The following is a 115,343-nucleotide window of genomic DNA, read 5'->3' as shown; positions in this document are numbered from 1 at the left end:
GGGTGGCGGCGCGTCGTCGATTTCGTCCACGCGCGCTCCCGGGCCAGGATCGGCGTCCAGCTGGCCCACGCCGGGCGAAAGGGCGCGACGAGGCTGCTCTGGGAGGGCATGGATGTGCCGCTCGAGCGCGGCGCCTGGCCGCTGCTCAGCGCCTCCGCCATCCCGTACCTCGCGGAGAGCCAGGTCCCGAAGGCGATGGATCGCGCGGACATGGACCAGGTGACCTCGGACTTCGTGCAGGCGGCGAGGCGGGCGGACGAGGCCGGGTTCGACCTGATCGAGCTGCACTGCGCGCACGGCTACCTGCTCGCGAGCTTCATCTCGCCGCTCACGAACAGGCGCGACGACGCGTACGGCGGTCCTATCGACAACCGGATGCGCTACCCGCTGGAGGTGCTCGACGCGGTGCGGGCCGCGTGGCCGGCGGAGAAGCCCATGAGCGTGCGCATCTCCGCCACCGACTGGGCGCCGGGCGGGCTCACGACCGACGATCTGATCGCGCTCTCGACGATGCTGCGGGAGCACGGCGCCGACATCATCCACGTCTCGGCGGGACAGACGGACCCGTCCAGCAAACCGGAGCACGGCCGGCTGTTCCAGACGCCGCTCTCAGAGCTCGTGCGGCTGGAAGCCAACGTGCCGACGATCGCGGTGGGCAACATCCAGAGCTACGCGGACGTGAACAGCATCATCGCGGCCGGGAGAGCCGACCTGTGCGCGCTCGCGCGGGCGCACCTCTACGACCCGTACTGGACCCGGCACGCCGCCGCGGAGCAGGGCTTCGACATCGACTGGCCACCTCAGTACAGGTCGGTCGAGAGATACACGCTCCGCATGCGGTGACCCTGCGCGGGGCGAGGGAGAGGTCCGTCCCGCCCGAGCCGCTCCGCGCAGCGCCCCGGTCGAGCGAAAAAAGTGAAGGCGGGCCCTTGATCCTCACGCTACGTGAGGACCTAGCCTCCGGGGCATGGACGTGCTCACCCGCCCTGGAAACAGGGGTAACGCCATGCGTTCAGCACCGTTGAAAGTCGGCGATCTCGCCCGGCAGACCGGCCTCTCCGTCCGCACGCTCCACTATTACGAGGAGATCGGCCTGCTCGCCCCGTCGCATCGCACCGCGTCGGGGCACCGGATGTACTCGGCGGGCGACGTCGCCCGGCTCCAGCAGATCAAGTCGTTGCGCGAGCTCGGCTTCAGCCTGGAGCAAATCGCCGCGTGCCTGGACCAGCCGGGGTTCTCTCCGCTCCAGACCGTCGAGCTCCACCTGTCGCGGCTGCGCGAGCAGATCGCCCTGGAGCAGCGGCTCTGCGCGCGGCTCGAGGGCCTGGCCCACGTCCTGCGGTCGGGAGAGGACGTCTCTGTGGAGCAGCTCCTTCAAACCATCGAGGTGATGACCATGATCGAGAAATACTACACCCCAGAGCAGCTCGAGGAGCTCAAGCAGCGCGCGGACGCGATGGGCCCCGAGAAGATGCGTGAGGCCGAGTCGGCGTGGAAGCAGATCTACGACGACATGCGGGCGGAGATGCAGAAGGGCTCCGACCCGAAGAGCGAGCCGGTGCAGCAGATCGTGAAGCGCATGCGGGAGCTCATCGACGCGTTCACGGGGAAGAACCCCGGGATCGAGCGATCGCTCAACACGATGTACCGGCAGGAGCCCTCGGTGAGGACCCAGCACGGGATGGATCCGGAGCTGCACGGGTTCATCGACAAGGCGATGAGCTAGCTGGCTCGCGGCGCAGGGAGGCCGCCGGCGCCGGAGGCCACGGCGCGAGCGCCCGGCCAGGTGGCCTCGGGCGCTCGCGCCGTGGCCGTTCTGCCAGGTGGGGCAATTCGCACCACGCGCGAGGATCGAGCCGCCTCTGCGCCCGGCCGGGGCCCCGCGCGGGAAAAATCGCCGACGTGTCCGGGGATCTGCAGCCGCAGGCCTGGCACCTGCGTTGCTTTTCATGACAGCGTAACGGCGCCTCCGGCGCGAGCCGCCCCAGGAAGACCCCCGCAGCGCTCCACACGCCCCCCTGAAGGTCCATCATGCACCTGCCCGGAAGAGAGATCCCCTGGAAGGATTTCCTGAACGACATCAAGCAGGAATGTATCAAGGACAAGATCGACACCGTCGCTGCTTCACTGGCGTTCTTCGGTGTCCTCGCGATCTTCCCGTTCCTGCTCTTCGCGGTCGCCCTCGCCGGCCTGGTCATCGATCCTGCCGAGTCCGCGCAGCTGATGGGCGAATTGTACCAGGTGGCCCCGCCCGCCGTGGCCAACATCCTGGGCGAGCGCCTTCAGGCGCTCACCGGGGGCCAGAGCCCGGCGCTCCTGACGGTCGGCGCCCTCGGCGCGATCTGGGCCGCCTCGGGCGGCGTCACCGCGCTGATGGACGCGCTCAACTCTGCCTATGGCGTCGAGGACAGGCGGTCGTACCTCAAGCGCCGCGGGATCGCCCTCCTGGTCACGCTCGGCGGCGCCGTCCTGCTGACGATCGCGTCGGCGATCGCGGTCGCCACGCCAGCGCTCGCCGCGCACCTCGGCCCCTTCGCGACGCTCGTCCTCTGGCTGCGCATGCCGGTGTCGGCGCTCATCGTGATGGTGGTCCTGGCGATCCTCTATTACTTGCTCCCCGACGTCGAGCAGCGGTTCAAGTTCATCACCCCGGGCTCGGTCGTGGCGGTCGTGATCTGGGTCCTCGCGTCCCTCGGCTTTTCCTTTTATGTCAGCCGGTTCGGCAGCTACGAGGTGAGCTACGGCGCGCTGGGCGGCGTCATCATCCTCCTCCTCTGGATGTGGATCTCCTCGCTGGCGGTGCTCCTCGGGGCCGAGATCAACGCCATCATCGAGCACCGCTCGCCCGAGGGGAAGCGCACGGGCGCCAAGGACGCCAGCGATACGGGGGCGGATCTGCCCAAGACCGAGAAGACCGAGAAGGAGGAGGCCCAGGGCGCCGCGCTCCCGGCCGGCGCCGCGCGCGCCCCGCGCAGCGAGGGCTCGGGCAGCGACGGGGCGCGCCCCAACCCCGCCGGCTCACGTCGCTCGGAGCTCCATCGAGGGAGGGCGTAGGCGACGCCGCGGGGCTCGCGACAAAAACACCTCGCCCTGGGCGCCCAGCGGCATCTAGCATCGGTCTCCGCATGCGCCCCCTCCTCATCGTGAACCCCCGGTCCAGCGGCGGAAAGACGGGCAGGCTCTTCGACGAGATGCTGACGCCCATCCGCCGCATCCTCGGCGACGTCGACATCGTGCGCACGGATCGCCCGCGCCACGCCGTCGATCTCGCGCGTGAAGCCGCGCTCGGCGGGCGCGAGACCGTCGTGGCGGTCGGCGGGGACGGCAGCATCAGCGAGGTGGTCAACGGCCTGATGCAGGCGAGGGACCGGGGCGCCACCGGCACGCGGCTCGGGATCATCGGCGCGGGCACCGGCAGCGATCTCTGCAAGACGCTGAAGCTCACCCGCCGGCTCGACAGCTTTTGCACGGCGATCGCGAGCGGCCACACGCGCCGGCTCGACGTGGGCCGCCTCTCGTACGAGACGCACGACGACCGGCGGGCCGATGCGTTCTTCGTCAACGTCCTCTCCACGGGGATGAGCGGCATCGTGGTCTCGCTCGTCAACCAGTCGTCGCGGGTGCTCGGCAACACGCTCGCCTACACGATGGCCTCGCTCCGGGGCCTCGTCCGCAGCCGCGTCGGCCGGGTGCGCTGCGTGACGACGCTGCGCGGGGAGCGGCGCGAAGAGGAGATCTCGACGCGCATGCTGGGCATCTGCAACGGCCGCTTCTTCGGCGCGGGCATGCAGCTCGCGCCGATGGCGAAGCCCGACGACGGCGTGTTCGACGTCATCGACCTGGGCAGCGCGCCCCACGTCCGCTTCGCGGCCGTGTCGACCGGCATGTACACGGGCTCGCACATCCGCCACCCGGACGTGCGCCACTTCCAGTGCGATCGCATCGAGCTCACGCTCCTGAACCGCGACGTGGAGCAGGCGTTCTCCCTCGACGTGGACGGCGAGCCGCTCGGGAAGCTGCCGATCACGGTCACGCTGGAGCCGAAGGCGATCGAGGTGCTGGCGCCGGGCGATTGAGGGGGTCGCAAGTTACGCGGATCGGGCGGGGCCGTAGGCTGCGGCAGCGGCGGTCGAGGGGCACGGGAGCCCGCGAGGTCCTCAGGTAAGGCCCGCCTTGTTCCGCAGCACCTGCCGGAGCTCGACGAACACAGACGGGATACTGCCAGCCTCCCGCATCTTGCGGGCGACCGCCTTGGCCAGGTTCAGGTCTCGGTCGGATGATTTCGGCTGCGGAGGTCGCGCCGGCGTGCGATCGAGACCGGAGACATTCGACCGGAGGAAGCGGAAGATCTCCTTGCCCGAGAACGAACGGATCCACTCGTCCCCATCGAGGTGCTTCTGGAACTCGTCACAAGCGGCATCAATCGACGAAGAGCGGGCGTTGCCCTGGCGCCAGCGCTGCCAGGCAACGCCGTGCTCGGGCCAGTAGGCGCTCTCGTCGAGGTGTCGCTTCACCTCATCGAGGCTCTGCAGCCCCGTGGGATTCGGCGGACGCTCGGGGAAGCCCTTGCCCAGATCTCGTTGCATGTCCCAGAGCACGCGACAGCAGATCATCCAGAACCGCATCTTCTGCGCGTGGTCGTGTGCGAGCTTCCGGATGCGGGCCGCCGGATCGCTGCCGGACAGCGATGCCAGGACATCGAAGTCGAGGAGCAGATTCTCGATCTCGTGGGCTGGCAGCCGGAGCACACGGCAGCCCGGCGATGTCCAATTGACCGCGTTGTCGTCGTCGAAGTCGCGATCCACCACGCCATAGACCGGCAGCCCGTGCGGACTCGCCTTGACCATGTGCGTCACGCCCGCCTTGCCATCGCCGACGAGCACGTTGATCTGCGGATCGCCCCACACATCGGTGAGCACCGCGTGGGTGACGCGATCCTCGACCCAGACCGTGAGCGGACCCCGGTACAGTTCGCGCAGCGTGGTCTTCATGAGGGCGGGGTCGCCGCGAGCAGCTCTTCTTCCCCGTCATCGTCCAGATGGGCCCGCGGATCCTCGTCCTCGACGAGGATGAAGCGCTCGTAGCTCAAGGCCGAGTCCAGAATGGACTCCGAGTGCGTCGCGACGAGGATCTGCGTCGTCGGGGAGAGCTCCCGCAAGGCGGGTATGAGCAGGCGCTGCCACTGGACGTGCAGGTGCTGCTCGGGCTCGTCGATCAGCAGAACGTCGGTCGGCACGTCCCGGAAGACAAGCGGACCAGCGAACGCGAGCAAGGATACCTGGCCGGAGCTCAGACGATCCAGCGGCACCATGCGCGGGATATCGGGGCGGGCCGGGGCGAGCCGGCGCGCCATCTCGAGGCTGGTCACGTCCTCGGGAACGGGGCGGTCGTCCCGGAGGACCACCTCGTCGCCGGAGCCGGGATCATTGCTCACCGGGATCACGTCGAGCGTCTGCCCGGCACCGTTGAAGCGCTCCCACAGGCGCTGCAGGCGGGCGAAGGGGCCGTCGTCCTGGGCGGCTCGCGCTCCCCCGTTGGCGGGCGCCTCCGTGACAGGCTTCGCGCGCCGCGCCTGGGCGCGAAGATCGCGATAGTAGGCGCTGATGAGGCGCCTCTTCAGCTCGCGCAGCCGGTGCGCCTCGACGTCGGAGCGCGCGCCGCCCGGATTGACCACTTCGCCGAGCGCCTCGGGCTCACGCCGGGCGGAGAAGTACTCCACATTCGCGTCGAACCGAGCATCCCTGCTCCAGCCGTAACCCGGGAGGGTCTCCTGAGGCTCGAGGCCGTGAGCTCTGAGGAAATTTCCCGATCGTGCAGGTGTATCGTGCGCAACGCGCAGCTCGGTATGGAAGTCCACGAGCTCGTCGCGCTCCTGGAAACGAAATTCCCCCCGGAGCTCCAGGGCCTCGGCTCCGAAGCGGATCTGCTCCCGGAGGGGCGCCGCATCGCGCGGCAGCTTCTCCGGCCTGTGCAGCAGCAGGAGGATCGCCTCCAGCAGCGCCGTCTTGCCAGAGCCGTTGGCCCCCGCGAGCACGACGAGATCGATCGCCGCCCCCTGTGCGTCGCGCAGATCGAGGCGGATCTCGTCGATGCCGCGGAAGTTGCGGACGTCCAGCCTCGTGAGCCGCAAGCCGGGCGCTGATCGCTCGGTCGACATGGCGTGTTTGTACGCCGCTCGGCGGGACATCACCAGCGCGAGCGCCGGCAGAGGCGGCACAATTCGACGCGTCCCGTCATCGCGCTCCTGCGGAGCCCCCCGACGGTCGCTCCCGCCGCTTCCGCGGCAGCGCGTCCGAGCAGCCTGTCCCCCCTGCGGCTCCCCCTCGAGCCCGTCGAGCCCGCGCCGCAGCGGTGGTAATGGATCTCTCATGAGCTTCATCGATTCACCTGCCGAGCTTGCCCCGAGCGCCTCCGTGGCCCCCGCTTCCTCCACCCCCCGGCTGCTCGTCGTCGGCTGCGGCGGGATCGGCGGCATCGTCGCCGCGTACCTGTTCGAGCAGGGCCACGACGTCACCGCCTTCACGACGAACCCGATCATCGCGGACGCCATCAACGCCGGCGGCTTCCGGGTGCGCGGCGAGGCGAGCCCTGGCACGGTCGGCGGCAGCGCGGTGCGGGAGCTCGGCCCGGGTACCCGACCCTTCGACTACATCCTCCTGGCGACCCAGCCGCCGCAGGTCGAGGAGGCCGCGCGGAACGCGGTCGCGCACCTCGCCCCGACGGGCGCGATGATCTGTCTCCAGAACGGCCTCTGCGAGGAGCGCATCGCGCGCATCGCCGGCCCGGAGCGCACCTTCGGGGGGATCGTCGCGTGGGGCGCCTCGATGGTGGAGCCCGGCGTCTACGACCGCACCTCGAGCGGCGGCTTCGTCCTCGGCCGGCTCGACGGGGCGAGCGACCCGCGCCTCGACGAGCTCGCGCGCATCCTCGAGGCGATCGGGCCGACGACCGTGACGGACAACCTCGCCGGCGCGCGCTGGTCGAAGCTCGCCATCAACTGCTCCATCTCGTCGCTCGGCACCGTCGGCGGCGATCGCCTCGGCGTGCTGCTCAGGCACCGCTTCGTCCGCCGCCTCGCGCTGGAGATCATGACCGAGACCGTGCAGGTCTCGCGCGCGCTCGGCGTGCGCCTCGAGAAGGTCGCGGGGACGCTCGACCTCGACTGGATCGCGCTCACGGACGCCGAGCGCTCCGCCGTGGGCTCGCCGGGGCTCTTCGCGAAGCACGCGCTGCTCCTCGCGGTGGGCGCGCGCTTCCGCCGCATGCGCTCCTCGATGCTCGCCGCCATCGAGCGAGGCCGCCCGCCGGCCGTCGACTTCCTGAACGGCGAGGTCGTCGAGCGCGGCGCGGCGCTCGGCATCGCGACGCCGATCAACGCCGCGATCCGCGAGGAGGTGCTCGCGATCGCGGCGGGCAAGCGCAAGCCGAGCCTCGCGCTGCTGCGCGCGTTCTTCGACCGGACGCGCGAGCTCGTGGGAGCGTCGTCGTCCATGCGGCCACCGCCGCCGGCGACGCCGGCCGAGCCGCCCGCGGCCCCGCCGTACGAGCCGCCCGCGGCTCCGCCGGCCGAGCCGCCCGCGACCGCGCCGCACGAGCCGCCCGCGACCGCAACGAGCGCCCAGACGGACGCGTCGGGCGAGCCGTCCATGCCAGCCGAGAACGTCCAGAGCGATCTCAGGGACGCGTAGACAAGCGCCGGGCAGCTCGGCGACAGAAGACCGACAAGCGGACAAGCAGCCGAAGGACACCGACACGTGTCCTGGCCTTCCTGGCGTCGTCGCGGATCGAGCTCGCCGCGCCGTCACGGCACGAACTCTTTGTCGCGCCGTGGCGTCGAAGTTCGGTAGCATCGGGCGTCTCTTCCTGCGGATCCCGAGAGATCCCTCGACGAGGAACCCTCGCATGACGCACTTCTCCCTCGCCCTCTCCTCCCGGCGCGGCGCCGCGCTCCGCGGCATCTCCCTCGTGCTGCTCGCCGCGCTGGCCGCGTGCGGCGACGACGGAGGCGGCGGCGGCAGCGGGGCCGCGGGCGGCGGGGGAAGCGGCGGCGAGGGCGGCGGGGGCGGCGGGGGCGGCGGCGTGCTCATCGAGGAGCCGAACCGGTTCCGCCTGCGCATCGACGACGCCGAGGTCCCCTCGGTCGTGCTGGAGCTCGACAAGCAGAAGGCGCTCCAGGTCTTCGGCGAGGACGGCGCCAAGCAGATCACGATCCTTGACGTGGACACGACCGGGCTGCTCCGGAACGCGCTCGAGCAGATCCAGAACGCGTGTGGGACCTCGTGGCAGAACGACAGCCCGGACCCGGGCCATGACTGCTCGCTCACCGAGCTCGGCCAGAGCTTCGGGATCGAGTGGCAGAACTCCCCGGAGTTCGCGCTCGTCCGGCTGCTCAGCATGACGCCCGCCAACGCCAATGTGAAGGGGACGTCGCTCGAGGGGCTGCAGGCGATCTTCGAAGAGAATCCGGGGACCTTCGCGTTCGACTTCGCCGACGTCCTCGCCGACAGCATCACCCTCGATCTTGGGGTCCAGCCGGATCCGACGGCCGTGCGCAGCAACCGGACGGCCCCCTTCGTGCCGATACCCAAGCTCATCCTCGCCCTCCAGCAGCAGCTGCTCGGCACGCACCCGGCCATCGCCAGTCCAGATGGCTTGAGGATGCCTGTCAGCCTCTACGAGGCCCTGGTCGATCTCCAGCCGCTGTCCGAGAAGCTCGGACCCAGCGGGGATCATCCAGGCGTGCTCGTGCGGGACGATGAGACGTTCACGACGAAGAGCGATGTCCTCTTGCCCGACTTCCAGATGCGCGTCGTCGCCGAGTCCGGCCTGCGCAGGGTCTCGGGGGTCGATCTCTCGCAGGGCGGCGGCGACATGTTCCTCCGGGACGGCGACGCGCCGCTCCGGTTCGACTTCACCGACCCGGAGAAGCTCCAGATCAGCGGCATCGCCCCGACACCGACGATCGATATGCGCATCTCGCTGCGCGAGCTGCCCGCCAAGGTGAAGGCGTGCATCGAGGCCGACGCGCCCGCGTGCAAGGAGAACCGTCCAGACATGCCGGTCGGCTCCAACACGGTATGGTCCACCCCTCCATTCATGATGGAGCACATCGTGGGCAAGGCGGCTTATCTCACGTATAGCGAGCGCGTGCCCTTCACAGGGTGCTACTTCCGCCTGAGCGGGACGTGCCGGGTGGGCGTGACCATCGGCCAGAACGGCGACCCGCGCGGCTGGACGGCCTTCACCGACCTGGTTTCCGACCAACCGCCCCCGATACCGCCGTCGCAGTTCTTCTGGGAGCTGCTCACCGAGGTCGGCCAGGTCGCCATCCACGACCCCACCGGCGACGGCAGCCCCGAGATCCCGGAAGGCGCCGCCCAGCCGGTCTTCGCGCTCCACAACGTCGGCATCGGCCTGACCGCCGACGAGATCGTGGCCGACCTCCGCCCGACCCTGCAGAGCCAAGCCAGCGAGATCGCCGAGATCATCCTGGGCCGTTACTGGGTCAACAACGACGCGCTCGACTTCTTCTACGGCCGCGGCGCGCCCGACGGCGCGCCCACCTTGTTCTTCGTCGCCGAGGACGACCTCCGGCCTTCGGATCAAAGCTCGGAGGCCCCTCGCGCCTACACCTACGAAAGTCCCGGCTTCTTCACGAGCCCGGATCTCAGCGAGGCGAGCAAGGTCTCGACGAAGGATCTCGACGGCGTCGACGACACGACGCACGAGAAATATCGGCTGCCGCCGGGCGAGACCACGCTGTACATGCAGGACGACGAGGGCGCCGTCTACGAGGTCCGCTTCTACGTGCCCGAGAGCGACGATCCGGTGGAGATCACCGCCGACGTGGAGAAGCTCTGATCATGGAAGCGCGAGACCGCACCCGCCCCGCCGCACCCGCCGCCCGCCGGCTCTCCCGGCTCGGCCCCCTGCTCGCCGCCGCGCTCTCCACTGCGCTGCCCGGCTGCGTCGAGGCCGTCACGGTGGAGCAGGCGCCGCCCCCGCCGGCGCTCGGCGTGCGCGAGAGCCGCACCGTCACGCTCGAGTTCCTGCGGTTCGACGCGAGGGGCTTCGCCAAGACGCTCACGCTCGACGAGCTCAAGGCCATCCCGCGGCCCACCCTCGAGGGGATATGGCTGCTCGATCTCGACATCTCGACGCTCATCGAGAACGCGCTGCTCAAGGTCATGTACATGCCCCCCGCGGAGATCGCGGCGCTCCCGCCCGCGTCACAGAACCTCGTCGGGCTCCTGAACATGACGCCGGAGAACGCCGACCTCCGCGGCACGAGCCTCGAGGGCCTGCTCGGGGTCGGCAACGCCGTGGGGCTCTCGACGTCGAAGATCCTCTCGGACCTCACGGGCGCGGCCGGCAACGAGCGGCTCATCCCCGTCCAGATCACCTCGCAGGCCGTCCTGGAGAACCTCGTCAGCACCCACCCGAACGCCCAGCACCGGAGAGGGCCGACGAACGACGAGCACCCGGACGGCGTCTACCCCGTCGCGCCGCACTCCATCCCCGTCACGCTGTACGACGTCGTCACCGATTTCGCCGGCCTCGCCGCACAGTTCGGCCCGACACCGCTCGATCCGGACGCCCCGGACGGCGCAAAGCACCCCGGCTTCATCAAGGCCGCGTCGGGGGTGAAGGCGGCCCTCGACGACTTCACGATGACGGTCCGCGTCGACGTCAACGCGCTGCCGTACAAGGGGGTCGACGCCACGATGGCCGATGTCGCGAGCGTCAACAGCACGCCCGGCCAGATAGACACCCTGTTCGATTTCAGCCAGGAGGACTGGCTCGTTCTGGACAACCTCGCCAGGAACCTGAGCATCGGCGAGCTGACCCTGGCCATCCCCGAGAACGCGATGCTCCTGCCGGGCGGCACGAGCCGGGAGCCCGCGCCGCGCGGCGACTCGCCCGTGTGGGAACAGCCGCTCTGGGAGTTCGAGCACATCCTCGCCCGCGCGGGTGAGCTCAGGGCAGCGCAGATCGAGGATCACTGCTCCAGCTACGCGCCTGCGGGCACCTCGACGAGCGACTTCGAGGCCGTGAAGGTCTGCATCGACGAGAGCGGATGGACCGAGATCAGCGTCGACGAGAGCGTCGTCCTGGAAGACCCGCCTCCGGCGCCGTCCTACTTCTGGGACATCCTCCTCGACGTGGCCCAGGCGCGGCTCCACGACGGCGGCCTCGCCGAGGGGGAGGCCGACCTCGAGGTGACGCTGCGCGACGTGCCGGTCGGCGTGAAGACCGAGGATCTCGTCGCGAGCATCAAGGAGAACCTCGCGAGCGATCCAGCGGTCCTCAAGGACATGGCGCTCGAGCTCAACAACAATGCTGCCGGCGACGCGGACTTCTACCTCTACCAGCCGAGCACCGAGAGCGGCGTCGCCGGCCGGCGGGATTACCTCTACTTCGTCGCGCCCGACGACATCCGCAAGGACGCCGACGGCGTGCGCGTGCGCGACTATGCGTACGAGAGCCCTGGCTTCTTCTCCGACCCCGCGCTCGAGAAGAAGGTGTCGACGACCGAGGAGATCGACGGCGACGCGCTCCACGAGAAGGTGGAGGTCAAGGCGGGAGATACGCTGTACTTCGCGGACGACGAGGGGCACCGCTACGAGATCAGGATCGGCGACAAGCCGAGCCCCCATCGCCTCTCGCTCACCCTCACCCGGATCCAGTGATCGGCCCCCCCACCGTGAGGACCCGTCTCATGCAAGGAGCTCTGCCGCCCCCGCGGCCCCGCGCCCGTGCGCGTCAACGAACACGACGTGAGCTCGCCGCGCTCTCGCTCGCGACAGGCCTCGTCTGCCTGACGGCGCAAGACGCGCGCGCCTCGGGCATCGACGCGCCCTGGGTGACGAGCGGCCTCTCGGGCCCCACGACCTCGGACGCCGCGGCCGTCTACTGGAACCCGGCCGAGCTCGCGGGGGTCCAGCGGCCGGAGCTCGTCCTGGGCGCGGGCCTCATCGTCGGCCACGCGACCTACCAGCGCGAGCGGCGCGGCACGTACCAGACGCCGGACACGCTCCAGTTCAAGCTCCCGCTCGATCCGGCGAACGTCGACGCCAGCAAGCGCGGCCGCGCCGAGGAGGTGTCGACGACGCCGATCGCGCCGACGGGCAACGCCTTCCTGGCGATCCCGGTCCTGCCGAACCGCCTGACCGTGGGCGTCGGCCTGTATGTGCCTTATGCCGCGGCGCTCAGCTTCCAGGACGGCGCGCAGCGCTGGCAGCTCCGGCAGGCGTTCATCGTCTCGACGTCGCTCACGGCGGCCGCCGGGCTCAAGCTGACCGACCAGGTCTCGCTCGGCGCCGGCGTGTCCTACGTCAGCGGCCTCGCGGAGCTCTCGAAGGTGCAGGACTTCGGGAGCCTCAAGGAGTTCCACGACGGCCTCGACTACCTCAAGCAGGACAACGACTTCGGCCCGAACACGCCGTCCGAGCTGCGCGAGCTCGACGTCCTTGCGCGCTCCATCTCGATCAAGGAGGCCCTGTCGCACGGCGCCTCCTTCCACCTCGGGCTCGCCTTCAATCCCAACAAGGACCTTCGCTTCGGCCTCACGTACCAGCACAGCGCCGCGATGCGGTACAAGGGCAAGTTCGCCATCGACATGGACCACCCGTTCTTCACGCAGGACCTCGCCGAGCAGGGCCTGCGTTACAAGCCGCTGGTCGAGGGCGACGTGGAGCTCTCGTTCACGCTCCCCAAGCGGCTCACCGCCGGCGTCGGCTACCGGGTGAACGACAAGCTCAGCGTCGATGGGCTCCTCTCGTACGTGCTCTATTCGGACATCGAGGCGTTCGTCGTCGAGGCCTCCTCTCCGGACCTCGCCCAGCCGAAGCTCGGGATCACCGATCGCGTCACCGTGACGCTGCCGCGCAGGTGGAACGACACGGTGTGGGCGGAGATCGGCGCCAAGTACAAGCTGAGCGAGGCGTTTCTCGCGACGGCGTCGGTCGGGTATCAGTCGGCGGCCTCGCCGGACAGCACGATCGACGTGGCCTCGCCCGACAACCACCGGCTGATCGGGGACGTCGGAGGCGTCTTGAAGCTCAGCGATCGCGTGTCGCTCTCGGGCGACGTCCGCGTGCAGGGCATCTTGCCGCGCACGGTGACCGGCTCGGATTACGACCTCGGCAACGGGAAGTACTCGCTGGTGCTCGCGACGGTGGGCGGGCACCTCAAGTTCGTGTTCTGACGGCGATTTGCGGGCCGCCGGCGGCACGACATCGTTGGGCAACGGCTCTGCGGCGCCGAACCGCCGTCGGGTGCCCGGCGCGAGTACATAGGAAGCGCCATGCACGTGCTGGACCTCGTCGAGGATCGGTTCGAAGTCGAGCGTCTGGCCGCCTCCGGCGGGATGGGGGACGTGTACCGCGCGCGCGATCGGCTCTCGGGAGAGGCGATCGCGTTCAAGGTCCTGCGGGGCGCGAGCGAGCGCGATCTGCGCCGGTTCGCGCGAGAGGCGGAGGCGCTCGTCACGCTGCGGTTGCCCGGCGTCGTGCAGTATGTCGCGCACGGCGTGACCGGCGCGGGGCAGCCGTACCTGGCCATGGAGTGGCTCGAAGGCGTCACCCTGGAGGAGCGGCTCGCCGAAGGACCGCTGACGTTCGACGAGAGCGTGACGCTGGCCGCGCGCGTGGCGGCGACGCTTGGCGCCGTCCATGGCCTCGGCATCGTTCACCGCGACCTCAAGCCGAGCAACCTGATGCTCGTCGATGGCGACGTCGAGCGAGTCACGTTGCTCGACTTCGGTATCGCGCGCAATCTCCGGCTCGAGCTGAGCCTCACGTCGCCCGGAGCGATCCTCGGAACGCCCGGGTACATCTCCCCCGAGCAGGCGCGCGGCGACCTGGCCGTCGACGCCCGCGCCGACGTGTTCGCGCTCGGATGCGTGCTGTTCCAGTGCCTCGCCGGGCGCCCGCCGTTCCTGGGCGGCAGCGTGCTCGCGCTGCTCGTGAAGGTCGTCCTGGAAGATCCACCGCGGCTCGGGGAGCTCCGCGGCGACATCCCCGAGCCGTTCGAGCGCCTGGTGACGCGGATGCTGTCGAAGGAGGCAGCGCAGCGGCCGCGCGACGGCGCCGCCGTCGCAGCGGAGCTCGCCGTGCTGGCCGACGGGCGCCACGGCGGAGCGGGCGCCGTCTCGGCGCCGTCCGCGTCGAGCGAGGCGATCACGACGGCCGAGCGCAGGGTCATGTGTGTCATCCTGACCGCCAACGGCACAGACGAGACAGACGCCACGCTCTCGGACGCCGAGGGCGCCGCGCGGACCCAGGCGCTGCGGGACATCGTGGCGCGCCACGGCGGGAGCCTCGATGTGCTCCAATCGCGCTGGCTGCTCGTCGCGCTGTCGGGCGCCGAGTCCCCGACCGACCTCGCGGTGCGAGCGGCCCACTGCGCGCTCGCGCTCCGGACGGAGCTTGGCCGCGCACCCATGGCCGTCGCCACGGGGCTGGCGGAGATCGAGGGGAGGTTGCCTGTCGGCGCGCTCGTCGATCGCGTGGCGCAGCTCATCGCCGGGCGTGACGGCCCGCTGCCCTCGGGCATCCGGCTCGACGAAGCGACGGCGAGCCTGCTCGCGAGCCGCTTCGATACGGCGCGCGAGCCCGGAGGATGCTGGCTTCGCGGCCCCAAGGCGGAGCCGGACACCGTCCCCAAGTTGCTCGGGAAGCCGACGCCCTGTGTGGGGCGCGAGCGCGAGCTCTCTCAGCTCGCGGCCGAGTGGCGCCACTGCGTGGACGAGGGCTCCGCGAGCGCCGTGGTCGTCGTGGGCGCCCCCGGTCTTGGCAAGTCGCGCCTCGCCTGGGAGTTCCTCCGCGCCCTCGAGGAGCGGCGCGAGGCCGCCGAGATCTGGATCGGCAGGGCCGATCCGATGGCGGCCGGCTCCGCGTTCGGCCTGCTGTCCCAGGCGCTCCGCCGCGCCATGCGCATCCTCGACGGCGAGCCGCTGGAGGTGCGGCGGAGCAAGGTGCGCGACCGGGTCGAGCAGCTCGAGGGGCTCGGGGCCAAGCGCCCGCACGTCGCGGCGTTCCTCGGCGAGCTCGTCGGGACGGCGTTCCCCGACGAAGGCGACGTGCAGCTCAGCGCGGCGCGGCAGAACCCGATGCTGATGGGCGATCGCCTCCGCGAGGCGTTCGTGGACTTCGTCAGGGCCGAGTGCCAGCGGCAGCCGGTGCTCGTGGTGCTGGAGGACCTCCACTGGGGCGATCTGCCCACGGTGACCTTGATCGACGCCGCGCTCCGGCACGCCAGGGACCTGCCCTTGTTCGTCCTGGCGCTCGCTCGTCCAGAGGTCGACGAGCTCTTCCCGGCGCTCTGGAGCGAGCGCCAGGGCCTCCGTCTCAGCCTCGCGCCGCTGCCCCGGCGCGCGGGTGAGCGGCTCGTGCGGGAGGTGCTCGGGGATGGCATCGGCGCCGAGCAGATCGAGAGGCTCCTCTCCTGCGCCGACGGCAACGCGTTCATGCTGGAGGAGCAGATCCGCGCGGTCGCCGAGGGCAGGAGCGCGGGCATGCCCGAGACGGCGCTCGCCATGGTGCAGGCGCGGCTCGAGGCGCTGGACGTCGAAGGGCGGCGCGTGCTGCGCGCGGCGAGCGTCTTCGGTGAGACGTTCTGGGAGGGTGGAATTGCCGCCCTCGTGGGCGGCGCGCCGGTGGCGCCGCGGCTGGGCGAGCTCGCGCGGCGGGAGCTCATCCTGCGGCGCCACGAGGCGCGTGTCGCAGGCGAGGTGGAGTACGGGTTCCACCATGCGCTGGTCCGGGAAGCCGCGTATGGCATGCTCACCGAGCGCGATCGCCGTGTCGGCCACGCGCTCGCGGGCGACTGGCTGGAACGGACCGGCGGCGCAGACGCGATGGCGCTCGCGGAGCACTTCGAGCTCGGCGGCGCGCCGGCGCGGGCGGCAGAGGCGTACCTGCGCGCCGCTGAAGAGGCGCTTCGCGGCAACGATCTGCGCACGGCGCTGGAGCGGGCCGATCGCGGCATCGGCTGCGGCGCCGCCGGAGAGACCGCGGGCAGGCTCCGCCGAGTTCAAGCCGAAGCGCATGTATGGAGCGGCGATTCCGCCCTCGCCGTGGAGCGAGGCCTGGAGGCGATCGAGCGGGTCGAGCGAGGCTCGACCACATGGTTCTCAGCCATCGAGCAGATGTGCCTGGCCTCGTCCAAGCAGGGATCGTTCGACGCGCTGGAGCGATGGCTGGCCATGGCGGCGGATACACAAGCCGCGGGCAACGCTCAGTGCGTCAAGCTCACCTGTCTCATCGCCGGTTCGATGGTGGTGACCATGTGGGGGCGTTATGCCGAAGGGGACGCTCTGATGGAGACCGTCGAGCGCGCTCTCGCAAAATCAGGGATACAAGACATAGGGGTGATTGGACGCCTCCACGACGCGCGCGCGTGCTACGCGATGTGCACTGGTGATCTCAGCGCCGCCGCGAACCGCCTGGAGACCGCGCTGTCCGCCTTTGACCAGGCTGGCGATCGTCGCAATACCTGCAGCGCCCGAGCAAATCTCGGATTTTTCTACGCGGAGCTCGGCGACTTCGAGAGGGCGGAGTCGTTGCTGCGCGCATCCAGGGACGAAACCGACCGGTTGCAGCTCTGGGATCTCAAGATCGTCGTGGAGTCGAACCTCGCGCAGATCCTCACGCATCGCGGGCAGCTGGCCGAGGCGCGGAGGCTCGCAGAAGCGAGCGTCACGCCGAGCCGGGAAGCGAGCGGCGCGCGTGTGGAGATGATGTCCCGCTGCTGCCTCGGGAGGATCGCCCTCGCCGCCGGCGATCTCGAGACCGCGGAGCGCGAAGCGCGCGCTGCCGTCTCGCTCGCTCCCAGCATACCGACGCTCGGCGTGCAGGCCTTTGCGGTCCTCGCGCGCGTGCTGCTCGGACTCGGCCGCATCGACGAGGCAGTCCGGACAGCAGCCGACGCCAACGCCACGCTGGAGTCGTTCGGAACCATCGAAGAGGGCGAGTCGTTCGTCCGCCTGACCTGCGCCGAGGTGCTCTCCGCGAGCGGTAGGCACGACGAGGCCGCCGCCGCGATCGGCGCGGCCAGGACGGCCCTGCTCGCGCGCGCCGAGAAGCTCTGCGACCCGGCCTGGCGCGAGCGCTTTCTCCAGCACGTCCCCGACAACGCCCGCACGCTCGAGCTCGCGCGGCGGTGGCTCGGCGGCTGATCCTCGCCGTACAAGGCGTTTCTCTCTTGGTGGAGGGAGTGGAGCTCAGGACGCTCTCATCGGATGATGAGCTCACGTCGTGGTTGTTCGCCGCGAGCCGGCGCGCTGTTCTCCGCGAGGAACAGGTGTCTCCTCCAGAGAGACAGGGGGCTCGGCAGCCTCGTGCTCAGCTCCGGAGATCCGGGGAGCGATAGGCCTCGTTTTCGGCGTAAACGCGGGAGCTCGCCGACGGACGCCCGGCCCGTTGGCCGTGGCATGGCACCTGCAAAACCGCAAAACCGTATCGCTGTTCCACCTGTCCGGTCACCATCGAGGAGAGTCGAATGTTCACTCGCGTCACCCAACGATCCATGATTGTCCTTCTCGCGTCGCTGCTGGCGAGCTTCACCCTGTTCGGCTGTCAGGTCGAGGTCGCCGAGGAGCCGTCCCCCGACGTCGAGGTGGGCGAGGCGAGCCAGGAGCTGATCAACTGCAAGGGCCGGTGCGTCAGGTTCTTCCTGGCCTGCATCCAGTCGAGCGAGGGCGAAGACCGCGAACTTTGCACCGCCGAGCGGGATGCCTGCCTGGCGGACTGCGACGAGCAGACCTGCGAGCCCGGGGAGCCCGGTTGCTGCCAGGGTCAGCCGACCTGCTGGTAGCCGCCTCTCCCCCGCCCTGCCGGGATGATGGAACCGCCAAGGCGCCATAAGACGCCAAGATAATTGAGATTTTCTTGGCGCCCTCGGCGCCTTGGCGGTTCAAAAGACCGCACCTTCAATCAAAGTACCCCCCCTGAAGAGGGCGACGCAGGAACCGCAGGCCGCGACGTGGCATGCTACACAGCGTCCTGTGAGCCTGGGCGAGAGCGTGATCATCTGCCCGGGGTGCAGCGCGGAGAACTCGCCGTTCAACCCGCGTTGCACCCGCTGCGAGGCGCTGCTCTCGGAGGAGCCGCAGCCGCGCTCCACGACCGCCGAGGAGCCCCCGTCGAGGCAGTCGACCTCCCGCGACGAGCACGCATCCTCGAGCGTCACGATCGATCCGCTCGCAAGCACCGTTGTCGCCCCGGACGGGGGAGCGTCCGAGCCTCCGGTGCCGCCCGGATCCGAGGCGCCGCTCGATCTGCGCCCGGGCACGAAGCTCGGCCGGTTCGAGGTGATCGATCGCCTCGGCGAGGGCGGCATGGGCGTGGTGGTGCGAGCGCGCGATCACGTGCTCGGCCGCGACGTGGCGATCAAGGTGCTGCGGCCCGAGGTGCTGGGGCGATCGGGCGCGGCGACGGCGCTCGCGCGGCTCGTCCGCGAGGCGCAGGCCATGGCGAGGATCAAGCACCCCAACGTCGTCACGGTGCACGAGGTCGACGCCTCGGCCGGGCAGGTGCGCGTCGTGATGGAGCACGTCGACGGCCGGACGCTGCGCGCGTTCTGCGCGGAGAAGCGGCGGCCCGCCTCGGAGGTCGTGGCGGCCTTCCTCCAGGCGGGAAAGGGGCTGTCGCAGGTGCACCACGCGGGCCTCGTGCACCGCGATTTCAAGCCCGACAACGTCCTTGTCGGCGCCGACGGCCGCGTGCGCGTCACCGATTTCGGGCTCGCGGGGCTCGCCGAAAGCGAGGCCGGCGGCGGCCCCGCGGAGGCGGGGATCGAGGCCGCGCTCACGCGTTCGGGCTCGTTCCTGGGGACGCCGGTCTACATGGCGCCCGAGCAGCACCGCCGAGAGGCCGCGGATGCGCGGGCCGATCAGTATGCGTTCTGCGTGTCGCTCTGGGAGGCGCTCGCGGGCGAGCGCCCGTTCGCCGGCAAGACCTACGACGAGCTGCGCGAGAACGTGGCGCTCGGGCGGGTACGAGAGCCGCCGCGAGGGGCCGAGATGCCGGCGCGGATCCGCCGCTGTCTCGAGCGCGGGCTCTCCGTCGACAGGGACGCGCGATACCCCGACATGGACGCGCTGCTCGCCGATCTCTCGAAGGATCCGGCGGCGGCGTGGAGGCGCGGGCTCGTCGCGGCGTCGGGGCTCGCGCTCGCGGGCCTCCTCGTGTTCGCGTTCGCGCGGCAGCCTGCGGACAGGCTCTGCAAGGGCGGCGAGGCGAGGCTCGCGGGCGTCTGGGACGAGGCGACGATGGCGAAGGTGCGGGCAGCGTTCGCCGGCACCGGGCGGCCGTACGCGGAGGACACGTACCGGCGCGTGGAGAAGGCGCTGGGCGATCGAGCGCGCGCGTGGGTCGCGATGTACGCCGACTCGTGCGAGGCCACGCATGTGCGGGGCGATCAGTCGGCCGGGCTGCTCGATCTCCGGACGCTGTGCCTGGAGCGCCGCCGCCAGGAGATGGGGGCGCTCACGGCGCTCTTCGCGCACGGGGCGGACGCCGAGGTGCTCGATCGATCGATCGAGGCGTCGCTCGCGCTCCCGGGCCTCGAGCGCTGCGCGGACGCGGGCGCGCTGACCGCGGCGGTCCCGCCGCCCGCGGACGCCGCGGCGCGGGCCCGCATCGACGCGCTGCGGGGTCGCCTGGCCGAGGTCAGGGCCCTCGACGAGGCCGGCAAGTTCCGCGAGGCGCTCGCGCTCGCGCGGCCGCTCGCCGACGAGGCCCGCGCGGCGGACCACGCCCCGATCGAGGCGGAGGCGCTGTTGATGCTCGGGCGCGCGGCGCGGGACGCGCACGACGCCCCGGCCGCGGAGGCGGCGCTCCGCGAGGCGCTGCGCGCGGCGGCGCGGGCCAGGGACGACGCCCTCGCGGCGGAGGCATGGCCGCAGCTCATCTACGTGGTCGGCTACCTGGGAGGCCGGCACGCCGACGCGCTCGCGCTGCAGCTGGCCGCCGAGGGCGCGGTCGAGCGGACCGGGGGCGACGCGCTGGCGAGCGCGCGGCTGCTCGGCACGCTGGGCAGCGTCCTCGACGAACAGGGGAAGTACGGCGAGGCAGCGCAGCACGTCGAGCGCGCCCTGGCCGGGCTCGAGAAGGCCCTCGGCCCGAGCCACCCCGAGGTCGGGGCGACGTGGAGCCGCCTGGGCACCGTCCTCCTCCACCTCGAGCGGTTCGACGACGCGGAGCGCGCAACCACGCGAGCGCTCGCGGTCCGGGAGGAGACGCTGGGCGCCTCTCATCCGAGCGTCGCGCTCACGCTCAACAGCCTGGGTCGCCTCTTCAACACCCAGGGCAAGTACCGAGATGCGTTGCCCCGGATCGAGCGCGCCATCGCCATCCAGGAGACGGCGCTCGGCCCCGATCACCCGTTCCTTGCGGCCTCGGTCAACAACCTCGGCAATGCGCTCGTCATGCTCGGCGAGACCGACGCGGCCAGGCGTGCTCACGAGCGGGTGCTCGCCATCCGGGAGAAGGCACTCGGCCCCGATCACCCCGACGTCGCGGGATCCCTCAACAACATCGGGGCCGTCCTGGAGATGCAGCAGAAGTTCGCCGAGGCGACGCCTTATTACGAGCGGTCGCTCGCGATCCGCGAGAAGGCGCTCGGCCCCGATCACGCGAGCGTGGCCTCTTCGCTCGCCAACCTGGGGAGCGCGCTCGTCGCGCAGAAGCGGTACGCCGAGGGCCTTGTGCGCCTCGAGCGCGCCGCGGCGATCCAGGAGAAGGCCGTGGGCCCGAGCTCGCATGCGGTCGCGTCGATGCTCACGGGGATCGCCAGCGCCTACAACGAGAAGGGCGAGCCGGGAAAGGCGCGCCCGTTCGCCGAGCGGGCGCTCGCCATCTATGCGGCGAAAAGCGAGGGTGTCTCTCCGATCGAGCTCGCGGACACGCGCTTCCACGCGGCCCGGGCGCTCTGGGGCTCGGCGCGGGACCGGGCGCGGGCGATGGAGCTCGCGACCCAGGCGCGCGACGCCTATGCGGCCGAAGAGGGGGAGTACGCGAAGCACGCGCTCACGGCGGCGAACGGGTGGCTCGCGGCGCACGGCGGCGCGCGGTGACGAGGGGGGCCGCGCTCGGGGAGGAGCTCCCGAGCGGGTGGCAGGGGAATTCCCCTGTCCTGCCGGAATGATGGAACCGCCAAGACGCCATAAGACGCCAAGGTACTTGAGATTCTCTTGGCGTCCCTGGCGTCCTTAATGGATGGGCTCCGCCACCGCTTCAGCGATAAAGGTGCTGAGTTAGACGGCCCAACCAGCGGACGCACCCGACGCTGCGTCCAGCCGCGTGGCGGGGCTGGACGGCTGGGCCCCCTCCGGCTGATTCGCACGTCGTTATGCCCTTGAGCGAACCATGCACTCACAGATTCCACGGAGGAGCCCATTTTTCTTGACAGCTAGAGCATCGAGATTGCTATCGTCGAGCATGCGTTCAGCCTCGTTCTTGCGCCGCTTCGCCCCCGTCCTCCTCGTCGCGCCGCTCGCTGCGGCGCTCGGCTGCGATGACGCCGATACCCCGCGAAGCCGCGTGAAGGAGCAAGGCATCGGGGCGGCTGTCGCCGCGCTCACGGCGCCACGCTGGGACATGGCGCCGCCGATGAACGTCGCCCGGAGCAGGCACACGGCGACACGTTTGCTCGACGGGAGGGTCCTCGTGGCCGGCGGAGCGAGCGAGACGGCCGAGGTGTACGACCCCGCGACGAATACATGGGTGCTCGTCGCGCCGATGAGCACGCGGCACACCGGCCACACCGCGACGCTCCTTCCGGACGGCAGGGTCGTCGTGGCCGGCGGCGTGACCGAGGTCGTGGAGATCTACGACCCCGCCAGGGATGCATGGACGCTCGCCGCGCCGCTCCTCACGCCGCGCGAACGCCACACCGCGACGCTCCTGCCCGACGGCCGGATCCTCGTGGCCGCCGGCGAGTTCGAAGAGTGGGTGATGGGCTCGAGCGAGATCTACGATCCCGTCACGAATACGTGGACCGCCGCGGGCCCGTTGGCGCACGTGCGCTCCTCCCACACGGCCACGCTCCTGCCGAACGGCAAGGTCCTCGTGGTGGCCGGGGTGGACGCATCCGGCGACCCCATCGGCAGCGCGGAGATCTACGATCCCGTCACGAATACGTGGACCGCCGCGGGCTCGATCCAGAATCGGGAAGGGCACACCGCGACGCTCCTCGCGAATGGCAAGGTGCTCGTCGCCGGCGGCTACACCGATTACGGTGGTGAGGGGTTCTCCTCCACGAACCGCAGCGCGGCGCTCTACGATCCGGCGAGCGGTACCTGGACGACCGCGACGCCGATGAACGTCCCCCACCACAACCACACGGCCACGCCGCTCGACGATGGCCGGGTGCTGGTCGCCGGCGGCGGCGCGCTCACGGAGGTCTACGATCCGGCGAGCGGGAGGTGGTCGCTCGGCAAGTACCTGAACATGGACCGGAGCCGCCACACCGCCACGGCGCTCGCAGGCGGGCGGGTGCTCGTGGCCGGCGGCGGGAGCGCGACCGTCGAGAGGCTCACCCTCGCGGCCCCGGGCGATTCCTGCCTCTTCGCGGGCGAATGCGCGAGCGGCTTCTGCGTCGACGGTGTCTGCTGCGATGCCGCGTGTGACGCGGGCGCGTGTGACGCGTGCGCGGTGAGCGCAGGCGCGTCGGCGAACGGCACCTGCACGCCGCTGAGCGGAGCCGTTTGCGGCAGCGCCGACGGCTGCACGGCGAACGGCGTCTGCCAGGCGGGCGCTTGCGTCGGGGCGTTGCCGGTCGGCTGTCAGTCCTCGTGGACGCCGGCCGGGAACATGCCCGTGCCGCGGCAAGACGGCACGTGGGCCGAGCTCGCCGATGGCCGCGTGCTCGTGGCCGGCGGGTACGACAACGACTGGAACGATACCCTGTCCGCGGACCTCTACGATCCGGCGACGAACGCCTGGAGCGGCGTCGCGTCGCTCTCGCAGGCGCGCCGCAAGCCCGCGTCGATCCGGGTCTCGACCGGCGAGATCCTCGTCGTGGGCGGTGATTCTCCGTCGACGGCCGAGGCATACGATCCGGCGAGCGATACGTGGACGCTCACCGGCGCCATGGTCGCGCACCACGATCCGAGCGTCGCTGTCTTGCGGCTCCCCGACGATCGTATCCTCGTCGTGGGCGGCGGGACGGCGGTCGCCGAGCTCTACGATCCGACGACGAGGTCCTGGGACGCGACGGGCTCGCTCGGCGTCTCGCGCTCGGGGCACTCGGCGGTCCTCTTGCAAAACGGGAAGGTGCTGGTGAGCGGCGGCGCTGGCAATCCGGCGACGGCGGAGCTCTACGACCCGGCCACGGAGACGTTCTCCCCGGCGGGGACGCTGACCTTCGCGCATTCCGGGCACCGGGCGACGAGGCTGCTCGACGGCGGCGTGCTCGTGGTGAGCGGCAACGGCGCCGATCGGTATGACCCGGCCACGAACACCTGGACGCCGACGCAGGCGTTGCTCATGCCGCCCGCCGATTTCACGGCGACGCTGCTCGGTGATGGTCGGGTGCTGGTCATGGGCGCGCCGCACGTCCCGCACGCGCAGGTCTACGAGCCGGCGACGAATGACTGGACGCTGACCGGGCCCCTGGACGTCGCGCGCCGACGTCATACGGCCACGCTGCTCGGAAACGGAATGGTGCTCATCGCGGGCGGCACGGAATGGACGGGCGGCAGCCAGTGCGACCTCCGGAGCGCCGCGGTGTACGACCCCGTGACGAATGGCTGGTCGATGGTGCCGAACCTGAGCAGGCTACGCAGCTCTCCGTCGTCCGTGCTGCTCGATGGCAATCGCGTCCTGGTCTTCGGGGGGCTACTGGGAGGTTGCTCGTCCGGGGACGGCGACCCCGAGGCGCATGCAACCACGGAGGTTTACGAGGGCGGCGTCACCCCGGAGGGCAGCGGCGGAAGCGCAGGCGCGGGCGGGTCCGGCGGTATGGGCGGCTCCGGCGGCTCCGGCGGCTCCGGCGGAAGCGTAGGCGCAGGCGAGGGCGGGAGCGCAGGCGGCGCCGGCGGAAGCGCAGGCGAGGGCGGGAGCGCAGGCGGCGCCGGCGGAAGCGCAGGCGAGGGCGGGAGCGCAGGCGGCGCCGGCGGAAGCGCAGGCGAGGGCGGGAGCGCAGGCGGCGCCGGTGGAAGCGCAGGCGAGGGCGGAAGCGCAGGCGGCGCCGGCGGAAGCGCAGGCGAGGGCGGAAGCGCAGGCGGCGCCGGCGGAAGCGCAGGCGAGGGCGGAAGCGCAGGCGGCGCCGGTGGAATGGCCGGCACCGGCGGTCAGGGCGGTATGGGTGGCGTGAGCGGCACCGGCGGCTCCAGCGACGGCGAAGAGCCGGGCGACGGCTGCAGCGCCGCACGCGGATCCGCGAAGAATAGCGGGAGCGGCTTCGCGGCCCTCGTGGCCCTGGGCGCCCTCTTCACGCGCCGCCGCAGGCGCTGAAACGCGAGAAGGCTCTCGCAGGCTGTGATTTGCTGGTGCTGCTCCTCGTGGCTCACCTGCTCCCTCATGCCGGTCTTGACCGACGCATCCGGCTTGGCGGTTCAAAGGCCGGCGGCGTCCGTCACCCATCGAAGGCAGGGCGCCGGCCACCTGCGCCGGCCACCCGGTGCTTCGCCAGGAGCTTCTGCAGGTAGGTCCGGTTGAACCCGGATTCCCGCGCCGCCTGCGACACGTTCCCTCCGTGTCGATCCATCAGCGCCACGAGGAACGCACGCTCCAGCTCGGCGACGCCCGCCTCGCGCGCCGCATCGAGCTCGTCGGCGGAGAGCCGCGAGAAGCGCGGCGCCAGCGGCCCGGGTCCTGCTGGCTGAGCCACATCGGACGGGAGCAGATCCACGTCGAGCTCCGGCCCCGTCGCCAGGATGCACGCGCGCTCCACCACGTGGGCGAGCTCGCGCACGTTGCCCGGATAAGCATGCTCGCGGAGCGCGCGCGCGGCGCGCTCCGTGAAGCGGGGCCGCTCGCCGGGGCGCTTCCAGCAGGTGCGGAGGAAATGCTCGACGAGGAGCGGGACATCGCCCGCGCGCTCGCGCAGCGGCGGAATCTCGATCTCGATCACCTTGAGCCGGAAGTACAGATCGCGCCGGAACTTCCCTGCCTCGACGAGCGCCGGCAGATCCTGGTGGGTCGCCGCGATCACGCGGACATCGACCTTGTCGGTCCGGTCGGAGCCCACGCGCTGGATCTCTCCGAACTGCAGGAAGCGCAGGAGCTTCGCCTGCACCTCGGGCGCGATCTCCGCCACCTCGTCGAGGAAGAGCGTGCCTCCCTGCGCCGACGCGACCCGCCCGACGCGGTCCCGGTCGGCCCCGGTGAACGCGCCTTTGACGTGGCCGAAGAGCTCCGACTCGAGGATGGTGCCCGGCAGCGCCGAGGTGTGCAGCGTGACGCAGGCCTTGCTGCGCCGCGGGCTGTTCACGTGGAGCGCGCGGGCGATGAGCTCCTTGCCCGTGCCCGTCTCCCCGCGGACGAGCACGGTCGCGTCCGAGTCGGCCACCTGCGCGACCGTCTTGAGGAGCGCGAGCATCCTGGCGTCCTGCGTGACGATGCCCTCGAAGTCGTAGCGGGCGAAGAGATCGCGCTCGAGGCGCTGGCTCCGGCGTCGCAGCGCCTCGCGCTCGAGGGCCCGCTTGAGGAAGAGCCCAGCGAGCTCGGCGAACTCGGCGACGAAGCGGAGCGCCTCATCGCTGGCGGCCCGGGATTTGTACTCCACGTAGACCGCGCCATAGACGTCGGCGCCGTGGGCGAGGGGCGCCACGAGCGCGGCGGACGCGCCCGACTCCTCGAGGCTCTTGAGGAGCGAGGCGCGCGGCTCGTCGGCGTCCCTGGAGAGGTGAACGATCTGCCGCGTCTCGATGGCCTGCCGCACGAGGCCGCGGCTGAACTTGCGCTCCTTGTCGGAGATCTTCGCCTTGTCGAAGTGGACCGCGAACTTCTGCTCGTAGGAGCCGTCCTCACGGACGACGATGAAGCCGCGATCGGCGCCCGTCGCCTCGAGCACGCGGCGGAGCACGAGCTCGGGGGCCTTCGCGTCGTCGTCCTCGGAGAGGAGGATCCGTACGATCTGAAGGAGCGAGGGGTAGAGATCCATGGCCGCAGCGCTCAGGGTACGATGCGGGGGGAAGGGTGCACAGAGCGATTTCCCGTGGGGTCCGTGGGTCCGCCATGGCGTCGCCGGGCAGCGTCGCGGCGAACGATTGCTCGGGTCGCCCGCGCGCGCCCTGGCCCGACGCGGGTTACTCGCCACAGGTGCGCTCCGGACCGCATCGGGTCGAGGAGGCGGCGCCTGCACTGCCCAATGCGTGGGCGCCGAGGGCATCAGCGGAAGCGCCACGGCATCGTTCGGCTGAACAGAGATGGCGGGGTTAGCGCCCCCAATCGGCAGGCGGACGTCGGCCTCAACCCCTCAAAACCCACGCAAACCTGCCCGATCCTGTCCTCCGCTCTTTCTTGACACGGAACGGCATCTCGGATGGTCTCGAAAATTGGAGTCTGACGTGGGGGGATGCACGCGAAAGTTGACGACGCCCTTCGAATGCGATTCGGCGTGCCCGCCATCCCTTCACGAGAGCGCCCCCTTCTTCCCCAACGCGTTCGCGAATCACGCAGGAGCGCATTGAGCAGTCGAAACGACACGTGGTTTCGTTGAAATAAATGCAGCGCGATTCGGCTGAACACTCCCCTAAACGAAACAGGTCCATGCTGCCAAGCTGAGGCTGCGCACGACTGCGCCCGCCCCGTTCTGACGCCATGTAGCCGTCGCCATCGCCCCAATGAACATTTCTAACAATCCACAGGTCAATTCAATGTCCATCGACGAGCGAACATTTGACATGTCTGCGTCGCCACAGCGAGCACAAGGCATGTACCGTCCCCTCCGGTTTGCACCGGATCATCCCGACGAAGGCACCGTTCGACGCGTCGCTCACGCGCTACTGGATCACTTTGCGGGGCGACGCAGGTCACGCTCGCAGTGGCGGGCGACGAAGACCTTCCGATTCTCGTGGAAGCGCCCAGTTAAGCGGGGCGATCAAACGCTACACATTAACGAGTCATCAACAAACTTAAGATTTGATAGCTTTTGCGACCACCTACGCTCTGCTCGACGCCTAGACACCGACGGCCTCAAGTTGCCTTCGCTCAACAATAGCTGGATGGACTCCGGCGTCGTTGGCGCGCTCACGTTTCACGCCCCCCTGCAACCAGGACGACAGCCATCTAACGCTTGTCCACTCACCATCATTCGCGGCAAACGTTCCCATCGCCCCTGCGCTCGATCGAGAAGGGTTCGCCTTCTCCAATGTTACTCTGCACTTGCAGCAAGCCATTCTTGACACGCGACGAAGGCTCGTCGAGGACTCAGAACTGCTGTTCAACATTGGAACCGGAGTCTGGTTGCGCAATCTGATGGCGCACCTAAATGCTGCAGTGTCGCTTGTCGAGGTCACCCTGAACATGATCTATTACAAGGCCAAGTACGATGCGGCATCTCTGGGGTGGCGATTCGACGAGCAGAAGCTCGGACCGACGCATGGCCGACGCCTAATCGATAAACTGACCTGGATCGGCACCATCACGGGAAAGCCGCTCGACAACGCACAGGACGAAATTGAGTCATTTAAGAAACTAAAGGAAGTCAGAAACCATCTTCATCACTTTGATCCCCCCGTGTTTGCGTGCACCATTGAAGATGCCGCAACTTGGCTAAATCAAACTCAGCCACTCGCTGAGCTCATCTGGAAAATACGAGAGAGGCTTCCCGTGCCTCTTTCTGGACCCCTTGTTGAGATGCTGCTCTGTCCGCGCGTTCGCTTCGTGCCGAAAGATCCTGGCAAGCGACGCGCGCCCCAGACTTCAGCCGTAGGGTACGCAAGCTGCCGAGCGTCAGGCACCCCATATAAGAACGATGACTAGAGCATGGCTCATATTGAAATACCGAGGGAATCAGCCACGAGATAGAAAACCGCAAGGGGCGCTATTACCGCGCCTCTACTCCACGCAGCGTCACTCCCCTCCCCGCGCGGTTCACCCCCTGATGGTCGCGCCGTGGATATGCGCCGCAAAATCGGCATACTTCATCCGAAACCGCCCGCAGCCCTCCGGCAGCGGAGCCCGGGGCGGGACGCCCTGGCAACTATCCGACCCCGCCGGATTGCGCAGAATCACCGAAGCAGGCGTGCCGTCCGCCCCCCTCTCGATCTTCTCGCCCGCGACCCAGTGGTAGCCCCCCTCCCACTTCAGAAGAATCGGCACCTTCTCCCCGCGCCCCAAAGCCCCGGCGACATCGTCGGCCACGGACGTCCCGCTGCGCAGCAGCGCCGAGACGCTCGTGTAGCTGCCGCCCATGAGGTCCTGGAACAGGCTCGTGAAATTGCCGAGCGGGACGCGCGAGTCGCCCCCCAGAGCAGCCCAGAACGAGTCGTTGTCCTCGGGGTTGTCGTAATCGAAGATCCAGCTCATCAGGGTCGCGTGGTTCATGAGCGCGGACTGGAACAGCCGGTCGATGTCGATGCGGCCCGAGGCGTCGCGCTGGATCGCGTTGCGCGGCATCCTGAGCACGCGGCCCGAGCGGAGCGTCACCTCGCCCGCCTCCCGCGTGATCCCGTCGAGGATCCGCGTGAACTCGGCCGGATCGGCGCGCAGCAGCACGTACTCCATCGTCCCCGCGCCGCAGGTGCCGTGGCGCGCCCCCTGCTTGACGCGCAGCGGGTTGTCCACGTGCCGGATCGTCTGCGCGAGCACGAGGTGCGGATCGATGCCCCCCTCGAGCACGAGCCTGCCATCGCGCCGGACGCCCGCCATGGTCGCGAGGTTCGGCAGCAGCGCCCCCGCGTGCAGCCGGCCCGCGGCGAGCAGCCTGCCGAGCGCGGCCAGACCGCGCGCGTCGCCCCGGAGCGCGCGCCGGACCTCGTCGAGGCGCGCGCTCCGATCGGCGGCGAGCGCGCCGGCGGCAGCAGCCCCGGGCTCATCGCCGACGGAGTCCACGGCGGGCGGCGGCGAGTCCGGGTCCGGCTCGGCCCCGGGCACGACCCGCGGGAGCCTGCGCGCGTCCGTGAAATAGCCCTGATCGGTGCGCGAGGCCGGGGCGACCGCCTGGACCGCGGCTGACGTGCGCCCGAGCGCCGCCACCTCCTCCGGGCTGAGCCCCGCGGCCCTGGCCATGGCCTCGTCGAGCGCCACCGTACGCCGGGCCCCGAGGCGCCTGTCGAGGGCGGCGATCGTCGCGGCGTCCACGATGCCCGTCTGCGGCAGGCCCTCCGCGGCTTGCAGCGCGACGATGGCGGCGTGCGTCTTCGGCCCGAACGAGCCGTCGGCCTTCATCGCCTCGCCGATAGCGCCGAGCGCCTCTTGCAGGGCGCGCACGCCGTCGCCGTGCGCCCCCTGCGCGAGCGTCGCCGCGCCCGCCGCGACCGCGCTCAACACCTCGTTCGACGCGAGCTCGGGGGTGCCGAGCCCTGTGTTCCCGCTGTCCCCCATGGGTCCCCTCCTGCGATCACCAGGCGCGCTGGGTTCGTCCCAGGATACAGCAGCGCCTGACCATCCCGGCGCTCATGCCGGCGGCGCGCGCCAGCTCGACGGCGCTGTCGCCGCGCCGTGCGACGGGGACGTTGGCCCCAGGAATCGAGACATCCTGGCGAAAACGAGACAAAACACGACCAAATCAAGAAAAATAGATCAGGTTTCCAGGTAAATACGGGCCAACTCCAGAGAATCAACTCTCTCAACTGGACTATCGAGAGCCAACTCCAGAGAATCAACTCTCTCAACTGGACTATCGAGAGCCACATCCAGAGAATCAACTCAATAAACTAGATCAACGCACCCAGGATCCAGAAAAACATCTCATGAATCGAGCCAATCAAGCCGGCCCTCTCGTGCTCGCTTGGCGGAGACACGCCCCGGCTCCACCTCCGAGAGCCGGCGTAGCTGGTTGCCTGTTCAAGGCGGCCGATGGAGAGGCGTAGAACGCCTCACGTCCAGCCCTGGGCCGGCCGCGCGTCCGCTGGCAGCCGCATCGTGAACGTCGTGCCGCGGCCGGGAGCGCTGTCCACACGGACGCTCCCGCCGTGGGCTTCGGCGCAGGCGCGTACCAGCATCAGACCGAGGCCCCATCCGGGCGCGCGGTGCTCGCCGGCGGCGCGCATGAACGGATCGAACAGCGTCTCTTGCGCCTCCGGCGGGATCGGCGCGCCCTCGTTGTGCACGCTCATCTCGACGCCGTCCCGCAGCTTCGTGATGGCGACGGCGATCGGCGCGTCCTTCGCGCCGTACTTCAGCGCGTTCGAGATCAGGTTCCAGAGCGCGCGTCGCAGCTCCGAGGCACCCCAGATCCCTCGGACACCCTCGTCTGCATGCAGCACGATGCGGCCAGGGTGATCGGCAGCGAGATCGTTGATGAGCTCGCGGCCGATCTCGCTCAGGTTGCACTCCTCGAGCGTGACCGAGAGACGCCGGCCGGCGTGAATCCGATCGGCGTCGAGCAGATCGATCACCATGCGGTCCGCCCGATCCAGGTTGCGGACGACGACCTCGACCCGCTTCGCGACGACCGGCCCGCTCGCGTCCGGCTGCGCGGCGAGCATCGTCGCAGCCATCCTCGCTGCCGACAGCGGGCCGCGGAGATCGTGCGCCAGGACCGAGACGAACTGGTTTCGCTGCTCGCGCGCGACGCGCAGGGCACCGAGCTGCTCGAGCAGCTCCGTGTAGAGTCTGGCGTTGTCGAGGTGGAGCGCGAGCCGCTCGCCGACCGCCGCGATGCGCCGCGTCTCACGGGCGGTGAACGTCCGCTTTTCACGGAGGCCGATGTACAGGACACCCATGAGAGAACGCTGCGGCGGGAGACGGATGCCGAGCAGCGAGTGGATGCCGCTGTGCCGGAGCCTATCCGGCACGTCGAGCAACGTGGTCTCCACGTCGCGCATCGACATCGCATACTCCTGCAAGGCGACGGCGCCTGCGAAGGACGATGCGTCGACGGCTCGCACGTACTCGACGAACGGCTCATCGGCCAGGCCCACCGAGGCGACCATCTCCAGCTTCCCGGTCCTGACGTCGTGCAACAGCAGCGCAGCCGTATCGGCGTCCATCGACTCCATGACGACCTCGAGGACCTTCCTCAAACGCCCCGACGACAGGGGCGCCTCTCCGCCGAAAGGCTGCAAGAACGGGTCATGGAGCAGCCGCAGGTAGCGCTTCTCGGTTTGCTCGTCCTCCAGGAGGTGTTGCCGGAACGCGCGCGCTATGAACACGGAACGGGCGTGGATCTCGGCGAAGAGGCGCTCGATCTCCTCCAAGCTCGGCTGCTCTTCGGCGGCTGCGATGGCCCAGGTGCGCACGATCGCGCGCCCGAGGATGGCGAACTCTTCCAGCGCCTCCTCGAGGCTGAAGCCAGCGCGCAAGCGTGAGGACAGATGGCGCTCGATGAGCTCGTCTCGCTCGCGGCGCACCTCCTCCCCGTCCCATCCACGCGCGAGCGTCCGCACGTACTTGGGCATCATGTTCGTCAGCTCGGGGCTCGCCAGCCCCCGCGCCGCCGCTGCCCTGTTCGCTTCGCTGGCCCATGCTTCGACGATCTCTGACGCGCGCGTCGCGATGATGTGTTTGATCGTCCGCATCGACCCCCTCGCATCCTTGTCGAGATGATCCTTAAGAGGCTCGACGGCGCTCCTGCCAGTGCGCGTCACCGACGCTCCGGATCACGCCACCCGAGCGCTTGGACGCATTCCAGATCTCCCGGTAAGCGAACCCGTACGCACTCGGGCTCGCCCTGGTGATCGCGGTCGTAGCCCTGCCCCGGCCACCGCCCCGACCTGGCCCCGTTGCTCACCGCCTTGCCTCACCGCCCGCCCCCGGGCAGGCTTCGCCCATGGGCCAGCCCGCCGACAAGCAGCGCCGCGCCACGTACGCCGACCTCGGCGCCGTCCCGCCGACCAAGGTGGCGGAGCTCGTCCGCGGCACCCTGCACGTGTTCCCCCGACCGGCGCCTCGGCACGCGAGCGCCGAGAGCGCGCTGCAGGGGGAGCTCTTCGGTCCCTTCCAGCGGGGGCGGGGTGGCCCGGGTGGCTGGCGCAGCCTTGTCGAACCCGAGCTCCACTTCCCCGATCCGGACGCGCCGAGGGAGGCCGACGTGCTCGTGCCCGACCTCGCCGGCTGGCGGATCGAGCGCATGCCCGAGCTGCCCGAGACGGCCTATTTCGCGCTCGCTCCAGACTGGATCTGCGAGGTGCTGAGCGCCTCCACGGAGAGCGTCGACCGTGACGAGAAGATGCCTATCTACGCGCGCGAGGGCGTGCGGTATGCGTGGCTGGTCGACCCGATCGCGCGGACCGTCGAGGCCTACGTGCTCGACGCGGATCGCCGCTGGGGAGCCGCGCCCGTCTACCGCGACGCCGCGCGCGTTCGCGTCGTGCCGTTCGAGGCCATCGAGCTCGACCTGTCCGTGCTCTGGGCGGAGTAAGATGTTGACGGCGTCCTGACGAATCCCCTCATTTTGTTGGCATTTTTAGCAGAGAAGAGTCCTCCGGCCGCGCACGAGCGGCGCAGTCCGGGTGGCCTTGACGGCGCCTGCCTCGGTAGGTACGTTGTGATCACGTAGGCTGAACATGAAAACCCGCCTGGTCCGCATCGGCAACTCCAGGGGAGTCCGGCTCCCGAAGCCCCTCATCGAGCAAGCAGGCTTGACCGAGGAGGTCGAGCTCCATGTGCGTGGCAATACCATCATCATTGCCGCACGAAAGTCGCCTCGAAGCGGCTGGGCGGAAGCCGCACAGCGCTTGCACGCCGAGGACGGCGACCCGATGCTCGACGCTCCGACGCCGACACGCTTCGACGAGGCCGAATGGCAGTGGTAGGCGTGAAACCGGTCCGTCGCGGGGATGTCTTCCTCATCGATCTGGACCCGACCCGCGGAAGCGAGATCCAGAAGACGCGCCCCTGCGTCGTGGTCTCGCCGGACGAGCTCAACGCGCATCTGCGCACGGTCATCGTGGCGCCGCTCACGACGGGAGGGCAGCCTTACCCGTTCCGCGTCGCGTGCCGGTTCTCGAACAAGAGCGGGCACGTCGTCATCGATCAGCTCCGCACCGTCGACCGGGAGCGTCTCGTCCGCCATCTCGGTCGCATATCGCCGGCGACCCTGACGCGCGTCCTGGCCGTCCTTCAGGAAATGTTCTCTCCCTGAGCGGAGGAACGCGCGCCGCCGAACACCACAGAGATAGAATTGACGCTGACACTCGGTACGTGACGAGCCCGGCACCGCACGCCCATGAGCACCCCCTCGACCCCTGCCTCCGACGAGGCCGTCCTCCGCGTCCGCAACCTCCACAAGTCCCACGCGCTCGGCGCGACGCCCATCGAGGTGCTCCGCGGCGTCGACCTCGACATCCACGCCGGCGAGATGTGCGCGATCATGGGCCCCTCCGGCGTCGGCAAGAGCACGCTGCTCTCGTGCGTCGCGGGCCTCGAGTCGCCCGATCGCGGCGAGATCCGCGTGCTCGGCGAGGACATGGCCGCCCTCGACGAGCACGGGCGGACCCTCCTGCGCCGCCGCCGCGTCGGCATCGTCTACCAGTTCTTCAACCTCGTCCCGACCCTCACCGGCTACGAGAACATCGTCCTCCCCTACCTCATCGACGGCGCCGCCCCCGACCACGACGCCGCGTCGCGCATGCTCGATCGCGTCGGCATGCGCGCCCGCGCCGAGCACTTGCCGTCGCAGATGTCCGGCGGCGAGATGCAGCTCATCTCCATCGCCCGCGCCCTCGTCCGCCGCCCCGCGCTCGTGCTCGCCGACGAGCCGACCGGCAACGTCAACGTCGCGACCGGCCGCCGCATCATGGCGCTGCTCGCCGACGCCCTCCGCGACGCCGGCAGCGCCATGCTCCTCGTCACGCACAACGCCGAGGACGCCGCCCGCGCCCACCGCGTCGTCTTCATGCGCGACGGCCTGCTCCTGCACGACGCCGCCCTCGCGGGCCCCGCCGTCACCTCGGCCGCCGTCCACGATCGGCTGAAAGAGCTCGGCATCTGAATGCTCCTCCTCCTCCGCGCCCTCTTCCAGCCGCTCGTCCGCATCCTCGCCCTGCGCAACCTGCGCGCCGACCGCTTCGGCGCCATGGCCGCCGTGCTGGGCGTCGCCCTCGGCACGGCCACCGTCAACGTCGTCCTCATCCTCGACGTCGGGACGCGCGCCGTCGAGGCGAGGAGCGCCGTCACCAACCCCGACCTCCCCGTCTTCACCGATCAGACCATCACCCTGCGCGGCCTCCGCCCCGACGGGCAGCCCATCGACGCGGAGGACGCCCAGGAGGAGACCCACGAGGACTACGAGATCATGCGGTCCGCGATCCGCCTCGGCTCGCTCTCCGCGTTCCTCGTCGGCGCCCTCATCGTCTTCTTCACCTTCAACGTCGCCGTCGAGCGCCGCCGCCGCGAGATCGCCCTCTTGCGCAGCGCCGGCGCGCTGCCGCCGCAGGTCGCGGCGGTCTTCGTCCTCGAGGCCCTGCTGCTCGGCGTCGGCGGCGCCGCGCTCGGCCTGCTCGGGTCGATCCCGCTCGCGTACCTCGCCGCGAAGGCGGGCATCACGACGACGGGCCGCGCGCGCATCCCGCTGAACGCCATCGTCCTGCCCTGGAGCGCGATGCTGCTCGTCTCCGGCACCGGCGCCCTGACCGCGCTGCTCGGCGTGCTGCGCCCGGTGCGCGACGCGCTCCGCCTCGACATCGCGCGCGCCCTGCGCCCGCGCTTCGTCGAGGGCGGGGCCGAGCAGCGGCGGCGCATGCGCGGCGTCACGCTGCTCGCGCTGCCGTTCATGGTGCTCGTCTACGGCCTGCTGCGCCCGTTCTTCCAGGAGTCCGTCCCGCTGTTCGCCTTCTTCGTCCTCGAGGCGGGCCTCGCGTGCGCGGCGTTCCTCGCCGCCATCGTCTTCGTCCCGGACCTCGTCGCCCGCCTCGGCGCGCTCGCCGTCCGCCTCGCGCCGCGCCGCTGGGCCGCCGAGCGCCTGCTCTTGCAGCGCCGGGTCGAGCACAGCGGCCACGAGCTCGCCTGGAGCGTCGGCGGCGTGATGATGGTGTTCGCCCTCCTGCTCGCGCTGCACATCGCCACGTCGGCGCTCAAGCAGGAGGTCTCGGCCTGGGCCGGCCGCGCCCTCGCGCCCTACGCGTTCCTCTACCCGGACGAGCCGCTCGGCCACGCCGAGCGCTTGCTCCCACGCCTGCCAGAGCGCCTCGTCGCGGCGCGCTTCTCGAGCCGCACCCCGTGGCCCAACGTCGCCTACGCCGTCCCCGCCGACGAGCTCCTCGCGCTCGCCGAGGCCACGGGCCGCGCCGAGCCGATCGCGCTCGCCCGCCGCTTCGGCCCGGGCAAGGCGCTCGTCTCCACGATGATGGCCCGCCGCTTCGGCGTCGGCCCCGGCGACCTGCTCGAGGTGGGCGGCCGCGCCGGCACGCGCCGCCTCGAGGTCGTCGGCATCACCGACGAGCTCGGCTACGTCCACGCGGCCGGCGCGTACCGCAACCTCCGCACGTACGCGGTCATCGACGCGTCCGACTTCCCGGTCATCTCCCCGTACGCGACCGCGATCGGCCACACGCTCGCCCTCGCCGATCCGCGGACCGGCGCCGCGGCGGCGCGGGGCGGCTCGGCGACGCCGCCCTGGGCCGAGCTCCTCGCCGACGTGCCGCGCGCGCGCGACGTCCGGATGCAGACGGGGGTCGAGATCGAGGCCATCCGCCGGAAGGCGACGGGGCGCGACTTCGTGATCTTCGACATGATCCTCGGCTTCACGACCGTGCTCGCGGCGATCGGCGTCGCGAACCAGATGGTCCTGGCGCTGCACGCGCGGCGCCGGGAGCTCGCGCTGCACCGCGTGCTCGGCATGACGGCGGGGCAGGTCCGCCGGATGGTCCTGATGGAAGGCGCGCTGGTGGGCGCGCTGGGCGGCGCGCTGGCCGTGCTGCTCGGGATCCCGCTGGGCTCCGCGGCGCTCGGCGCGCTGCGCACGGTGTCGACCTTCGAGGTCGAGTTCCATATCCCGCCGGAGTACGGCCTGTTCACGGCGCTCGGCGCGACCGCGGTGGCGCTCCTCGCGTCGCTCTATCCCGCGCGGAGCGCGGGGCGGAGCAACGCGGCAGAGTCGGTCCACTACGAGTGACCACGAGCAGGAGCGCGCGCCCGTCCTTCACGAAACTCGCCCGGCCGTCGCGGGCTCTTCTCCCCCGATCGCCCTCGGCGTGCCGCCGCAAAGCGCTCGGACGCGGCGCTTGCGCAGAGGCGTTCAGCATGACAAGTCACGTGGCATATCGTGGGCGCGACAACATCCCCACGGGCACGCGCGGCGGTGCCTCCGGCGCGTTCAGCGCGACGGGCAACTCGCTCTCGAAAGTAACTGTCACGGACAGCCTCGCCTAGTTCCATCCACCAGGAGTCCGGCCAGGGATCCGGAGTTTGTCGCTCCAGGAGCTGACGGCGAGCCAGCGCGCCCCGGCGCCCAGCGTCCCTGGAGTTGACGTGCGCTCTCCGCGCCCGCCGGGGACGGCCGCCGCGCGCGGCGCGGCCGCTCATGAAGATCGCTCAGGCCGGACACGGAGAGCGGGGCATCGGTGTGCTCGCGTCGCGGCGACCGCGGAGGAGGTGAGTCTCTCCTTGGCACAGCGGCGCTCCGCTCGACTTCTGCGCTCGCTCCTTGCTCCTGGTGGTGACTGACAACGACGGATCGACCCTCGTCCGAGAGGAGGCATGTGTGTTATTGGACCAGCGGTTTGTGCAGATCTGGTTCGGAGCCCTGCTCGCGCTCGCCTCCGCTCCAGCCGGAGCGACGCTGCCCCCGGACAGCGCCGCCCGCTCCGAGGCGGGCTGGGGATATCACCCCCCTCCGGAGGAGCGCGCTGTGTCCTCCCAGGGTTTCTGCAGCCTCGATCTGCCCTACACCGAGCCGCCCTTCCTGACAGACCAGGCGACCGGCCTCGCCTGCCCCGATTACACCACGCAATCGCCGCTCTGCACGGGGCCTTTCTGCCCCGCCAGCCGCGTTTGCCCGGGGACGAGGACGCTGCACGAGGACCTGAATGCTTGCGAGGGGGCAGCCTGCTGCCTGCCAGGCTCCGTCGCCCCGGACGGCGTGGTCGACGTCCTGCCCTACCTGGCGAGGCCGGCGGAATGGCCCTTCTCCGCCGACGCATCCGTCGACCGCAGCACGAACGTCGACGACAGCCCGGGCATCGCGACGGCCATCGAGTGCGCGGCGTCGCTGAGCGCCAGCAGGCGCACCGTGGCTTTCCCTGCCGGGCGTTACGTGCTGCGCACCCCGCTGCGGCCCCACCATGACGCGCTCACCCTGGAGGGACCGGAGCTGTCTCCCGAGGCCCCCCCGGGCGACCCCCGGACCGCGACCCTCGTGGCGCTCCCCTGCAATCCGGAGCAGTACCCCGGGGCCATCCAGGTCACCAGGGTCGTCAAGCCGGACGGGACCCTCATCAGCGCGGTCCATGGGCTCTGGATCCGCAATCTGCAGATCGCGATCACGGATGGGCCACGCAGGACGGCGAACAGCGGCATCCAGCTGAACACCTGCTCGGACTGCAAGGTGGAGAACGTCATCATGCGCTACGCGCCCCTCGTTCCCCAGCTACCTTCCTGCAAGCCGAGCAACCTGGAGGGCATCAGCTTCACCTGGGGCTCCGGGGGCGTCATCCGGAACGTGCTCGTGGATGGCTTCTCGAAGAGCGGCATCTACCTGTCCTCCATCGCCGGGTACCACGACACGCCGCCCATCCTCGTGGAGAACTGCGAGCTCAGGAACATCGACGGCCCGATCAGCGCCAGCGGGATCAAGATCGTCACCGCCAACGTGACCGTGCGAAATTGCCATGTGCACCACAACATGATCCATCCCGGCGACGGCTCCACCACGGTCAGCGGCGGGCATGGCCTCTGGATCTCCACCCAGATCTCCCCTGGGCCCGGGATCCCGAGCCCGGTGCCGTACAACATCGTGGTCAAGGACAGCTACTTTCATCACAACGGCGGCGCCGGCGTCGTGCTCGCGAGCCCCATCGAGGACAAACGTCCGACGGGGATCCTGATCAAGAGGGTCAAGTTCGCTTACAACGGGAGCCATGGCGTCCACGTGCAGGCAGGCGCCGGCGTGACGCTCTGGGACGTCTGGTCGTGGGGAAACGCGCTCTACGGCGTGCTCCTGAGCTCGCGGACGACGCTGCCCGCGACCTCGGCCCGGGTGGAGGATGTGACCCTGGAGAACCTGCTCGTCTTCGACAACGCCCTGCGCTTCGCGTCGGGCTCCTTTCCCGGCATCAGGATAGAGGCCAGCGGCGTCACGATCCGCGGCGGCACGGTGGCTCGCTGCGAGCCCTGGCGCGGGATGCAGTCGCGATCCATCCAGCAGCAATGCTGGCTGTCGGGGCCGGCCGGCGCGCAGGTGCTCTTTCCTCCGGAAGAGAACGTCGTCTCGGACGTGAGCACCTACGGCACGAGCGCGCCGGAGGTGCTGGCGTGCCCTTATTGACGAGCGGCGGGGGCCCGCGCTGCGCCGGCTCACTTCCCCCGCTTGCGCCGCCGGGGGGCCGGCCGGCGCCGCGTCGTCGCCTCGGCGGCGAACGGCCTGTCGCCGAGGCGCAGCGCGCTCCGCTGCTCCGGGTCGAGCCGCTTCACCGCCGCCCGGAAGTCCTCCCGGGCCAGCCGTAGCCGGTTCTGCCCCGTGTTCTCGTTGATCTGGAGCTCCCGGGCGATGTCCACCACCGGGATGTCCAGCATGTCGTGCATCACCAGCATGACCCGCCGCTGCGGGTCGAGGCTGGCGAGCAGCGCGTCGATCACCTCGGCCCGCTCCATCGCCTCCAGCCGCTGCTCCAGGCGGGGCCGGCTGTCGGCGCCGGCGGAGCTCGCGATGAGCCGCAGGCCGTCCGGGATCTCGCGGCGCCGATAGGCCCGGTCGCGGTAGTGGCTGACCTGCCGCCACGCGATCCCGTAGAGCCACCGGTAGAGCGAGTCCCACACCCGCCGCGGCTGCCCCTCCCCGATCCACGGGAGCACCGCGCTGAGCGGCACCGGCTCGTGGTCCTCGTCCTCGAAGTCGTCCTCGAAGAAGTCGTCCTCGTCGCGCCGCCCCTGCAATGCGCGCAGCAGGCGGCTCGCGTCGAAGGTCTCCAGATTGCGGTAAGCGGCGAGGAGGACGTCGTGCAGCACGTCCTCGCGATCGTTCGCCCCCACGCCAACCCCCCGGAGCAGCCCGCGAAGGAAGGGAACGCCCACCTCGTGCACCACAGCGAAGCTGAGATGTTTGGCGCGGAGGTCATCCTCTGATCGTGATTCCACATATTATTTTTACTGACCCTCTTTCCGGGTCGTTTTGGAACCCTCCCCCGCGCGCCAAAACCTCTTATTTTGAAGCGTTTTTTGATGAGCTCACCAGCGGCTGACGCGGAGTGAAACGCCGCGGCCCGCCGCGGTGGTGGGTGGCGCGCGCCAGCCCTCATGTCGCGTCCGGAGATCCGATGCTCCGTGACCAGAAGCCGTGACCTGCTGGCCGGGTATCGAGCAAGTTGTGCGTTTTCCCCGGGAAAACGCGGGCTGCGCCCTCCCGCCGGCCCCCCGCGCGCCGGCCTCGGCCGCGGCCCCGCGGGGCTTCCCCGGCGCCGTCACGCCGTCGCGCCGTCACGCCGTCACGCCGTCACCCGTCCACCCCTCGCTTCCCCGCCGGGGCCGCCCCCTTGCCGCCCGCTCTCCCGGCCCGTAGGGTGACGGCGCCGTGCCCCTCACCCAGCTCCGCCGAAGCGCCGGCGCCGCCCCCCGCGACCTGACCGCCTTCCTGCCGACGACCCGGGAGGAGATGCGCGCGCGGGGCTGGGACGCGCTCGACATCCTGCTCGTCAACGGCGACGCCTACGTCGACCACCCCGCGTTCGGCGCCGCGATCATCGGCCGCTTCCTCGAGGGGCGCGGCTTCCGGGTCGGCGTCGTCTCCCAGCCCCGCTACCAGGACACGAGCGACCTCCTGCGGATGGGCGTACCCCGGCTCATGGTCGGGGTCACCGCCGGCAACCTGGACTCGATGCTGAACAAGCTCACCGCGCAGAAGAAGGTCCGCAGCGAGGACCAGTACTCGCCGGGCGGGCAGGTGGGCCTCCGCCCCAACCGGGCCTCGATCGTCTACGCGAACCTCTGCCGGCAGGCGTTCCCGGGCGTCCCCGTCGTCCTCGGCGGCATCGAGGCGTCGCTCCGGCGCATCGCGCACTACGACTACTGGTCCGATCAGGTCCGCCGCTCGGTCCTGCTCGACGCCAAGGCCGACATGCTCATCTTCGGCATGGGCGAGAAGGCCGTCTGGGAGGTCGCCGATCGCCTCCGGCGCGGCGAGCCCGTCCGGTCGATCCGCGACGTCAGGGGCACCGCCGTCCCCCTGCGCAAGGGCGAGTGGGAGCAGATCGAGGGCTCGCGCTACGTCGCCGACGGCAAGACGGTGATCCTCCCGAGCTACGAGGAGGTGGCCGCGGACAGGGGCGCCTTCGCGGAGATGTCGCGCGCGTTCCAGTTCGAGACGAACCCCGGCAACGCCCGCCCGCTGCTCCAGGCGCACGGCGCCGAGGCGGTGTACTTCAACCCGCCCGCGTTCCCGCTGGAGACGGGCCAGATGGACGCGCTCTACGACCTGCCGTTCACGCGGGTGCCGCACTGGTCGTACGACGCGCCGATCCCCGCGTACGAGACGGTGAAGCACTCGGTCGTCACGATGCGCGGCTGCTTCGGCGGCTGCACGTTCTGCTCGATCACCGAGCACGAGGGGCGGGTGATCCAGTCGCGCTCGGCGGACAGCATCCTGCGCGAGGTGCGGGCGCTGCGGCGCATGGACGGCTTCCGCGGCGTGCTCAGCGACCTCGGCGGGCCGACCGCGAACATGTACCAGATGCGGTGCAAGGACGAGGCGATCGAGAACGCCTGCCGGCGGCTCTCGTGCGTCTTCCCGGAGGTCTGCGAGAACCTGAACACCGACCACGGCCCGCTGCTCAAGCTGATGAAGGCGGTGCGCGAGGAGCAGGGGATCAAGAAGGTCTTCATCGCCTCCGGCGTGCGCTACGACCTCGCGGAGCGGTCGCCCGAGTTCATCGAGGAGCTGGCCGCGCACCACACGGGGGGCCAGCTCTCGGTCGCCCCGGAGCACAACAAGAAGGACGTGCTCGACAAGATGAAGAAGCCGGGCATCGAGAGCTACGAGCGCTTCGCCGAGCAGTTCCGCTGCGCGAGCGAGGAGGCCGGCAAGAACCAGTTCCTCGTGCCCTACTTCATCTCGGGGCACCCCGGCTCGACGCTGCGGGACATGGTAGACCTCGCGATCTACCTGAAGAAGAGCGGGATGAGGCCGCGCCAGGTGCAGGATTTCATCCCGACGCCGATGTCGATGGCGGCCTGCATGTACCACACGGGGATCGACCCGCTCACGCGGGAGCCGGTGTACACGGCCAAGGACCTGCGCGAGAAGAAGCTCCAGAAGGCGCTGCTCCTCTACTGGGACCCGGCGCACCACGACGAGGCGCGGGAGGCCTTGATCAAGGCGGGCCGCGGGGATCTCATCGGCACGAAGCCGCACTGCCTCGTGCCGCCGGCGGCCGGCAAGGGGGCGCCGCCGCGCTACCTCGCCAAGGTCCGCGGGGAGCGCCGGGGGAAGCCAGCCGATGCGACACACCGCCGAAATCGATAGGGATCGGGCGTTCACCGCGAAGCTCGGCGATCGCGGGCTGTTCCCGCACCTCGCGCCGCTCGTCTACGTGAACCACGCGGGGATCTCGCCGCCGTCGCGGCCGGTGCGCCTCGCGATGATGGCGTTGCTCGACGACTACGCCGCGCAGGGGGCGGCCGCGTTCCCGGCGTGGCACGCGCAGCGGCTCCGCCTGCGGGAGAAGCTCGGCCGGCTCATCGGCGCCGCGACGGCAGGTGACGACATCGCGCTGGTCCAGAGCACGACGAGCGGGCTCACGGACATCGCGCTGTGCTTCCCCTGGCGGCCGCGCGACCGGGTGATCCTCTTCGAGGGGGAGTTCCCGGCCAACGTGACCCCGTGGCAGCGCGCGGCCGCGCTCTTCGGCCTCGAGGTCGTCTTCCTGCCGCTCGGCGGCTTCGCGGACGGCAGCGGCTCGGGCCTCGCCCGGCTGGAGGGCGAGCTCGAGCGCGGGGCGCGGCTCGTCGCGGTGAGCGCCGTGCAGTTCCAGACCGGGCTCAGGATGCCGCTCGCGGCGATCGGCGCGCTCTGCCGCGCGCACGGCGCCGAGCTCTGCGTGGACGCCGTGCAGGCGGTCGGCGCGACGCCGGTGGACGTGGAGGCGGCCGGCGTCGATTACCTCGCGTGCGGCGGCCACAAGTGGCTGATGGGGCTGGAGGGCACGGGCTTCCTCTACATCCGCCGCGAGCGCCTGCCGTCGCTGCGGCCCGCGGTGGCGGGCTGGCTGAGCCACGAGGACGCCGTGAGCTTCCTGCTCCAGGGCCCGGGCAAGCTCCGGTACGACCGGCCGATCCGGCAGCGCGCCGACTTCGTCGAGGGCGGCAACCTCAACGCCGCGGGCTTCGCCGGGCTCGAGGCGGCGGTGGACCTGATCCTGCAGATCGGGGTCGAGCGGATCCACGAGCACGCGAACCGGTTCCTCGATCCGCTCGAGGAGGCGCTCCGGGAGCGCGGATGGGAGAGCCTGCGGCCGGGAGATCCGGCGCTGCGGGGTTGCTCGCTCGGGGTGAGGCCGCCGGGCGGCGCCTCGGTGGTCGAGCTGTACCGCGAGCTCACCCGCCTCGGGATCGCCTGCGCGATCCCGGACGGCGTGCTGCGCTTCTCGCCGCACTGGCCCAACGCGCTCGACGAGTGGGAGCAGGTGCTGCTGTCGGTCGACGAGGCGCTCGGGCGGATCGCGACGAGGTGAGTCGGCGCCGCGCGCGGCGCATCGTCCGATTCCACATGACCATGACACGGCACGAGCACCTCAAGCTGTGTCAGTCCAAGATGGATCGTGCCCCAAAGCTCCTCGGCGCGAAGACGGAGCAGGAGACGATCATGACGTGTTCATCGCGCTCTCGACGCGTCCCCTCGGCGCCACCGCCCTGACAGCCGACGAGGACGACGATGCGATTCGAGCCGTCCTCGACTTCGAGCTGGAGCGGTTCGTCGCCTGAACGCGGGAGCCCCTCACCCGCACCGTCCCGCCCGGAGATGTCGTTATCCGTCCTGTCGACATGTCGCATTCCGTGCGGCGGCTGTCTGACATCCACGCATTGAAGGGCCCACCTTCACACCACAGCCTATCGATATGGCGCCCTCCCCCGGCGTCATCGATGCTTGCCCTCCTTGACACGCGCGAAACCGAAGAGGACGATGAGAACGGCAAATAAGGACGGGACCGTCCTTCACGTGACTTAACCATCCGCGCGCGCTCGTGCGCTGGGGGGCTCCGCAAGGCGCTCGACGGCAGCGAGCCGCTGTGGACCGCCTTCCAATCCAAGTTCGGGTCATTGGCTCCGGCGCCGCATACGCCGCCGGTCCGTCAGGGTCTACCACCGACAGGGAGAGCCACATGCCGCGTCACAGAACATCCATTCATGCACTCTGGTTTTGCATCACCGCCGTCACGTCGTGCAGCGCGGAGGTTGATACAGCGAGCACGGACAGCGCCGAGGAAACTCGGCCTCACGCGCAGCAGGGGCCCGACGCCGCGTCCCTGGAGCGCCGCGCGGCGTTCATCGCGACAGTTCAGAGACAGGCGTCCTCCGCGTACAATGTAAGCCTCAACACGGCGGGCGCGCGCGCGGGGGTGAGCGCGCTGAATCCGGCGCACGGCCTCGTCTCCGAGTTCACGTCGGCCGGCGTCGCCGTGACCCGCGAGAGCTCGGTGAGCGCGGGTCGACTCACGATGAAGCTCGCGCGTTATGGCTGCGAGGGGGAGCTCGTCCCCCTGGACGTCGCGGCCGAACCGCGCGGATCAAGCAACCGCGTCGAGCTCAGGCACCTAGCCCGGTCCGCGGGCCTCCGCGTCACGGAGTGGTACCTGAACGGCCCCCTCGGGCTGGAGCAGGGCTTCTCCCTGGATTCGCCGCCTCCATGCCGTCGCGACGGCGAAGGCAAGGTGGAGCTCGAGATCGCGCTCGGGGGCGATCTCTCGGCGGAGCTCTCGGAGGACGGCCAGTCGGTGGCGCTCTTGGACGAGGCCGGCGCGGCCGTGCTGCGGTATGCCGATCTCGTCGTCCAGGACGCGCGCGGGAGCGTGCTTCCGGCGGAGATCAAGCTGAGCGACGCGAGCCTCTCGATCGTGGTGGACGACGCCGGCGCGACCTATCCGCTCGAGGTCGACCCGCTCATCGCCACGGAGCAACACGTGCTCTACGCCAGCAACGCCGCGAGCAACGACGGATTCGGGTGGTCCGTGGCCATCTCGGGGAACACCGCGGTGGTTGGCAGCCTGGACGCCGATGCAGCTTACGTGTTCGTGCGCAGCGGCGCGTCGTGGACCCAGGCGGCCGTGCTCACGCCCAGCGATGGTCTGCCGGGCGATCGCTTCGGCGCGTCCGTCGCCATCGACGGGGATACGATCGTCGTCGGGACCTTCTCTTACCCGGCGAATCACGGCGCTGCGTACGTGTTCGCGCGCAGCGGCAACGTGTGGCAGGAGCAGCAAAAGCTCGTCGCGCAGGACAACCCGCGCCGCGACAACTGGTTCGGAGTTGCCGTCGCCGTATCGGGCAGCACGATCATGGTCGGGGCGCCCTACGATAGCCCCCTGGCGCATGATGGCCCCGGCGCAGCGTACATCTTCGTCCGGAGCGGCGCCGCGTGGGCGCAGCAGGCCAAGCTCGTACCCAGCACCGACACCTTCGACCAAGGCTCCACCCTCGCCCTGGACGGCGACACCGCGGTCATGGGGGGAGAATGCGATGATGGGGTTGACTTCAACGCGGGCTGGGGTCGTCCGTGTCAGGTCCACGTATTTGCCCGCGCCGGCGACACCTGGGCCGAACAAGCCGTTCTTTACCCGCCGATCGGAGCGACACCGCACTACAGGTTCGGAGCCTCGCTCTCGTTGAGCGCGGAGACGCTGGCGGTCGGCACCACCGTCTACGATGAGCGCGGCCCCGACAGGACAGCCGCCGTGGTCTTCACGCGCAGCGAGGGCGCGTGGACCCAGCAGGCCATGCTGTACCGCAACGACGTCGACACGCCGGACTATGGCGGCTGGGGGCGCAGCGCCAGCGTCGCCGTGTCCGGGGACAGGTTGATCCTCGGCGGAAGTCACGACGGCGGACAGGGGCTGAGGGTCTTCGCCAGGACCGACGGCGTATGGACGCCGCAGAGCAAGGTCGAGAGCTCCACGTGGAACACGTGGGATGTTCGTGTAGCGCTCTCGGGAGACACGCTGATCGCCGGTACATGGGCCGATGGCGTTCGCGGCGAGGGCGCAGGCGCCGCTTACGTCTTCCAGGTGAAAGAGTACCTGCCGGCTCACCTCGTGGGAGCCCGCACGTTCGTCGAGCGTACCGCCGACACGCCGTTCGTGCTCGACACCGTCGACACCAACAGGTTCGCGACGCCGAGCAGCATCAACTGGGCGAGCTTCACCGGGGCCACGCAGGGCGCGTCGCTGTTCACCCTGTCCCTCCTGCACGAGGATCCCACGCTGACGACCTCGATCCTCCGCGGCTGGTGGGGATCGACGAGCCCCACGTCCGCGGGCCTGTACGGTCACGTGGTGGCCGGGAACCACTTCAAGCGGATCTCGAAGATCGGCGACATTTTGCCCGGCGATCTGCTGGTCATCAACTACACGGACGGCGGCTCGGGACACACGGCGATCGTCGATGCGTTCCCGACCGCCATCGCGCCGGCCATCGAGCCCGTCGTCTCCGGCACGACCCAGTATTCGCTCCGGGTCATCGACTCGACCAGCACCGCCCACGGGTGCGCCACGGACCCGAGCACGGGAGACACGCGATGGGTGCCGGCCGATCCCACCAAGCCGTGCCGCGGCGGGAGCACGGATGGCGGGGCGGGCAGGGGCACGATGCGCCTTTACGCCGTCTCCCCGGGCCAGGCGAACGCCGGGGACCTCACCGGGTACAGCTGGAGCCTCACGTCGGGCTCCGCGTACTTCCCGCACTCCGGCGCGCGGCCCCACGTGATCGGCCGGCTCGTCCGCTGACCTCGCTCACCGCCCCCGCTCGTAGTCGAGCGCGGCCTTCTCCACGACGTCCCAGTCCCGCGCGGCCCGCTCGGCCTCGGCCACGAGGTCCGCGGTGAACAGCGTGAGCCCCCAGATGCCGTTGTCGCGCCGCCGGAACGGGTACCGCGTGCCGCGCGCCGTCTCGACCGTGGCGCGCTCACCCGTCACCTCCACCTTCCCGATGCCGGACATGTCGCGCCGGAGGCGCGCGATGAAGCCCTGCTTCGTGGCCATGTCGACCCACACGTCCGCCCCGTCCTCGGCCATCGCGTGCGCGCGGTACTGCTCCAGCAGGCGCGCGCGCTCCGGCTCCGGGTAGCTCGCCTCGATCCGCTCGCTCGCCTTCCGCCGGTAGTCGCGGATGGTGTACGCCGCGTGCTGCGCCCGGTCCTCGAGGTACGCGAAGCACGCGCGCGGATCGTTGACGCCGATGCTGTTCGCGATGCGGAGATAGGCGCCCTCGGGCGTCGTGTCCGGCGGAAACCGGCCGAGCTTGACCGCGACGAGCACGAGGGCCAGCGCGCCGACGATGGCGGCGCCCCAGGCGATGGCACGGCGACGGGTCATGTCCGGCTCATCTCTCGCTCTCTCGAACCGCCCGGCACGCTAGTCGATGTGCCCGCCGAACTGCAGGTAGAGGGACGTTACCCGCCCCCGGTCGAACGCGGGCCCGAGCGGCCTGTCCAGCGCGAGGAGCAGGCCGGCCCGCATGAAGAAGGTCTTCTGGCTGTCGTACACGAAATACGGCAGCAGCGAGACCTGCCCCTGATCGCCGTCGGCCGACGGCACCCACACCGTCTGGAGCGCCACGCCGCCGCCGAAGCCGGAGCGGCTCTGGAGCTCGGGCTCGACCTTCGCCTGGAACACCGCCTCGAGATCGTCGGAGTCGTCGAGGAAATCGCGCGCGACGCCGTCCCCCACCGGGATGAAGAACGTGAGGTCCCCGCCCGCCCGGAGCACGAAGGACCTCCCGAAGCGGTACTCGATGCCGCCCAGGCCGCCGACCGGGAGCGCGTTCGCCGCCCAGAGGTGCAGATCGTAATAGGCCATCGCCGCCGCGCTGAAGTCCCTGGCGACGTGCCAGTCGTAGCCGTCGACCGCGCCGAGCGGCAGCCCGGCGCGGCCGCCCGCGTACCACGTGAGCTTGCGGGCAATGTCCGAGTAGTAGAGCGTGAACGTCGGGTTGCCGAGCGCGGCGCGCGACTGGCGGTCCGGGTCCTCGAAATCCCCCGGGCCGTCGAACGAGAGCGCCAGCGGGAACTTCAGGTTGATGAACAGATCCGGCGACGGCTCGAACTGCACGAACGGGACGGCGGCGAGCGACGTGCCGTAATCACGGGCGCTCCACAGGTAGAGATCCACGCCTGCGTCCGAGCGGTGCACCGGCGGATGCCAGGCGTGCGCCTCGGAAGGGGCGGCGAGGAGCGGAGCAGCGGCGGAGACCGCCAGGGCGAATGCTTGAAGCCATCGGGGCGTGCTCATCTCGAGCACTGCCCTACCGAGATCCTCGCCGCGCCGTCAACCGCGTCGAGCCCCCCTTCCTGAGAAGCCGGAGCGCCCCTACGATGCGCCCCATGTCCCGCACGAGACCAGAGGCCCCGTTCCTCGACGCGCTCCGGCGTTCGATCCTCGTGTTCGACGGCGCGATGGGCTCGCTGCTCTACGAGCGCGGGGTGTTCGTCACCCAGAACTTCGAGCAGCTGAACGTGGCGCGCCCCGATCTCGTGAAGAAGATCCACGCCGAGTACGTCGCGGCGGGCGCGAACGTCATCGAGACGAACACCTTCGGCGCGAACAGGTTCCGGCTCGAGCGGTACGGGCTCGTCAACGAGGTGCGCAACTTCAACCTCGCGGGCGCGCGCGTCGCGCGCGAGATCGCGGGCGGCGACGCGTACGTCGCCGGCTCGATCGGCCCGACGGGGCTCGTGCCCGGCGTCGCCACGCGCGACGACCTCGCCGCCGCGTCCGCCACGTTCGCGGAGCAGGCCGGCGCGCTCGCCGAGGGCGGCGCGGACCTCCTGATCCTCGAAACATTTCGCCATCTCGACGAGATCAAGCTCGCCATCGACGCGGCGCGGTCGGCCGCGCCGGGGCTCCCGGTCCTCGCGTCGATGACGTTCGACACGAGCGGCGTCGCGGCGGACGGCAGCGAGCCGGAGCGCGTCGCGCGGACGCTGCGGGACTGGGGGGTCGAGCTGCTCGGCGTCAACTGCGGCGACGGCCCGCAGCTGTCGCTCGCGATGGCGGAGCGGATGGCGACCGCGGGGCTCCCGCTCTGCGTGCAGCCGAACGCGGGCCTGCCCCGCACGGTCGACGGCCGCCAGCTCTACATGGCGACGCCCGAGTACTTCGACGTCTTCGCCCGCCGCATGATCCAGGCCGGCGCGGCGATGATCGGCGGCTGCTGCGGGACGACGCCCGAGCACGTCCGGTGGATGGCCAAGTCGGCCCGCATGCTCCGGGGCGGCGCCGCGCCCGAGGTCGCCGCGCGCCCGCACATCACGATGGACGCGCCCACGGGGCTCGAGCCCACGCCGCTCGGCGAGCGGAGCCCCCTCGCGGCGAAGATCGCCGCGGGCAAGTTCGTGGTCTCCGTCGAGGTGAACCCGGCGCCGGGCCTGAGCCCCGAGAGCGCGCTGAGCGCCGCGAAGATGCTCATCGACAGCGGCGTCGACGTCGTGAACGTCGCCGACGGCCCGCGCGCCACGGCGCGGATGACGAACCTCGCCTTCTGCTCGCTCTTGGTCCAGCGCTACGGCATCGAGCCGATCCTGCACGTCTGCGGCCGCGACCGGAACCTCATCGGCCAGATGGCGCACCTGCTCGGCGCCCACGCGATCGGCATCAAGAACCTCGTCGTCATCACGGGCGATCCGCCGAAGGTCGGCGACTACCCGGAGGCGACCGCCGTCTACGACCTCGACTCCATCGGGCTGCTCCACATGGCGAGCACGATGAACCGCGGCCTCGACCCGGCCGGCAAGCCGATCCCGGGCGGCAAGACGTCGTTCCTGCTCGCCACGGGGCTCGAGCCCGGCGCCCAGGACCTCGACAAGGAGATCGCGCGTCTGGAACGGAAGCGCGCGGCGGGCGCCGACATCATCATGACCCAGCCGATCTTCCACCAGGATCTGCTCGAGAAGGTGCTGCGGCGCATCGAGCACCTGGGGATGCCGGTGCTCGTCGGCGTGCTGCCGCTGGTCAGCCACAAAAACGCCGAGTTCCTCCACAACGAGGTGCCCGGCATGCAGATCCCGGAGGAGATCCGCGAGCGCATGCGCAAGGTGCCGGCCGGCCCCGAGGCGCGCAAGGAGGGGGTGAAGATCGCCCGCGAGATGCTCTTCTCGGTGCGCGACCGGGTGCAGGGGGCCTACCTGATGCCGCCCCTCGGCAAGTACGAGCTGGCGCTCGAGGTGCTCGACGGCCTCAAGACGGGCTGATCTGCCCGGCGACCCGCCCCCGCGCACGAGTTCTTGCTTGCAGCGCCGGGCGCCGCGCGGGGAAACTCCGCGGAGATGTCCATCGAGTACCGGCTCCACTCGCGCTGCGCCTGCGGCTCCGTGCTGTCGTCGTCCGAGTTCGCGGCCGCGTCGCGGCCCTTCACGCTGGCCGGGACGAGGCGCGTCTACGAGCGCTCGCGCCCCTTCACGATCCGGCACATCGCCCTCGATCTCGCCCTCGACGTCGAGGCGCGCTCGATCCGCGGCACGGCGCGGCTCGACGCGGTCCGCGTCGACCCCGGCGCGCGCGAGATCGCGCTCGACGCGACAGGCTTCGACCTCGAGGCGGTCGAGATCAGCGCCGGGGCCGGCCGCGCCGCGAAGCCCAAGCGCGGCGCGGGCAAGGCGGCGAGCGGCGGGTTCCACCCGGCCGAGCACACCTACGACGGCGAGACGATCCGCGTCGCCGTGCCGCTCGACGAGGCCGAGGTGTCGATCCTGGTCCGGTACCGGGCGACGCCGCGCCGGGGGATCTATTTCCTCCAGCCGGACGAGCACGTCCCCGACCGCCCCCGCCAGGTCTGGACGCAGTGTCAGGACGAGGACGCGCGCCACATCTTCCCGTGCATCGACAAGCCCCATATCAAGCAGACGACCGAGCTGCGCGCGCAGGTGCCGCCGGGCTGGTACTGCCTGTCGAACGGCGAGCTCGCGAGCGACGCGAGATCGCAGAAGGAGGGCGTCTATCACTACCGGCTGGACGAGCCTCACCCGAGCTACCTGTTCACGCTCGTGGCGGGCGAGTTCGCCCGCATCGACGACGCGGCGCTCGACGTCCCGCTCGCGTACTTCGTGCCGAAGGGGCGCGAGGAGGACGGCCGCCGCACGTTCGCGCGCACGCCGGACATGATCCACCACTTCAGCGAGAAGCTCGGCGTAAAGTATCCTTTCCGCCGCTACGCGCAGGTGGTGGTGAGCGACTTCATCTTCGGAGGGATGGAGAACACGACCGCCACCACGATGTACGAGCACATCCTGCTCGACGAGCGGGCGGCGCTCGACATCTCCTCGGACGATCTCATCGCCCACGAGCTCGCGCACCAGTGGTTCGGCGATCTGGTGACCTGCCGCGACTGGTCGCACGGCTGGCTCAACGAGGGATTCGCGACGTTCATGGAGCACGTCTATCGGGAGCACCACCTCGGCGCCGACGAGTACGATCACGGCCTGAAGGCCGATCTCGACTCGTACCTTGGCGAGGCGCGCGGGCGTTACCGGCGGCCCATCGTCTGTCAGGACTACGACGCGCCGCTCGACGTCTTCGATCGACACCTCTACGAGAAGGGCGGGCTCGTGCTCCACCTGCTCCGCCGGGAGCTCGGCGACGAGCTCTTCTGGCGCGGGGTGAGCACCTACCTGACGCGCCACGCGCGCGGGGTCGTGGAGACGCGGGATCTCGCCCGCGCGCTCGAGGACGTGAGCGGCAAATCGCTGGAGCGCTTCTTCGAGCAGTGGGTCTTCCGCGCCGGGCACCCCGAGCTCGACGTGAAGATCGAGATCGAGGGCGACCAGTGCACCGTGATGGTGAAGCAGGCGCAGGCGGCCGGGCAGCCCAGCCGGGAGCACGCGCTCCAGCCGGACGCCTCGACGCCGCCCGTCTTCGCGTTCGACCTGGTGCTCGATTTCGGCTTCACGGAGGGCAAGAGCTCGGTCACGCGGCGCGAGGTGCGGCGCGTGGATCAGGCGGCGCACACCTTCGTCATCCCGCTGCCGCGGCGGCCTCGCTTCGTGGTGGTGGATCCGGACCTCAGGATCCTGGGCGAGGTCCGGGTCGACGCGCCCGGCGATCTCCTGCGGGCGCAGCTCGCCCACGCGCCCACGGCGCGCGGCCGCATGCTCGCCGCGAAGCCGCTCTCGCGGCGCGACGACCCGCCGACGGCGCGGGCGCTCGGGCAGTCGCTCTCGGACGCGAGCGAGTTCTGGGGGGTGCGCGCCACCGCCGCGGCCGCGCTCGGCGCGCTCCAGTCGAGCGCGGCGTTCGCGCTGCTCGAGGGCAGCGCGGGCGTGGAGCACCCGAAGGTGCGCCGGGCGGTCGCGAGCGCGCTCGGCAGCTTCCGGTCGGCCAAGGCGGCGGAGGTCCTCGGCAAGCTCGCCCTGCGCGACGCGAGCTACCTGGTGCAGGCCGAGGCGGCGCGCGCGCTCGGGGCCACGCGGCAGAGCTCGGGGTTCGAGACGCTGGTCGATCTCCTGGATCGCCCGTCGTGGGGCGAGGTCATCCGCTGCGGCGTGATCGACGGGCTGGCCAACCTGCGGGACGAGCGCGCCGTGCCGCACCTGACGGCCCGCACGCGCTACGGCGTCCCGACGCGGGGGCGGCGGGCGGCGATCATGGCGTTGCCGAAGCTCTCCAGCGATCGGCGGACGCGCGAGCTCCTCGAGGAGCTCCTCGATCAGCCGGATCCGTACCTCCGGGTCGACGTCGCGCGGGCGCTGGGCGATCTCGGCGACGGCCGGTCGCGGGGCGCGCTCCAGCGGCAGCTCGACCGCGATCTCGACGGGCGGGTGCGGCGTCGGATCCGCGAGGTCTTGCGCGATCTCGGCGGGGCGGGCAAGCGCGAGCTGGATCGGCTGCGGGACGAGCTCGAGGCGCTGCGGCGCGACAACGCGGAGATCAGGGCGCGGCTGGGCAAGCTCGAGGTGACGAGCACCAAGGCCAAGAAGGCGGCCGACGCCAAGTGAGCGAGCCTCTTTGCCGCGCCGCCGCGGTCGACTAGGCAGGATCCATGTCGGAAGCCCCTCCCGTGAAGCTCGACCGGCGCGGCGCGGTCGCGGTGCTCACCATCGATCGGGCGGATCGCCGCAACGCGCTGTCCCGGGACGCGCTGCTCGCCTTCGGCCGCCTCGGGCGCGAGCTCGTCGACGACCCGGAGGTGCGCGCGATCGTGATCACGGGCGCCGGTGACAAGGCGTTCTGCGCGGGCGCCGACCTCAAGGAGCGGCAGGGCATGAGCCCCGACGACGTCCGTCGCCAGGTGGGCCTGTACCGGACCGACCTCGGGGTGCTCGCGCGGAGCCCGAAGCCGGTGATCGCGGCGATCAACGGCGTCGCGTTCGGCGGGGGGCTGGAGCTCGCGCTGATCTGCGATCTCCGGGTGGCGGCGCCGCACGCCGAGCTCGCGCTGCCGGAGACGTCGCTCGGCATCATCCCGGGCGCGGGCGGCACGCAGCGGCTGCCGCGGGTCGTCGGCGAGGCGCGGGCGAAGGAGATGATCCTGCTCGGCAGGAAGCTCACCGCGCCCGAGGCGCTCGCCTGGGGCCTCGTGAACCGGGTGTCGCCCGAGGGGACGCCGGTGGTCGACGACGCGATCGCGTGGATCGAGCCGATCGCGAGCGGCGCGCCCATCGCGCAGGCCGCGGCGCTCGGGGCGATCGACGACGGCTATGACGTGCCGCTCTCGCTCGGGCTCGAGATCGAGCGGGTCCACTACGACGAGACGCTGCGCAGCGAGGATCGGCTGGAGGCGCTGCGCGCGTTCGCCGAGAAGCGGAAGCCGGTCTACAAGGGGCGGTGAGGGGCGAACGAGGCGCGCTCCGGAGCGAGGTTCCTCGCAGCGGCCAGCATGCTACCCTTGCTCGCATGGATCCGAAGCCGACCGGCGCCACGTTCCTGCTCGCCCCGGCCGCTGGGGGCGGCGCGGCGGCCAGGCTCCCGCCTGCGGATCAGCGGCGCGCGGATTTCCCGCCGGTGGACGAGCACCTCGTGAGGCCGGAGGTGACGCGCGACGAGGTGCTCCGCGGGCGCAAGGTCGTCGCGGCGCCGTCGCTCGAGCCGCACGCCGAGCAGCAGGTGCGGCTGGATTTCCTGATCGCGCCGCATCTACGGCCCGGCTACATCGGCGCTGCCGACCTCATCACCCGCGTCGCCGAGGGCTCGGATTTCGCCACGGACCTCTCGATTCGCAAGACAGGGACCGATCCCGCGACGGGGCGCCGGTACCTGGAGGAGCTCTCGTTCGAGATCGTCAACGAGCAATCGATGCGGGACGTGCGTGAGAAGGCGGAGGATCTCATCGCCCGGGGCGTGCGCCGCGTCTTCGCGATCTTCGTCAAGCGCGGTGAGGTCGCCGAGTGGTCGGTGGCCGAAGCGCGGTTCGTTCCGCTCACGCCTGACGCAAGGCTCGAGGATGTGTGCCTGGTCCGTCCGGTTCATGTCCGCGCATTGCTCGACGGGGCGGCGGCCGAGCGCGAGGTCATCCGCGCGCTCGAGCACAAGGGCAATCCGGAGATCGAGGCCATCAAGGCGCGCGAGCGCCAGGACGCGCTCGACGAGGGGCAGCGCGCCGTGCTGCTGCGCCAGATCCGGGCGAGGTTCGGCGAGGTGCCCGGGGCGGCGCGGGAGAAGATCGTCGCGGCGTCCGGGGAGCGGCTCGCGGTGTGGGCCGAACGGATCCTGGTCGCAGGGACGCTGGACGAGCTCTTCGAGGGGTGAAGGGGCGCACGTCGCGGGCGGCCCCTGCGCCGGAGCCGAGCGCGTGGAGGAGTTCGCCAAGGCGGCGGCCGCATTCCGGGATCAGATCGGGCTCGTCGAGGCACTCTACTGCATAGCGACGATCATCGCTTCGCGGCACCTGGCATCTGCAAATACAATCTCCAGCAGATGCATCGACATCTCCCTCGTTGAGAATGGCAATTGCAACATTGAACTCGTCTTGATGTTTGACGGCTCGAAGCTCCTCGGAAAGCGTGCGCACGCCGCAAATTTCCGAGAGCACGAAGGGCTCCACACGCAAAGCGCAACACCTGAAACCTGGCCTCAGGGCCGAGACCACTACAGCCCCTCCGTCGGCTGCCGCAGCACCTCGACCTTGCCCTCCAGCCGCTTCGACACCCACACCTTGTTGTTCCGGTCGACGATCACCGCGCCGCAGTCCTCGATCGACTCGACGAGCGCGAGCCCCTTCTCGGCTCCCAGGATGAACGCCGCATCATCGACGGCGTCCGCGGTCAGCGCGTCCTTTGCCCAGATGGTCACGCTCCGGCTCCCGGTCGCCGGGAACCCGGTCCGCGGATCGATGATGTGGTGATAGCGCCTGCCGTCCTTGATGAAGCTCCGCTCGTAGTCGCCCGCCGTGGAGAAGGCGTGGTCCTCCACCTCGATCATCGCGAAGTAGTCGTTCGCGTCCTTGCCGCGCGGGTCCCGCACCCCTGCCCTCCACGGCGACCCGTCCGGCTTCTTTCCGGCGATGTACAGATCACCGCCGGCCTGCACGAAGAACGACGTCAGCCCCTCCCCGCGCAGCACGCGCGCCGCGGCGTCGACGGCGTAGCCCTTCGCGATCCCGCCGAGGCTCATCCGCATCCCGGGCTTCCCGAGCATCACCGTGCGCCGCGCGCGATCGATCTTGATCTGCCTGTGATCGATGAGCGCGCGCGCCCGCTCGACGTCTTCCTTGCGCGGCACGTTGTCGTCGATGTCCTCGTCGAACTTCCAGAGCCCGTGCATCGCCTCGAAGGTGACGTCGAAGACCCCCTCGGAGCGCTCGCTGATCCAGAGGCTCTTCTCGATCACGGCGAGCGACTCCGGGCTCACCTCCACCGCGCCCTTCCCGGCCGCCGCGTTGACCCGCGACAGCTCGCTGTCCTGCCGCCAGGTCGTCATGAGCCCCTCGAGCCTGCGGATCTCGGCGATCGCCTTGTCCAGCCGGGCCCTGATCGCGGCCTCATCCATCGCCTCGCTCGTGTAGGCGGCGAGGAGCAGGCTCGTGCCCATCGCCCTCGCCTCGACCGCGACGCGGGCGGGCCCGGCCTGCGCCGGAGCGGCCTGGGCCGGCAGAGGCCCCGCGCTCGCGCTCGAAGCGGCCCGCCCGGCCTCCTGGCGCGGGCGTGGGCGCGCGTCGCAGGCAGCGAGCGCGAGCGCCGCCGCGAGGCAGGGGCAGAAGCAGAAGAAGCAGAAGAGGAGCGGAGAGCAGCGCGGTCCGTGCATTCGAGGATCCTGGCTCCGTGAGAAGTCCCGACAGCGTGGCGGCGCGCGAACGCGCGAGCGCGCGAGCGTCACCACCGGGCGGCGTCGGCGGAGCTCCTCCGCCAGCGCCACCATGGCCCGGGCGAGCCGCGCGGATCCAGAGTAGTATCGCTCGCCGCCATGAACCTCGACCCGAGCCGCATCCAGCGTGACATCGACGACCTCTCCCCGGACCTCCGCGAGATCGCCGCGCGCATCCACGCGAACCCCGAGCTCCGGTTCGAGGAGCACAGGGCTGCGGCCTGGCTCGCCGAGGCCGTCGAGAAGCGCGGCATCCAGGTCGAGCGGGGGCTCGCCGGCATGCCGACCTCGCTCCGCGCGCGCATCGGGCGCGGCGGGGGTCCCCACCTCGCCATCCTCGCCGAGTACGACGCGCTCCCGGAGATCGGCCACGCTTGCGGGCACAACCTGATCGCGGCGGGAGCGCTCGGCGCGTTCCTCGCGCTGGCGCGGCAGAAGGACGCCGTGGCCGGCACCGTCGATCTGGTCGGGACGCCCGCCGAGGAGGGGGGCGGCGGCAAGATCAGGCTGCTCGAGGCGGGCGCCTTCGAGGGCGTCGACGCCGCGATGATGTTCCACCCGTTCGACCGCGACCTGCTCGCGCACGACACGCTGGCCAGCGCCTGGATCGAGCTCCAGTTCCGCGGCAAGCCGTCGCACGCCGCGCTCGCGCCGTGGGACGGCAACAGCGCGCTCACGGCCTGCCTCGACACCTTCCGGCTGATCGACGGCCAGCGCGTCCACTTCCGCGACGGCGTCCGGGTGCACGGGTTCATCAAGAACGGCGGTCAGGCGGTCAACATCATCCCGGAGCTCGCCGTCGCCGAGTTCTCGGTCCGCGCCCTCGACACCGAGGAGCTCGCCCGCGTGCGGGCGATCGTGGAGCGCTGCGCCCGCGGCGCGGCCATGGCGAGCGGGGCCGAGCTCACGCTCGTCGATCAGGGCGGCTACAAGAACATGGTCAACAACCGGAAGATGGCGCGCCGCTTCGGCGAGCACCTGCGCGCCCTCGGCCGCTCGCCGCTCGAGATGGACCCCGCCGTCGGCACCGGCTCGACCGACATGGGCGACGTGTCCCACGCGCTCCCCGCCATCCATCCGTGGATCGCGATCTGCGGCAAGGGAGAGACGACCTGCCACCAGCACGCGTTCGCCGAGCGCGCCGCGAGCCCCTCCGGGCAGGACTCGATGCTGATCGCCGCCAAGGCCATGGCGATGACGTGCGCGGATCTCCTGCTCGATCCCGAGCTGCGGCAGGGCGTGCGCGAGGAGTTCGCGCAGCGGAAGGCCGGGGCGAGCGCGCGCTAGTTCCCTTCAGCCGTCGTCCTGAAGGGGGTTCCCGAGATCGTCCATCAGCCCGGTCCCCCCCTCGATCGGGATCGCCCGCGCCAGGGCGACCCGCTCCAGCATCACCGACAGCGCGATCCTGTCTCCGACGTCCGGCAGCCAGGTGCGCGACCCGTCCCAGAGATCGAGCCGGATGTTGCTCGCCGGCACGCTCCCGCTGACCGCCGCGGCGCCGGCGCCCGCCTGCGCGGAGGGCACCGCCATCCGGTCGATCTGCGACCAGGCGAAGCGCCGCACGCGCGGCACGCCGAAGGTGAGCAGCTCGCGCAGCTCGATCCCTTCCGGGTGCACGACGACCCCCCGCATCTGCTCGCGCAGCACCATCGCCAGCGCGCTCACGCACAGGATGATGGCGCACACGCTGGAGGAGACGAGCCGGTGGCGATCGCCCTCGACGACGTACTGGAAGATCCGGGAGCTCGAGGGAGCGTTCTGGCCGTAGACGATCACCGCCGAGACGCCGAGGGCGAAGGCCAGGTAGAGCAGCGCCGGGATGCGCTCCTTCAGCGGCGGCCCGAACGCGATGCGCTTCTCGGGCCTGTACGTCATGTCAAAGCCGGGAGGTCTGGAGGGACGCGCCATAGACTCGTAGTCTACACGGCGGGTGAGCCGGCGCTTGGGTCCGCCCCCTCGGCCGGGCCACCTCGGGCCGGGTCGCGCCGCGCTCCCGGCGACCCACGTGCGGGCGATGGGCTGAAACCCATTGCCGGGCGATGGCTGAACGGACATGAAGGGGCGTCCCGACGGCGTCCCGTCCACCCCTCCTGGAGCCTTCCATGCACGATCGCTTCCTGCGCGCCTGCCGGCGAGAGCCGACCGATGTCACGCCCGTGTGGTTCATGCGCCAGGCCGGCCGGTACATGGCCGAGTACCGGGAGCTCAGGAAGAAGTACACGCTCCTCGAGATCTGCAAGACGCCCGAGCTCGCGCTCGAGGTGACGCTCCAGCCGCTGCGCCTCGGGATGGACGCGGCGATCCTCTTCGCGGACATCCTGCTGCCGCTCGAGCCGATGGGCGCCCCCTTCGAGTTCGCGAAGGGCGAGGGCCCGGTGATCCACGAGCCCGTGCGCGATCGGGCCGGCATCGAGCGGCTGCGGGTGTTCGAGCCCGAGGAGGGCCTCGGCTACGTGCTCGACGCCGTGCGCCTCATCCGCAAGGAGCTGGACGGCAAGACGCCGCTCATCGGCTTCGCCGGCGCGCCGTTCACCATGGCGAGCTACCTGGTCGAGGGGGGCAAGTCGAGCGACTACCGGCTCACGAAGCAGCTGATGTGGAGCGACCCCGAGGCGTGGTCGGCGCTGATGGGCAAGATCTCGGAGGTCGTCCGCCGCCTGCTGCGCGCGCAGGTCGCCGCGGGCGCCCAGGCGGTGCAGCTGTTCGACTCGTGGGTCGGCTCGCTCTCGATCGACGACTACCGCGAGCACGTGCAGCCGCACGTGCGGTACATCCTCCGCGACCTCGAGGCGACCGGGGTCCCGGTCATCCACTTCGGCACGAACACGGGGGCGCTCCTGGAGGCGCAGCGCGACGCCGGCGGCACGGTCATCGGCGTCGACTGGCGCACGCCGCTCGACAAGGCGTGGCAGCGCGTCGGGTACGACCGTGCGGTGCAGGGCAACCTCGATCCGCTGCTGCTCTGCGCGCCGCGCGCCGTCGCCGAGCGCCGCGCGCGCGCGGTGCTCGAGGAGGCCGGCGGGCGCGCCGGGCACATCTTCAACCTCGGCCACGGCATCATCCCGGAGACGCCGGTCGATACGGTCAAGGCGGTCATCGATCTCGTCCACTCCATCCCGCGCGCGTCGCTCCAGGGCGAGCCGGACCGCTGACGCCGCGCATCGCGCCGCGGCGTCGACCGGGATCGTGCGGCGGGCGCCAGGCCGCGCCGCCGCATCGCGCCGCGTCGGTGACCAGGATCGTGCGGCGAGGAGCGAGGCCGCGCCGCCGCCTGGCCCTGATGAAGAAGCCGCATCGGCGCCTCACCGTCGAGATCTCAGACACCCTCCCGGGGTGATATGGTCCAGCCGCGAGCATGTGCGAGCTCCTCGGGATGGAGTGCAACGTCCCCACAGACATCGTCTTTTCGTTCAACGGCCTCCGGCACCGGGGCGGCCGCACCGGTCCCCACGCTGACGGCTGGGGCCTCGCGTTCTTCGAGGGGCGCGCAGCGCGCGTGTTCCTCGATCCGAGCCCCGCCGCGGAGAGCCCGCTGGCGCGATTCCTCAGCGAGACGCCCATCAAGACGCTGCTCGCGATCGGCCACATCCGGCGCCGCACCCGCGGCGACGTGCTCCTCGCCAACACGCACCCGTTCATGCGCGAGCTCTGGGGACGCCACTGGGTCTTCGCGCACAACGGCACGCTCCCTCGCGTCCGGCGCCGCGCGCTGGGCCGCTTCAACCCCATCGGAACGACCGACAGCGAGCACGCCTTCTGTTACCTGCTGGAGGGCCTCCGCAGCTCGTTCCCCGGCTATCCGCGCCGTCCCAGCGAGCTCTGGGAGGCGATCGCGGCGCTCGGCGGCGAGCTGGGCCAGGACGGGACGTTCAACTTCCTGCTCGGCGACGGGCGCCACCTCTTCGCCCGCTGCGCAACCCGGCTCTGTCACATCATCCGCAAGGCCCCCTTCGGCATCGCGACGCTCCTCGACGACGATGTCCGCGTCGACTTCTCGGCCGTCACGACCCCGAAGGATCGGATCGCGGTGGTCGCGACGAGCCCGCTCACCGCGAACGAGACCTGGACGACGGGACGACCGGGCGAGCTCTGGGTATTCGATGGCGGTGAGCTGCGCGCGACGCTGCCGTCGCTCGCCTGATCGACGCGCCGGCGCGGTGTCCGCCCCTCGCGCGCGGTCGCGCCGCGGCCTGAAGATGGGCACGGCGGCCTGAAAAAAAAACGCCGCGACGGACCTGGGGGGGGAAGGTCTCCGCCGCGACGCAGGTCTATCCTACGCACCCTGTGTGCCAAGTCAACTAACCGGCAGCGCCGGCGGCCCCTCCGCTGCGCGGTCGCGGCGCGCGCCGCGCACGTCGGTCCACGCGGTTCCGCTCCGTTCCGCTCCGTTCCGCTCCGTTCCGCTCCGCTTCGCGGGGCTCCGTTCCGCGCCGCTTCACGCCGTCCTGCTCGGCTTCGCTCGGTTTCGCTCCGTTCCGTGCCGCGTCGCTCCGTGCCGCGTCGCTCCGTGCCGCGTCGCTCCGTTCCGCGTCGCTCCGTTCCGCTTCGCACGGTTCCGCTTCGCGCCGTTCCGGTCCGCTGCGTTCCGCTTCGCTCAGTTCAGCGTTGTGATGCGCCCTGGTTTTGAGGCAGAACTCACAGAGCCTCGTCCCCGCAGAACGCGGACATGCCAGGCAAACAGACACATCGTGTTCCAGCGAACCATTCTCTCCCTTGCCGGCTCAATCGCTCGCCGGACGGGTGGCGGCGCGCTCGGGAAACGCATAGAGAGACCCGCGTCCTCGGCAGCTCGGGCTGCACAAGAGGAAAGAGATGGGGCGTCAGCTGCGATAGCAGCGCACAGCACCCCACAAGGCGCATCGGCGAGCACCGGCGGTGCGGCGCGGCGTGAGCGGCAGCAAACGACGGCGAGGGGCGGACGGCGTGCGGGGAACAAGCCGAGAACGAGGAAGGGCGCAACGAGCGCAACAAGCGCAACAAGCGCGACCGAGCGCAGAGGGCGACGTAGGCCGTTGTCGGGTCGGGAAGGCGGAGGAAGCACTGAAGACGGCTCCGCCCGGATGGCCGTCTTGACGGGAGTCGGGGCATGTCAGTACGCTTTGACGTTGGGCGAGCTAGGGCATATCGAACCGTTGCATCGCGACCGAAGAGCCACGCCCGGGTAGGTTCCGTCTCGGGAAGAGCTCGAACGATGTCGAGGCTAGGTCGCACGACGGGTTGGGCTGAGCGCGCGTGAGTGACTTCGACGAAAAGACTCGTGTAACGCAGGTGGTCCAGCCCCCACCGGGCGGCGGCAGCAAGAACACGACCGACTGCCTGGTCGTGATCTACACGAAGGAGCCCACGCTGCTCGGCAAGCGGTTCGTGCTGGAGAACAACCCGACGCGGGTCGGTCGCGGCGCGGACAACCACATCGTGCTCGACGGCGACTCCGTGTCACGGAGGCACGCCCATTTCGAGCAGCGGCCGAGCGCCTGGATGGTCGTCGACGACGGGAGCACCAACGGGACGTACTGCAACGATGAGCAGATCTCCCGCGAGGTGGTGCTGAAGAACGGAGACCGGGTGAAGATCGGCCCCACGATCTTCAAGTTCCTGTCCGGCGCCGACGTGGAGGCGCAATACCACGAAGAGATCTACCGGATGACCATCATCGATGGTCTCACGCAGATCCACAACAAGCGCTACCTCTACGAGGCGCTCGAGCGCGAGATCATCCGCGGCCGCCGCCACGAGCGGGACCTCGCGATCCTCCTGTTCGACATCGACCACTTCAAGCGCATCAACGACGTCCACGGCCACCTGGCCGGCGACTTCGTGCTGAAGGAGGTCGCGCGCATCGTGCAGAGCCGCATCCGCCGCGACGAGGTCTTCGCGCGCTACGGCGGCGAGGAGTTCGCCATCATCCTGCCGGAGACGTCCATCGAGGGCGCGGCGGCCCTCGGCGAGACCCTGCGTCAAAAGGTCGCGGAGCACCTGTTCGTGTTCCAGGCCGACAGCATCCGCGTGACGATCAGCGTCGGCGTGGCGCTTCTCCAGGAGGGCGATCGCACCGCGAACGACCTCATCAAGCGCGCGGACGAGCGCCTCTACCACGCGAAGAACAGCGGGAGAAACCGGGTGTGCGCCTGAGCAGCCGCCCGCGGGCGCGCTAGGCTCCGGCGGAGGAAGACGATGCCGAACAGCGATCTGCCGCTGCCGTCGGCGCCGGACGCGGGCAGCGGCGCTGAGCTGCCCGCGATCCTGTCGCCGCCGCCTGGTCCCCTGTCGCGGAGCGCCCTCGAGCGCCTCGAGCGCGTCGAGTGCCCGGCGTTCGGCCGGCGGCGCGAGGCGCGGGCGCAGAAGAGCGGCGCCGACATGCTGCCGATCGTGCTGTCGCACGGGCGCGGCGCGAACGTCTGCGACGTCGACGGGAACCGTTACGTCGACCTGTGCGCCGGCTTCGGCGCGCTGCTGCTCGGCCACGCGGCGGCGCCGGTGCGGCGCGCGGCGGAGGAGCAGCTGGCGCGGCTGACCCTCGCGCTCGGCGACGTGTACTCGGCCGACGTGAAGATCGCCCTGCTGGAGCGCCTCGCGGCGCTGCACCCCGGGCCCTCGCCCATGGCGCTGCTGGGCCAGAGCGGCAGCGACGCGATCACCGCGGCCGTCAAGACGGCGGCGCTCTCGACCGGACGGCCGGGGCTCGTCGCGTTCGAGGGCGCGTACCACGGGCTCGGGTACGCGCCGCTCGCGGCGTGCGGGCTGCGCGAGAGCTACCGGGCGCCCTTCGCGGAGCAGCTCAACCGGCGCGTGACGTTCGCGCCCTACCCGCGCGACGAGGCGGGCGCCGCGCGCTCGGTCGACGCCGTCGAGCTCGCGCTGCGCGGGGGCGACGTCGGCGCGGTCCTCCTCGAGCCGATCCTCGGGCGGGGCGGCTGCGTCGTCCCGCCCGACGCGTTCCTGCGCGCGGTCTGCGAAGCGGCGCACCGGCACGGGGCGCTCGTGATCGCGGACGAGATCTGGACCGGCCTCGGTCGATCGGGGGCGATGACGCGCACAGGAGAGCTCGGGGCGCCGGTCGACATCCTCTGCTTCGGCAAGGGGCTCGGCGGCGGGCTGCCCATCTCCGCGTGCGTGGCGCCCGAGCCGATCATGCGGGCGTGGGCGCGCGAGGGCGAGGTGGTCCACACGTCGACGCACTCCGGATCGCCCCTCGCGGCGAGCGCCGCGCTCGCGACGCTCGCCGCCCTCGACGAAGGCCGGCTGGCCACGCGCTCGCGCGACGTGGGCGCTCGCTTCCAGGCGATGCTGCGAGAGGCGCTCGCGCGCAGGGCAGGCGTCGTCGACGTGCGGGGCGCGGGGCTCATGGTCGGCGTCGAGCTCGAGAGCGCCGAGCTGGGGCTCCGGGCCATGCGCGGGATGCTGGCCGAAGGGTACCTGGTCCTCACGGGCGGGGTGCGCGGCGAGACGCTGACGCTGACGCCGGCGCTCACCATCCCCGAGGCGCTGCTCTCGGCCGCGGCCGGCGCGCTCGAGCGCGTGCTGCGCGCGTGTTGACGGCCTAGCGCGCGAGCGGAGCAGGACGCGCGTGCTATCCCGGTGCCCGTGGGACCGATAGACCAGAGCGAGGCGCTGCACCGCCGCGCGCGGGCGTTCATCGAGGCGTCGCTCGGCGTGGACAGGGCGGGCTCGACAGGCGCCGGCCGAGCCGCGGCGGCCTCTCCTCCGCAGGACCAGGGCGAGCGCGGGGCGCTCCCGGAGACCTTCGATGCGCTCGCGGTCGCCCTCGCCCGGCACCAGGCCGCGCGTTGCGCGCCGGTGGCCCGCCTCTTCGAGGCGCGCGGCGCGGACGTCGCCGCGATGGATCACGCGGCGCAGATCCCCGCTGTGCCGTGCGACGTGTTCCGGTTCGCGCGCGTCGCGGCCCACCCGCCGGAGGCGGACGAGCGCGTCTTCCGCACGAGCGGAACCTCCCTCGGCGCGGCGTCCCGCGGCGAGCACCCGTTCCGCACGACCGCCACGTACGAGCTGGCCGCGCTCGCGTGGGGGGAGCGCCTGCTGTGGCCCGACGGCGCGCGGCTCCGGGCGATCGTCCTCGCGCCGCCGCTCCACGAGGCGCCGGACTCGTCGCTCGGGTTCATGATCGACCGCTTCGCCGCGCGCCTCTCGGGGCCGGCGAGCTGGCACGTTCGCGGCGGCGAGCTCGACGCCGCGGGGTTCGCCCGCGCGTGCGCCGAGGCGCGCGCCTCGGGAGAGCCGGCGCTCGTGCTCGGCACGTCGTTCGCCTTCGTGCATCTGATCGAGCACCTGATCGAGGCGCGGCTGCCCGAGGGCGCGGCGCGGCTGCCCGAAGGGAGCCGGGTCATGCAGACCGGCGGCTACAAGGGCCGCTCGCGCGAGGTGCCCGCGGACGAGCTGCGGGCGTCGATCGCGCGGGCGCTGGGGGTGCCCCTCTCGCACGTCGTGAGCGAGTACGGCATGACCGAGCTCTCCAGCCAGCTCTACGAGGGCACGCTCGCGGCGGCGCTCGCCGGCGCACCGGGCGCGGCGCCGGGGCTGTACCTCGCGCCTCCCTGGACGCGCGTCACCGCGGTGGACCCCGAGACGCTCGCGCCGCTCCCCGCGGGGGCGATCGGGCTCGCGCGGATCGTCGATCTCGCGAACGTCGACTCGGCGGTCGCCATCCAGACCGCCGACCGCGTGCGCGTCACCGCGGAGGGCGTCGAGCTCCTGGGCCGCGCGACCGGGGCGCCGCCGCGCGGCTGCTCGATCGCGATGGACCAGATGCTCGGCGGCGGGCCGTGAGGATGGACGACGGCGCGGCGCGGCGCCTCCGGGTCGAGCGCGCGGTCGCCGCGGCGGCGCGGATCGCCGACGCGCGCGATCCGCTGGGCGAGGAGGCGCGCCAGCGGTTGCCTTCCACGAGCGGCCTCTCGCCCGAGGGCGTGGAGCTCGCGCTCGGCCGCCACCTCGAGGTCGCGCCGAGCGACGGCGAGCTCGACGCGCTCGTCGCGGCCTCGGGGCGCGCGCGCCGCTGCCACGTGGTCCTGGCGGCCAACGTCTGCACGGCGCCGCTGCGGGCCATCGCCGTCGCGACGGCCACAGCGCCGGAGGTCCTCGTGCGCCCGTCCCGCCGCGATCCCGTGATCGCGGAGCTCCTCGTGCGCGCGCTGCAGGCCGACGAAGGCTTCCGCCGCGCCGGCGGGGCCATCGCGCTGGTCGCGGACGTCGCGCTCGGAGGCGCCGGGGCGGCGGCCGGCGAGGGGGTTCCCTGGGATCTGCCGCACGCCGAGCTGCACGTGTACGGCTCGGACCAGACCGTGGCGACGCTGCGGGCCCAGGCCGGCCCGGGCGTGCTCGTGCGCGGGCACGGCGCCGGCCTGGGGCTCGCCGTCGTCGGCCCGGACGCGAACCTCGTCGAGGCGGCGCGGGATATCGCCGCGGACGTCGTGCCGTTCGATCAGCGCGGCTGCCTGTCGCCGCGCTTCGCGCTGGTGGAAGGCCCGGCCGAGCGCGCGGAGGTGCTCGCGCGCGCCCTGCACGGGGCGCTCGAGGAGGCGGGCGCGCGCGTCCCGCGCGGGCCGCTCGACGGCCCCGCCCGCGCGGAGGTGACCATGTACCGGGCCACGCTCGAGGCCGTGGGCTCGTTCTGGGAAGGTCGAGGACACGGGGTCGGCCTGGATCCGGCGCCGCGATCGCTGCTGCTGCCGCCGGCGGCGCGCGTCGTCCACGTGGCGGCGAGCAGCGCCGAGGCCGCTCCGGCGCTGCTCTCGCCGATCCGCGGCGCGATCACCGCGATCGGCGCGGGCGGAGGCGGGATGCTCGCGCGCGCGGCGGCCGCGGCAGCCCCGCGCGCCCGGCTCTCCGCGCTCGGGTGGATGCAGCGCCCGCCCCTCGACGGCCCCGTCGATCTGCGGACGCCCTGACGTCCTGCTGCCCGCGCGGGCGGCTCCCGGCGAGCGCGCACGTCGCGCGGCCGCGCCGTCCAGACCGCGACACGATCGGGGCGTGGTGGGAGCAAGGTGCGCTCGAGCGACGGTGTGTGATAGCGATCATGGCATGTCGTCGCGCACCGATCCGAAGGCGACCCATCCGCCCACGGAGCTCGAAGCGATCGCGAGCCCGTCGGCGACGCCGTCCGGCGTGGAGGGCTCACGGGACATCCTCGTGGACCGCGCGCTGGACGAGCTCCGCCCCGACGAGGGGGGCGCGCCCCTCTCGAGCGATCCGGCCGGCAGCTCGGCCCGCGTCGCGGATACCGACGACGAGGGCGCGCCGCCGTCGGTCGCCTCCGCGAGGATCCAGGTGCGCCGCGACGAGCGCCTGGATCTCGTGATCGAGTACCTGGCCTTCGTGGCGAAGCCGATGCCGCTGTCGCTCCTCCTCGACGAGGCGCCACAGCGGATCGCCGCGATCCTCGGCGCCGACGTGGCCTCGCTGTACCTCCTCGAGGGCGACGGCGACGAGCTCGTGCTGCGCGGCAACGTCGGCTTTCCGCGCGAGGCGCGCGGCACGGTGCGGCTCTCGGTCGGGCAAGGCATCACGGGCATGGCGGTCGAGTGCCTGCGGCCGATCTCGGTCGTCCAGGCGACCGAGCACGAGCGCTATCGAGCGTTCCCCGAGCTCCGTGAAGAGCGCTTCCCGGTCTTCCTCGCGGCGCCCATCCTCGGCAGCGGTCGCCCGCTCGGCGCCTTGGTCGTGCAGCGGGCGGGCGATCGCGCCTTCACGGCGCGGGACGTCGAGCTCGTCATGGCGCTGACCGCGCCGATCGCGGCCGGCGCTCGCCACGCGCAGGTGCTCGACGAGCTGCGCGAGCGGCGGCGGCGCACGGGCGGCGGCACGCGCAAGGTCACGCTGCCGGGGTTGCCCGTCGTCGCCGGGCGCGCGCTCGGCGCCATCGCGGCCCTGCGGCGGCCGGCGACCTCATCGCTCGGCGCGCGGCAGGGCAGCGGCGATCCGAAGCTCCTGCGGCTCGCGTTCGACATCGCGGAGAAGGCGCTCCTCGACCTCAACGCGCGCGCGGCGAAGCGAGGGCTCGCGCAGGAGGCGGCGTTCCTCTCGACCTACCTCCTGATGATCGGCGACGGCCGCCTGCGCGCGCGCGCCTTCGAGCTCGCGGCCGGCGGGCGCAACGTCGCGCAGGCGCTCGGGACGGTCGCTCGCGAGGTGGCGCGGGCCGCCAACGGGATCGTCGGTGACCCGTTCTTGCAGGATCGCGCCCGTGACATCGAGGATCTGTGCGATGCGATCCTGATGCTGGCGACCCCGGATGCCCGGGCCGAGCTCCCGTCGAAGGCGGTCCTCGTGGGAGACCAGCTGACGGTCTTCGACCTCTTGATCTCCGCCCGGGCCCACCCGGTGGGCGTCGCGCTCAGCGACCGGTCCGGGCCGCGCTCGCTCGTGCTCCTCCAGCTGCTCGGCGTGCCGTCGATCGTGGATGTGGCGGGGGCGTTCCGCTGGGCATCGCCGGGAGACGTCGCGCTCCTCGACGCGGACCACGGCTTCCTGGTGATCAACCCGTCCCGGGCCGAGGTCGCGACCGTTCGCGCGGCGCGACGCAGGGGCCCCGCGTCGTCGGAGCCGGACGACGACGACGACGACGAGCCGGCGAGCTGAGCACCGGCCGGGGCCGGTGCTCGAGGCTCAGCTGCCGGACTGCGCGGCGGCGGCCGGCTCGGCCGGCGTTCCCTGGGCGCTCTGCAGCTCCTTCTTGGCGCGCCAGTTCGCCAGGCGCTTCGTATCGCGACGCTTCTTCTTGGCTCTCACTGCGGGCTTCTGCGGCATGGCCGGCGGTATAGTCGCTCGAGCCCCTCGAGGGAACCCCGTACCTCACGCCGCCCCCGTCGAGGCCACGGGGCGTTGACGCCCCACGGCGGCCGCCCCATGACCGCTGCTCCGATGAACGTCCGTCTCGTACACGAGTTCCGCTTCGAGGCCGCCCACCGCCTTCCCAAGGTGCCGCAGGGGCACAAGTGCGCGCGCCTCCACGGTCACAGCTTCAAGGTCGAGGTCGCGATCCGCGGCCCGGTGAACGAGGAGACGGGGTGGTTCATCGATTACAGCCACCTCTACGAGGCCTGGGCTCCCCTCCACGACCTGCTCGATCACCACTACCTGAACGATGTCCCCGGGCTGGAGAACCCGACGAGCGAGGTGCTCGCACGGTGGATCTGGACCCGCCTCGCGCCGTCGCTGCCGTCCTTGAACCGGGTCACCATCTTCGAGACCTGCGACGCCCGCTGCGAGTACGAGGGCGATTAGGTCGATGAAGACGCTCGTCTGCCGCTGCGAGGACGTCACGCTGCACGAGCTCGAGGCCGCGATGGATCGCGGCTACAAGGACATCGAGTCCGTCAAGCGCTACACGGGCTTCGGCACCGGCTGGTGCCAGGGCAAGTGGTGCCTCGCGCTCTGCGCGCGGCTCATCGAAGAGCGCGGGGGCGACGCCCGGAAGCCGATCACCCCGCGGCCGCCGTACCACCCGGTCTCGCTCGCGGCGCTCGCCGGGCTCGACGAGCTCGGCCTCCGCGGCGGCGGGCGCGAGCGCTAGCGCTGCCCGCGCTCCGCGCGATCAGCGCCCTGGCCCGATCGTCGATCGTGATCAGACGAGGGGGCGCCGAGCGCTCGCGCACCCGACGTTCACGGTCAGCTCGAAGACCCCTTCGGACCAGTACTTCGAGACCGCGTGGTGCAGGTACTTGAGCATCGAGTCGATGATCTGCGGCTCGACGTCGAGCATCGCCGTCGCCTCGGGGATCACCATCAACCTCGAGATGGGATCCTCGAGGAACTCACGCCCGCTCTCGAACGACACGGCGATGAGCTGGACGTCGACCTCGACCTCGTCGAGCCCCGCGCCCTCGATCTCCTCGGCGATCGTCTCGATCGTGGGGCGGCTGACGGCGGCGGCGTCCACCGCGGCGCCGAGCTCCGAGAGGTCTTGCTTGAGCGCGCACTCCCGCGCGATGTCCGCGATCTCCGGGAACGAACCGCGGAGCGGCAGCGCGATGAGCGCCTGGCCGCCGGGGACCAGGACCCGGCGCAGCTCGGCGAGGAGCTGCGCCCGCTCGCTCGGGCGGCAGACCGGGTGCAGCGTGAACGCGTGGGAGAAGCTCGCGTCCGGCAGCGGCGTCGGCAGGGCGTCGGCGAGCACGTAGCTCGCGTTCATCCCGGAGAACAGCGCGGCCTTGTCGCGCGCGAGCTCGAGCGCGGCGGCGGAGCCGTCGACGCCCACGAGGGTCGCGCCGGGCAGCTTGTCGGCCACGATCGCGTCGGGGAAGCCGCTCCTGCAGCCGAGGTGGACGATGCGCGCCGCCTCGGAGGGCAGCAGCATCTCCACCGCCAGCGAGGCGAAGAACGAGAGGTAGCGCGGGACGACCGCGTGCTCGAACAACACGGCGTCCGCCGCGCTCAGCGGCGGGCCGATCATCAGGCGACCCCGTCCTCCTCATCGTCGTAGGGCGCGAGGAGGCTGAGCGCCTCTTCGGCGAGCTCGCCGATCGTGACCTCCGACGTCGCGTCGTCGCCGCCGTCGTCCGCGAGCTCGACCGTGCGCTTGTCGTCGAGCAGCGGCTGGATGAGCGGCGCATGCGCCGGGTCACCGATCTCGACGAGCGTCTCGATCGCCGCCGCGACCGCGTCCGGATCCTTGTGGCTCAGGAACTGGCTGAGCAGCTTCGGCACGCCCGGCTCCGGCACCTCGGCGATGAGGTACGGCAGCTCCGGGAGCGCCGACGAGCCCACCGGCAACCGCTTCAGCGCGCGCTCGATCGCCTGCGCGACCTCCTTGAACCGATCGTAGGCCAGCGTTTCGATCTCCTCGCCCGCGGCCTGCCGCGCCTCGGGGTGCTCCGACGCGAGCACATCGATGAGCGCGTCGAGCGCGCGCGGCCCCTCGTGCTCGCCGAGCAGCGACGCGATGCGCACCAGCCGGAGCGCCGCCTCGTCCTCGTCGTTCTCGCGCGTCGCGGCCGCGATCGCGTCCGTGAGGACATCCAGCAGCCCATCGCCGGGCATGGCCGTCAGGTCGTCGTGGAGCCGGCGAGCCGCGCGCTCCGCGTCGAACAGCTTGTTCAGGGTCGTCTCGATGGCTTGACGATTTTGCACGAAGAGGAGCTATCAACAGCGCGTCGCCTCCGCAAGCCGGCAGGCAACAAGGGCCTGTTCCTCGCGAATTCCCGTCCACGGCGGGCGCGGCCGCGCGTGCCCGGCGCCGCCCGCGCCGCCCGCGCCGCGCGCAAGCCGGGCGGGACGAGCGCGCCGCCGCAGCATCGAGCTCGCCCGCCGCGCGCGATGCGGTAGACCGTTCGTGGCATGCGTGTGTCCGGCTCATTGCAAGCCCGCCCGGCGAGGGCAGCGGTCTCCCCTTCCCCGCTGGTGCGCGGCGCCGCGGCGTCGGCGCTGGTCCTCGCGCTCGGCGGCATCGACGAGCCCGAGCCGCCGCCGCCCGCGGTCGTCCCTCCGGCGGCCGCGGCGCGCGGCGCCGCGGGCGCGGCGGCGCTCTGCGGCCCGCGCACCGTGCCGGAGGGCGCCGCCTGCGTCCCGCTGCCTGCTCCGGGCGCGCCGCTCCCCGAAGGCGGCGCCGCGGCGCTTTCCGACCCTGCCGGCGCGCGCCCCGCAAGAGCGGGCACGCGCAGCCAGGCCCACGAGCACATCCCCCGCCGCCCGGAACGTCCGGCGAGCGCCGCCGCGTACACGTTCCCGATCGGCGCGCCGGACGCGCCGCCGGGGTTCCTCCTTGTCGAGGAGGCTCCAGCCGGGGCGGGCGCGCTGCCTGCAGCGGGCTCCGTCGCCGCGATCGGCGCGGCGCGGCCCGAGCCGCCGTCGTGGATCGGCGGGATCGACATCGCCGCGACGCGCGGCGAGCGGGTGGCGGCGCTCAGGCTCGAGGGCCAGGAGGGGAAGGCCGAGGTCGTCTTCGTCGGCGCGCTGTCCGGGATCACGGTGGCCACGGCGCACGACGTGCGCGAGGCGCGCGACGTGGATCGCGTGCGCAGGTACCTCCTGCTCCATGGCCACCTCGATCGCCCTGGCCCCGGCGTCGTGGCGGGCGCGCGCCTCGACGCGGGCGACGTCGTCGGGTACGCGGGCGAGACGGGCAGCCCGGGCCTCGTCCGGCTGCGCCTCGAGGCGCGGCAGATCCGCGAGGGCGCGCGCCCCTCCGAGCTCGATCCGAAGCGCATCACCGACGCCGCGATGACGGTGCCTTGCGACCTCCGCAACGTCCTGCCGCTCCGTCAGGGAGCGAGCTTGTAGCCGAAGCCGTAGACCGTGAGGATGTGCTCCGGCTTGTCGGGCGAGCGCTCGATCTTCTTGCGCAGCTTGACGATGAAGTTGTCGACCGTGCGGTTCGACGGCCCGGCCTCGATCCCCCAGATCTTCTGGAGGATCTCCTCGCGCGAGACCGGCTGGCCCACGCGCTCGTGCAGCAGGCGAAGGAGCTCGACCTCGTAGAACGACAGCTGATCCGAGCGCGAGCCCCGCGAGACCGTGTGGGCGGTCATGTTGATCTGCACGTTGCCGATGGAGAACACCTCGACGGGCGCCTCGGCCGGCCGGGCGGCGCGTCGAAAGAGGGCGCGCAGGCGGGCGATGAGCTCGCCCACGCTGAACGGCTTGGTCACGTAGTCGTCGGCGCCCGCGTCGAGGCCGCGGATCTTGTCGATCTCCTGACCGCGGGCCGTCAGCATGATGATCGGCACGAACGCGTCCCAGCGCCGCAGATCCTCGCAGACCTTGAAGCCGTTGGTGTCGGGGAGCATGAGGTCGAGGAGGATGGCGTCCGGCTTCTCCTGCCGCGCGAGCAGCACGCCGTCCTTCCCCTTCGAGGCCGACGCCACCGAGAAGCCCTCGAACTCGAGGGCGTCCGTCAGCCCCAGCACGATGTGGGGCTCGTCCTCGATGATGAGAATCTTCTTGCGTGCCACCACGAAGGAGTCCGGTCTTAGCACAAAACCGGGCAGGTCCCCCCGAGCGCTCCTCCGGCCGGCTCGCTGGCGCCTCCTCAGGGCCACAAAAGCGCCGCGGGGCGCGACCTCACGATCGCACCCCGCGCGCCGGGCTCAATCAGACGCTAGCTGACGCTAGCTGACACTAGCTGACGGCCGACTACTCGCCGGAGCAGGTGATGAACAGCGTGGCCCCTTGCTGGGCTTCGCCCTTGCCCGTGAACCGGATCTTGCGCTGCTCGGTCGACGGGCAGTCGGCCACGATGGAGGCATCGCCGAGCCGGATCGACGGATCGACGTAGCACCACCCGTGCACCGGCAAGCCACCGGACTCAACGTTGTCGCCGACATTGGTCCTGCACTCGTAGGCAGGCTCGCCCTCGTTCATGCCCTCGAGCTGCTGGATCTCGCACACGCAGTCCCAGCCGGACGCCTTCGCGATGTCGAGGGAGAGCACCTCGTCCTTCGCGGGCTTATGCTCGCCCGTCACCTCGAGGCGCCCCGGCGTCCGCGCATCCGCGCAGTTGCACTGGCCCTGCGAGTTGCGCGCCTCGAGGATCAGGCAGGAGACCTGCTGTTTCGCGTCCGGCGTCAAGGTGCGCGGCAGGCACTGGCCGCCGAGCACCGTCTTCAGGCGGTCGATGATGGCGCCGATCGCCGGCCGGTAGCCGTAGTCGGCCGCGTCGTCGTTGGTGAGCTGGCGCGGGCACACCGAGCCGACGATGCCCTGGGGGCCGAGCTCCCGGATGAGCTGCAGCTCGCGGAGGCCCGGGTAGGCCTTCGCCTTGATCTGCGTCGTCGACCTGGGCTCCGGATCCTCCTGGTCGTTCCCCGCCCCGGGCTGGCACAGCGGGTTGTCGGTCGGCTGCCCCCCCACCGCTCTGCAGTCGCAGCTCTGAGCCGCCCCGTCGCAGGTCTTCACCGCGTCTTGGGGGAGATCGAAGATGCAAGCGTACTGGAGGTCCCCCGTGCTCCCCTCCGGGATCGTGTACTCGCGGCCGTTGATGCCGTTCCAGCCCGCCTCCTGCGGCCCGACGATCGTGTCGTTGGTGATCGGGTTCGTGCCCGTGCGAGGCTTCATCGACTCGACCATGAAGGGATCCTTCGGCGGCTGGTACTTCGCGGGATCGCCGAGGATGAGCTCCCAGGTGCTGCCGGCGCCGGCCACCGGAGCGCTGAGCTCGTCGGAGTTCTTGAACCCGCCGACCGGCTCGCCGTCCTGGTTGAGGCCGTTCAGCAGGTCGGGCTGACCTTCCGCGTTCTGACGCGCGATGTCCTGCCACGGCACGCCGACGATACCGGCGAAGAAGACGAGCCCGGGATCGCGGACGTTGGAGTCGAGGTCGTCCGGGTTCGGATCGCTGAAGATCGGGTTCGGGACCAGCTCGCCCTTGCGGTTCGGGATCTGCGCCTCGGTGAAGGCGCGCCGGTAGCGGTCGATCGGATAGAGGAAGTCGAAGCCGAACCGGCGCTTCTGATCCCAGCAGCGAGAGTTCACCGGGTCCTCCGCGGCGGTCAGCCTGGCGGCATTGCCGTCCGCGCCCGTGCACGCCGGGTCGGTGGGGCAGTCATCCTGTCGCTGGCTGCACGACCTGCAGCACTTGTCGTTCGGATCGGTGGCGCACTCGACGCGCGGCCGCCACAGGCGGAAGCCCGGCCCGGTCTCTGCCACGAGGTAGTTCTTGCCCTCCTCGCGGATCGAGCAGTCGTTCTCGTCCGTGAGCATGATGATCGCGAGGAGGGAGCTCGGCCGCATGAAGTCGGCGCGCTGCCTCTTGACGTCGGCATCCTCGCCGGTGACGACGATGTTTTGTTGCGCGTCGATGCCGATCGTATCGTAGGGCTCCGGGTCGACGAGGAAGCGGTACACGCTCTCGAGCTGCGCCTCGAAGCCGCACCCGGTCTGCCCCGTGCCCTTGACCATATCGGTGAGCTGCTTGACCAGCGACGTGTCGTTGAGGTCGGCGTTCGAATCGGTGCTGATGTCCGCCTCGCCGTCGTTCGGATCCGGCCTCCCCGGCTCGCCGTCGAGCTTCTGATCCGGGTCCCAGGCCAGGAAGCCGAGATCGCGGTAGGTCGGGATGTCGTTTGTCGTGGAGGTCTCGCTCCTGCGCGCGAGGAGGTGCGCCATGTCCACGTTCGAGGGGCTCGTCGTCTCCAGGCAGGCGCCCGACCCGTGGCCGCCGAGGCTCGAGCTGATGATGCCGATGTGGATGTCCTTGACCGGCTCGAACTCACGCTTGTAGTCCTGCGGACAGGGCGTGTTGGGCGAGGCGACCGTGGTCGCCATCGTGCCGTCCTTGTGGATGCAGCGCGGGTTGACGAGACCCTGGACGAGGTCGGGGATCGCGGTGGCGAGGATGGCCTGCTTGTCGGCCATCGAGCCCGAGTTGTCGATCGCCAGGAGGAGGTCGATCTTGTCCACCGAGCTCTGCGTCAGCCGCTCGACGATCGTCGACGTCGACCGGGGCTTGTTCTCGGCGATGGGGCGGCTCAGACATCCGAAGGCGCTGCCTGTGCCCGCGATCAGCAGGCCCGCCATGGCGAACCTCACCGCGCCCCTCCACGGGCGCCTGCTCTCACGCTCTATCCGCGTCATATTCGACTTTCCTTTCGACCACCGATCCAGTTGCGCGGCGGTCAAGCCACCGAAAAGGCCCGCCGTCCACGGGCCCATGACCGACTTCCGCAGGCGATCCACGGCTCGACGGGAGCCCGATGCTAGGGACCCGACCGGAAGGCTGTCAATTCGACCCGGCCGGCCCCGCTCGACCCCGCGAAGGCGTGCCGTAGCAAACGAGATGCCGCCGCCGCAGACCCGTGCCCTCCATGCCCCGCGCGCCGCCGCGACGTCAACCTGATTGCGCGACAGCCAACGCAGTAGGCGACCCGTCCCTCAACCTGGGTCGACCTGGCTCCTTCGACCTGGTCCTCAACCTGGGTCGGCCAATCGAGAAAGTTCACTTATCACTGTATTGCAAACCACACCTTCACGGTTCGCGGGAGCCCGGCCTCCATCGCGCGCGACCGGCGGTCATGGGAGGCCCAACCTCGGTCGGCCGCGACCGGCGGTCGTGGGAGGCCCAACCTCGGTCGGCCGCGGCGCCGCAACCCAACCTCGGTCGATGCGGGGAGCAGGGTGGGTCGCGGGCCCGGCGCCGGTGGGGTTTGCCGCTTCCCAGCCGGGCCGAGTTGTGGTCAGTGCCCGGGCATGTTGCGCGTCGCCCTCGCCATGGTCCCGGAGGTACGGCAGCTGCTCGCCGAGGATCCGGCGCAGCTCTCCGACCTGCTGGACGAGATCCACGACGAGGACCTCGCCGACCTCATCGGCCTGCTGGACGACGCCGAAGCGGCGAAGGTCCTGATGGCGCTCAGGGCCGAGGAGGCCGCGCCCATCTTCGAGCGCCTCGACGGCGAGACCCAGGAGGCGCTCGTCGAGCAGATGGGCGTCGAGAGCATCGCGCCGATCGTCTCCGAGATGGCGGCCGACGACCGCACGGACCTCATCGAGGCCCTCCCCGACCAGGTCAGCGGCACGCTGCTCTCCACGCTGGAGAAGGTCGACCCCGAGGCGGCGGCCGAGGTCGAGGAGCTCGCCAAGTGGCCCGAGGACAGCGCCGGCGGCCTCATGACCACCGACTACGTGTCGGTCGGCATCCACCTCACGGTCGCCGACGTGATCGAGCGCATCCGCGCCGTCGGCGAGGACGCCGAGACCATCTACTACGTGTACATCGTCTCCGATCGCGGGCACCTCATCGGCGTCGTGTCGCTGCGCGATCTGCTGCTCGCCTCGCCGTCCGAGAAGCTCGCGGACGTGATGACCGAGAACGTCTTCGCCGTCAGCCCCGAGACCGACCAGGAAGAGGTCGCGCGGACCATGGCCAAGTACGATTTCAACGCGCTGCCCGTGCTCTCCGCGGACCGCAAGCTGCTCGGCGTCATCACCGTCGACGACGTGATGGACGTCCTCACGGAGGAGCAGTCCGAGGACATGCAGCGGCTCGGCGCGGTCGGCCCCATCGAGGACAGCTACTTCAAGACGAGCTTCTGGACGTTCATCCAGAAGCGAGCCCCGTGGCTCGCCGTGCTGTTCGTCGGCGAGTTCATGACCGGCGAGGTGCTCCGGCGTTTCGAGCACGAGCTCGAGGCCGTCGCGACGCTCGCCTACTACGTGCCCCTGCTCATCTCCACGGGCGGCAACTCCGGCTCGCAGTCGTCGTCGCTCATCATCCGCGGCCTCGCCGTCGGCGATGTGCGCGTCGGCGACTGGGCGAGCGTCCTCGCCCGCGAGCTCGGGCAGGCGGTCGTGCTCGGCCTTATCCTCTCCACCATCGGCATGTTCCGCGTCTGGCTCTGGGGCGACGGCACCGGCTTCGTCCTGACGATCGGCGCGACGCTGATGGCGATCGTCCTCATGGGCTGCACCGTCGGCGCCATGCTCCCCCTCCTGCTCCGGCGCCTCGGCCTCGATCCGGCGACCAGCTCCACGCCATTCATCGCGAGCCTCGTGGACGTCCTGGGGATCCTCCTCTACTTCACGATCGCCCGGCTCTTCCTGGCCGACCTCCTCGCGCAAGCCGGAGCAGGAGCGGCCGGGTGAGCGGAATCCCGCGGCATTGCGCGAAACCGGGCGGAATTGGACGGCGATCGGGCGGCGATCGGGCGGCGATCGGGCGGCGATCGGGCGGCGATCGGGCGGCGATCGGGCGGCGATCGGGCGGCGATCGGGCGGCGATCGGGCGGCGATCGGGCGGCGATCGGGCGGCGATCGGGCGGCGATCGGGCGGCGATCGGGCGGCGATCGAGCGACGCCGCGCCGCCCGTGCCGAGGCCCACGCCGGTCCCGCCGCGCGGGTGCGCCGCGTGCTTTTCGGCGCGCCACGACCCTTGACGCGTCGGCCCCCATGGGGGAGTGAAGCAGGCGACGTTCGTTCAGCGCAGCGTGCGCTGAGCCCCTCCTAGGGAAGGAGTGACGATGGCCGAAGGCTTGAATCGCGTGATGCTGCTCGGCAACCTGGGCGCCGACCCAGAGCTCCGGTTCACCCAGGGGGGTCAGGCCGTCTTGAACCTGCGGCTCGCGACGACCGAGTCGTACCTGGACCGCGACAAGGTCCGGAAAGAACGGACGGACTGGCACAATGTCGTGATCTGGGGCAAGCGCGCCGAGGCCTTGGGCAAGATCCTCAGCAAGGGTTCCTCGATCTTCATCGAGGGCTCGCTCCGCACGTCGAGCTACGACGACCGGGATGGCAACAAGCGCTACAAGACCGAGGTGATCGCGAACAACGTCCTGCTGACGGGCGGGGGCCGCGGTCGCGGCGCTGTCGGCGATGACGCAGGCGCGTTCGGCGCTGATCCCGGCGGTGGCTACAGCGGCGGCGGCGGCGGTGGCTACAGCGGCGGCGGCGGCGGCGGCGGCGGTTACGGTGGTGGCGGCGGCGGCGGACGCCCGGCGGGTGGCGGCTACAACCGCGGCGGCGGCGGCGGCGGCGGCGGTCGCCCCGCGCCGGCTGCGCAGGATCCCGGTCCTCCGCCCGACGATTTCGGCGGCGGCGGTTACGGCGGCGGCGGCAACGACGACGACATCCCGTTCTGATCGCTCCCGCTCCCCGGTCGAGTCATCAGCCTGGCGCACGCCTCTCTCTTCAACATCTCGCATCCACGCGAAAGGCCCTCTCCGAGGGCCGGGCAGCTCTCCACGAGCCCCTCTTCCTCCTCCTAGGGCCGCGGCCGCGGCCGCCGCGCCAGCAGGACGGTCAACCCCGCCGCCGCGAGCACTCCGAGCGCCGCGGTCATGGCGAGGGGCTGCTCCGCGGCGAGGAAGATCGTCCGCACGAGCAGTCCCGGCTCAGGTGGCGCCACGAACACGCCCTCGAACGCGGTCGCGCCGAGCAGCGCGCCGCACCGGGCGCCCGTCCCCTGCGCGGGCTCCACGCAGGCCAGGCTGCAGAGCGCCGCGTCGTGCTCGCTCCCGGCGAAGCCGAGCACGTGCTGCCCGCGGATCACCACCGCGCGCGCGCCTGCCCTCCCGGCTCCCTCGAACGCCTGCTCGAACCGCTGCGACTGCGCGCGGATCGGCCCTGCTTCCCACCGCTCGATCGCCACCCCGAGGCCCCCCCGCACGAGCCCCGAGGCCCGATCGAGCACGAGCTCCTCCAGGCCGGTCACCCACTGCCGCGACGGGGCCGTCACGCACACCGCGCGCAGCGAGAGCCCGTCCGCCTCGACGCCCCGCAGGAGCGTCACCTTCGCGCCCGCGATCGCGGAGACGTCGATCGCGGGAAGCGCCTCCTCCGGCGCGTCGCTCGCCCCGGCCGGCAACGCAAGGCGCAGCCCGAGGCCCGGCGCCACGCCGTGGAGCTCAGACGCGCTCGAGCTCATCCATCAGCGCGATCAGCTCGGTCCGGATCTCGACGAGGGCCGTGCGCATCCGCTGCACCTCCTCGTGGCTCGCGCCCGCGTCCGGCGGCGGCGGCTCGATGCCGCCCTCGCGCAGCTTGCGCCGCGCGCCCGCGATCGTGAAGCGGTGCGAGTAGAGCAGCTCCTTGACCTTGAGGAGCGTCTCGACGTCGCGCCGGCTGTAGACCCGCTGCCCCTTCGCCGACTTCTGCGGGCGGATGGAGCGGAACTCGGTCTCCCAGTACCGGAGCACGTGCGGCTCGACCCCCACGATGCCGGCCACCTCGCCGATCCGGTAGTACAGCTTCGCCGGAAGCTGCGCGCGCACCGCCAAGCGGTCTACTCCTCGGCCGCCGAGGCCGTCTCACGCGGGTTGAGGGCCTGCTTCAAGATCTGGCTCGCCTTGAAGTTCAGGACCCGGCGCTCCGTGATCAGGATGGGGTCGCCGGTCTGGGGGTTGCGGCCCTGTCGCTGGCGCTTGTCGCGCAGCACGAAGTTGCCGAATCCAGAGATCTTGATCTTCTCCCCGCGCCCCAGGGTTTCCTTCATGGTTTCGAACACGAGGTCCACCAGGTCGGCAGACTCCTTCTTCGAGAACCCCCCAAGGCGGGAGTAGACCGCCTGAACGATTTCGGCTTTCGTCATGACACCCCCATCGCCCTTGCAGAAGGGGGGACGCGCCGCAACCCCTGAAGACCGTTCAGGAAGCCGCGTGCGGTCCCCCGACCGGCCTGGAGGGCAGAATGCCAGCGTGCGTCGGTGAGGTCTAGGGGGTTACGCAGGCTTCGCCCGACGTGCACCAGGCACGCTTCGTGGAGCCCCCCCCGAACAGCGCAGCGCTCGGAGCGAACCTGCGTCCCACGAGCAGCGCCCCACACCTCGCCCCCTCGAGCCGGCGGCCAGGAACCCGGCGGGCTCACCGGCGCGAACGCGGGCGCAGGATGGGCTCGGCGGCGACGATCCGCTCAGACGGCAAGATCGCCGAGGTGGCGTTCCTTCGTCGACTGCCGGGACCAGGCGCCGACGACGGCCGCCTCGCTCGGCCGCGCGTCGCTCCAGCCGACGACCGGCGCGCTCGAGGCCACATCGCGGCGGCGCGCGATCTGCTCCTGGACGACCAGGAACGCCACGTAGAGGTAGCCGACGGCGAAGAGCACCGCGAACGGCGTGGCGAAGTAGTGCCCCGTCTCCACGGACGCGACCACCGCGCCGCACGACAGCACCGCGAGGATCGCCTCGGTGATCGGCAGGTCCGTGCGCACCTTGTACCGGCCCTTGTTGTCGCCCTGCTTCGGCGTCCGGACGAACTCGCCGGACATGCTGCGGAGCCCCTCGATCACGGCCTTCGACAGGTACGGCGCGAGCCCCGTCCCGAGCGCGATGAGCATCGGCAGGCGCCTGACCGCGCCCCAGCGCGAGCGGCCCTGCGCCGTCTCGGCCAGCATGTAGAACGCCGCGAGCGACCCCGTCGTCGCCGTGCAGAGCGGCAGATCGATGGCGATCATCGTCAGCGTGTCGGCCGCGGGGAACAGGACGAGCGCCGGCAGCAAGAGGACGCTCAGCATCACCAGCAGCGGGTAGGCGAAGTGCGGCGTGAGGTGGAAGAACGCCTCGATCCGCTGCCCGAGCGAGAGCTTGGCGCTCAGCACGGTCGCCATCAGCTTGCGCGCCGTCTGCACCGTGCCCTTGGCCCAGCGGTACTGCTGCGCGCGCAGCGCCGAGATGTCCTCGGGGAGCTCCGCCGGCGAGACGACATCCTCGCGGTAGATGAAGCGGTAGCCCGCGAGCTGCGCCCTGTACGACAGGTCGAGGTCCTCGGTCAGCGTGTCGTGCTGCCAGCCGCCCGCCTCGCGGATGGCGTCCTTGCGCCACATCCCCCCGGTGCCGGAGAAGTTGAACAGGAGGCCCGCGCCGAAGCGCGCGCGGTTCTCGACGAGGTGGTGGCCGTCGAGCATGAGCGCCTGCACCTGCGTGAGGATCGAGACGTCGCGGTTCAGGTGGCCCCACCGCGTCTGCACCATGCCGACCGTCGGGTCCTCGAAGTGGCCGACGATGGACCGCACGAAGTCCGGCTGCGGGATGAAGTCGGCGTCGAAGATCGCGATCAGCTCGCCCTTCGCGATCTTGAGCCCCGCGTCGAGCGCCCCCGCCTTGTAGCCGACGCGGTCCACGCGGTGCAGGTACACCGCGTCGAGGCCCTGCGCGCGCAGCCGCTCGACATGCGCGCGGACGAGGCCCTGCGTCTCGTCCGTCGAGTCGTCGAGCACCTGGATCTCCAGCTTGTCGCGCGGGTAGTCCATCTTCGCGACGGCATCGAGCAGCCGCGCCGCGACCGTCGACTCGTTGAAGAGCGGGAGCTGGATCGTCACCGGCGGGAGGTCGCGATCGGTCAGGGCCGCGACCTCCTGCGCCCGGGTGATCTTGGCGCGGTTCACGCGACAGAGGACCACGAGGTGCAGCCGGTGCAGGCCGTAGGCGCTGAGGCCGAGCAGCACGCCGAAGTAGAGGACACAGAGCAGCAGGGAGAGCATCGCGAGCACCTACCGCCGGCGGGTTGCCGTGCAGCCGTGGGGACGGGCGAGAGCGCCCTTCTCCACCCCTGCAGGCGCCGGCAGACAACGAACGCGTACCATCCGCCGGATCCGAAGTTGTCAGGCACTTGTAATTCGTTGCAACTCTCTGTCGCGAGGTCTGCAAAGTTGACTTCGGCCCGAGTCGCGCCTTGCGGGAAATGACAATCACCGACAATCCCGCTTCGCCCGGGCGCGCGGCGCTGCCCGCAGGTCCGCCGCACGAACGCACGTGCGCGAGCGGCGCGCCGACTCAGGGAGTCCCTGGACACTGGAGCTCCAAGTAAGGTGTTTTTGGTAAGGCTCCTCCGAAACCACGTTCAAAGAGTAGGGGGCTCACCCGCTGGGCAGATTCACAGTACTGCGCGATTTCGGGGGCCGAGCGGAGGCCAGGGGCCGCGCGCCGCGCGCCGCGTCGGCAGAGGCCCGGGGTCATCTGCGCCTGGCACCAGCGGGGGCTCAGGGCTATCGGTTCCCGATGGATCGCGCGCTACTTAATGAACTGAAGGCTCGTCAGATCGCGTTCCTCGAGGCGCGGCTCGTCTCGGAGGCGGCCGCGCGCGACTTCCGGGAGCGGCTGCCTGCCGGCTTCGCTGCGCTGCTCGCGACGCCGCTCGGCGAGCTCGTGGACGCGGGGGCGATCGGGCGCGCGCTCGAGGCGCTGGCGGCGGAGGAGCCGCTCCGGCGGGCGGTCCGGCCCGCGGCCGCCGCGGCGCTCGCGGCGCTCGTCGAGGCGGCGCGCGCCGAGCGGCGGCGCGCGAAGGAGCTCCTGCCGGAGGGCGCCCGCGACAAGCTCGACCGCATCCTCGAGCAGCCGAAGATCGTGCCGGAGCGGCTCATGCGCGAGGTGCTGGAGAGCGCGGCGCTCGACGCGGTGATGCGCGACGTCCTCTACGACACGCTGCTGGAGTTCTCCGAGAAGGTGAACCCGTTCTTCGCCGAGTGGGGCCTGCCCGCGCTCCTCAAGCGGGTCGCCCCGTTCGGCCTCGGCGGGGTCGGCAAGACGATGGGCGCGATGCGGGGCGAGTTCGAGCGGCGGCTCGAGCCGGAGATCCGCCGGTTCTTGCAGGGCTTCTCGCGCACGGCGATGCGCCAGGTGCACGACATCCTCGTCGCCAAGGGCGACACGCCCGAGTTCGTCGGCCTGCGCAAGCAGGTCGCCACGTGGGTGCTGGAGCAGGAGATCTGCGCGCTCGTCGGTCAGCTCGACGCGAAGAGCTCGGCGATCGCCGAGGAGCTCGGCGCCGACATCGCCGCGCAGCTGCTCCGGGATCGGCCCGTCCGGGCGCGGACCAGCGAGGCGATCGCGGCGTTCGTGGCGGCGCACGCGGGCGAGCCGCTCGGCGAGGCGCTGGGGCGGCTCGGGATCGCGCCCGCGCTCGACGTCGGCGCGCTCGCGGACGCGCTCTGGCCCGTCGTGAGGAACATGTGCGCGACCGGACCGGTGCGCGCCTGGCTCGCGTCCGTGGTGGAGGAGTTCTTCGACGGGTTGCCGGACGGGCTCGAGCCGTCCGCCTGAGGCGAGCCGACGCGGTAGGCGCCTGCCCCGGGTGGGACCCGGCCCGCGGTGAGCGCGGGCCCCGCTCCGAGGCCGGCCGCGGTCAGCCCATCGCCGAGGCGTCGGCCACCGCAGACTCGATGTACGCGAGGCCGCGCGACGGGCACGCGGGCACCGTGGGCGCGAACGCCTCCATGTCCAGGATGAGCTCGGGGCCGCCCGCGGGCGTGAGCACCACGACGGGCACGCGCGGCGACATGCGGCGGAGCTCCTCCATCTCGCTGTGGAGCTCCGCCTCCTCCCGGGGCACGAGCACCATCACATGAGGACGCCAGCGGGCAAGCACGTCACGCGCATGGCCGAGCCCGCAGCACGTCTCCACCGTGTAGTCCCGGGATGAGAGGAAGTGGACGAGCGGCTGGGAGTTGCTGGCGTCGTCGTCGATCACCAGGACGCGGGTCGTGCTCTCAATCTCCATGGGTATCCCCCGTCAGCAGCCGGCTCTGGCCGCCGCTGTGAAAACCAGGTCTCATTGACCTGGCTCACAGTGACCATACTCCATATTCGGCAAAGAGCGATATCAATCGCGCCTCAGCGCATCACGCGATGCGTTGATACGCGCTTGAAACACCAGCGCTCTCTGCCTGTTTCTTTTGTGATCCGCGGTGATCCGCTGCGATCCGCCGTGATCCGCGATGGCCCGTCGGCGACCCGCTCGGGGAATCGCGGCGCGCCGATGAGCACCTGCGCGGGAACGGCGGGATCAGCCGCCGAGGTAGGCCGCGCGGATCTCTTCGTTCGCCGCGAGGTCCTTCGACTCGCCGCTCATGGCGATCTGCCCAGTACGGAGCACGTAGGCGCGCGTCGAGTACTTGAGCGCCAGTCGGGTATTCTGCTCTACGAGGAGTACGGTTGTTCCTGACGCCGCGATCTTGGCGATCGACTCGAAGATGTCCGCGACGAGCCGCGGCGCGATGCCGAGCGAGGGCTCGTCGAGGAGCAGCATGGCGGGGCGCGCCATCATGGCGCGGCCGATCGCGAGCATCTGCTGCTCGCCGCCGGAGAGCGTGCCACCGTGCTGGTGCATGCGCTCGCCCAGCCGGGGGAAGAGCTTCACCACGTCGTCGACGGTCTCCGCCATGGTGGGGCCGTGCTTGTGGCACCACGCGCCGAGCTCGAGGTTCTCGCGGACGCTGAGGTTCGAGAAGATCGCGCGCCCCTCCGGGACGAGCGAGACGCCGGCCGCGACGAGCTCCTCCGTCGAGACGGACGCGAGGTCCTTGCCGTCGTAGCGGATGCGGCCGGAGGCGATCGGGAGGAGGCGGACGATCGTCTTCAGCGTGGTCGTCTTGCCGGCGCCGTTCGCGCCGATCATCGCCACGATCTCGCCGCGCCGCACCTCGAGGCTGACGCCCTTGAGCGCCTTGATGCCGCCGTAGCTGACCGCGAGGTCGTCGACGACGAGCAGGGGGCCGCCGGGGGCCACCGAGGGGGGCTGCCGCGTCGGATGCGATGTCTTCATGCGGGCTCCTCCGCCGCCGCGACGGCCGCCTCGTCGTCGATCTCCTCGCCGAGGTACGCGGCGAGGACCTTCGGGTCCCTGCGCACGACCTCCGGGGTGCCGTGCGAGATGGTCTCGCCGTGATCGAGGACGTGGATCTCCTCGCACACCCCCATCACGACCTGCATGTTGTGCTCGACCAGCACGACCGTGATGTCGAAGGTGTCGCGCAGCCAGCGGATCTGCTGCTTGAGCCCCTCGGCCTCGCCGTAGTTCATGCCCGCCGCCGGCTCGTCGAGCAGGAGCAGCCTCGGCTTGAGCATCATCGCCCGGGCGATCTCGAGGCGGCGCTGGTTGCCGTACGAGAGCGACGTCGAGATCTCGTCGGCCATGTCCTCCAGCTTGAACACCGAGAGCAGCGAGAGCGCGCGCTCGGTCATCTCCTGCTCGTCCTTGTAGAAGAACGGCGAGCGCAAGAGGGCGGCGGCGAGGGTGGATCTCCGCAGGTTCTCGCAGGCGACGAGCACGTTCTCGAGCACCGTGAGCTGGCCGAAGAGGCGGATGTTCTGGAACGTGCGGGCGATGCCGAGGCGCGCGATCTGGCTCGGCCGGAGCGGCGCGAGGTCGGTCCCGCCGAAGCGGATCGCGCCCTCGTCGTGCTTGTAGACGCCGGTGATCAGGTTGAACACCGTCGTCTTGCCCGCGCCGTTCGGGCCGATGAGCCCGAAGATCGAGCGCTCGGGCACGGTGAAGGAGACGTCGCCGACGGCCCGCAGGCCGCCGAACCGCTTGGTCACGTGCTTCAGATCGAGGTTCACTCGAGCTCCCTCCCGGCCGGCTTGCCCTCGCGGCCGACGGTGATGCCGGGCGGCGGCTCATCGGGCGGCGCGCCCGGGCTGGGCAGCGCGCCCTCGTGCCCGACGACCGCCTCCACGCCGGTCGTGGCGGGGACGGGCTCGACCGGGCCCACCGGGAAGCGCTTCCTGCGCGACCAGCGCCGGCCGAAGAGCTCGCGCTCGCCGAACAGCCCCTCGGGGCGGAGGACCATCAGGCCGATGAGGATGCCCGCGTAGAGCACCATCCTGAGGGCGTTCAGATCGAGCGCGGGGTAGGCCGCCTTCAGCGCGAGGACGCTGTCGAGGCCCTGCAGCTGCTCGATGAGCTTCACCGTGAAGGTCACGAACACGCCGCCGAGGATCGCCCCGGAGACGCTGCCCGAGCCGCCGAGGATCACCATCGTGATGGCGTCGAACGAGTAGTTGAACGTGAACTGGTCCGGCTGGACGGTGGGGTTGCCGTCGCGCATCGACGAGAGCAGGGCGCCGGCGATGCCGCCGCCGGCGGCGGAGATGACGAACGACGTGACCTTGTAGCGCGTCGGATCGACGCCCACCGCGGCGGAGGCGATCTCGTCCTCGCGGAGGGCGCGCAGCGCGCGGCCCCAGCCGGAGAACTTCAGCCGCCAGGCGAGGATCGTCGCGAGCACGACGGCGCCGAAGATCCAGAACGGGCCGGCGTACTGCGGCACGCCGGTGTCGTCGGGGCCGGCGTAGCCGATCGGGCCGCCGAGCGCCCCGAGGAGCTTGCCGATCGTCCCCTGGTCGGGGCCGCCGGTCGTCGCCGTCGCGATCGTCAGGCGGAAGATCTCGGCGAACCCCAGGGTCACGATGGCGAGGTAGTCGCCGCGGAGCCGGAGGCTCGGCAGGCCGACCACGAGGCCGAAGAGGGCCGCGACGAGCCCGGACGCGAGCAGCGCCGCGGGCATCACGACGAACGAGTTGCCGAAGAGCGGCTCGCCGCCGCCGAGGTGCTGGTGCAGGTTGCCGGCGACGACCGCCCCGGTGTACGCGCCGATCCCGACGAAGCCGGCGTGGCCGATCGAGAACTGGCCGGCCATGCCGTTGATGACGTTGAGCGACAGCGCCGCGATGACGTTGACCATCGCGAACAGGGCGAGCTGCCGCCAGGCAGCGTCCGGCAAGACGGTCTCAAAGCCGAACTCGAGGGCGACGACGACGCCGAGGAGCAGGAGCGCAGTGAGGACGCGCTGCAACGGTCGAGGCATGGCCGGCCAGAGTTGGAATGGCCGAGCCGCACCGTCAAGCAGTAGCGTCAGTGGCGTTACTTGATGACCCGCAAATAGGGGGGCAGTTCCCGCTTCGGCTTGCCCGCCCCTTGGCGAGGCCTGGGCTCGGGCTCACCGGAGCCACCCGATTCGTCGTCTTCGCGCTCCTCGGTGGACCGCACCGGCGCGAGGGCCGGCGCCGGCACCGGCGCGAGCTGCCTCACGGGCGCGCCGGCGTCCCGCGCCGGGGCCTCGCCCGCGCCGAGGCGCTCGCCGGCCTCCACGGACTCGAGCTGGGGGCGCGCCCTGTCGCGCGCCCGCGCCTCGTCCGCCGCCTCGTCGCTCCGCTCGTCGTCGCCGCTGGGGGGCGCGACGGCGGCGAGCCGGGGGCGCGGCCTCTTGGCGGGCTTCTGCGGCGGGGCGACGGCGGGGCGCTGCTGCTTCTGCGCGGCGAGATCGGCCGGGATGTCCTCGGGCCACACCATGCCGCGCTGGTCCTCGCTCACGAGCGCCCAGATCGCGTGCCACGGCAAGCGGCACCAGAACGGCGCGCGGTTGAACGACAGGGTGCAGCTGATCCCGTCGTCGTCCACCTTGAGGTCGGGGATGGCGATCGCCATGTTCATGCCGACCTGGAGGATCAGCTGCGGCTGTCCCGTGAACCACTTGGGGACGGAGACACCGGGCCGGCGCGGATCGAGGTGGATGAACACGCTCGGCTCTCGCTCGAGGAGGGCCAGCGCGACGTCCTTTTTCGGCGGGAGCGGTCTCTGCACGTCGGACATCGTACTGCTCTGCCCAATACCCCGGACCGCGCGGCTCCGCCAGCGCTTCGGGGACGCCGCGCGCCGAGCCGCGTGGCGGGTGAGCAGGACGCGGCGCGCCAGCCACCAGGCGCTCCAGCAGATCTGTAGAAAACGCGCTGTAACCGTGAGCGCGGCGCGCGGCGCGGCCGGCGCCGGCGCCGGCGCCGGCGCCGCGCGAGCCCCCCGGCGGCCCCGCGCCGCCGGGGGCGCCGCGCGGCAGCGGCGCGGCAGGCCCGCGCCCGACCCCGGCGACGCTCACGCCGCGCGCCCCCGGCCCAGCTCGACGGGGACCTCGGAGAGGGTGACCCGGTGCTTGCCGCCGCTCGTGAGGGGGATGTCGTCGACGATCTGGACGCAGACCTCCGCGCGCTCGCCGAGGTGCTGCCGGACGACGCGCTCGATGAGCCTCGCGGTCTCGGGCTCGAAGCCCTTGCCCGGCACGAGCTTGACCGTGAGCGCGCGCCGCCGGTCCTGGTAGACCTGGTAGCGGGCGATCGTCGGCTGGTCCTTGATGAGGTGCGGGAAGAACTCGCCGGCGAGCAGCTCGCCGTCGGGGCCGACGAGCAGGTCGAGGACGCGGCCCTCGACCGAGGCGAGCATCGGCAGCCCGCGGCCGCACGCGCACGGCGCGCCGGCGGCGATCGCGACGTCCTGGTTCTTGTAGCGGATGAGCGGCATCGAGCGGCAGACGAGGTCGGTCACGACGACCTCGCCGGGCTCGCCGGGGAGGGCGTGGCGCCCGTCGCGGAGCAGCTCGACGAACACGTTCTCCATGTTGATGTGCTTGCCGGCGTGCCGCTCGCACTCGGCGGCGATCAGCATGAGCTCGCGGCAGCCGTACCGATCGAACACCGGCGCGCCGAACGCGCGCTCGATGGCCTCGCGCTGGTGCGCGAACAGCCGCTCGGCGCTGGTGACGATGCCGCGCGGCGCGGGGAGCGCGCGGCCGTCCGCGAGGGCGTAGCGCGCCGCGTGGTACAGCGCGCTCGCGTACCCGACGAGGAGCTGCGGCCGGTACCGCGCGATCTCGTCGAGCAACGCGGCGAGGCGCCGCTCGGACAGGTCGAAGGCGGAGATCATCTTCTTGCGGAGGATGGCCTCGTGAAGGCAGCGCTTGGCCTTCTTCGCCAGCGTCTCGCTGACCAGCACGGCGCTCCACAGGTGGAGCTCCCGGTCGCCGAGCCGGGCGCCCGCCCACCCGTCGGACCGCATGGCGGCCGCGATGCGGCGCTCGTAGGTGCGGTGGTCGAAGCGGAACTGCACCGGCTCCCCCGTCGACCCGCCCGTGCCGCTCGCATAGAGCCGGCCGGCGAAGCCCTCGGCGAGGAGGTCCTGCCCGTGGGCGCGGAGGTCGGCCCTCGTGAGGACGGGGAACCGCAGGAGGTCCTCCGGCGCCTTCACCGAGGCGGCGCGCACGCCGTGCTCGGCGAAGCGCGCCCGGTAGAACGGGACGTGCTGCTCGGCGAACTGGAGGGCGGCGAGCATCCGCCGGAAGCTGAGATCGCGAATCTCATTCTCCGATCGCCACTGGGAGCGCTCTATCCGCTCCAGGTCTTTCAGGGTCTCCCTGCCCCTCAAACGGGTCTCGTAGAGCGGAAACAGGATGTTTCGAAACAGCCCACCGTACATGGGCGAAGCGTTCTTTCGAATCATCGACCGTCAAGCGCCCGCGGGCGGCTCTCCCGCGAAATCCCTGTGTTCGAGGCGCGGAGTCCGACCGGAGCGGCGCGCGCGGGCAAACTCCGTCGCAGCAGCGCCGGTGAGCGCTCGGCGCGACCGCTGCCCGGACACACGCAGTCAGGCGTTCACGCCGCGCCGGGTACCGGGCGCCAGCCGCGGGCCGCGGCGCGCCGGAGGGGGCGCGCGTCAGCCTGCGCTCGTCGCCGCGGACGAGCTCGACCCGAAGATCGCGACGGTGGCGCCGGCGAGGATGATCGCGGCGCCCGCGATCTCGAGGGCGGTCGGGGTGGCGTGGAGCCACAGGGCGCCGATGGCGATCCCGCCGAGCGTCTCGCCGGGGGACACGAGCGCGACGATGGACGGGGACATGCGGCGCGCCGCGATCTGGACCGCGGTGTGGCCGACGACGGTGGGGACGAGCGCGAGCGCGACGATGGCGACGGCGGCGTGGGCCGGCGGCGGGGCGACGCCCTCGAGCGCGCCGGGCGCGAACGGGAGCGCCACGGCGAGGAAGACGGCGGCGCTGCCGTAGACGAGGGCGGCGTAGCTCCGCGCCGGCAGCGCGTCCCGGAGCGCGCGGGCGAAGGACACGTAGAGGCCGTAGAGGAGGGTGGCGCCGACGACCAGGAGGTCGCCCGAGAGCCGGTGATCGCCGGCGCCGGCCGAGCGCGCAACGACGAGCGCGCCGACGGTGGCGAGGAGCACGCCCGCCTGCTCGGAGCGCGTGGGGCGGACGCCGAAGAACGCCCACGCGCAGAGCACGACGGCGAGCGGCTCGAGCGAGACGAGCGAGAGGGCCGCGGCGAGGGACGTGCGGTCGAGCCCCCAGAGGAAGAGCGCGAAGTGGACGGCGAGCAGGAGGCCGGCGCAGAGGACGGCGGCGCCCTGGCGCGGCGAGAGGCGAGCAGCCGAGCGGGCGATCGCGCGCAGGTCGAGCAGGGAGAGCGCGATCGCGGCGAGGGCGACCCGGCCGAAGGCGATGGCGAGCGGGTGGACCGGGCGCGCATAGCGGGCGAGCGGGCCGCTCACGGAGAAGGCGAGGCTGGCCAGGACGACGAAGAGCGCGGCGCGGCGGGCGCGACGCGCCGAGGTGCGCGGCTCGTCCGTCATGCGAGGGTGCTAGTTCAGGAGACCGGGAAAGACAACCAGCGCGGGGTCAGCGGGGCGGGGGCGGCGGGGGCGCGATGACGACGAGGTTGAGCCCGCCGGGGTACTGGTAGCTCGTGTAAGCGCCGTAGCCGAGCACCTGGATGCCGACGGGCGCCGAGGCGGTCAGCACGTGCGCGCCGCCGTTGCCGGGGCCGAGCCGGACACGCGCGACACCGAAGCCGGAGCCGTTGCCGATCGGGGTCGGGGCGACGTCGACGGGGCCGTCGTCGAGCGTGATCGTGGCGTCGAGCGGCTGGATGATGTCGACGTAGCTCTCATCGTAGTCGCTCGGCGCGAGGAAGACGTACTTGGAGCGGTATTGCTCGACCGCGGTGGGGTGGCTCTGCGACGGATCGCCCTTCTGGCGAGACTCGGTGTCCGCGTCGACGATCTCGGCGCCCAGCATGAACGTGCTGACCGCGAACTCGTGGTCTCCCACGACCTCGAAATCCCGCCTCACCACGTCGAGGTCGACGACCTGGCCAGCGTCGATGGTGGTCGGCGCGCCGTCCGGCCTGCCGGACGGGTACGTCAGCGCCGTGCCGTCGACGTTGCCATAGAGGCGCACGATGTGGCCGATGACGCGGCCGCCCGGCGACGTCGGGACCGTCACGAAGTACCGCTTGCCCAGCGTCTCGGCGGGGAACACGGACTCCTCGATGTGGTCGCAGGCCTGGCGGCCGACCGGCGCCTGCACGCACGGGATGCCCGTCAGCACCTGGACAGGGCGGGTCGCGGTGACGAGGCTGCCGCTGAGGTCGCTCCTCGGGTGCCCGAGGACCTCGACGACATCCCCCGCGTCGAGCTGGACGGTGAAGCTGCCGCCGCCGGTCGTCCGGGGGATGCCGTCGCCCGCGACCACCGTGCCTCCCTGGGCGACGTTCACGGTGACGCTGGTGCCGTCCTGGATCCCGCTGATGACGATGTAGCCGCCGAAGTCCGCCTCCGCCCAGCCGCGCTGGCCCGTGACGCGGTAGTTGCCTGTCATCGCGGTGCTCGGCAGGAGCAGCGACGCGTCGTTGGTGAAGGAGAAGCAGCCGAAGGGCTCCCCGTCATTGGCCGCGCACGCCTCGTTGCCAGGGCAGGAGGACCAGTCCTTTCCGGACGGGCCGCCCTCGCCCTTGTACTCGAGCGCGTTGAATTGATAGACCGTGACCGGCCTGGTCGAGACGAGGTGGTAAGCGCCTCCGTCGACGCGGACGGAGCTCGTGATCGAGTCTCCCCCGGTGCAACGGGTGGCGTCGGGCCCCTTCAGCTCACGCACCCAGGGGAGGTAGATCTTGCTCAGGCTGTTGGGCTTGACCTCGGCGCGCGCCACCGCGGCGCCGGCGCGCGTCACCTCGACCTCGGCGATCTCGTCGCCGGCGTTCGCGACGACGACCGCGTAGTCGAAGATCGACCAGACGATGTTCGCGGTGACCGTGGGCCAGAAGTCACAGCCGATATAGGACTTGCTCGCGGCGGCCTCCGCGCACGTCCTCGGGTCGCCGACCAGCTCGGGGCCGACGTCGCCGCCCCCGGTGCCGGCGCCGATGTCGTCGCCGAAACCGCCGGAGCTCATCGACCCGACGGCGTCGCCGCCCGAGCCGCCGCCGCTGGAGGTGGTCTCAGGCCGAGGGGCGCCCGCCGACGAGCCGCTGGCCGAGCACGCCGCCGCCGAGGCGGCGCCCACCCAAAGTCCTACGCCGAGAAATAGAGCATGCTTCGAGATCTGCATGGGCCCTCCCGTCAACGGATCTCGAGCGCAGGGGCCTGTACGACGGCCCCGCTGGCACGAGAACTCATGATGTTGTTTGCTGAAGGTGCTGGTCGGGTGCTCGCGCACCCCTGGACACGTTGGTGTCCATCGATCCCGGCTACGCGCTTTTGCAGCGCGGCGCAAGCCGATCGAATAAATCAGTTATGGGCGACACCAATGAATATCGCGCTTCTCTGAAATGGATGGCCAGCGAGCGGCACAGATCACAAATGCGTCTGTCTCAGGCGCGTCGGGATGAGCCGTCGCAGACGTTCACCCACGTGAACGTGGTCGTGGTCGTCAACGTTGGACCGTGAACGACCACGTTCGAATGTAGGAGAACGCGGCGCGAGGCCTGGTTAACGCCTAGGGGGGAGAAGGGGGCGAAGGAACTGTCCTGTGTACGAGCCCTTCACCTTCGCGACGTGCTCCGGCGTCCCCTCGGCGATGACCCGGCCGCCGCCGGCGCCGCCCTCGGGGCCGAGATCGATCACCCAGTCCGCGCACTTGATGACGTCGAGGCTGTGCTCGATGACCACCACCGTGTTCCCCGCTTCGACCAGCCGGTGGAGCACGCCGAGCAGCTTGCGGATGTCCTCGAAATGCAGGCCCGTCGTGGGCTCGTCGAGGACGTAGAGCGTTCGCCCCGTCTGGCTCTTGCCGAGCTCCCGGCTCAGCTTCACGCGCTGCGCCTCGCCGCCGCTCATCGTCGGCGCGCTCTGGCCGATCTTCATGTACCCGAGGCCGACCTCGACCAGCGTCTCGAGGACGCGGCGCAGCGCGACGTGGTGCTCGAAGAGACGCAGGCAATCCTCGATGCTGGTGTCGAGGATATCCGCGATGCTCTTGCCCTTGAACCGCACCGCGAGCGTCTGCGCGCTGTACCGCTTGCCGGCGCACACCTCGCACGGGACATAGACGTCGGCGAGGAAGTGCATCTCCACCTTCACCATGCCGTCGCCGCTGCACGCCTCGCAGCGCCCGCCCTTCACGTTGAAGCTGAACCGCCCCGGGCCGTAGCCGCGCGCGCGCGACTCCGGCAGCTCGGCGAAGATCTCGCGGATCTGGTCGAACGCCTTCGTGTACGTCCCCGGGTTCGAGCGCGGCGTGCGGCCGATCGGCTTCTGGTCGATCGCGATGACCTTGTCGAGCGCCTCGAGCCCCTGGATCGCGCGGTGCGCGCCGACCGGCTCGGTGCTGTGGTGAAGCGCCCGGCCCAGCGCCGGCAGGAGGATGCCGTTCACCAGCGAGCTCTTGCCGGCGCCGCTCACCCCGGTCACCGCGAGCAGCACCCCGAGCGGGAAGCGGACGTCGATGCCCCTCAGGTTGTGCTCGGCCGCGCCCAGGATCTCCAGCCACCCGCGCGGCGCGCGCCGCGCCTCGGGCACCTCGATGCGCGCGCGCCCCGCCAGGTACGCGCCGGTCACGCTCTCGGGGTCACGCGCGATCTCCTCGGGCGTCCCCGCGGCCATCACGCGGCCGCCGAGGTGGCCGGCCCCTGGGCCGAAATCCACGACGTAGTCGGCGGCCCGGATCGTCTCCTCGTCGTGCTCCACCACGAGCACCGTGTTGCCCAGATCCCTGAGGCGCCGCAGCGTCTCGATGAGGCGCTGGTTGTCCCGCTGGTGCAGGCCGATGCTCGGCTCGTCGAGCACGTACATCACCCCGGAGAGCTCGCTGCCGAGCTGGCTCGCCAGCCGGATGCGCTGCGCCTCGCCGCCGCTCAGCGTCGGCCCCGAGCGGTCGAGCGTCAGGTAGTCGAGCCCCACGTTCAGGAGAAAGCTGAGCCGGCTCGTGATCTCGCGCCGCACCCCCTCCGTGATCTTCTGCCGGTTGCCCGGCAGCTCGAGCCGGGCGAAATGCTCGTAGGCGTCGCTCACCGTCATCGCGGTGACGTCGGCGATCCCCTTGCCCGCGACGCGCACCGCGAGCGACTCGGGGCGCATCCGCCGGGAGCCGCAGGCGTCGCACGGGCGCTCGCTCATGAACTTGCGGTAAGCGTCCCGCGCCGACTCGGACGACGACTGCTGGAACCGGCGCATCAGGCTGGGGATCACGCCCTCGAACTTCATGCCCCAGGTGCCGTGCGTCTCGGTCCCCTCCTTCCCCCACGTCACCGCGATGCGCTTGCCGGAGAGGCCATGGAGCACCATCTCCTGCTTCTTCGCCCCGAGCTTGCGCCAGGGCACGTCGAGGTCGACGGAGCACGCCTTGGCCACGGCGTCGATGATGCGGAACGTCCAGCCCTCCCCGCGCGCCATGGCCGACGCCCAGGGGGCGATGGCGCCCTCCCGGATCGACAGCGCAGGATCCGGGATCACGAGGGCCGGATCGATCTCGAGGCGGGTGCCGAGGCCGTTGCAGGCGCCGCACATGCCGAGCGGGCTGTTGAAGGAGAAGCTCTGCGGCGAGAGCTCGGGGAAGCTCTGGCCGCAGCAGGAGCGCGCGGCGCTGAACAGCAGCGGGGCGTCGGGGCGACGCCGCCGCCCGGACGCCCCCTCGTCGGCCTGGAGCTCGACCCGGAGCTCGCCGCGCCCCTCCTGGAGCGCGACCTCGACCCCCTCCGTGATGCGCTGGCGCTCGTCCGCCCGCACGACCAGCCGATCCACCACGAGCGCGATGGTGTGCTTGAGCTTCTTGTCGAGCTTCGGCAGCTCGTCGAGCCGGTGCTGCGCCCCGTCGATCTCGACCCGCACGAAGCCGCGGGCCCGGAGCTCCTCGAACAGGTCCTTGAACTCCCCCTTCCGGTGCGTCACGAGCGGCGCGAGCAGCACGAACTTCGTCCCCTCCGGCATCCCGAGGAGCTCGTCGACGATCTGCTCCGAGCTCTGCGCCTTCACCGGCTTGCCGCAGAGGTGGCAATGCTGCTCGCCGGCGCGCGCATAGAGCACGCGCAGGTAATCGTAGACCTCCGTGATCGTGCCCACCGTGGAGCGCGGGTTGCTCGACGCGCTCTTCTGCTCGATGGCAATGGTCGGCGACAGGCCGCGCAGGTGCTCGACCTGCGGGCGCTCGAGCTGACCCAGGAACTGGCGCGCGTAAGAGCTCAGCGTCTCGACGTAACGCCGCTGCCCCTCGGCGTAGAGCGTGTCGAACGCCAGGCTGGACTTGCCCGAGCCGCTCACCCCCGTGAACACCACGAGCTTCCGCTTCGGCACCTCCAGCCGATCGATGCGGAGGTTGTGCTCCCGCGATCCGAGCACCTCGATGAAATCCGGCTCGCGCGCCGCGTCGAGGAGCTTGAGCGCCGGCCGGTGGTGCTCCGCAGGATCGAGCTCCGCCGCCGCCGGGCCGGCGCGCCGCGCGCCCGACGCCTTCCCCGGCTTGCTCAGCGCCGCGCTCCGGGACGGGGATTCGATGGATTGCGGGGGTGTTGATCCGTTCGTTCGCGCGCCCATTGGGATTCCCCACCGCCATTAACACGGTGGCGCGCTCTCTGGCACCTCCAGGCACGCGATGTTCCATGGAAAAACTGGCGGGCTGAGCGCAATGCTCTCGCCCGCACACCGCCGGAGCGGCAGGGCGGGCGCGCGGATCAGCGCCTGGTCGGGCCGCCGGGCGAAGCGCGCCAGCGCACGACAACGCAGGTGACGTTATCGGGGCCACCGTTCTCGTTGGCGCGCTTGACGAGCCGGGACGCGATGCCGGCCAGATCGGTGTGGGTCGCCAGGATACTTGCGATATCTTGCGCCGGCACCACGCCGGACAGGCCATCTGAGCAGAGCAGGAGGACATCCCCTCCCTCGATGGCCTCGATCCGCGTCTCGACGTCGACCGCCTCGTCGGTGCCGAGGGCGCGCGTGATCACGTGCTGGAGCGGGAACGAGCTGGCCTGCTCGGGGAGGAGGTGGCCGAGCCGGATGCACTCGTTGACCAGCGAGTGATCGCGCGTGAGCTGCTCGAGGCGATGCTCGCGGAGGCGGTAGACGCGGCTATCGCCCACGTGCGCGACGGCGATGAAGCCGTCGCGCGCGAGCACGGCCGCGATCGTGGTGCCCATGCCGCGCTTCTCCCGGTCGCGCCGCGCGGCGGAGAAGATGCGGCCGTTCGCGAGCTGGATGCCCGCGACGAGCAGGGGGAGCCCCTGATCGACGTAGCGCGCCTCCGAGCCCCGCGTCGTGGGCGGCCCCACGCCGACGGCGACAGGCCAGGTGGAGTCCGGGTCGTCGAAGAAATCACGCACCGTATCGATCGCCATGCGCGAGGCGACCTCCCCGGCGGCGCGCCCTCCCATGCCGTCGGCCAGGAGGAACAGCCCCCGGGGCTCGAGGATCGCGAAGCTGTCCTCGTTCGTGTCTCGGACCATGCCAGGATGGCTGATCCCGGCGGCTTCAAAAACGAGGTGACGCTGCACGGCGCTTCCCTCCAGCGTGCTCGCAGGCACGCTCTGCCGGACTGCCGGACGACGGGCGCGCGTCTTCCGTCATCGCGTCATCCACACCCTTCCGGCGCCTTCCTCGGACCGATCGCGCGACACGGGGTGCTTCGTCTGCTCATCTTGCCGCCCGCTCCGACTGCTCCTAGCGAGCCTACGCGCCAAGGATCGGTCGCGTCCACCAGATCAGGCCTCGGGGCGCGCCCGCCCGCGGCCGTCCGCGGCGGCCTCGTCACGGGACCGCGAACCGCTCGGCGCCGCCGCCGGAGCACGCGCTCAGCGCGAAGCCGAACCGCCCGTCGTCGGTGCCCTCCTGCATGATGCGCTCGAGGTTGCGGCACTCGTGGCGGAAGACGCCCCGGAGCGCGTAGCGATCCTTGCTGTCCACGACGACCACGACGCCCGTGAGCGTGACCTCGAGGCGGTAGGTGACGGGATCGCCTTCGATGGTGTACCGCGTGGTCGTGAACTCGGACGGGTCGTGGTTCCTGTACGCCTGCCAGATGCACTCGCGCGCCGCGCCGTTGTAGCCGTCGCCGCGCTTGACCACCTCGGTGCCGCACTGCTTGAGCGGCGGCGTGAGCGGCCCGCTCTGCACCTTGTCGGGCGAGGACGAGCAGGCGCTGACGAGCAGGAACAGCGCGAGGGAAGCGAGCGATCGGCCTGGCGAGCGGAGCATGGGGACTACTTACCTAACGCGATCCGCGAAAAAGGGATTCTTTTTTTCGGGCGGACCGCGCCGGCCGCCGGCGAGGGGCGGCGTCGCTCGTGTTCCGAGGGGCGGCTTTTTTCCTGGCTGGCTTCCCGGGCTGCGGCTCGAGCGCGGCGGCCAGGGCGCCGAGGTCCTGGAGGCCGGCCACGAGCGCGCGCAGGTAGTGCGCCGAGAGCCGCTCGGCGGCGCAGAGCGCCCGGGAGGCGAGCACCTGGGCGTTGTAGGGGCCGGCGTCCTCCGGCACGTTGTCGGCCGCGCGCGCGACGGCGAGCGTGGCGCGGGCGCTCACCAGCGACTCGTGGAACAGCGCGGTGGACAGCGCGCTGCTGAGGGCCTGGGCTTGCCGCTTCACCCGGCGCTCGACGACGTCGCCGTCGCACGGGAGCTCCGCGAGATCGCGCGCGAGCGGCCCGGGGAGGCGCACGTCGCGCGCGGCCACCTCGCCGCGGAGGCGCGCGAGCGAGGGGACGGCGGTCGTCTTGCGCTCGGCGGCGAGCGCGCGCAGGCGGCGGCGCGCGGCCCTCACGACGGCGGGGAAATCGCCGAGCGCGAGCGCCGCGGCCAGGGCGCCGTCGTGAGGGAGGCCGGCGTCGGCGAGGGCGCGGAGGTGGGCCTCGGCGTCGGCGCGGGCGCGGTGGAAGGCGGCGTCGAGCGCCGCGAGCCGCGCGGAGGCGCGGGCAGCGAGGCGCGCGCGGGCGCCGCCGTCGAGGGCGCGAGCGCGCTCGAGGAGCGCCTCGACGAGGCGGTAGCCCGCGGGGTCGAAGCGGTGGGCGCCGGCCGCCCGCAGGGCGGCGAGGCGCGCGTCGGCCGGGGGCGACCCGGGTTGGGGCGACGGGGGCGACCCGGGTTGGGGCGACGGGGGCATTGTCGGAGAAAAATCCGACGTGGATGTCATCAGGGCGCGCCCCGCCGCGGGATCGGCGAGATCTCCACCCGGCGGTTCTTCGCCCGGTTCTCGCTCGTGTCGTTGGGCGCCACCGGGTGCCGCTCTCCGAAGCCGGCCGCGAACAGCGACGTGTCGGGGACACCCGCCGCGGCGAGCGCCCGCGTCACCGTGAGCGCTCGCTGCGCCGACAGCTCCCAGTTGTCGGCATAACCGCGGGACGAGCTCGTGAGCGGGCGGTCGTCCGTGAAGCCGCTCACCATGATGAGCTCGTCATGATGCTCGAGGTACGCCTTGAGCGGGTCGGCCAGCGCGCGGAGCAGCGCGATGCCCGCAGGCTGAAGCTCGGCCGAGTTGAGCTCGAACAGGATGCTGCCGCGGATCCCGATGCGCCCCTCCGTCAGGGTGATCCTTCCCTCGGCGAGCGGTCCGGCCAGGGCGCGCTCGAGCGTTTCCAGACGCGCGCGCTCCGTCGCGCGGGTGGCGCGCTCGGCGGCGAGATCGCGGGCCAGATCGACCTGAAACGAGATCGCCCAGACGAAAAAGAGCACGAAGAGGCCGAAGAGACAGGCCATGAGGTCGCCGAAGACCGGCCAGACCGCCGCCTGCTCGGGGACTTCGTCTTCGGCCGGCGTCAGGGACATCGCATCGCTCTCGCGGCGGACGTCAGCAAACGCGGTGAGATCTCGCCGCGATCCGCCGAGCGCACGGCCTCAAGGCGCGAGAGACCAGGGCCAGACGCACGCGAGGCGCGGCGCATCAGCTCGTCTTGCTCCTCAGCGCCCGCAGCTCGGAGAAGAGCTCGCGCTGGAACTGCAGCGAGTGATCGAAGACCTCACGGGTCTGGTCGAGGTAAGCGCCGAGGAGGTCCGTCGCCTCGCCGTGCTCCCGGCGCTCGATCGCGTCCTCGATCGCCCCCAGGCTGTTCAGCCAGCGATCGCTCGCGTCGCGGTAACGGTCAACCGCCACGGTGAACATTTCCGCCACAGACGTCATCTCGGCGCCGCCGGCCCGCACGAGCTCCGAGGCCTCCCGCACCACCGCTGCGGTTGCCTCGAGGCTCTCGCCGAGGCCGCGGGCGTGGGCGCTGAGCCGCTCGGCGAGCCCGTCGGCCGCCTCCCGCCGCGCTCCGTCGAGCCGCTCCTCGAACGCCAGCAGCCGCGACGCCTGCTCCGTCAGCTGCGCCCGCGCCGCCTCGCTCAGCGCCGCCACGCGCGCCTCCGCGCGCGCCTCTCGCTCCGCGCCGCTACGCTCCGCCGCCTCCGCCAGCGCAGCCACCCGCTCCGCCTGCTCCCGCGCGCTCCCGGCCATCCCCGCCGTCGCCTCCGACAGCTTCTCCAGCAGCGCGTCCAGCCTCACATCCCGCGCCGCGTCCGCCTCCGCGCGCGCCGACAGCCGCTCCGACGCCTCCCCGATCAGCCGCGACGCCGCCTCCGGCGCCGCCTGCGCCGCCCGCGCCGCCTCCGACAGCGCGCCCGACAGCGCCTCACCCAGCGCCGTCAGGTGCGCCGCACGCTCCGCGTCCAGCTCCGCCTGCCGCTCCGCCGCTTCCGCTGCGCGCGCCGCGTGCGCTCGCTCCAGCCGCTCGATCGCCTCCCCCACCACCGACGACAGCCGCTCCGCCTGGCCCTCCAGCCTCGACGCCGACGCCGTCTCGAGCTCGCGCCGGCGCGCGGCGGCCTCCTGGTCGAGCCGCGCGAGCCGCTTCGCTGCGCCCTCTTCCATCTGCTCCAGCCGCGACGCCACGCCCCCTTCCATCCGCTCCAGCCGCGACGCCACGCCCCCTTCCAGCTGCGCCAGGCTCTCGCCGAGGCCGCGGGCGTGGGCGCTGAGCCGCTCGGCGAGCCCGTCGGCCGCCTCCCGCCGCGCTCCGTCGAGCCGCTCCTCGAACGCCAGCAGCCGCGACGCCTGCTCCGCCAGCTGCGCCCGCGCCGCCTCGCTCAGCGCCGCCACGCGCGCCTCCGCGCGCGCCTCTCGCTCCGCGCCGCTACGCTCCGCCGCCTCCGCCAGCGCGGCCACCCGCTCCGCCTGCTCCCGCGCGCTCCCGGCCATCCCCGCCGTCGCTTCCGACAGCTTCTCCAGCAGCGCGTCCAGCCTCACATCCCGCGCCGCGTCCGTCTCCGCGCGCGCCGACAGCCGCTCCGACGCCTCCCCGATCAGCCGCGACGCCGCCTCCGGCGCCGCCTGCGCCGCCCGCGCCGCCTCCGACAGCGCCTCGCCCAGCGCCTCGCCCAGCGCCGTCAGGTGCGCCGCACGCTCCGCGTCCAGCTCCGCCTGCCGCTCCGCCGCTTCCGCTGCGCGCGCCGCGTGCGCTCGCTCCAGCCGCTCGATCGCCTCCCCCACCACCGACGACAGCCGCTCCGCCTGGCCCTCCAGCCTCGACGACGATGCCGTCTCGAGCTCGCGCCGGTGCGCAGCGGCCTCCTGGTCGAGCCGCGCGAGCCGCTTCGCCGCGCCCCCTTCCATCCGCTCCAGCCGCGACGCCACGCCCTCTTCCATCCGCTCCAGCCGCGACGCCACGCCCCCTTCCAGCTGCACCAGGCTCTCGCCGAGGCCGCGGGCGTGGGCGCTGAGCCGCTCGGCGAGCCCGTCGGCCGCCTCCCGCCGCGCTCCGTCGAGCCGCTCCTCGAACGCCAGCAGCCGCGACGCCTGCTCCGCCAGCTGCGCCCGCGCCGCCTCGCTCAGCGCCGCCACGCGCGCCTCCGCGCGCGCCTCTCGCTCCGCGCCGCTACGCTCCGCCGCCTCCGCCAGCGCGGCCACCCGCTCCGCCTGCTCCCGCGCGCTCCCGGCCATCCCCGCCGTCGCTTCCGACAGCTTCTCCAGCAGCGCGTCCAGCCTCACATCCCGCGCCGCGTCCGCCTCCGCGCGCGCCGACAGCCGCTCCGACGCCTCCCCGATCAGCCGCGACGCCGCCTCCGGCGCCGCCTGCGCCGCCCGCGCCGCCTCCGACAGCGCGCCCGACAGCGCCTCGCCCAGCGCCGTCAGGTGCGCCGCACGCTCCGCGTCCAGCTCCGCCTGCCGCTCCGCCGCTTCCGCTGCGCGCGCCGCGTGCGCTCGCTCCAGCCGCTCGATCGCCTCCCCCACCACCGACGACAGCCGCTCCGCCTGGCCCTCCAGCCTCGACGCCGACGCGACGTCCGCCTCCCGCCGTGCGCGCGCCTCCTCGTCGAGGCGCCGCTCGACCGCCTGAAGCGCGCCGCCCGCGACCGCGCCCGCGCGCTCCACCGCCTCCGCCAGGATCGGCCTGACCACGCTCGCCGCGACGTCGGCGGTCTGCCGGAGGCCCGCGGCGATGTCCCCGCGGACCTCGGCCGCGGCCGCGGCGAACGAGGCGGCGGCCTGGCGCGCGCCCTCCACCTGGACCGCGAGCAGCCGCTCCTCGAGGCGCTCGAGCCGGCCCGTGGCCTCGCGGAGCGACGCCGCCGCGGCGGGGAGCGCCTCACCCTGCCGCGCGAGCGCCTCCAGCGCCGCGAGCTGCCGCCCCGCCACCGTGAGCGCCGCGAGCGGGCCCGACGCGTAGGCCTGGAGCGCCGCCGCGGCCCGCGCCTCGGCGCGGCGCAGGAGCACGCCGGCGAGCCCGAGCACCCCCGACGCCGCGACGCCCGCCGCCGACGTGCCGAACGCCCGCGAGAGGCCCTGCATGGGCGCGGCCAGGCTCGCCCGCAGCGCGTCGACGTCGGCGCTCAGCGTCAGCGCCTCGCGGGCCCCCTGCAGCGTCTCGAACAGGCCGAGGAACGTGCCGAGCAGCCCGATCATCACGAGCAGGCCGACGAGGTACGACGCGAACGTGGCGCTCGCCGGGGGCAGCGCCGCGCCGGCGATCCGCGCCTCGAGCATCGATCGGAGCGGGGCGCCGCTCTGCTCGATCGCCGCCCGCGTCGCCGGCCGCGGCAGCGCGCCGAGCTCGCGCTCGATCCGGGCAGCCCGCCCCGCGCGCACGAACAGCTCGAGCGTGCCGAGCGCGAGCCCCAGCGCGATGAGCTGCACGAGGCGGTACGCGAGCGGGTCCGCCCCGCGGTAGACGAGCGCCGCCCGCCCCACCAGGGCGAGGCCGACCCCGCCGGTGAGGAGCACCAGGATCCGCGTCGTCCACTGCCGCGCCGTCGCGAGCCGCATCGTGAAGCCCCCCGCGAGCTACGCGGGCGCGCCCGCCGCCGCCCCGTCGACCAGCGAGAGCAGCCGGCCCGCCTCGTGCGCGAGCACCGCCTGGACCACCAGTTCCATGCGCTGGAGCTCCCGCAGGAGCCACTGCTCCTGCCCGAACCAGCCCGCGACGTCCTCGAGCCCGGCCCCCTCCGGCAGCGCGCCCACGGCCGCGCGGAAGGCCCGCGCGAAGGCGCGCGAGAGCCCGGGGACGAGCTCGGCGAGCGCGCGCTCGCGCCGCTTCTGGGTGGCGGCGGAGATCGCGGCGTCGAGCCGCTCGAGCCGCGCCGCCTCCGGGCCGAGCGCCCGCAGCGAAGGCGCGAGCTCCTCGCGCAGCGCGCGCGTCTCGAGCCGGATGCGGCCGAGGGCGCGGCCCATGAGCTCTCCGAACGGCTCCCAGAGCTGCCCTGCCGCGGACGCGAGCGGGCGCCCCCCGCGGTCGCGGGCCGCGCGGGCAGGCAACACCCCGGTCTGCTCCAGCGTCGCGTGCACCGCCGCCGCGTCGGGGAGCTTGTTCCGCCGGTGGAACGGGGCGGCGAACACCTGGTCGAGCGCCTCCGCGAGCTCGCCGAGGCGATCGGCGGCGAGCGCCCGGACCTCGGCGCGAGCGCCCTCGGACGCCGGCGGCGGCGCGGGGTGGCGGTCGAGGAGCGAGAGCTCGCGCGCGAGCGAGACGCTCCCGTGCAGGTCCATGAGCCCGGCCAGCACCGCCGCAGGATCGGCGAGGTCCGCGAGCGGCGCGCGCGGGCCCTCCGCGAGCGCCGAGACGGCGGCCGCGAGGGGGCGCGAGATCAGAGGCCCGCGGCGGGAAGCCCCGGCTACGGGGTGAAGCGTTCGCACAGCGGCGCGTTGTTAGCCGTCGCGGCGCGGAGCCGCAAGCCTGTCCGTCGCCCCGCCCGCGGCGCGCGTCCCGCGCCTCACGCGCGCCGCTCGTGGCGCGCCGCGGGCCGCCTCACCGCTTGATCGCCGGCGCCTGCGCGCTCGTGGCCCACAGCGCGAACGAGATCTGGTCGGCGCCCTTCGCGACCGCCGACTTGATGAGATCCGCGCCGCCGTGCCCGGCGTTCCGCTCGATGCGGAGCAGGACGGGGCCGCCCGCGCTCGCGGACTGCAGCGCGGCGGCGAACTTGCGCGCGTGCATGGGGTCGACCCGGTCGTCGCTGTCGGCCGACAGCAGGAGGACCGGCGGATACCGCTTCCCCGACTGGACGTGGTGATAAGGGGAGTAGGCGTAGAGCGCCTTGAACTGCTCCGGATCGTCGGCGGAGCCATACTCGCTGATCCACGTCTTGCCGGAGCCGAACAGGTGGTATCGCACCATGTCGAGCAGCGGGACGCCGCAGAGGACGGCCCCGAACAGGTCGGGCCGCTGCGTGAGCGCGGCGCCGACGAGCAGGCCGCCGTTCGAGCCGCCCAGGATGGCGAGCCGCTCGGGCCGCGTGTACCCCTCGCCGACCAGGTGCTCCGCGGCGGCGATGAAGTCGTCGAACACGTTCTGCTTCTTGAGCAGCATCCCGTCCCGGTGCCACGCCTCTCCGTACTCGCCGCCGCCGCGCAGGTTCGCCACCGCGTACACGCCGCCCCGCTCGAGCCAGGGGTACATCGAGGAGGTGAACGCGGGGGTCTGCGACATCTGGAACCCGCCGTAGCCGTAGAGCAGCGCGCGGGAGCTCCCGTCCTTCTTCATGTCCTTGCGGCGGACGATGAACATCGAGATCTTCGTGCCGTCCTTGGAGGGGAAGAAGGCCTGTTCCACGCTGAAGGGCGACGGGTCGACGGGCACCTCGATGCGCGCGTAGAGCTCGGTCCGACCCGTCCTGATCGAGGTCGCGTGGATCTCGTGAGGCGATGTGTAGGACTCGAACGAGAAATACGCCTCGTCCTCGTCGGGCAGCCCGGAAGGGCCGCCGACGGTGCCGATGCCCGGCAGCGGGACCTCGCGGACCAGCTTGCCGTCGAGCGCGCGCACCTCGACGCGGCTCGAAGCGTCCTTGAGATAGCTCAGCGCGAGGTGCCCACCCACGATGGACAAGCTGTCCAGCGTGGCGTCGGGGCGCTCCGGGACGATCTCCTTCCATGCGGCGCGATCCGGCCTGTCCGGATCGACCTCGAAGACGCGGTAATGCGGCGCGCCCTCGTCGGTGTGGACATAGAGCCGGTCCTTGTAGACCTCGACGTTGTAGTGGGCGTCGCGCCCGACCGCGAGCGGCTTGTCCGCGGCCTGGCCGCCCGGCCTGCGGAGATCGCGAAAGTAGACGTCGGCCGAGGTCCATCCGTGAGCGACGGTGAGCACCAGGAAGCGGCCATCCTTGGAGAGGGACGCGTGAAGGAAGGTCCTTGGATCACCCGTCCTGCCGCGCACCACGCGATCCTGCTTCGGATCCTGGCCGAGCCGGTGGAAGCGCACCTCGGCGTAACCCGGCCGCTCGGCGACCGGGATGGACGGGTCCGTGGGGAGCCAGACGTAGTAGAAGCCGTCGCCGGAGGGCGTCCACGACGCAACCGCGTACTTGGCCCCTTCGATGACGTCCACCTCGGAGCGCTTGCCGGACGCGACATCCATCACATAGAGGGTCGCTTCATCCGAGTTGTTCTGCTGGATCTTGTAGGCGACGTTCTTGCCGTCCCACGACACCTCCCATCCGCCCAGCGAGACGCTGCCGTCCTCGGACCAGGTATTCGGGTCGAACAGCACGCGCTCGTCGCCGCTCTTTCCCTCCTTCCAGTAGACGACCGACTTCTCCTTCGTCGCGTGCCGCCGGCTCAGGAAGTACCGGCCCCGGCGGTGGCGCGGCGCGGAGACCGCATCGATGTAGAATAGCTGCTTCAGCCTTGACGCGATCGCGTCCCGCTCGGGGAGCCGGGCGAGCTCGACGCGCGTGAACGCGTCCTGAGCCTTCATCCACGCCTTCACCTCGGGCGCGTCGCCGTCCTCGAGCCAGCGGTACGGGTCGGTGATCTCCACCCCATGCACGGCGTTCGTCACCGGGGCGACGCGGGTGGGCGGGTACGCGGGGCGGCTCGGGTCTTCGGGGGCGGGCGCGGCGCTGGCCGCGGTGGGGAGCAGAGAGGAGCTTGCGGTCATGGTCGGACCCGATGGGTGTGCCTCGCCACCTCCACAGGCGCCAGCGAGAAACGCCGAGAGGAGCAGGCAGGGAGAGTACTTCATGGTGCGACAAGCATACCGTACCCCAGCCGACAGGGGCACGCGGGTTCGCGGGGCTCGCGCCGGGGCGCGAGCGTCGTGCGAGGCGGGTGCGAGGCGGGTGCGAGGCGGGTGCGAGGCGGGTGCGAGGCAGGTCGCTGAGGAGGACGGTGTTCCCGCGCCGGCCAGAGGGCGGGAGGTCACATGATGGGCTGGAATATCCGATAGACGCGCTTCGAGCGCGCTTCTCGTCGTGTCCCGACGCCGAACGCCGCCCGACCGCCAGGACGAGCTCGCCGTCAGCGGCCAGGAGGAATCCGCGGAAAGACCCCCGCATCCTCGTCCAGGTCATCGCACCCGGCACGCACGCCGCGCAACGCAGCCTCCTCGGTCGTCATCTCGGAGAACGGGTAGGCCCTCCTCGGCTTGCTCCCGGCATTCCCATGACGCGCACCTCCGAACGGCGAAACCTCCTCATCTCGCGCGGCTGGGTCCAGGCGACGGCCCTCGTTTTCCTGTTTGGGTTCTTCGTGCTCGGCCTGCTCGCCTACCGCACCTACGCGGCACAGCCACCTATCCCCGCCCGGGTGGTCGACCCTGCGGGGCGCGTTCTGTTCACGGGCGACGACGTGCTCACGGGTCAGGAGCTGTTCCTGCGCAACGGGCTCATGGAATACGGATCCGTCTTCGGCCACGGCGCCTACCTCGGCCCGGATTTCACCGCCGATTACCTCCGCCGGGCCGCCTCCCACGCCGCCTCTCGCCACGGCGGCGTGGACTCGGCGGAGGCGCTCGCGCGCACCGCCGGCGATTTTCGTCAGAACCGCTATGATCCCGCGACAGGGACGCTGGTCTTCACCGACGCCCAGGCAGAGGCCTTCGAGCTGCTGAAGGATCACTATCGCCGCTTCTTCGCCCAGCCCAGCGGCGAGCACGGCCTGCGCTCCGGCCTCTTCTCCGACGCTCGCGAGCTCTCGCAGCTCACCTCGTTCTTCGCCTGGACGGCCTGGACCGCCTCGACGGAGCGCCCCGGAGAGGCCTACTCGTACACCAACAACTGGCCTCCAGAGCCGCTCGTCCGGAACCAGCCCACGGGCGAGCTGGTGGTATGGAGCGTGCTCTCGCTCATCGCGCTCCTCGGCGGGACCGGCTTGCTCTTCGCGGCCTTCGGGCGATGGCGCTTCCTCGGTTGGCACGGGCGGGAAGGGCACCGGCTCAGCTTCCGCCAGCCGGGCGAGGTCGCCCTGACCCCAGCCCAGCGCGCGACGGCGTGGTTCTTCCTGGTCATGGCGCTGCTGTTCACCCTCCAGTCCGTCCTCGGAGGCGCCACGCAGCATTATCGCGCCGAGCTGTCCAACTTCTTCGGGTTCAACCTGGCCGAGGCCTTCCCCTTCAACCTGGTGCGCACGTGGCACCTGCAGCTCGCCATCTTCTGGGTCACGGTCTCCTATCTCGGCGCGGGCATCTTCATCGCGCCCATGATCAGCGGGCGCGAGCCGAGAGGCCAGAGCTGGCTCGCCTATGGCCTGCTCGGGGCGCTCGTCATCGTCGTCGCGGGCAGCCTCCTCGGCGAGCTCCTCGCCATCCACGGCGCCTCGGACAGCATCTGGTTCGCGCTCGAAGGGTTCGAGTACCTCGATCTGGGCCGCTTCTGGCAGGTGCTCCTGACGCTCGGCCTGTTCGCCTGGGTGGCGCTGCTCTTCCGCGTGCTCCGGGGTCGGCTCGCCGTCGAGCACCGGGGCAACATGCCCTGGCTCTTCTTCTTCGCCGCGCTGGCCATCCCGGCGTTCTACGCCGTAGGCCTCCTCGCGCACCCGCGCGCGAACTTCACGAGCACCGACTTCTGGCGCTTCTGGGTGGTGCACCTCTGGGTGGAGGACTTCCTCGAGCTGTTCACCACGCTCATGGTGGCCTATCTCTTCGTCCTGCTCGGGGTGGTGGCCGAGGCGATCGCGCTGCGGCTCATCTACCTGGAGGTCATCCTCTATTCGGCGGGCGGGGTGATCGGCACCATGCACCATCTGTACTTCTCCGGCACGCCCGTGGAGCACATGGCGCTCGGCGCCTTCTTCTCGGCCGCGGAGGTGATCCCGTTGACCTTCCTCACGGTGGAGGCGTGGACCTTCCTCCGCCTGGGCATCGCGCAAGGAGGACAGTCGACGAAGCCCTTCCCGCATCGCTGGGCGATCATGTTCCTGGTGGCCGTGGGGTTCTGGAACTTCCTGGGGGCCGGGATCTTCGGGTTCCTGATCAACTTGCCGATCGTGTCCTATTACGAGATCGGCACCGCGCTGACCGCCAACCACGGGCACGCCTCGATGATGGGCGTCTATGGCATGCTGGCCGCCGGGCTCGCGCTCTTCGCGCTGCGCTACCTGATGCCCGCCGCGCAGTGGTCCGACAGGGCGGCCAAGATCAGCTTCTGGTCGCTGAACGTCGGGCTCGCGTGGATGGTCTTTGCCACGCTGTTCCCGCTCGGGCTCCTGCAGCTCCACCACGCGGTGAGTTACGGGTATTTCGAGGCTCGAGAGCTCCAGTACCTGACGAGCCCCACGAACCGCCTCGTGGAGTGGATGCGCCTGCCGGGCGATGTGCTCTTCATCGTCGGCGGCACCCTGCCGCTCCTGCTCCTCGCCTACCGCGGCGTCCGCCACCGCGTTCCGCAGCTCGCGGGGCCGGAAGCCCGCGACACCCTCTTCACCGAGATCGAGGCGCCGCCGGACAGCGCCGGGAGGGCAGCCCCCTCGGGCGCGGGGCAGGGCGAGCTCCCGTGAGCGTCGCGCCGGAGGCGCTGCTCGGCGCCGGATATGCGGTGTTTCTCCTGGGGATCGCCGCCGGGATCCGGGCGTTCGGAGGCGCCAGAGCCGAGCCCGCGCCCGGGTGGCCGCACGACGACGCGCGCCGCTTTCACCTCGGCCTTTCGCTCGTGGTCCTGCTCGCGGGCGATTGCATCGTCGGGGCGGTCGCGCTACGGAACCAAGGTCTCGCGGATCTCGGGATCCTTGGCCTCGCCGCGGCGCTCGTGACGAGGGCGCTCGCCAGGGGCCTGGCCGCGTTCTCCCGAGGCGGTCGTCGCGCCTAGATCGGCTGCTCCAGGCACGGTGGAGGGCGTTCTCCGAGAAGAGACCTGCTTCATAGAGAGGAGGCCACACAGTGACCGAGAGTCTGAAGAAGCCGGGGGCAGGCGAAGGGCAGCCCGAGCTGGACGAGGGCGAGCGCTTCCATTCGCTGCTCGTCCCTGTCGATCTGACGGCCATTTCGGACCGCGTCCTCGGCCGAGTTGCACTCCTGCCTCTGGCCGATGGAGCTCGCGTCACGCTGCTTCACGTCGTTCCCGGCAACCTCCCCGCCAGGGCCCAGGACCGCGCCGAGCGGGACGCCAGAAAATCACTCGTGAACGAGGCGCGGCATCTCGCAAAGACGCTGCCCCAGGGCGTCGACGTCGAACCGGTGGTGAAGGTCGGCAGCGCGGCCGCGGAGATCGCAGGCTGCGCGACCTCGACGAGCGCCGAGCTCATCGTCATGGGCCGCGGCGGCAGCCGCGCGCTCCGGGACACCTTCCTCGGCTCGACCGCGGAGCGTGTCATCCGCCGCGGGCAGCTCCCGGTCCTGGCGGTTCGGCTGGCCCCTCGCGCGGCGTACAGCCGGCCCGCGGTCGCCCTCGATCTCGAGCCAGGATCCACAGATGTGCTCGCGCTGATGCTCCGGTTGATTCCGACCCCGCGGCCGCGTGTCATGGTGATCCATGCGTTCGACACTCCTTATCGCGGATCCATCTATCGCAGCCTCTCGGAGGAGGACGCAGAGTCATGGAGCAGCGAGCTCGAGCAAGCAGCGACACAGCAGCTCGTGAAGCTGCTCGCCACCTCGCTTGCGCAGGCGAAGGTGCGGCCAGCAGAGGGGCCGCCCTGGAAGATGCATGTTCGATGCGGCTCCGCGCGGCGCGTGATCGAGAAGGCGGTCAAGAAGGCAGACAGCGACCTCCTGGTGCTCGGCACCCACGGCCATTCCGGGGTCGCTCACGCCTTCCTCGGAACGGTCGCCGGAGACGTGCTGCGTGAGGTCGCCAGCGACGTGCTGATCGTGCCTGCTCGGCCACGCGCCGAGGCGCCCGAATGAGGCTGCATCCTGCCGTTCGTTCTGGGCCCCACCGCGGCCGTCCGCCCGCTGCCGATTCATTGGATGAGCATCAGACTCGACGTATCTGGTGACCCTGGCCTACGTTCGCGCATGAGCCGCTCCCCGGCCTCGAACCGCCCTCAGGAGTCGCGGTGTGGAGTGAGCGGAGGCGGAGCGTCGGCTGCTCCCGCGGCGCGGCGGCGGAACAGCGCCACACGTGCCAGGAGCAGCGTGGTCACGGGGACCGTGATGGAGAGCATGACGATGATGAGCCACGGGTACAGCACGGGCCGGGACTCGATCATCGAGGAGTGGAGGATGCCTGCCAGCGTCACGCACCAGCTGCCGAAGGTGTACGCCAGCGCAGGGGGGTGCATGCGCAGGAAGAAGTCTGGCAGGCGCAGGAACCCGAACGCGGAGATGACCACGAACAGGCCGCTCAGCACGAGCAGCGCAGCGACCGCCGCCTCGCCCCAGAGGGGAAGCTGGTTCATTCAATCACCTCCCCGCGCAGGATGAACTTCGCCATCGCGGACGAGCTCACGAAGCTGAAGAGCGCGATCAGCAACGCGGCGTCGAAGTACGTGTCGCTCCGGTGACGAATACCGAGCACCAGCATGACCAGCATCGCGTGGAAGTAGAGCAAGTCGAGCGCGAACACGCGATCCTGTGCCCGCGGCCCGCGGATCAACCGGATGACCACCAGGACCGACGCGACGGCGTAGCAGCCGAGCGCGAAGGCAATTGCGCCAGACAGAAGTGCGCTCATTCGAAGATCTCCCTGAGAGGCTCCTCGTAGCGAGCCTTGAAGCGGGCGATGAAGGCGCCTTCATCACCGACATTCCACACGTGCAGCAAGAGCGCGCGGCGATCGAGCGCGAGCTCCGACCACACGGTGCCCGGAACCACGGTCGTCACCATGGATAACGCGGCCAGCCCGACGGGGTCACGCAGCTCGAGGGGCACGATCACGAACCTCGACCGCGGTCGCCGCCATTGCCATGTGACCACGCCCCAGGCGACCTCGAAATTCGAAATCAAAACGTCGTAGCCGACCCTCAGGATGAAGCGCACGACGACCAGCGGTCGCCGCGCCCGGACATTCGTCAGTCGCAGGGTCGAGGTAACGAGCGGCACTGCCAGCGCGAGCCCTAGCCCGAGGACGATCTGGCCCGCGCTCGTGGAGCGCGCGAGCGCCAACCACAGCGCGAACAGAGCGGCGGACAACAGCGGCGCGGGCACGATCTTCTTGAGGAAGGTCACGGCGCCCCCTCCTCTTCGATCACCGAACGCGTCGGCCCCGGGCGAGGCCTCGCCGACAAGACGGCCTCGATGTACGCCTGCGGCGAGTGCAGTCCCGCGGCTGTCGCGCTCGTGGTGCGCAGGACCGGCTCAGCGTACAGCGTGAGCAAGATGCAGCAGAGAAGGAGGCCGAGGACGGAGGCGGCCTCGACGACCTTCAAGCGGGGCGGAAGCCGCCCGCCCGTCAGCCAGAAGTGTCGAATGCCCGCCCTCGCGAGGGAGATGGTGGCAGCGAGCCCCGAGAGGAGCAGCAGCCCGAAGAGGATCCACGCGGCGGACGAGACGGGGGCGCTGGTGCTCGCGTGGCCGTCTCCTCGGGGCGACAGGAGGGCGGTCAGCAACGAGATCTTCGCGATGAAGCCCGAGAGCGGCGGCAGCCCTGCGACGAGCAGCGCGCAGACCATGAACGCCAGGCCGAGCAACGCGATGGACACCGGAAACGCCTGGCCGACCAGCGGCGCCTGCTCTTCATCGAGGTTGGTGTCCTCGCCGGGCTCCACGTCGAGGTCCGGCACCCGCCGCTGTCCGTCGGAGCCGATGCGCTCCACCAGCTCGACGAGGAGAAAGAGGGCGCTCACCGCCAGCGTGGCGCTCAGCATGTAGAACAGCGCCGCCGATGTCACCGCGGGGGTCCCCGTCCCGAGCGCCGCGAGGAGCGTCCCCGACGACACGATCACCGAGAAGCCCGCGATGCGCCCGAGGGACGTGGACGCCATGAGGCCGATCGCGCCGAAGGCGATGGTCGCGAGCCCTGCGTAGAGCAGGACTGTCGCCCCGAACTGCGCTGAAGCGCCCGCGGAGAAGAACAGCGTCCACGAGCGCACGAGCGCGTAGATGCCCACCTTGGTCATCAGCGCGAAGAGCGCCGCGACAGGCGCGCTCGTGGCCGTGTAGGCCGGCACCAGCCAGGAGTTGAGGGGCCAAATCGCCGCCTTGATGAGGAACGCCACGGCGAGGACCGCCGCGCCTGCGTGCAAGAGCCCGCGATCGCGCGCCGGGACGAGCGCGAGCTTCTCGGCGATGTCGGCCATGGAGAGCGTGCCCATGACGCCGTAGAGCACCGCGAGGCCGACGAGGAAGAGCGACGACGCGAGCAGGTTCACCGCGATGTAGTGGAGCCCCGAGCGCACCCGCGGCCACCCCGACCCATGAAGATGCAGGCCATACGACGCCGCGAGCATCACCTCGAAGAACACGAAGAGGTTGAAGAGGTCCCCCGTGAGAAAGGCGCCGTTGAGCCCCATCAGTTGAATCTGGAAGAGCGCATGGAAGTACGCGCCCGCGCGACCCCACGCGGCCTCGGCGTACAGGGCAGCGCAGAGGCTCACCACGCCGACCAGCACCAGCATGAGCGCCGAGAGCCGGTCCGCGACGAGCACGATCCCGAAGGGCGCCTCCCAGTTCGACATGAGATACACACCAGCCGCGCCGGACGAACCGCCGGCGTCGGCGCCGCGCAGGATCTCCAGCGCCACGAGGAGGCCAGCCAAGGCCGCGCTGATGTTGACGATCGACTTGGCGCGCTTGCGCTTCTCACCGAGCAGCAGCAGCAGGGCCGCCGTCATCAGCGGCAGCACGACGGGCGCGACGATGAGGTGCGGGAAGCGCTCGATCATGGCTCCTCCCTCGTTCCATCCACGTGGTCGGTGCCGCTGAGGCCGCGCGAAGCGAGGAGCACGACGAGGAAGAGCGCCGTGGTCGCGAAGCCGATCACGATGGCCGTGAGCACGAGGGACTGCGGCATCGGATCCGTGTAGTGCTGAAGATCGGCGGGCGCTCCAGGTCGCACGATCGGCGGCTTGTCGATGAAGATGCTCCCCATGCTGAAGATGAAGAGGTTCACCGCGTACGAGAGCAACGTGAGCCCCATGATCACCTGGAAGGTTCGCGGACGCAGCACGAGCCAGACCCCGGCTCCGCCGAGCACACCGATGACGAGCGCGAGCAGGGCTTCCATCTAGCTCGTGCCCTTGCTCGTCAACGACGCTGGACTCTGCGTTGATCGCCGGTGCGCGCGCAGCGACTGGTGAGCGAGCGCCGTGAGGGTGAGGAGCGTCGCTCCCACGACGACCGCGAACACGCCGAGGTCGAAGAAGGTGGCGCTCGGCAGGTGTACCTCGCCGACCAGCGGCAGCCTGACATGCGCCGTGTGCGTCGTGAGGAAGGGATAGCCGACGGCGAGCGCGCCGAGGCCCGTGGTCGCCCCGAGCAGCAGTCCAGCGGCGATCCAGCGCGCCGGACGGAGGCGCGCGCGCGCTTCCAGCCAGAGCGCCCCCGAGACCATGTACTGCATGAGCATCGCGATCGCGACGACGAGGCCGGCCACGAAGCCGCCGCCTGGCTCGTTGTGCCCCCGAAGAAGGAAGTGCGCCGCGACGAGGACGGAGACCGGCAGGAGCGCGCGCGCGATGACCGCCGGCACCATCATGTATCCGCGCTCGGCGTCCTCGGCCGTGCGCGGCTTCATGAGGTCGGTGACGATATCGGCCGGCAAAGCTCTCTGTTGCTGGGGCTGCTCGATGCTCTCCGGCGGCGGCCGAAAGCGGCGCAGGAGGGCGTAGACCGTGAGCGCGACCGCGCCGAGGACCGTGATCTCGCCGAGCGTGTCGAAGGCACGAAAGTCGACGAGCATGACGTTGACGACGTTGGCGCCGCCTCCCTCCGGCAGCGCGCGGCTGAGGAAGAACGGTGAGATGCTGTGCGGCGCCGGCCGGGTCAGCATGGCATAGGAGAGCGCGGCGAGACCGCTGCCGGCGCCGATCGCGAGCAGCAGATCGCGCGCGCGTCGCGCCCTGTCGCGGGCCGTGACAGGCCTCGAAATTCCTTCGATGCGCATCGGCAACCAGCGCAGCCCGAGCAGGAACAGGATGGTGGTGACGACCTCCACGACGATCTGCGTGAGGGCGAGGTCGGGCGCCGAGAACCACATGAACGTCAGGCAGGTGACGAGGCCTGCGCCGCCCATCAAGGTGATCGCGATCAGCCTGTGGAACTTCGCCATCACGGCAGCGCCGACCGCGCAGACCGCGCCGATGCCCCACAAGATCACGAACGCAGGCGACGCGGGGAGCCTGTCCCGGTCGCCCCACTCCAGCGGGACGCCCTGCGCCGCGAGGAGCGCGAGGAGGAGCGCAACCGCGATGATCGTGAACATCTGCGTCTGAAGTCGTCGAGTTCCGACGAGCCGGAGCGCCCTCCGCGAGAGGCGCGTGAGCCCGAACAGCGCGCCCTCGAACAGCCGCCTTCCGTTGAGCCGCTCGACGAAGGGCGTATCCTGGAGCCGCCCCTGCTCCTGATGCTTGCGCAGCCAGAGGTACCCAGCGACGCCGCCCGAGATGGCGACGAGGCTCATGACGAAAGGCGGGTTGAAGCCGTGCCAGATGGCGAGGCTGTAGTCCGGGAGCGTCCCGCCGACGACGGGGCGGGCAGCCGCCGCGAGCGACGCCCCGATGGAGAGCGTCGGCGCGATACCGACGATGAGGCAGCTGAGCACCAGGAGCTCGATCGGTGTCCGCATCCACCGCGGGGCTTCCTCGGGCTGGCGGGGAAGATCGGTCGACGGCGGGCCGAAGAAGATGTCGTAGCCAAAGCGCAGCGAGTACACGACCGCGAAGATCGCCGCGAGCGTCGCCAGCACCGGGAGCCCCACTTCCACCGAGGGGTGCGCGGACAAGAACATCGTCTCGGCGAAGAACATCTCCTTCGACAAAAAGCCGTTGAGCAGCGGCACGCCGGCCATCGCGCCGCTCGCCACGAGCGCCAGCGCGCCGGTGCGGGGCATGGAACGAATCAGGCCGTTCAAGCGACGGATGTCGCGCGTCCCGGTCTCGTGGTCGACGACGCCCGCGGCCATGAACAGCGAGGCCTTGAACGTCGCGTGGTTCATGATGTGGAACACGCCGGCGACGGCGGCGAGCGCGCTGTTGAGCCCGAAGAGGAGCGTGATGAGGCCGAGGTGGCTGACGGTCGAGTAGGCGAGCACGCGCTTCAGATCGTTCTGGAACATCGCGATGTACGCGCCGAGCAGGAGCGTCGTCATGCCCGCGCCGCTGACGATCCAGAACCACAGCTCGGTCCCCGACAGCGCCGGCCAGAGCCGCGCGAGCAGGAATACGCCCGCCTTCACCATGGTCGCCGAGTGCAGGTAAGCGGACACCGGCGTCGGCGCGGCCATCGCCCGCGGCAGCCAGAAGTGAAACGGGAATTGGGCGCTCTTGGTGAGCGCGCCAAGCAAGATGAGGACGAGCGCGACCGGGTAAAGCGGGTGTGCCCGCACGCGGCCGCCCGAGGCGAGGACCACATCGAGCTCGTAGCTGCCGACGATGTGGCCGAGGATGATCATGCCTCCGAGGAGCGCGAGCCCGCCCGCGCCGGTCACGATGAGCGCCATGCGCGCGCCCCGCTGCGCGTCCACCCGGTGATGCCAGTAGCCGATGAGCAGGAACGAAACGAGGCTCGTGAGCTCCCAGAAGGCGACGAGCTGAACGAGGTTGCCCGAGACCACGACGCCCAGCATCGCGCCCATGAACGCGAGGAAGAGCGCGTACAGGCGCGCCACCGGATCCTCGGGGGACATGTAGTAGCGCGCGTACAGACAGACGAGAGCGCCGATGACGGTGATGAGCACGGCGAACATCCACGCGAACCCGTCGATCCGAAGGACCAGATCGAGACCGAGCGAAGGCACCCACGAGATCGTCTCGCGAATCACGCCCCCGTCACGCACCCGCGGGAACAGGCTGATGACCCAGGCCGCCGCGCCGGCCGACACGAGCCCTGCGCAAGCCGCAAGCTCGGACCGTGCCCGCGTCGGCAGGACCGCGGTGAGTACGCTTCCGAGAAACGGCAAGAGGAGCAGGGCGACCACAGGCATGGCGCGCGAGTGTACTTGCCGACCGCGCCGGTTTCAGCCAAAAGGTGGGAGGGGTCGCGGCGTTCGCGGCCTGCGCGACGACGTCGGTCAGGTAGAGCTCGCCCTGCGCGGCGCCGCTGCCCGCGCGTTCGCCGCGCTCGAAGGAAGAGGTCGCGAAGCTGCATGAGCGGTCCTGCGATTCCAGATCGACGTCCCCGCACAGAGGAAGCCGACCAGGATGGGATAGACGGCGCAGCGCTCGACGAGGCCGATGAGGACGTTGGCCCCCGAGCTGGCGACCGCGAGGAAGGCCACCATCGAGGCGAGCCCGAACACGCCGAGGACGACCATGGCCCTCCCGGCCCTCGGAGTGACTCCGATCTGTCGGCGCTGGCGTCCAAGAAAGATCGCGAGCACGTTGCCTCCGACGATGGACGCGAAGGCGCCCAGGCCGTGATAGTCGACCGCGCCGTCGGGCGGCTCTCCGGAGCCGGGGTTGAGCGCCAGCAAGACGCCGCCAAGCGCCACGAGCGCTCCCAGGATGAGCGCTGCCCAGCGGCGCCAGCTTCGCAGACCCTCGAGCGCGGCGACACCGATGAAGAACAGGATCCCGAAGAGGAAGAACCCGGTGTTCATGACCCACGCGAGCGGCGAGTTCATGAACTGGCCAAGAGCCTCGAGGGGGCCACGGACCCCCAGGTTGCTGATGTAGTGATGCGTGTAGCTGTAGGGAGGGTCCGTCCATGCCGCGGCGGCGATGAGCTCGGCGAGG

At 71.2% G+C, this 115,343-nt stretch carries 87 protein-coding genes (2 of these 87 only partly in view); 45 read left to right on the top strand and 42 right to left on the bottom strand.

The genetic code is table 11. From position 1 onward, the window contains the following. From WMF27_RS43915 to WMF27_RS43900, 4 genes are all read left to right on the top strand, one after another. Nucleotides 1-843, top strand: partial view of a bifunctional salicylyl-CoA 5-hydroxylase/oxidoreductase gene (locus tag WMF27_RS43915; RefSeq protein WP_437762908.1) — the final stretch only. The gene continues 1,419 nt to the left of window position 1, outside the view; only the last 843 of its 2,262 coding nucleotides appear in the window; the start codon falls outside the window, past its left edge; the stop codon is at nt 841-843. A gap of 163 nt (nt 844-1,006) precedes the next feature. Further along, the gene (locus WMF27_RS43910; protein WP_437762909.1) at nt 1,007-1,726 is read left to right on the top strand and encodes a MerR family transcriptional regulator; all 720 of its coding nucleotides are present in this window, start codon (nt 1,007-1,009) and stop codon (nt 1,724-1,726) included. A 305-nt stretch (nt 1,727-2,031) separates the two neighbouring features. Next, entirely contained in the window at nt 2,032-3,054 is a 1,023-nt protein-coding gene (locus WMF27_RS43905) for a YihY/virulence factor BrkB family protein (protein WP_437762910.1), read from the top strand. 71 nt (nt 3,055-3,125) lie between these two features. Beyond that, a complete protein-coding gene (locus tag WMF27_RS43900) occupies nt 3,126-4,076 on the top strand; it encodes a diacylglycerol/lipid kinase family protein (protein ID WP_437762911.1) in 951 nt (316 codons plus the stop codon). A gap of 81 nt (nt 4,077-4,157) precedes the next feature. Here the strand turns inward: WMF27_RS43900 and WMF27_RS43895 are convergent, their stop codons facing one another. Together WMF27_RS43895 and WMF27_RS43890 are read right to left on the bottom strand one after the other, a co-directional pair. Then, nucleotides 4,158-4,991: a hypothetical protein gene (locus tag WMF27_RS43895; RefSeq protein ID WP_437762912.1), complete on the bottom strand. Its 834-nt coding sequence runs from the start codon at nt 4,989-4,991 to the stop codon at nt 4,158-4,160. Then, nucleotides 4,988-6,379 (bottom strand): AAA family ATPase, encoded by a 1,392-nt coding sequence (locus WMF27_RS43890; protein ID WP_437762913.1) that lies wholly within the window; start codon nt 6,377-6,379, stop codon nt 4,988-4,990. Before WMF27_RS43890 ends, WMF27_RS43895 begins: the two co-directional genes overlap by 4 nt. On the opposite strand from WMF27_RS43890, the gene WMF27_RS43885 reads away from it, so the two are divergent. The 8 genes from WMF27_RS43885 (at nt 6,369) to WMF27_RS43850 (ending at nt 24,461) form a co-directional block, all read left to right on the top strand. Continuing rightward, entirely contained in the window at nt 6,369-7,688 is a 1,320-nt protein-coding gene (locus WMF27_RS43885; protein WP_437762914.1) for a ketopantoate reductase family protein, read from the top strand. The two genes, WMF27_RS43890 and WMF27_RS43885, sit on opposite strands and share 11 nt — an antisense overlap. 214 nt (nt 7,689-7,902) lie before the next feature. Then, a complete protein-coding gene (locus WMF27_RS43880; protein WP_437762915.1) occupies nt 7,903-9,861 on the top strand; it encodes a hypothetical protein in 1,959 nt (652 codons plus the stop codon). 2 nt (nt 9,862-9,863) lie between these two features. After that, complete coding sequence (locus tag WMF27_RS43875) at nt 9,864-11,690, top strand: acetyltransferase (protein WP_437762916.1); 1,827 nt, start codon at nt 9,864-9,866, stop codon at nt 11,688-11,690. A gap of 29 nt (nt 11,691-11,719) precedes the next feature. Further along, nucleotides 11,720-13,207 (top strand): OmpP1/FadL family transporter, encoded by a 1,488-nt coding sequence (locus WMF27_RS43870; protein WP_437762917.1) that lies wholly within the window; start codon nt 11,720-11,722, stop codon nt 13,205-13,207. Between the two features lie 99 nt (nt 13,208-13,306). Beyond that, entirely contained in the window at nt 13,307-17,179 is a 3,873-nt protein-coding gene (locus WMF27_RS43865) for a protein kinase domain-containing protein (protein WP_437762918.1), read from the top strand. A 350-nt stretch (nt 17,180-17,529) separates the two neighbouring features. After that, nucleotides 17,530-17,817, top strand: coding sequence for a hypothetical protein (locus WMF27_RS43860; protein WP_437762919.1), 288 nt, complete (start codon nt 17,530-17,532; stop codon nt 17,815-17,817). 190 nt (nt 17,818-18,007) lie between these two features. After that, nucleotides 18,008-21,079, top strand: a complete 3,072-nt coding sequence (locus tag WMF27_RS43855; protein ID WP_437762920.1) for a tetratricopeptide repeat protein — start codon at nt 18,008-18,010, stop codon at nt 21,077-21,079. A gap of 364 nt (nt 21,080-21,443) precedes the next feature. After that, the gene (locus WMF27_RS43850; RefSeq protein ID WP_437943567.1) at nt 21,444-24,461 is read left to right on the top strand and encodes a Kelch repeat-containing protein; all 3,018 of its coding nucleotides are present in this window, start codon (nt 21,444-21,446) and stop codon (nt 24,459-24,461) included. Nucleotides 24,462-24,582: 121 nt separating this feature from the next. Here the strand turns inward: WMF27_RS43850 and WMF27_RS43845 are convergent, their stop codons facing one another. After that, entirely contained in the window at nt 24,583-26,112 is a 1,530-nt protein-coding gene (locus WMF27_RS43845) for a sigma-54-dependent Fis family transcriptional regulator (protein WP_437762922.1), read from the bottom strand. Between the two features lie 1,223 nt (nt 26,113-27,335). Here WMF27_RS43845 and WMF27_RS43840 point away from each other — a divergent pair. Next, entirely contained in the window at nt 27,336-27,935 is a 600-nt protein-coding gene (locus WMF27_RS43840) for a hypothetical protein (RefSeq protein WP_437762923.1), read from the top strand. Between the two features lie 111 nt (nt 27,936-28,046). Here the strand turns inward: WMF27_RS43840 and WMF27_RS43835 are convergent, their stop codons facing one another. After that, on the bottom strand, nt 28,047-29,498 hold the full coding sequence (locus WMF27_RS43835) for a peptidoglycan-binding domain-containing protein (protein WP_437762924.1): 1,452 nt from the start codon (nt 29,496-29,498) through the stop codon (nt 28,047-28,049). 494 nt (nt 29,499-29,992) lie between these two features. Further along, on the bottom strand, nt 29,993-31,636 hold the full coding sequence (locus WMF27_RS43830; RefSeq protein ID WP_437762925.1) for an ATP-binding protein: 1,644 nt from the start codon (nt 31,634-31,636) through the stop codon (nt 29,993-29,995). 251 nt (nt 31,637-31,887) lie between these two features. Between WMF27_RS43830 and WMF27_RS43825 the strand changes: the two genes are divergently transcribed. The 7 genes from WMF27_RS43825 to WMF27_RS43795 all read left to right on the top strand — a co-directional run bounded on the left by WMF27_RS43825 (nt 31,888) and on the right by WMF27_RS43795 (nt 38,541). Next, entirely contained in the window at nt 31,888-32,478 is a 591-nt protein-coding gene (locus WMF27_RS43825; protein ID WP_437762926.1) for a Uma2 family endonuclease, read from the top strand. A gap of 145 nt (nt 32,479-32,623) precedes the next feature. Next, nucleotides 32,624-32,872 (top strand): AbrB/MazE/SpoVT family DNA-binding domain-containing protein, encoded by a 249-nt coding sequence (locus WMF27_RS43820; protein ID WP_437762927.1) that lies wholly within the window; start codon nt 32,624-32,626, stop codon nt 32,870-32,872. Beyond that, a complete protein-coding gene (locus WMF27_RS43815; protein WP_437762928.1) occupies nt 32,860-33,201 on the top strand; it encodes a type II toxin-antitoxin system PemK/MazF family toxin in 342 nt (113 codons plus the stop codon). The genes WMF27_RS43820 and WMF27_RS43815 overlap by 13 nt, the downstream gene beginning before the upstream one ends. 84 nt (nt 33,202-33,285) lie before the next feature. After that, nucleotides 33,286-34,050, top strand: coding sequence for an ABC transporter ATP-binding protein (locus WMF27_RS43810; protein ID WP_012241252.1), 765 nt, complete (start codon nt 33,286-33,288; stop codon nt 34,048-34,050). Further along, on the top strand, nt 34,051-36,171 hold the full coding sequence (locus tag WMF27_RS43805) for an FtsX-like permease family protein (RefSeq protein WP_437762929.1): 2,121 nt from the start codon (nt 34,051-34,053) through the stop codon (nt 36,169-36,171). It abuts the gene before it with no gap. Nucleotides 36,172-36,299: 128 nt separating this feature from the next. Then, the gene (locus WMF27_RS43800; RefSeq protein WP_437762930.1) at nt 36,300-36,428 is read left to right on the top strand and encodes a hypothetical protein; all 129 of its coding nucleotides are present in this window, start codon (nt 36,300-36,302) and stop codon (nt 36,426-36,428) included. A 331-nt stretch (nt 36,429-36,759) separates the two neighbouring features. Next, the gene (locus tag WMF27_RS43795; protein WP_437762931.1) at nt 36,760-38,541 is read left to right on the top strand and encodes a right-handed parallel beta-helix repeat-containing protein; all 1,782 of its coding nucleotides are present in this window, start codon (nt 36,760-36,762) and stop codon (nt 38,539-38,541) included. 29 nt (nt 38,542-38,570) lie between these two features. Here WMF27_RS43795 and WMF27_RS43790 read toward each other — a convergent pair whose 3' ends face one another. After that, the gene (locus WMF27_RS43790; protein ID WP_437943565.1) at nt 38,571-39,350 is read right to left on the bottom strand and encodes an RNA polymerase sigma factor; all 780 of its coding nucleotides are present in this window, start codon (nt 39,348-39,350) and stop codon (nt 38,571-38,573) included. A 433-nt stretch (nt 39,351-39,783) separates the two neighbouring features. Between WMF27_RS43790 and WMF27_RS43785 the strand changes: the two genes are divergently transcribed. The 3 genes from WMF27_RS43785 to WMF27_RS43775 all read left to right on the top strand — a co-directional run bounded on the left by WMF27_RS43785 (nt 39,784) and on the right by WMF27_RS43775 (nt 46,201). Further along, nucleotides 39,784-41,730 carry a YgiQ family radical SAM protein gene (locus WMF27_RS43785; RefSeq protein ID WP_437762933.1) on the top strand — a complete coding sequence of 649 codons (1,947 nt, stop codon included), beginning with the start codon at nt 39,784-39,786 and terminating at the stop codon, nt 41,728-41,730. Continuing rightward, on the top strand, nt 41,705-42,937 hold the full coding sequence (locus tag WMF27_RS43780; protein ID WP_437762934.1) for an aminotransferase class V-fold PLP-dependent enzyme: 1,233 nt from the start codon (nt 41,705-41,707) through the stop codon (nt 42,935-42,937). The genes WMF27_RS43785 and WMF27_RS43780 overlap by 26 nt, the downstream gene beginning before the upstream one ends. A 648-nt stretch (nt 42,938-43,585) precedes the next feature. After that, nucleotides 43,586-46,201 carry a hypothetical protein gene (locus WMF27_RS43775; RefSeq protein ID WP_437762935.1) on the top strand — a complete coding sequence of 872 codons (2,616 nt, stop codon included), beginning with the start codon at nt 43,586-43,588 and terminating at the stop codon, nt 46,199-46,201. 6 nt (nt 46,202-46,207) lie between these two features. Here WMF27_RS43775 and WMF27_RS43770 read toward each other — a convergent pair whose 3' ends face one another. Both WMF27_RS43770 and WMF27_RS43765 read right to left on the bottom strand, forming a co-directional pair. Beyond that, nucleotides 46,208-46,789, bottom strand: coding sequence for a hypothetical protein (locus WMF27_RS43770; protein WP_437762936.1), 582 nt, complete (start codon nt 46,787-46,789; stop codon nt 46,208-46,210). A gap of 39 nt (nt 46,790-46,828) precedes the next feature. Then, nucleotides 46,829-47,704 carry a hypothetical protein gene (locus tag WMF27_RS43765; protein WP_437762937.1) on the bottom strand — a complete coding sequence of 292 codons (876 nt, stop codon included), beginning with the start codon at nt 47,702-47,704 and terminating at the stop codon, nt 46,829-46,831. Nucleotides 47,705-47,796: 92 nt separating this feature from the next. On the opposite strand from WMF27_RS43765, the gene WMF27_RS43760 reads away from it, so the two are divergent. The 4 genes from WMF27_RS43760 (at nt 47,797) to WMF27_RS43745 (ending at nt 54,151) form a co-directional block, all read left to right on the top strand. Next, the gene (locus tag WMF27_RS43760) at nt 47,797-49,662 is read left to right on the top strand and encodes a bifunctional homocysteine S-methyltransferase/methylenetetrahydrofolate reductase (protein ID WP_437762938.1); all 1,866 of its coding nucleotides are present in this window, start codon (nt 47,797-47,799) and stop codon (nt 49,660-49,662) included. A gap of 75 nt (nt 49,663-49,737) precedes the next feature. Further along, nucleotides 49,738-52,401 carry a M1 family aminopeptidase gene (locus WMF27_RS43755; protein WP_437762939.1) on the top strand — a complete coding sequence of 888 codons (2,664 nt, stop codon included), beginning with the start codon at nt 49,738-49,740 and terminating at the stop codon, nt 52,399-52,401. A gap of 44 nt (nt 52,402-52,445) precedes the next feature. Next, complete coding sequence (locus WMF27_RS43750) at nt 52,446-53,234, top strand: enoyl-CoA hydratase-related protein (RefSeq protein ID WP_437762940.1); 789 nt, start codon at nt 52,446-52,448, stop codon at nt 53,232-53,234. A 65-nt stretch (nt 53,235-53,299) separates the two neighbouring features. Beyond that, complete coding sequence (locus tag WMF27_RS43745) at nt 53,300-54,151, top strand: hypothetical protein (protein WP_437762941.1); 852 nt, start codon at nt 53,300-53,302, stop codon at nt 54,149-54,151. A gap of 339 nt (nt 54,152-54,490) precedes the next feature. On the opposite strand, the gene WMF27_RS43740 is transcribed toward WMF27_RS43745, so the two are convergent. Next, nucleotides 54,491-55,645: an FAD:protein FMN transferase gene (locus tag WMF27_RS43740; RefSeq protein WP_437762942.1), complete on the bottom strand. Its 1,155-nt coding sequence runs from the start codon at nt 55,643-55,645 to the stop codon at nt 54,491-54,493. A 159-nt stretch (nt 55,646-55,804) separates the two neighbouring features. Here WMF27_RS43740 and WMF27_RS43735 point away from each other — a divergent pair, with 159 nt between their 5' ends. Beyond that, a complete protein-coding gene (locus WMF27_RS43735) occupies nt 55,805-56,992 on the top strand; it encodes a M20 family metallopeptidase (RefSeq protein WP_437762943.1) in 1,188 nt (395 codons plus the stop codon). A gap of 6 nt (nt 56,993-56,998) precedes the next feature. Here the strand turns inward: WMF27_RS43735 and WMF27_RS43730 are convergent, their stop codons facing one another. Beyond that, nucleotides 56,999-57,580 carry a hypothetical protein gene (locus WMF27_RS43730; protein WP_437762944.1) on the bottom strand — a complete coding sequence of 194 codons (582 nt, stop codon included), beginning with the start codon at nt 57,578-57,580 and terminating at the stop codon, nt 56,999-57,001. A 227-nt stretch (nt 57,581-57,807) separates the two neighbouring features. On the opposite strand from WMF27_RS43730, the gene hemE reads away from it, so the two are divergent. From hemE to WMF27_RS43695, 7 genes are all read left to right on the top strand, one after another. Further along, nucleotides 57,808-58,857 carry a uroporphyrinogen decarboxylase gene (hemE, locus tag WMF27_RS43725; protein WP_012241237.1) on the top strand — a complete coding sequence of 350 codons (1,050 nt, stop codon included), beginning with the start codon at nt 57,808-57,810 and terminating at the stop codon, nt 58,855-58,857. 203 nt (nt 58,858-59,060) lie between these two features. Then, nucleotides 59,061-59,846, top strand: coding sequence for a class II glutamine amidotransferase (locus WMF27_RS43720; protein WP_437762945.1), 786 nt, complete (start codon nt 59,061-59,063; stop codon nt 59,844-59,846). A gap of 1,091 nt (nt 59,847-60,937) precedes the next feature. Further along, nucleotides 60,938-61,837, top strand: a complete 900-nt coding sequence (locus WMF27_RS43715) for a GGDEF domain-containing protein (RefSeq protein WP_012241235.1) — start codon at nt 60,938-60,940, stop codon at nt 61,835-61,837. Between the two features lie 42 nt (nt 61,838-61,879). Then, nucleotides 61,880-63,241, top strand: a complete 1,362-nt coding sequence (locus tag WMF27_RS43710) for an aspartate aminotransferase family protein (protein WP_437762946.1) — start codon at nt 61,880-61,882, stop codon at nt 63,239-63,241. Nucleotides 63,242-63,289: 48 nt separating this feature from the next. Beyond that, entirely contained in the window at nt 63,290-64,489 is a 1,200-nt protein-coding gene (locus WMF27_RS43705; RefSeq protein ID WP_437762947.1) for an acyl-protein synthetase, read from the top strand. 2 nt (nt 64,490-64,491) lie between these two features. Next, entirely contained in the window at nt 64,492-65,610 is a 1,119-nt protein-coding gene (locus tag WMF27_RS43700; protein WP_437769934.1) for an acyl-CoA reductase, read from the top strand. Nucleotides 65,611-65,743: 133 nt separating this feature from the next. Continuing rightward, nucleotides 65,744-67,300, top strand: a complete 1,557-nt coding sequence (locus WMF27_RS43695; protein ID WP_437762948.1) for a GAF domain-containing protein — start codon at nt 65,744-65,746, stop codon at nt 67,298-67,300. 27 nt (nt 67,301-67,327) lie between these two features. Here WMF27_RS43695 and WMF27_RS43690 read toward each other — a convergent pair whose 3' ends face one another. Beyond that, nucleotides 67,328-67,468, bottom strand: a complete 141-nt coding sequence (locus WMF27_RS43690) for a hypothetical protein (RefSeq protein ID WP_437762949.1) — start codon at nt 67,466-67,468, stop codon at nt 67,328-67,330. A 114-nt stretch (nt 67,469-67,582) separates the two neighbouring features. Here WMF27_RS43690 and queD point away from each other — a divergent pair, with 114 nt between their 5' ends. Together queD and WMF27_RS43680 are read left to right on the top strand one after the other, a co-directional pair. After that, entirely contained in the window at nt 67,583-67,945 is a 363-nt protein-coding gene (queD, locus tag WMF27_RS43685) for a 6-carboxytetrahydropterin synthase QueD (RefSeq protein WP_437762950.1), read from the top strand. Nucleotides 67,946-67,949: 4 nt separating this feature from the next. Further along, on the top strand, nt 67,950-68,234 hold the full coding sequence (locus WMF27_RS43680) for a (2Fe-2S)-binding protein (RefSeq protein WP_272096324.1): 285 nt from the start codon (nt 67,950-67,952) through the stop codon (nt 68,232-68,234). A gap of 51 nt (nt 68,235-68,285) precedes the next feature. Here the strand turns inward: WMF27_RS43680 and WMF27_RS43675 are convergent, their stop codons facing one another. After that, complete coding sequence (locus tag WMF27_RS43675) at nt 68,286-69,113, bottom strand: class I SAM-dependent methyltransferase (RefSeq protein ID WP_437762951.1); 828 nt, start codon at nt 69,111-69,113, stop codon at nt 68,286-68,288. Beyond that, nucleotides 69,113-69,790: a HEAT repeat domain-containing protein gene (locus WMF27_RS43670; protein WP_437762952.1), complete on the bottom strand. Its 678-nt coding sequence runs from the start codon at nt 69,788-69,790 to the stop codon at nt 69,113-69,115. The genes WMF27_RS43675 and WMF27_RS43670 overlap by 1 nt, the downstream gene beginning before the upstream one ends. Nucleotides 69,791-69,997: 207 nt before the next feature. Between WMF27_RS43670 and WMF27_RS43665 the strand changes: the two genes are divergently transcribed. Further along, the gene (locus tag WMF27_RS43665; RefSeq protein ID WP_437762953.1) at nt 69,998-70,939 is read left to right on the top strand and encodes a M23 family metallopeptidase; all 942 of its coding nucleotides are present in this window, start codon (nt 69,998-70,000) and stop codon (nt 70,937-70,939) included. On the opposite strand, the gene WMF27_RS43660 is transcribed toward WMF27_RS43665, so the two are convergent. Both WMF27_RS43660 and WMF27_RS43655 read right to left on the bottom strand, forming a co-directional pair. Further along, on the bottom strand, nt 70,921-71,610 hold the full coding sequence (locus WMF27_RS43660) for a response regulator transcription factor (protein WP_437713728.1): 690 nt from the start codon (nt 71,608-71,610) through the stop codon (nt 70,921-70,923). The genes WMF27_RS43665 and WMF27_RS43660 overlap by 19 nt on opposite strands. A 181-nt stretch (nt 71,611-71,791) precedes the next feature. Next, entirely contained in the window at nt 71,792-74,173 is a 2,382-nt protein-coding gene (locus WMF27_RS43655) for a hypothetical protein (protein ID WP_437762954.1), read from the bottom strand. A 669-nt stretch (nt 74,174-74,842) separates the two neighbouring features. Here WMF27_RS43655 and mgtE point away from each other — a divergent pair. Next, complete coding sequence (mgtE, locus tag WMF27_RS43650; protein ID WP_437762955.1) at nt 74,843-76,234, top strand: magnesium transporter; 1,392 nt, start codon at nt 74,843-74,845, stop codon at nt 76,232-76,234. Between the two features lie 375 nt (nt 76,235-76,609). Beyond that, on the top strand, nt 76,610-77,230 hold the full coding sequence (locus WMF27_RS43645) for a single-stranded DNA-binding protein (protein WP_437762956.1): 621 nt from the start codon (nt 76,610-76,612) through the stop codon (nt 77,228-77,230). Nucleotides 77,231-77,352: 122 nt separating this feature from the next. Here WMF27_RS43645 and WMF27_RS43640 read toward each other — a convergent pair whose 3' ends face one another. The 4 genes from WMF27_RS43640 to WMF27_RS43625 all read right to left on the bottom strand — a co-directional run bounded on the left by WMF27_RS43640 (nt 77,353) and on the right by WMF27_RS43625 (nt 80,564). Beyond that, complete coding sequence (locus WMF27_RS43640) at nt 77,353-78,015, bottom strand: hypothetical protein (protein WP_437762957.1); 663 nt, start codon at nt 78,013-78,015, stop codon at nt 77,353-77,355. Next, on the bottom strand, nt 77,996-78,361 hold the full coding sequence (locus tag WMF27_RS43635) for a MerR family transcriptional regulator (protein WP_437769935.1): 366 nt from the start codon (nt 78,359-78,361) through the stop codon (nt 77,996-77,998). Before WMF27_RS43635 ends, WMF27_RS43640 begins: the two co-directional genes overlap by 20 nt. A gap of 11 nt (nt 78,362-78,372) precedes the next feature. Further along, nucleotides 78,373-78,678: an integration host factor subunit alpha gene (locus tag WMF27_RS43630; protein WP_012241218.1), complete on the bottom strand. Its 306-nt coding sequence runs from the start codon at nt 78,676-78,678 to the stop codon at nt 78,373-78,375. Nucleotides 78,679-78,998: 320 nt separating this feature from the next. After that, on the bottom strand, nt 78,999-80,564 hold the full coding sequence (locus WMF27_RS43625; RefSeq protein WP_437762958.1) for a glycosyltransferase family 2 protein: 1,566 nt from the start codon (nt 80,562-80,564) through the stop codon (nt 78,999-79,001). A 517-nt stretch (nt 80,565-81,081) separates the two neighbouring features. On the opposite strand from WMF27_RS43625, the gene WMF27_RS43620 reads away from it, so the two are divergent. Further along, nucleotides 81,082-82,122: a hypothetical protein gene (locus WMF27_RS43620; protein ID WP_437762959.1), complete on the top strand. Its 1,041-nt coding sequence runs from the start codon at nt 81,082-81,084 to the stop codon at nt 82,120-82,122. 82 nt (nt 82,123-82,204) lie between these two features. On the opposite strand, the gene WMF27_RS43615 is transcribed toward WMF27_RS43620, so the two are convergent. From WMF27_RS43615 to WMF27_RS43580, 8 genes are all read right to left on the bottom strand, one after another. After that, the gene (locus WMF27_RS43615; protein WP_437762960.1) at nt 82,205-82,579 is read right to left on the bottom strand and encodes a response regulator; all 375 of its coding nucleotides are present in this window, start codon (nt 82,577-82,579) and stop codon (nt 82,205-82,207) included. Between the two features lie 285 nt (nt 82,580-82,864). Continuing rightward, nucleotides 82,865-83,623, bottom strand: a complete 759-nt coding sequence (locus tag WMF27_RS43610) for an ABC transporter ATP-binding protein (protein ID WP_437762961.1) — start codon at nt 83,621-83,623, stop codon at nt 82,865-82,867. After that, nucleotides 83,620-84,420 carry an ABC transporter ATP-binding protein gene (locus WMF27_RS43605; protein WP_437762962.1) on the bottom strand — a complete coding sequence of 267 codons (801 nt, stop codon included), beginning with the start codon at nt 84,418-84,420 and terminating at the stop codon, nt 83,620-83,622. Before WMF27_RS43605 ends, WMF27_RS43610 begins: the two co-directional genes overlap by 4 nt. After that, nucleotides 84,417-85,667, bottom strand: coding sequence for a branched-chain amino acid ABC transporter permease (locus WMF27_RS43600; RefSeq protein ID WP_437762963.1), 1,251 nt, complete (start codon nt 85,665-85,667; stop codon nt 84,417-84,419). Before WMF27_RS43600 ends, WMF27_RS43605 begins: the two co-directional genes overlap by 4 nt. A gap of 56 nt (nt 85,668-85,723) precedes the next feature. Next, entirely contained in the window at nt 85,724-86,452 is a 729-nt protein-coding gene (locus WMF27_RS43595; RefSeq protein WP_437762964.1) for a ClpXP protease specificity-enhancing factor SspB, read from the bottom strand. 276 nt (nt 86,453-86,728) lie between these two features. Then, complete coding sequence (locus tag WMF27_RS43590; protein ID WP_437943564.1) at nt 86,729-87,958, bottom strand: phenylacetate--CoA ligase family protein; 1,230 nt, start codon at nt 87,956-87,958, stop codon at nt 86,729-86,731. A gap of 381 nt (nt 87,959-88,339) precedes the next feature. Then, nucleotides 88,340-89,263: a DMT family transporter gene (locus WMF27_RS43585; protein ID WP_437762966.1), complete on the bottom strand. Its 924-nt coding sequence runs from the start codon at nt 89,261-89,263 to the stop codon at nt 88,340-88,342. 46 nt (nt 89,264-89,309) lie between these two features. After that, nucleotides 89,310-91,019, bottom strand: coding sequence for an IgGFc-binding protein (locus WMF27_RS43580; protein ID WP_437762967.1), 1,710 nt, complete (start codon nt 91,017-91,019; stop codon nt 89,310-89,312). A 122-nt stretch (nt 91,020-91,141) separates the two neighbouring features. Between WMF27_RS43580 and WMF27_RS43575 the strand changes: the two genes are divergently transcribed. Continuing rightward, nucleotides 91,142-91,357 (top strand): hypothetical protein, encoded by a 216-nt coding sequence (locus WMF27_RS43575; RefSeq protein WP_437762968.1) that lies wholly within the window; start codon nt 91,142-91,144, stop codon nt 91,355-91,357. Nucleotides 91,358-91,399: 42 nt separating this feature from the next. Here WMF27_RS43575 and uvrA read toward each other — a convergent pair whose 3' ends face one another. The 8 genes from uvrA to WMF27_RS43535 all read right to left on the bottom strand — a co-directional run bounded on the left by uvrA (nt 91,400) and on the right by WMF27_RS43535 (nt 104,238). Then, a complete protein-coding gene (gene uvrA, locus WMF27_RS43570) occupies nt 91,400-94,438 on the bottom strand; it encodes an excinuclease ABC subunit UvrA (RefSeq protein ID WP_437762969.1) in 3,039 nt (1,012 codons plus the stop codon). Between the two features lie 137 nt (nt 94,439-94,575). Next, nucleotides 94,576-95,346, bottom strand: coding sequence for a PP2C family protein-serine/threonine phosphatase (locus tag WMF27_RS43565; RefSeq protein ID WP_437762970.1), 771 nt, complete (start codon nt 95,344-95,346; stop codon nt 94,576-94,578). 301 nt (nt 95,347-95,647) lie between these two features. Next, nucleotides 95,648-96,094 carry a hypothetical protein gene (locus WMF27_RS43560; protein WP_437762971.1) on the bottom strand — a complete coding sequence of 149 codons (447 nt, stop codon included), beginning with the start codon at nt 96,092-96,094 and terminating at the stop codon, nt 95,648-95,650. Between the two features lie 13 nt (nt 96,095-96,107). Next, nucleotides 96,108-96,992 (bottom strand): DUF2894 domain-containing protein, encoded by an 885-nt coding sequence (locus WMF27_RS43555; RefSeq protein WP_437943563.1) that lies wholly within the window; start codon nt 96,990-96,992, stop codon nt 96,108-96,110. Nucleotides 96,993-97,021: 29 nt separating this feature from the next. Then, a complete protein-coding gene (locus WMF27_RS43550) occupies nt 97,022-97,654 on the bottom strand; it encodes an OmpA family protein (RefSeq protein ID WP_437762973.1) in 633 nt (210 codons plus the stop codon). Between the two features lie 115 nt (nt 97,655-97,769). Then, nucleotides 97,770-101,126 (bottom strand): hypothetical protein, encoded by a 3,357-nt coding sequence (locus WMF27_RS43545; RefSeq protein WP_437762974.1) that lies wholly within the window; start codon nt 101,124-101,126, stop codon nt 97,770-97,772. An 18-nt stretch (nt 101,127-101,144) separates the two neighbouring features. Continuing rightward, complete coding sequence (locus tag WMF27_RS43540) at nt 101,145-101,993, bottom strand: hypothetical protein (protein ID WP_437762975.1); 849 nt, start codon at nt 101,991-101,993, stop codon at nt 101,145-101,147. Nucleotides 101,994-102,105: 112 nt separating this feature from the next. Then, a complete protein-coding gene (locus WMF27_RS43535; protein WP_437762976.1) occupies nt 102,106-104,238 on the bottom strand; it encodes a prolyl oligopeptidase family serine peptidase in 2,133 nt (710 codons plus the stop codon). Nucleotides 104,239-104,741: 503 nt separating this feature from the next. On the opposite strand from WMF27_RS43535, the gene WMF27_RS43530 reads away from it, so the two are divergent. The 3 genes from WMF27_RS43530 to WMF27_RS43520 all read left to right on the top strand — a co-directional run bounded on the left by WMF27_RS43530 (nt 104,742) and on the right by WMF27_RS43520 (nt 108,417). Beyond that, a complete protein-coding gene (locus WMF27_RS43530) occupies nt 104,742-107,072 on the top strand; it encodes a nitric-oxide reductase large subunit (RefSeq protein WP_437762977.1) in 2,331 nt (776 codons plus the stop codon). Further along, complete coding sequence (locus WMF27_RS43525) at nt 107,069-107,380, top strand: hypothetical protein (RefSeq protein WP_437762978.1); 312 nt, start codon at nt 107,069-107,071, stop codon at nt 107,378-107,380. The genes WMF27_RS43530 and WMF27_RS43525 overlap by 4 nt, the downstream gene beginning before the upstream one ends. 71 nt (nt 107,381-107,451) lie before the next feature. Continuing rightward, a complete protein-coding gene (locus WMF27_RS43520) occupies nt 107,452-108,417 on the top strand; it encodes a universal stress protein (RefSeq protein ID WP_437762979.1) in 966 nt (321 codons plus the stop codon). Nucleotides 108,418-108,557: 140 nt separating this feature from the next. On the opposite strand, the gene WMF27_RS43515 is transcribed toward WMF27_RS43520, so the two are convergent. From WMF27_RS43515 to WMF27_RS43485, 7 genes are all read right to left on the bottom strand, one after another. Beyond that, on the bottom strand, nt 108,558-108,911 hold the full coding sequence (locus tag WMF27_RS43515; protein ID WP_437762980.1) for a Na+/H+ antiporter subunit G: 354 nt from the start codon (nt 108,909-108,911) through the stop codon (nt 108,558-108,560). Continuing rightward, nucleotides 108,908-109,186, bottom strand: a complete 279-nt coding sequence (locus WMF27_RS43510; RefSeq protein ID WP_012241190.1) for a K+/H+ antiporter subunit F — start codon at nt 109,184-109,186, stop codon at nt 108,908-108,910. Before WMF27_RS43510 ends, WMF27_RS43515 begins: the two co-directional genes overlap by 4 nt. After that, nucleotides 109,183-109,680, bottom strand: coding sequence for a Na+/H+ antiporter subunit E (locus WMF27_RS43505; protein WP_437762981.1), 498 nt, complete (start codon nt 109,678-109,680; stop codon nt 109,183-109,185). The genes WMF27_RS43510 and WMF27_RS43505 overlap by 4 nt, the downstream gene beginning before the upstream one ends. Further along, nucleotides 109,677-111,335: a monovalent cation/H+ antiporter subunit D gene (locus WMF27_RS43500; protein ID WP_437762982.1), complete on the bottom strand. Its 1,659-nt coding sequence runs from the start codon at nt 111,333-111,335 to the stop codon at nt 109,677-109,679. The genes WMF27_RS43505 and WMF27_RS43500 overlap by 4 nt, the downstream gene beginning before the upstream one ends. Beyond that, the gene (locus WMF27_RS43495) at nt 111,332-111,676 is read right to left on the bottom strand and encodes a Na+/H+ antiporter subunit C (RefSeq protein ID WP_012241187.1); all 345 of its coding nucleotides are present in this window, start codon (nt 111,674-111,676) and stop codon (nt 111,332-111,334) included. Before WMF27_RS43495 ends, WMF27_RS43500 begins: the two co-directional genes overlap by 4 nt. Next, nucleotides 111,677-114,592, bottom strand: a complete 2,916-nt coding sequence (locus WMF27_RS43490) for a monovalent cation/H+ antiporter subunit A (RefSeq protein WP_437762983.1) — start codon at nt 114,590-114,592, stop codon at nt 111,677-111,679. A gap of 87 nt (nt 114,593-114,679) precedes the next feature. Next, nucleotides 114,680-115,343: the 3' portion of a DUF998 domain-containing protein gene (locus tag WMF27_RS43485; protein ID WP_437762984.1), read on the bottom strand. The gene runs 56 nt beyond the window's last position; only the last 664 of its 720 coding nucleotides appear in the window; its start codon lies off the right edge, out of view; it ends in the stop codon at nt 114,680-114,682.

Origin of the sequence: Sorangium sp. So ce281 (genome assembly GCF_051527395.1) — a bacterium.
GTDB lineage: Bacteria > Myxococcota_A > Polyangia > Polyangiales > Polyangiaceae > Sorangium > Sorangium cellulosum_B.
The sequence above is the reverse complement of the archived record's forward strand: the minus strand, read 5'-3'. Positions and strand labels throughout refer to the sequence as shown.

Excerpts from the sequence above, each read along its gene's own strand:
- WMF27_RS43910 (WP_437762909.1), top strand. The coding sequence starts at position 1,007 with ATGCGTTCAGCACCGTTGAAAGTCGGCGATCTCGCCCGGCAGACCGGC.
- WMF27_RS43905 (WP_437762910.1), top strand. The coding sequence starts at position 2,032 with ATGCACCTGCCCGGAAGAGAGATCCCCTGGAAGGATTTCCTGAACGAC.
- WMF27_RS43900 (WP_437762911.1), top strand. The coding sequence starts at position 3,126 with ATGCGCCCCCTCCTCATCGTGAACCCCCGGTCCAGCGGCGGAAAGACG.
- WMF27_RS43895 (WP_437762912.1), bottom strand. The coding sequence starts at position 4,991 with ATGAAGACCACGCTGCGCGAACTGTACCGGGGTCCGCTCACGGTCTGG.
- WMF27_RS43885 (WP_437762914.1), top strand. The coding sequence starts at position 6,369 with ATGAGCTTCATCGATTCACCTGCCGAGCTTGCCCCGAGCGCCTCCGTG.
- WMF27_RS43890 (WP_437762913.1), bottom strand. The coding sequence starts at position 6,379 with ATGAAGCTCATGAGAGATCCATTACCACCGCTGCGGCGCGGGCTCGAC.
- WMF27_RS43880 (WP_437762915.1), top strand. The coding sequence starts at position 7,903 with ATGACGCACTTCTCCCTCGCCCTCTCCTCCCGGCGCGGCGCCGCGCTC.
- WMF27_RS43875 (WP_437762916.1), top strand. The coding sequence starts at position 9,864 with ATGGAAGCGCGAGACCGCACCCGCCCCGCCGCACCCGCCGCCCGCCGG.
- WMF27_RS43870 (WP_437762917.1), top strand. The coding sequence starts at position 11,720 with ATGCAAGGAGCTCTGCCGCCCCCGCGGCCCCGCGCCCGTGCGCGTCAA.
- WMF27_RS43865 (WP_437762918.1), top strand. The coding sequence starts at position 13,307 with ATGCACGTGCTGGACCTCGTCGAGGATCGGTTCGAAGTCGAGCGTCTG.
- WMF27_RS43860 (WP_437762919.1), top strand. The coding sequence starts at position 17,530 with ATGATTGTCCTTCTCGCGTCGCTGCTGGCGAGCTTCACCCTGTTCGGC.
- WMF27_RS43850 (WP_437943567.1), top strand. The coding sequence starts at position 21,444 with ATGCGTTCAGCCTCGTTCTTGCGCCGCTTCGCCCCCGTCCTCCTCGTC.
- WMF27_RS43845 (WP_437762922.1), bottom strand. The coding sequence starts at position 26,112 with ATGGATCTCTACCCCTCGCTCCTTCAGATCGTACGGATCCTCCTCTCC.
- WMF27_RS43835 (WP_437762924.1), bottom strand. The coding sequence starts at position 29,498 with ATGGGGGACAGCGGGAACACAGGGCTCGGCACCCCCGAGCTCGCGTCG.
- WMF27_RS43830 (WP_437762925.1), bottom strand. The coding sequence starts at position 31,636 with ATGCGGACGATCAAACACATCATCGCGACGCGCGCGTCAGAGATCGTC.
- WMF27_RS43825 (WP_437762926.1), top strand. The coding sequence starts at position 31,888 with ATGGGCCAGCCCGCCGACAAGCAGCGCCGCGCCACGTACGCCGACCTC.
- WMF27_RS43820 (WP_437762927.1), top strand. The coding sequence starts at position 32,624 with ATGAAAACCCGCCTGGTCCGCATCGGCAACTCCAGGGGAGTCCGGCTC.
- WMF27_RS43815 (WP_437762928.1), top strand. The coding sequence starts at position 32,860 with ATGGCAGTGGTAGGCGTGAAACCGGTCCGTCGCGGGGATGTCTTCCTC.
- WMF27_RS43810 (WP_012241252.1), top strand. The coding sequence starts at position 33,286 with ATGAGCACCCCCTCGACCCCTGCCTCCGACGAGGCCGTCCTCCGCGTC.
- WMF27_RS43805 (WP_437762929.1), top strand. The coding sequence starts at position 34,051 with ATGCTCCTCCTCCTCCGCGCCCTCTTCCAGCCGCTCGTCCGCATCCTC.
- WMF27_RS43800 (WP_437762930.1), top strand. The coding sequence starts at position 36,300 with ATGACAAGTCACGTGGCATATCGTGGGCGCGACAACATCCCCACGGGC.
- WMF27_RS43780 (WP_437762934.1), top strand. The coding sequence starts at position 41,705 with ATGCGACACACCGCCGAAATCGATAGGGATCGGGCGTTCACCGCGAAG.
- WMF27_RS43775 (WP_437762935.1), top strand. The coding sequence starts at position 43,586 with ATGCCGCGTCACAGAACATCCATTCATGCACTCTGGTTTTGCATCACC.
- WMF27_RS43770 (WP_437762936.1), bottom strand. The coding sequence starts at position 46,789 with ATGACCCGTCGCCGTGCCATCGCCTGGGGCGCCGCCATCGTCGGCGCG.
- WMF27_RS43765 (WP_437762937.1), bottom strand. The coding sequence starts at position 47,704 with ATGAGCACGCCCCGATGGCTTCAAGCATTCGCCCTGGCGGTCTCCGCC.
- WMF27_RS43760 (WP_437762938.1), top strand. The coding sequence starts at position 47,797 with ATGTCCCGCACGAGACCAGAGGCCCCGTTCCTCGACGCGCTCCGGCGT.
- WMF27_RS43755 (WP_437762939.1), top strand. The coding sequence starts at position 49,738 with ATGTCCATCGAGTACCGGCTCCACTCGCGCTGCGCCTGCGGCTCCGTG.
- WMF27_RS43750 (WP_437762940.1), top strand. The coding sequence starts at position 52,446 with ATGTCGGAAGCCCCTCCCGTGAAGCTCGACCGGCGCGGCGCGGTCGCG.
- WMF27_RS43745 (WP_437762941.1), top strand. The coding sequence starts at position 53,300 with ATGGATCCGAAGCCGACCGGCGCCACGTTCCTGCTCGCCCCGGCCGCT.
- WMF27_RS43740 (WP_437762942.1), bottom strand. The coding sequence starts at position 55,645 with ATGCACGGACCGCGCTGCTCTCCGCTCCTCTTCTGCTTCTTCTGCTTC.
- WMF27_RS43735 (WP_437762943.1), top strand. The coding sequence starts at position 55,805 with ATGAACCTCGACCCGAGCCGCATCCAGCGTGACATCGACGACCTCTCC.
- WMF27_RS43730 (WP_437762944.1), bottom strand. The coding sequence starts at position 57,580 with ATGACGTACAGGCCCGAGAAGCGCATCGCGTTCGGGCCGCCGCTGAAG.
- hemE (WP_012241237.1), top strand. The coding sequence starts at position 57,808 with ATGCACGATCGCTTCCTGCGCGCCTGCCGGCGAGAGCCGACCGATGTC.
- WMF27_RS43720 (WP_437762945.1), top strand. The coding sequence starts at position 59,061 with ATGTGCGAGCTCCTCGGGATGGAGTGCAACGTCCCCACAGACATCGTC.
- WMF27_RS43710 (WP_437762946.1), top strand. The coding sequence starts at position 61,880 with ATGCCGAACAGCGATCTGCCGCTGCCGTCGGCGCCGGACGCGGGCAGC.
- WMF27_RS43700 (WP_437769934.1), top strand. The coding sequence starts at position 64,492 with ATGGACGACGGCGCGGCGCGGCGCCTCCGGGTCGAGCGCGCGGTCGCC.
- WMF27_RS43695 (WP_437762948.1), top strand. The coding sequence starts at position 65,744 with ATGTCGTCGCGCACCGATCCGAAGGCGACCCATCCGCCCACGGAGCTC.
- WMF27_RS43690 (WP_437762949.1), bottom strand. The coding sequence starts at position 67,468 with ATGCCGCAGAAGCCCGCAGTGAGAGCCAAGAAGAAGCGTCGCGATACG.
- queD (WP_437762950.1), top strand. The coding sequence starts at position 67,583 with ATGAACGTCCGTCTCGTACACGAGTTCCGCTTCGAGGCCGCCCACCGC.
- WMF27_RS43680 (WP_272096324.1), top strand. The coding sequence starts at position 67,950 with ATGAAGACGCTCGTCTGCCGCTGCGAGGACGTCACGCTGCACGAGCTC.
- WMF27_RS43675 (WP_437762951.1), bottom strand. The coding sequence starts at position 69,113 with ATGATCGGCCCGCCGCTGAGCGCGGCGGACGCCGTGTTGTTCGAGCAC.
- WMF27_RS43665 (WP_437762953.1), top strand. The coding sequence starts at position 69,998 with ATGCGTGTGTCCGGCTCATTGCAAGCCCGCCCGGCGAGGGCAGCGGTC.
- WMF27_RS43655 (WP_437762954.1), bottom strand. The coding sequence starts at position 74,173 with ATGGCGGGCCTGCTGATCGCGGGCACAGGCAGCGCCTTCGGATGTCTG.
- mgtE (WP_437762955.1), top strand. The coding sequence starts at position 74,843 with ATGTTGCGCGTCGCCCTCGCCATGGTCCCGGAGGTACGGCAGCTGCTC.
- WMF27_RS43645 (WP_437762956.1), top strand. The coding sequence starts at position 76,610 with ATGGCCGAAGGCTTGAATCGCGTGATGCTGCTCGGCAACCTGGGCGCC.
- WMF27_RS43640 (WP_437762957.1), bottom strand. The coding sequence starts at position 78,015 with ATGAGCTCGAGCGCGTCTGAGCTCCACGGCGTGGCGCCGGGCCTCGGG.
- WMF27_RS43630 (WP_012241218.1), bottom strand. The coding sequence starts at position 78,678 with ATGACGAAAGCCGAAATCGTTCAGGCGGTCTACTCCCGCCTTGGGGGG.
- WMF27_RS43625 (WP_437762958.1), bottom strand. The coding sequence starts at position 80,564 with ATGCTCTCCCTGCTGCTCTGTGTCCTCTACTTCGGCGTGCTGCTCGGC.
- WMF27_RS43620 (WP_437762959.1), top strand. The coding sequence starts at position 81,082 with ATGGATCGCGCGCTACTTAATGAACTGAAGGCTCGTCAGATCGCGTTC.
- WMF27_RS43615 (WP_437762960.1), bottom strand. The coding sequence starts at position 82,579 with ATGGAGATTGAGAGCACGACCCGCGTCCTGGTGATCGACGACGACGCC.
- WMF27_RS43610 (WP_437762961.1), bottom strand. The coding sequence starts at position 83,623 with ATGAAGACATCGCATCCGACGCGGCAGCCCCCCTCGGTGGCCCCCGGC.
- WMF27_RS43600 (WP_437762963.1), bottom strand. The coding sequence starts at position 85,667 with ATGCCTCGACCGTTGCAGCGCGTCCTCACTGCGCTCCTGCTCCTCGGC.
- WMF27_RS43595 (WP_437762964.1), bottom strand. The coding sequence starts at position 86,452 with ATGTCCGACGTGCAGAGACCGCTCCCGCCGAAAAAGGACGTCGCGCTG.
- WMF27_RS43590 (WP_437943564.1), bottom strand. The coding sequence starts at position 87,958 with ATGCTCGCCGCCCTCCAGTTCGCCGAGCAGCACGTCCCGTTCTACCGG.
- WMF27_RS43585 (WP_437762966.1), bottom strand. The coding sequence starts at position 89,263 with ATGACGGACGAGCCGCGCACCTCGGCGCGTCGCGCCCGCCGCGCCGCG.
- WMF27_RS43580 (WP_437762967.1), bottom strand. The coding sequence starts at position 91,019 with ATGCAGATCTCGAAGCATGCTCTATTTCTCGGCGTAGGACTTTGGGTG.
- uvrA (WP_437762969.1), bottom strand. The coding sequence starts at position 94,438 with ATGGGCGCGCGAACGAACGGATCAACACCCCCGCAATCCATCGAATCC.
- WMF27_RS43565 (WP_437762970.1), bottom strand. The coding sequence starts at position 95,346 with ATGGTCCGAGACACGAACGAGGACAGCTTCGCGATCCTCGAGCCCCGG.
- WMF27_RS43560 (WP_437762971.1), bottom strand. The coding sequence starts at position 96,094 with ATGCTCCGCTCGCCAGGCCGATCGCTCGCTTCCCTCGCGCTGTTCCTG.
- WMF27_RS43555 (WP_437943563.1), bottom strand. The coding sequence starts at position 96,992 with ATGCCCCCGTCGCCCCAACCCGGGTCGCCCCCGTCGCCCCAACCCGGG.
- WMF27_RS43550 (WP_437762973.1), bottom strand. The coding sequence starts at position 97,654 with ATGTCCCTGACGCCGGCCGAAGACGAAGTCCCCGAGCAGGCGGCGGTC.
- WMF27_RS43545 (WP_437762974.1), bottom strand. The coding sequence starts at position 101,126 with ATGCGGCTCGCGACGGCGCGGCAGTGGACGACGCGGATCCTGGTGCTC.
- WMF27_RS43535 (WP_437762976.1), bottom strand. The coding sequence starts at position 104,238 with ATGACCGCAAGCTCCTCTCTGCTCCCCACCGCGGCCAGCGCCGCGCCC.
- WMF27_RS43530 (WP_437762977.1), top strand. The coding sequence starts at position 104,742 with ATGACGCGCACCTCCGAACGGCGAAACCTCCTCATCTCGCGCGGCTGG.
- WMF27_RS43515 (WP_437762980.1), bottom strand. The coding sequence starts at position 108,911 with ATGAACCAGCTTCCCCTCTGGGGCGAGGCGGCGGTCGCTGCGCTGCTC.
- WMF27_RS43510 (WP_012241190.1), bottom strand. The coding sequence starts at position 109,186 with ATGAGCGCACTTCTGTCTGGCGCAATTGCCTTCGCGCTCGGCTGCTAC.
- WMF27_RS43500 (WP_437762982.1), bottom strand. The coding sequence starts at position 111,335 with ATGATCGAGCGCTTCCCGCACCTCATCGTCGCGCCCGTCGTGCTGCCG.
- WMF27_RS43495 (WP_012241187.1), bottom strand. The coding sequence starts at position 111,676 with ATGGAAGCCCTGCTCGCGCTCGTCATCGGTGTGCTCGGCGGAGCCGGG.
- WMF27_RS43490 (WP_437762983.1), bottom strand. The coding sequence starts at position 114,592 with ATGCCTGTGGTCGCCCTGCTCCTCTTGCCGTTTCTCGGAAGCGTACTC.